Here is a 114,347-nt window from a genome sequence, read left to right as displayed (position 1 = left end):
GCTTCTTATTCCCCTCCCCCTGCGTTCGGCCTTGAAGCGTAATTGAACACGAACGAATCTACGGCGGAGCGACCGCGGCGCCGGCAGCACTCAGCGATCCAACCGGCTTTTCCGCAACCCTGACACTGTATCGACAGGTTGAACCGCGTACTGAACGCGAATTGGTCAGCGCTGTTTTACCACTTTGCGATCTTCGGCGCTCAGACCTTTGACATCATGGTCCGTTTGTGCAACGTCAGGACGCAGCGTGCAAAATTGCGCATATACTGAAAATAATGATACGGTGGAGGCATAAGCCCATTTACGATGGGCGATAATGTACGTAGACACTTACCAGAATTTCAGCACTAGCAAAAATAACTAGTCTGAGGACGTGTCGAACAGATGAGGTCCGGTTGCATAAGTCAATCCGCTCCAGCATCATTCACTGCGTTCTGACAGAACCCTACAGAGGCCCCTATGCCACTCATTCCCGGTAATCCGATCGACGTCTATGTCGGTTCTCGCATCCGCCTTCGCCGCCTGATGCTCGGCATGAGCCAGACGAAGCTTGCCGAACAGCTGGGCGTTACATTTCAGCAGGTCCAGAAATACGAGAAGGGCGCCAATCGCGTCGGCGCCAGCCGCCTTCAGCATATTGCCGACGTCCTGAAGGTGCCGATCAGCTTCTTCTTCGAAAATGGCGGCGAGCCGGAGAAGGAAGGCGGCCTGGGCGAAGCGCAGGATGTTGCAGGATTTGTCAGCACCAAGGAAGGCATGGAACTCAACCGCGCCTTCTTCGCCATCACCGATACGAAAGTCCGCCAGTCGATCGTCGCGCTGACCAAGTCGCTCGCCGGCAGCATGGGAGGAGCCGAAGATGACCAGCGTCGCAGAGCCGGCGGCGATGAGCTTCAGGCTGATCACGCTCGGGGAACTGACGCTTAGGAACGCAAGCGGGGCAGCGGTCAGCTGCCCCGACAAGGTTCTTCTGCTCCTCGCCTTTCTCTGCACACAGCCCGACGGCGCCCGCCATCGGCGGGACCTCGCCAATCTTCTCTGGCCGAATGCCCAGGACGAAGCGGCCGATACCAATCTGCGCTCGGCGCTTCGCCGCATGCGGCTGGCACTCGGCGAGACCCCAGTCGTCATCGCGGAGGGCGCCCGCCTTCGGCGCAACGCGGCCATGTTGTCCTGCGACCTCGACCTGATGCCGACGGCAGACCGGCCGGTGGCTCGGCTCGCCTGGTTGACCGGGGCAGTTTCGCGCGGCTTCCTCGATCGCGATCTTCGCCACGAGCCGGCGATCGAGCACTGGATCACCGGCGTCCGCACGACTCATCTTCTGCTGCTGCGCACCTGCTTCTTTCAGTGCCTGACCGCCCATCGCGGCGCGGCAGGCGATGAGGCCCTGCAGGCCGCGGCCGTTCCCCTTCTCGTGCATGACCCGGCCGACGAGGAGGTACGCCAGGCGCTGCAAGGCCTGTCCGCCGCCGCCCGCCCCGCCGGCAGCCCAGTCCGGTCGGCACTGTCGCTTTTCTCGGCGTCCCCTGGCAGGGATGCCAACGTCCCGCCCGTCCTCGGCAAAGCGACCGATGGTTCGGCGCTGCCTGACGCAAAGCCTGTCCCTGGCCGAAGCCTCATCACGCCGCCCTCCAGCGCCTCGCCCTTCACCTATCCCGGCCTCAGCCCCTCCCCGCCGCCGGCCGAATGGACCGGATTCGCGGCCCGCCAGGACAACCGCAGCTTCTCCGACGAACAACGGACCCGCGCCGAGCGGGGCGACGACGTCGCTCTAGAGCCGCCACGGCCGGTTCTGCCGCGCCTTGCCCTGCTGCCACCGGATCAGGCGCGTGAATCCCGTCAGGCAGGTGCCCTCGTCAATGCCTTGATCGAAGACATCACCATCGGCCTCTGCTCGCTGCGCAGCGTCTCGGTCGTCGCGCCCTTCACGGCAGAGCGCTACCGCGCCTCGGGCGACAAGGCCGCGCTGCTGGAGCGACACGGGGTCACCTACACGCTCGACACCCGCCGTTCGCATGACAGCGTCTTCGCCCAACTCGTCTTCGTTCCCGGCGACGAGATCATCTGGGCAGCCCGCTTCCCGCTGACCGTCGACAATCTTGCGACCCAGCGTGTCGAGATCGCCCGGGCCATCACCCGCTCCACCGCCGACCGCATGGAAGCCAGCAGCGCCAATCATCTCGATTATCAGCGTCGCCCCGATGCCTATGTCGCCTTCCTGCGCGGCACGCAGTTTCTCTCGAGCCTCGAGCTCAAGGATATCCGCAAGGCCCGGCGGATGATGCGCGAGACGCTGCAGCTCGACGCCGGCTTCGCGCCGGCCATGGCCGGCATGGCCCGCGCGCTGATGACCGAATGGCTGCTGACCGCCCGCGGCGACAAGGACCTGCTGCTGACCGCGGAGCGCCAGGCATTGCGGGCCGTGCGCGAGAACCCGGCGCTCGCCTCCGCCTATCGCGAGCTCGGCGTCGTCGAACTCTATCGCGGCCGGCTGGACGAAAGCCTGGAGGCGCTCGACACGGCCGAGAAGATCAGCCCGCACTATGCCGACGTGCTTTACAGTCATGCCGATACGCTGGTGCATGGCGCGCGGCCGCAGGCCGCCTTGGACAAGATCACCCGCGCCATCGACCTCAATCCGCTCTGCCCGGACAGCTATCTCTGGACCGCTGCCGGGGCCTGCTACTTCCTCGGCCGGTTCGAAGCCGCGCTCGCCTATATCAAACGCATGGAAAACCCGAAACCGGCCGACAGATTGGCTGCCGCGAGTTGGGGAATGCTTGGCAATGCACGGCAAGCGCGTGTATATAAGCAGCGTGTCTTGCGTGAACATCCCGACTTCGAGTTGGAGCGCTGGCTCGAGGTCGTTCCCAACCGGGAAAGTTGGCAGCGCGAACTCTATCGCGAAGGCTTGCGGAAAGCCGGTTTCTAGACAAGGGGAATGACATGGCTCAGGTTGTAATTCTTGGAATAGAAGGCGAAGACGGACTGTGGATCGCCGATCTCGGCGCCGGCACGGTCACTCCGTTCAAGGACAAGTCCGCCGGGGCGCTTGCTTCCGGCACCCCGCGCAGCGGGCTGGTGACGAAGGGCGTCGACTTTGCGGTCGCGATCTCCTCGGCCTCCGAAGCTGCCGCCGGCCATTATGAAGGCCGATGAGGCCTTGCGGCCCTGAAACCGGTCCCGCCGTCATCGACCCATGACGACGGCGGGGTCCTACCGGTCACGCGCGCCCGCCGAAACCCTCGCGCTGATCACGCCGCATCTGCCTGCGCTTGGCATCACACGCGTCGGGTCGCAGACCGGCCTTGATCGAGTCGGCATTCCCGTCTGGTTCGCGGTCACTCCCAATGCGCGCGCCATCGCCATTGCCCAGGGCAAGGGCCTGACCGATGAGGACGCGCAGGCCTCCGCGGTCATGGAGGCGGTCGAGCGCGTCATCGCGTCCAGCCCCTCCTGCGTCCGGCGCTCCGCCTCAAGCCGGGACATCGAGGCGGATGGCGGATCCGTCGATCCGCTGGAGACGCTTCTCAGCCCTCGGGCCGAGCCGGTTGCACCGGACGAGGTCATCGACTGGACCCCGGCCGAGAATCTTCTTTCAGGCCACACGGTCCACCTCCCCTTCGATGCCGTTCATCTCGACCGGACGCAGCTGAAGCCGCGCTATTGGCGCTCCTCCGACGGGCTGGCTTCCGGCAATACGTGGGACGAAGCGGTGTTGCACGGCCTACTGGAACGGGTGGAGCGCGATGCGCTGACGCTGTGGCACGTGACGCCGCCCACCCGCCGGCCGCCGGCGATCGATCCGGCCTGCCTTGCCACCCCGACCATCGACGATCTCGTTCAGCGAATCGAGCGCGCGGGGCTCATCATCCGCCTGTTCGACATCTCCTCCGACCTGAACCTCCCCTGCTTCATGGCGTTGATCGCCCCTGCCGCCGTGCTTGCAGGGGGCGCGGTCCGGCATGTCGATCTCACGCTTGGCAGCGGCGCGCACTTTACCGCTGCCGGGGCCGCCGCCCGCGCCATCACGGAGGCCGCACAATCGCGCCTCACCTTCATCGGCGGTGCGCGCGACGACGTCCCCGCCGCCTTCTTCACTGACCCGGCCCCGGAGGACCTCTGCAAGGTCCTGCGCGCGCCGGTCGATCCCCTCCACCGACCCGGCTCCACTGGCGCGCTCCCGGAGCCGAACGAGCGCCTGCCTCTGCTGCTTGCGCGCCTGGCAAGTGCCGGGCTTTCGGAGGCCTATGCGCTGCGCCTCGACGACGGGCGTCTGCCGATCGCCGTCGGCAAGCTCATCGTTCCCGGGCTTGAAAACCCGCCAGGCGCCCAGCGCCAGCGGTTCGGTCCGCGCGCGCTCCGACGGGTGCTGGGATGAAGGTCGTCTTCGTCGGTCCCAGCCTGCCGGATGCTGCGGCCATCGTCCGCGCGATGGGGGCTGAGGATATCGAGATCCGACCACCGGCACAGCGCGGCGACCTGCGCCGTGCGCTCGAGGAGGGCGCCGCGGCGATCGGTCTGATCGATGGGATCTTCGAGCATGTCCGGCCCGTCTGGCACAAGGAGATCCTGCTGGCCCTGTCGCGTGGCGTGCCCGTCCTTGGAGCGGCGAGCATGGGGGCGCTGCGGGCGGTCGAATGCGCGCCGTTCGGCATGCGCGGGGTCGGCCGCATCTACGAGGACTATCGCAGCGGGCGCCGGATCGACGATGGAGATGTCGCTCTGCAGCACGGCCCGGCCGAACTCGGCTACCCGCCCTTGAGCGTCCCCCTGGTGACCGTCGATGCAACCCTTGAGACTGCCTTGCAGGCCGGCGCGATTTCACCGGACGAAGCGCGGGACTGGGCGCGTGCCGCACGCGCCATCCACTTCAAGGAGCGCAGCTGGCGGCGAATCGTCGACATGTTCGTGGGAGCAAACACAAAGAGCATGCAACGGATCCTGGCCCATGCAACGGACCCGAAGCGACAGGATGCGCTTGCGCTTCTCCATGAGATAAACCTAACACAACCTGCTGTTTTTAAACGACTTCCTGATTGGACCCTGCATCTTCTACCGGATTCGGACTGAACGACTGCCCTAAGGGTGAACTAACCACAGGATGAACATCCTTTGCGTGTGCAACGCCGATGCAACGGGCTTTTTCATTGCGGGCATGTTTAATGAAGCCTGTCAGTTACAGGGGGATTCCGTGGACGCAATGGAGAGTACGCAGGAAAGCCGGCGCGAAGAGTTGATCGGCTTGATCCGCGTCATCACTTACGCACGCGACGGTGCGCGGGATGTGAAGGCCTCAGCGGCCGCCCATTATCTCGAGGCCGCTTTGAGTTCGCTTGTGGCTGATCTCAGCAAGGAACTTGGCCCGGTTATTCCCGAGGATCAGGTGAACCTGCTTTTGAGTGAGAAGGCGGGCCATTGCTGAACTGGATTTGCGAGGAGGTCCGCCCCCGCAAATCCGGACGGTACGGCATGACTGGAATGGTGTGAAGCGGCGGGATCGCGCAAGCAACAGTGAGATTCCCCGGCTCGCCGGTGGGGCCTGCGGCCGCAAGACCGCAACGCCACACCGGCGTTTTTTTGGCTGCTTGTCAGCCTCCCTCATGCGCCGATGCCTTAAGGGAAAGGCCCTGCCCCGCGTTCGGCAGGACAGGGCCTTGTTTCATCGATCCGGGACCGGCGCTCAGGCGGCTTTCGGCATGGCGCCGAGCGGAATCTCGACATCGATCTCCAGGATCGACATGTGCTCGTCGCGGTCCATCTTCACGCGCACGCGGTCGGCATCAACCTGAACATGCTTGGCGATGACCGCCAGGATCTCCTCGCGCAGCACCGCCACGAGATCGGATCCGGCCGAGGCGCGCTCATGGGCGAGCAGCACCTGCAGGCGCTCGCGCGCCTGGGGCGCGGATTGCTGTTTGCCGAAAAGGCGGAAAATGTTCATGCGGCCCTCCGTGCGAAGATCTTGCCGAACAGACCACGCTTCTCGCCCGGGATGGTGACCGGCAGCGTTTCGCCGGCCAGTCGGCGTGCGGCGTCGAAATAGGCCATGGAGGGGGCGCAACGCGCATCGGCCACTGTCACCGGCGCACCGAGGTTGGAAGCGCGAAGCACGTCCATGCTTTCCGGAATGATGCCGAGCAGCGGGATCGACAGGATCTCCAGCACGTCCTCGACCTTCAGCATGTCGCCCCGCTCGGCGCGGGCCTGGTCGAAGCGGGTCAAAAGCAAATGCTTTTCCATCCGCTCGCCGCGCTCGGCCTTCATCGTCTTGGAATCGAGCAGGCCGATGATGCGGTCGCTGTCGCGCACGGAAGAGACTTCCGGGTTGGTGACGACGACAGCCACATCCGCGTGGCGCATGGCCAGCGTCGCGCCGCGTTCGATACCGGCCGGGCTGTCGCAGATGATCCAGTCGAAATGCTCCTTGAGTTCGCCGATGACGCGCTCGACGCCTTCTTGGGTCAGGTTGTCCTTGTCGCGGGTCTGGGAGGCCGGCAGCAGGAACAGGGTTTCGACCCGCTTGTCGCGGATCAGCGCCTGCGGCAGCTTGGCGTCGCCCTGGATGACGTTGATGAGATCATAGACCACGCGCCGTTCGGCACCCATGACCAGATCCAGATTGCGCAGCCCGACGTCGAAATCGACGACCGCGACCTTTTCGCCCCGTTGCGCAAGCGCTGCGCCGAGCGCGGCTGTCGAGGTTGTCTTGCCAACCCCGCCCTTGCCGGAAGTGACGACGATAACCTTCCCCATCTTGCTCTCCTGTTGCTGGCCGTTCTGGCTCAATTGAGTTTCTCTGCCTTGATCGCATCGTCTTCGAGCCAGAGCTGCACGGGCTGGCCGCGCAGGCTGGGCGAAATGTCTTCGGCCACCTTGTAGACACCATCGATCGCCACCAGCTCGGCTTCGAGCTTTCGGCAGAAGATGCGCGCCCCGGCATTGCCGATCGATCCCGCCATGGCCCGGCCGCGCAGCGTGCCGTAGATATGGACGGAGCCGCCGGCGATGACTTCGGCGCCGGAAGCGACGGACCCGATCACGGTCACGTCTCCTTCTGTAAAGATCACGGATTGCCCGGACCTTACGGGTTCGTTGATGACGAGTGACGGAGACGACGGCCGCATCTCCGAAGCCGGCGGTTCGATGACGCGCGGCGCTTCCGCCGCGTCCGCCGGCTCGGCCGGATCGCTCTGTTTCACCTCGAAATCGGAGGCCGGACGGCCGCCCTTGAGCGCCGGCGGCATGCCGGGGCTGATCAGCGACGGCCGCGCGCCCTCGATGCCCATGATGCTGACATTGCGGGCGGCGAGCTCGGCGAGCAGTGCCTTCAGACCCGCCTTGTCGAGCTGCAGATCGGCGACATCGAGCACGGCCGGACGGCCGAAAAAGAAGCCAGCCGAACGGGCAGCGAGATCGTCAAGCCGCACAAGCCATTGATCCAATGGCAGATCCGGCGAAAGGACGACGGCCAGGAAGGAACGGCCCTTGATACGGATGGAGCGGGGATCTGTTAGCACTTCGTTCATCGAGGTTAAGAAATCGTTGCCATGTTCTAGGGTTGGAATGGTTAACAAAGGATTAACCATCCTGGCCTGCCCCAGGCTGGAGCCTTGTGCGATTCTTACGTGTTAGCCGCAGTTGACGCTTAGAAAATGGAACCCAGCCGCCTCGATCACGTTTCGTTGAGCCGGCTTGAACCCGCCGGCGGAAGCTGGAGACTGCCATGAACCCCCTTGGAATGCACAAGACGGAGATGCTCGCCAAGCTCGGCTACAGTGCACGCGGAATCGTTTACCTGCTGGTCGGCGCCATGGCGCTGTTCGGATCGATCGGCGGAGGCCGCAATGTCGATTCGAAATCGGCGCTCGACATCATCCTCGAACAGCCGCTCGGCTGGATCTGGCTCGGGCTCGTGGCGCTCGGGCTGCTCTGTTTCGTCCTCTGGCGTGTCGTCCAGGCCGTCTACAATCCGGATCGCCAGCCGGACAGTTCCAAGGGCTATGCCATTCGCGCCGGCCTGGCGGTCAGCGCCGTCACCTATCTCAGCCTGGCGCTCTATGCAGCCGGCCACGCGTTCTCGCTGTCGCTCGGCAGCGATGGCGGCGGCAGCGGCGAGGAAAGCCTTGCCGCCTGGCTGATGAGCCAGCCCTTCGGCCGACTCCTCGCCTTCCTTGCCGGCCTTGCCATCATCGGTGCCGGCATCGCGCAGATCGGCAAGGGCGTGAAGAAGGGCTACAGCAAATATATCTCGATCCCGCTCGACAAGCGCGCCATCCTGGAGCCGGTCTGCACCTTCGGCCTGCTCGCCCGCGGCGCCGTGTTTCTTATCACTGGCGTCTTCTTCCTCTATGCCGCCTGGCGGGTGGATCCGAGCCAGGCCGGTAGCCTTGCCGATGCGATGGACTGGGTCCGTGCCCTGCCCTTCGGCGGCATTCTCTATGCGATCGCGGCCCTCGGCCTCTTTGCCTTCGGCATCTACAGCCTGATCGAAGCGCGGTATCGCCATATCGCCCGCGTCGATCCGACCGCCGTGCCGAAGGAAATGGCGAGCAAGCTCGGCGTCAACACGGCCACTCTCGGCCCGCGCTGAGGGTCCTGAGAACCGACCTTACGAAGGGCGTGGCTCTATCGGCCGCGCCCTTCGTCCGTTGTATCGGGCCGCAGCGTTTCTCGCCTTGCAGGAGCAACGCAAAACCATTCCCCACAAGCCGTCCTTGGCGACCTTCTTCTTCTTTGTCTACAAAATTGATAGGCTATAGCGTGGCATCAACCGCTCCGTGCCGCCGGCACAATCTTGAGAAGGATGATTCATGAGCTCCGCGCGCCTTGCCCACACCCCGGCCCACACCCTTGTCCCGTCCGATTTCTCTGCAGATCCCATCGCGAAACTCGCCCGCTCGGCCCCGCCGGCCGATGCGCCGGAGCGCCTGAAGTCGATCATGCGCCATGTGGCGGCCACCGTCTCGGTGGTCACCGCGGGGCATGAGGACCGGACCGGCGCCACGGTGACCTCGGCCACCGCGCTCAGCGTCGACCCGGCACGGATGATCGTCAATATCAACCGCACCTCTTCCACCTATCCGGTCATTCTCCGCCACGGGCATTTCTGCGTGAACATCCTCTCCGCCGCGCAGCAGGAGATCGCCGACCGCTTTGCCGGAAAGGGCGGGCTGAAAGGGGCAGAGCGGTATGAGGGGGCGGCCTGGACGACGCTCGCCAGCGGCGCGCCGGTGCTGCTCGCGGCGCTGGCGGCGGTCGATTGCGAGGTCGAGGAGATCATCGAGCGCCACAGCCACGGCATCATCATCGGCCGCGTGGCGGCTCTGGCGGAGACCGGCGGCACGCCGCTTCTCTACCGCCAGGGCGCCTATGGCGGCTTCGTGGCCTGACGCACAGAGAGACGCGATTGACGTCATCGAGCCGCTTGCCCCGCGAGCTTGCTCTTGGGATAAGCGGGGATGGCCTTCACGCTCCGCCAGCTGCAATATTTCGTCGCCGTGGCCGAACAGGGTTCGGTCACCCGCGCGGCGCAGAACCTGTCGATCTCCCAGTCCTCGATCACCGAGGCGATCAAGGAGCTGGAGACCGATCTCGGCGTATCGCTGTTCGAGCGACATCCGCGCGGGCTGCACATCACCCATAACGGCCACCAGTTCCTGCGCCATGCGACCAAGATCCTCGCCGGCGTGCAGGATGCCCGGCGGTCCTTCGGCGCGGTCGAGGAACGCGAAGGCGGAAAACTCAATCTCGGCGTCACCTCGCTCGTCGCGGGCTATGTGCTCTCCGACCTTCTCGCCCGATTCCGCCGCGCCTGCCCGCGCGTCGATGTGAGCGCGATCGAGGACAATGGCTCCTATCTCGAACATCTGCTGATCGGCGGCGAGCTGGATGTGGCGGTCATGGTCATTTCCAACCTGCGCGACCGCATGGCCCTGCAGGCGGAGATCATCGAAACCTCGCCCTATCGGCTCTGGCTGCCGCTCGGCCATCCGCTGGTCTCCGCCGATATCATCTCGATCGCCGATGTCGCGCGCGAGCCCCTGATCATGCTCACCGTCGACGAGATCGAGGAGAACACGGGCAAGCTTCTGACCGCGCTCGGCGCCAGGCCGCATGTGGCCTTTCGCACGCGATCGGTCGAGGCGGTGCGCAGCCTGGTCGCGACCGGCGCCGGCATCGCACTGCTGCCGGATCTGGTCTACCGACCCTGGTCGCTCGAGGGCGACCGGATCGAAAGCCGGGACGTGTCGGGCGCCCTCCCCGTCGTCCAGGTCGGCATGGTGTGGCGCAAGGGATCGGGCCTGCCGCAATCGGCCCGCGACTTCATCGGCGTCGCCGAAGCGCTGCGCAGCGGCCGAGCGCGCTAACCATTCGGAATTTCCGATATCGCCGTTCTGTTAAATGAATTTGCGAAGGCTCGGAAGGCGAGGCACCTTTTGCCTGGGAACGAACGAGCCGCCAAGCGGCCGCCAAACCGGGAGCCGACCGATGATCAAGATCCTCAAATCCTGTACTGCGCTTGCCCTGTCCATGAGCCTCGCCACCGCGGCGATTGCCCAGGAACCGCTCAAGGAGCTCGGAAAGGGCGAAGGCGCGCTGTCGATCGTCGCCTGGGCCGGCTATATCGAGCGCGGCGAAACCGACAAGAATTACGACTGGGTCACCGGCTTCGAGAAGGAGACCGGCTGCAAGGTCTCGGTGAAGACCGCCGCCACCTCCGACGAAATGGTGGCGCTGATGAACGAGGGCGGCTTCGACCTCGTCACCGCGTCCGGCGATGCCTCGTTGCGCCTCGTGGCCGGCAAGCGTGTCCAGCCGATCAACACCGACCTCATCCCGTCCTGGAAGACGCTGGACGCCCGCATGCAGGACGCGCCCTGGCACACGGTCAAGGGCGTGCATTACGGCGTGCCCTATGTCTGGGGCCCGAACGTGCTGATGGTCAACACCGAGGCCTTCAAGGGCGAGCTGCCGAAGAGCTGGAAGGTGGTCTTCGAGGAGATGACGCTGCCGGATGGCAAGTCGAACAAGGGCCGCGTGCAGGCCTATGACGGGCCGATCCATGTGGCCGATGCCGCCAACTACCTGATGGCCCACAAGCCCGAACTCGGCATCAAGGACCCCTACGAACTCAACGAGGAGCAGTACAAGGCCGCGCTCGACCTTCTGCGCGTCCAGCGCACGCTCGTCAGCCGCTACTGGCACGACGCCATGATCCAGATCGACGACTTCAAGAACGAAGGCGTCGTCGCCTCCGGCTCCTGGCCGTTCCAGGTGAACCTGCTTGAGGCCGAGAAGCAGCCGATCGCTTCCGTCTTCCCCGAGGAAGGCACCACCGGCTGGGCCGACACGACCATGCTGGCCGCCGAAAGCGAACACCCGAACTGCGCCTATCTGTGGATGGAGCATTCGCTCTCGCCCAAGGTCCAGGGCGATGTTTCCGCCTGGTTCGGCGCCAACCCCTCCGTCGGTGCGGCCTGCAAGGGCAATGCGCTGCTGACGGACGAAGGCTGCAGGACCAATGGCTACGAGCAGTTCGACAAGGTGAAGTTCTGGAAGACCCCGGTGACCAAGTGCGCCAGCCAGGGCGAATGCGTGCCCTACCACCGCTGGGTTTCCGACTATATCGGCGTCATCGGCGGCCGATAAAGGTTGCCCCTCGACGGCAGACCGATGCGGCGCCTGACCCAAGATTGTCATCCTCGGGCTTGTCCCGAGGATCTAACCACGCCGCTCCGGACAATCAGCCTCGATCCCAGCCTCTCCACCGGCAGATCCTCGGGACAAGCCCGAGGATGACGGAGAGGTGACGGAAGGGGCCCTGGGGGAGAGACAGCAGCGACGTGAGGCAAAGGCGACGGGATGCGAAAAGATCGGCGGCGCAGAAGAAGCAAGGAGGCGGCTCACCGCTCGACCGTCATCCTCGGGCTTGTCCCGAGGATCTAATCACGCCGCTCCGGACAATCGGCCTCGATCCCAGCCTCTCCACCGGCAGATCCCCGGGACAAGCCCGAGGATGATGGAAGGTTCCGTGGAAGTTCCGGCCTTGAGCGGCTGGATGGCCCGGCAGGAAACAACCCTGGCGCGTGTGCCGTCACAGACCCATTTGAGAAGGAGCCATCATGACTGCTGTTCTGTTCCAGTCCGTGTCCCGCCACTTCGGCGCGGTGCGCGCGGTGGATGGGGTGGATCTGGCAATTGCCGAGGGCGAGTTCTTCGCCATGCTCGGTCCTTCCGGCTCCGGCAAGACCACATGCCTGCGCCTGATCGCCGGCTTCGAGCAGCCGACGGCCGGACATATCGAGATCTTCGGCGAAACGGCGGAAGGCGTCCCGCCCTATCGCCGGGCGGTCAATACCGTGTTCCAGGACTACGCGCTCTTCCCCCACCTCACCATTCTCGACAATGTCGCCTATGGATTGATGGTCAGGGGTATCGGAAAGGCGGAGCGGCGACGCCAGGCAGAGGAGGCGCTCGCCATGGTCGCCCTGCCCGGCTATGGCGCCCGCAAGCCCGGCCAGCTTTCCGGCGGGCAGCGCCAGCGCGTGGCGCTTGCCCGCGCGCTCGTCAACCGGCCGCGCGTGCTGCTGCTCGACGAGCCGCTCGGCGCGCTGGACCTCAAGCTGCGCGAACAGATGCAGGAGGAGTTGAAGAGCCTGCAGAAAAGCCTCGGCCTGACCTTCGTCTTCGTGACCCATGACCAGAGCGAAGCCCTCTCAATGGCCGACCGGGTTGCGGTCTTCAACGAGGGCAAGGTGCAGCAGGTCGGAACGCCCGAGGAAATCTATCGCCGGCCGAAGAGCCGTTTCGTCGCCGGCTTCGTCGGCTCCTCGAACATTCTTTCGCAGCGTCTCTGCGCCCGGCTGGGGCTCTCCGCGCCTGCCGCCAGCCTGAGGCCGGAAGCGATCACGCTCTCGGCACCCACCGCCGACGGGCTTGGCCTGCGCGGCCGGGCGGTCGGCGCCAGCTTTCTCGGCCCGGTCACGCGGCTGACGGTCGATTGCGAAGGCGAGCGCCTGATCGCCGCCCTGCCCGCCAGCGGACCGGTTCCGCCGGAAGGGAGCGACGTCACGCTCTCCTTCAACCGGCACGACCTGCATCTGATGGAGCGTGCGTGATGGCGGCGCTTTCGACCCCTCTTGTCGGGCGCGAGCCCCGACCGGGCCTTGCCGGACGGCTGTCGGATCTCTTCTGGCGGCGGCCGGGGCTTCTGCTTGCGCTGCTGCTGGCCCCGCCGCTTCTCTGGCTCGGCATCGTCTATCTCGGCTCGCTCGCGGTTTTCCTGGCGCAGAGCCTGTTCTCGATCGACGACTTCTCCGGTCTCATCACCTATGAGCCGACCCTCGCCACCTATGCCCAGCTTTTGACGGATGCCAATCTCGACATCATCCTGCGCACGCTGATCATGGCCGGTGCCGTCACGCTCGCCTCGATCGTCATCGCCTTTCCCATCGCCTATTACGCCGCCCGCTATGCGCAGGGCGTGTGGAAGGCCGTCTTCTATCTGGGCGTCATGCTTCCGCTCTGGTCCAGTTACCTCGTCAAGATCTATGCCTGGAAGCTGATCCTCGCAAAGGAGGGCATCCTCACCTGGGCCTTTGCGACACTGCATCTCTCGCCGCTGCTCGATGCGGTGCTGGCGCTGCCCGTCATCGGCGGCAATTCGCTGTCCGTCAGCTATCTCGGCACCTTCCTCGTCTTCGTTTATGTCTGGCTGCCCTTCATGATCCTGCCCATCCAGGCCTCGCTGGAGCGGGTGCCGGGATCGCTGATCGAGGCTTCGGCCGATCTCGGCGCGGATCCGCGCCAGACCTTCCGCCATGTCCTGCTGCCGCTTGCTCTGCCCGGCATCGTCGCCGGCTCGATCTTCACCTTCTCGCTGACGCTCGGCGACTATATCATTCCGCAGATCATCGGCTCCTCGCGGCTCTTCATCGGCCAAGCCGTCTATGCCCAGCAGGGAACGGCCGGCAATGTGCCGCTGGCGGCGGCCTTCACCGTCGTGCCGATCGTCATCATGGGCGTCTATCTCGCGGTTGCCCGGCGGCTGGGAGCCTTCGATGCGCTCTGATCGAACCGCCGAGACCCCGCTCGCGCTGAAACTCTCCGCCGCGCTCGGCCTCATCTTCCTGCATGGGCCGATCCTGCTCATCTTCCTCTATGCCTTCACCACCGAGGAAAAGAGCTATCGCTTCCCGCCGCCGGGGCTGACGCTGCAATGGTTCGCGGTGACCTGGAACCGCCCGGATGTCTGGGCCGCGCTGACACTCTCCCTGAAGGTCGCGACGCTCGCCACCGCCATCGCGCTGCTGCTCGGCACGCTCTGCGCCGCTGCCGTCTCGCGTTCGGCCTTCTTCGGCCGGGAGGCCGTATCGCTCTTGGTCATCCTGCCGATCGCGCTTCCGGGCATCATCACCGGCATCGCGCTGCGCCAGGCCTTCTCGCTGGCCGAGATCCCTTTCTCCTTCTTCACCATCGTGCTCGGCCACGCCACCTTCTGCATCGTCGTCGTCTACAACAATGCGGTCGCCCGCTTCCGGCGCCTGTCCGGCTCGCTGGTCGAGGCGTCGATGGATCTCGGCGCCAATGGCTTCCAGACCTTCCGCTACGTGATCCTGCCCAATATCGGCACGGCGCTGCTTGCCGGCGGTATGCTGGCCTTCGCGCTTTCCTTCGACGAGGTGATCGTCACCACCTTTACCGCCGGCCAGCAATCGACCCTGCCGATCTGGATGCTGGAGGAGCTGATCCGCCCCCGCCAGCGGCCGGTGACCAATGTCGTCGCCATGGTGGTGGTGCTCGTCACGCTGCTGCCGATCCTGCTTGCCTATTTCCTCACCCGCGACGGCGACCGCATTGCCGGCGGGGGAAAATAATGCCTTCTTCACCGACCATACTGGGAGATCGACCATGGATACGGACCTTCTGATCGGCGCACGTTTCGAGCCCGGCACCGAGGCCGAGGAGACCATCCTCAACCCCAAGACCGGCGAGACGATCCTCAGCCTCGCCGAAGCCTCGCATGCGCAGATCGATGCGGCGGTGGACGCGGCGGAAGCGGCCTTCACCGGCTGGTCGCGCACCACGCCCGCCGAGCGCTCCGCCTATCTCCTGAAGATCGCCGACGCCATCGAGCGCGATGCCGACGGGTTCGCCGCGCTCGAGGCGCTGAACTGCGGCAAGCCGATCAATGCCGTGCGCAATGACGAGTTGCCGGGCATCATCGACTGCTGGCGCTTCTTCGCTGGCGCCATCCGCATGCTGCACGGCCCCGTTTCGGCCGAGTACCTGCCCGGCCATACCTCGATGATCCGGCGCGACGCGATCGGCGTCGTCGGCTCCATCGCGCCCTGGAACTATCCGCTGATGATGATGGCCTGGAAGCTTGCTCCGGCACTTGCCGGCGGCAACACGATCGTTTTCAAACCTTCCGAGCAGACGCCGCTGACGGCGCTGAAGATGGCGAAACTGCTTGCCGATATCCTGCCCGAGGGCGTGGTCAACATCGTGCTCGGCCGCGGAGAGACGGTCGGCAATGCGCTGATCAACCACCCCAAGGTCGCCATGGTCTCGATCACCGGCGACATCGCCACCGGCAAGAAGGTGCTGACGGCGGCGGCCAAGACGGTCAAGCGCACCCATCTGGAGCTCGGCGGCAAGGCACCGGTCATCGTCTATGACGATGCCGATCTCGAGGCCGTCGTGTCCGGCATCCGCACCTTCGGCTATTACAATGCCGGCCAGGACTGCACGGCCGCCTGCCGCATCTACGCGCAGGACGGCATCTACGAGAAACTGGTCGCCGACCTCACCAGCGCCGTCTCCACCATCCGTTATGCCGGCGAGGACGACAGCCAGAACGAGATCGGCCCGCTGATCTCGCGGCGTCAGCGCGACAGGGTGGCGAGCTTCGTCGAGCGGGCGAGCGAGCTCGGTCATATGGAGGTCACGACCGGTGGCGCCAAGGGCAGCAGCGACGGCTTCTTCTTCCAGCCGACGGTAATCGCCGGCGCGCGGCAGGAGGACGAGATCGTCCGGCGCGAGGTGTTCGGCCCTGTCGTCTCCGTCACCCGCTTCTCCGAGTCCGAGCAGGCCGTTGCCTGGGCGAACGACAGCGATTACGGCCTCGCATCCTCCGTCTGGTCCAAGGATGTCGGCAAGGCCATGCAGGCCGCCGCCCGGCTGCAATATGGCTGCACCTGGATCAACACCCATTTTGCCCTGGTCAGCGAGATGCCGCATGGCGGGCTGAAGCAGTCCGGCTACGGCAAGGATCTCTCGGCCTATGCGCTGGAGGACTACACCGCCGTGCGTCACATCATGATCAACCACGGCTGAGCCTCCGACGAAACTTTGGCCTTGCGAAGGGGTTGATGTCTCGACCGACCCATTCGCAAGGAGACCGACGATGACCGAAAGCAAGAAACTGGCCGAGGAATATCTGCGCCTCGGCGGGCGCCGCAAGGCCAAGGTGGACGACAACATCGTCAGCACCCGTATCTGGGATGACGAGCCGGCCGAGGCGGATGCCTATTGGTCGGAGAATATCGCGCCGCTCGACGACAAGCGCCGCCGCGAGGTGGAGCTTCTGCTGCCGAGCATGAACGACGTCTGATCGCGTTCAACGAGACAGGGCTGTCGGGGTCCCGGCAGCCCGGTTCAGCCCTTGACGAGGGTTGCATCGAGACAACCGCCGCCCGGCGCGCCACCCACCAGCAAGGCACCGCGCAGGTAGAGCTGGAGCGGCCGCAAGCGATCGTCGAACCGGACCTGCCAGAGCCGCCCATCGGCACTGACCGACAAAACCGCTCCCCCTGCCGCCTCTACCGCAGCCATCTTTCCCCCTTCATCGAGACCGGCCCGAAACAGAACGGCTTGCGCGGCATCCGCCGGCGCCGGCCATAGCCCTGCGGCCCCGATCAGAGGCGTGGCGAAGGCCAGCAGCAGCATGGCCGGGAGCGGCCCACGCCCGTCCGGTCTGCGCCGCAGACTGAGGACACCGAGCGCGGCCGGCAGGACGCCGAAGACCAGCAGCCAACCAAGATCCCAGGCGAGCGGCGAAACCGTGTCCATCCGGATCCGATGTAGACCGAGCAGCCAGTGGGACAGCAGCGCATCGAGCCCATGCCAGACACCGAACCCAAGGGCTGCAGCGCCGAACATCTGCGACGCACCGAGCCGAACCCGGCGGCTGCGGTAGAGAAGCACAAGACCGATCAGGAGAACGCCATACATGGCGGCATGAAACAGCCCATCCGCCAGGATCTGCAGTTCGAGCTGCGAGGAGATCGCCTCGATCCCGGAGAGCAGATGATGCCATTGCAGGATCTGGTGCAGAAGCACCCCATCGAAGAAGCCCCCCAGCGCAAAGCTCAGCAGAGATGCCGCAATCAGGGGATGGTGGCGCGTGGTCATGCCCAGCTCCGCTCCCGTCGGTCATTTAGAGCGACGGCTGGATCGTCGAGGTCGTGAAGCGGCCGGCGCCCCGAGAGGCGCCGGCCAGCCTTCATTACGGGTTGATCTGTTCTTTCTGCGCGCCGCTCATTGGCTTGGCCGGGCCCAGCACCGGCTTCTGGCCAAGCGGCGTCGCCTGCTGCGGCTGGAAATTGCCCTTGCCGTCGATCGACTTGCCGTCCGACCAGCGCCCCGGAGCCGGCACGCTGCCATCGGCCATGAAGCCGAGCCAGGCATAGCTGAACTCCTGCTGTTCCTGATCCTGCGGGAAGCTGTTGGGGATCGGGAAGGCCCCGGTGGCGCCGCCCAGCTCCTCGAGCGCGGCCATCCACTGGTTCTGGTGCATGGTATCGCGCGCGATCAGGAAGGAGAGCATCTCCTTCATACCCGGGTCGTTGGTCATGTTGTAGAGCCGCACGGCCAGCACGCGGCCGGTCGATTCGGCTGCGATATTGGCCGTCATGTCGGCCGCGATATTGCCGCTCGCATAGATATGCGACATGTCGAAGGGCACGCCGTCGGAATCGACCGGCATGGCCGAAAGCCCGCTCGAGAGCAGGTTCTTCATGTTGATCCCGTTCAGCACCGAACCGCCGACGGAATCGGCGCTGATGTCTTCCTTGACGCTCAAAGGCGCTCCTTCGAGGTTGAGTGCCACGGCTGTTGCCAGCATCTCGATATGGCCGAACTCCTCGGTCGCCGTGTTCAGCAGCATGTCCCGGAATTTCGGGTTGCCGCGCGCGCCGCAGGCCTGGAAGAAATACTGCATGGCCACGCGAATCTCGCCTTCCACGCCGCCGATCGCCTGCTGCAGGGCACGCGCAAAGAGGGGATCGGGCGTCTCCACGCGGACCGGAAACTGAAGCTTGCCGTCGGTGTAGAACATAGAACTCTCCTTTGGTTGGGAGCCCGCCGAACAGGCGATGCCGAGCGAAGTTTCCGCCGCCGCTCAACTTTTCTCCGTTTCAGCTGCGTCCCTGCACGTCTGGAACCATCGCCCTCTCGGCCGGTTCGCCTCATCCCCTCTCGGCCCCATGCAACGAAGGAGACGGCGATGACCACGCAGCTTGGCCTCAGCGAGGAGGCCCGCGCGCCCCTGACCGACCCCGGCGACGGCACCCATGGCGTTCTGCCGGATCTTGCCCTGCGCACGCTCTCGATCGTCAACGTCCTCTTCTACGGCAATCCGGCGGAGGGTGGCCGGTTCGTGCTGATCGACACCGGCCTGCCCACCTCGGCCGATACGATCCGCGATTGCGTGGAGCGGCGCTTCGGGCGTGATGCCCGGCCGGAGGCGATCATCATGACCCATGCCCATTTCGACCATGCCGGATCGGTGGAGAGCCTGGCGCGCGGCTGGGACGTCCCGGTCTATGCTCATCCGCTCGAACATCCCTATCTCAACGGCCAGGCTTCCTATCCGCCGGCCGATCCGCTGGTCGGCGGCGGCGCCATGGCGCTGCTCTCGCCGCTCTATCCGCGCTCGCCGGTCGATGTCGGCGCGCGGCTGCACCGGCTTCCGGCCGATCTCTCCGTTCCCGGCATGCCGGGCTGGCAGTGGGTCCATACGCCCGGCCATACGCCAGGCCATGTCTCGCTCTGGCGCGAGAGCGACCGGACACTGATCGCGGGCGACGCCATCGTCACCACCGGCCAGGAATCTGCCTATGCGGTCATGACCCAACGTTTGGAAATGCACGGTCCGCCCCGCTACCTCACCCCGGACTGGATGGACGCGGAAGCGTCGGTCAAGCGTCTCTCGGACCTCAAGCCCGAGCTCATCGTGACCGGCCATGGCCAGCCGGTCCAAGGAGCGGAAATGCGCGAAAAACTCGCCCTCCTCGCCCGGGATTTCCGCGCGATCGCCGTGCCGGAAGGCGGGCATTACGATCGCAAGCCGGCCATGCCGGGCAAGAGCGACAGCGACGCCTATCGATAGCCCGGTCGGCAGCATCCTGCGCGATCACCTCTCGGCCAAAATCCCGGCCGGCGACATCGCCGCTCCCTGCGGACTTTTTCGCAGCCATGTCCTCACCGCCTTCCGGCGTCCGAGGCCGTGCGCTCCAGCCGTTCTGATGATGGGCCAATGCTTCGTTTGGCGAACAGTGCGTTCAAGGCGTGGCGCTGTCGGCAGCCCTCGATCCGTGCGAGACTGCGCCATAGCGACAACCGGCAAAGGGGATCATCATGACCAAGACAATCGGCTTCCTGTCCTTCGGCCACTGGGCGCCCTCGCCGCAATCGCAGACCCGCTCGGCGGGCGATGCGCTGCTGCAATCGATCGATCTGGCGGTGGCGGCAGAAGAGCTCGGCGCGGATGGCGCCTATTTCCGCGTCCATCATTTCGCCCGCCAGCTCGCTTCGCCCTTCCCGCTGCTTTCCGCGGTGGCTGCGAAGACGAACCGGATCGAGATCGGCACGGCCGTTATCGACATGCGCTACGAGAACCCGCTCTACATGGCGGAAGATGCAGGGGCCGCCGACCTCATTTCCGGTGGCCGGCTGCAGCTCGGCATCAGCCGCGGGTCGCCCGAGCAGATCATCGACGGCTGGCGCCATTTCGGCTATGCGCCGGCGGATGGCGAGGACGAGGCGGACATGGCGCGCCGCCATGCGGAGGTGTTCTTCGACGTGCTGCGCGGCGAGGGCTTTGCTGCGCCCAATCCGCGGCCGATGTTTCCCAATCCGCCCGGCCTCCTGCGCCTGGAGCCGCATTCCCCCGGTCTGCGGGATCGGATCTGGTGGGGCGCCAGCTCGAACGCCACTGCGGTCTGGGCGGCCAGGCTCGGCATGAACCTGCAGAGCTCGACCCTGAAGACCGATGAGAGCGGCAAGCCCTTCGCCGAGCAGCAGGCCGAGCAGATCCGCCTGTATCGCGACGCCTGAACGGCGGCCGGGCATAGCCGCACGCCGCGCGTCTCCGTCAGCCGCAGCATCTTCCCGCTGACCACCGACCGCGATATCGCCTATTTCGGCCGGCAGGGCGAGGGAAGCGACACGATCGGCTATCTCGACGCCACGACGCGGGCGATCTTCGGCCGCAGCTATGCCGCAGAGCCCGATCGTCTGGTGGCCGAACTGTTGAAGGACGAGGCGATCGCCGAGGCCGATACGCTGCTCCTGACCGTGCCGAACCAGCTCGGGGTCGCCTACAATGCCCATGTCATCGAGAGCGTGCTCACCCATGTCGCACCGGCACTCGGCTGGCAGCGCCAGACGCCTCCGCCGTTGCGGGCCGCGTGAGGTTCAGCCTTGCCGCCCACCGCGTCTCACTGCCGCCGCCGCAGGGAGATGCTGTCGGCGGCGCGCGGCCGAACCCGCACATTGACTCAAGGAATCTTAAACAGCGGGAACTTAAGCGGCAGCGCCGCGTTAAGGGGCGCTCACGTGGAACGGCAGGCGTAACGACGGCCGGCATGTGGGTCGAACGGTAAGGACCCGCCATGACAACACACATCAATTCTCCCGTCGGCACCGACACCTATGAAAGCGCTTCGGCGACGTCGGCTTTCCACAAAGTGTCGTGGGGCGCGATCTTCGCCGGCGTTGCGCTGGCGCTCGCCATCCAGTTTCTCCTGAACCTGCTCGGCGTCGGCATCGGCGCGGCCGTCCTTGATCCGGCAACGTCGGACAATCCGGCAGCGGGCACCTTCTCGATCGCCGGCGGCGTCTGGTTCATCGTGTCGGGCATCATCGCCTCCTTCATCGGCGGCTATATCGCCAGCCGTCTGTCCGGCCGTCCGAGCCGCTCCACCGGCGGCTATCATGGCGTCACCGCCTGGGCAGTGACCACACTCGTCGTTCTCTATCTCCTGACCACCTCGATCGGCACGCTGGTTGGCGGCGCCTTCTCCGGCATCACCAGTGTCGTCAGCGGCGTCGGCAGCACGGCAGCCACCGCTGCCACCGCAGCCGCCCCGTCGATTGCACAGAGCGCCAACCCGATGGCCGGCATCGAGCAGCAGATCCGTTCGGCAACCGGCAATGACCCGCAGGCCCTGCAGAGCGCCGCCGTGTCCGCCGTCCAGGCTGTCGTGACCGGCGACGAGGCCCAGGCCGAGGAAGCCCGCAACCGCGCCGCCGAGGCCGTTGCCCGCGCCCAGAACATCCCGGTCGACCAGGCTCGCCAGCAGGTTGCCCAGTATGAGCAGACCTACCGCGCCAATATGGAAGCCGCCAAGCAGAAGGCCGTCGAGGCTGCCCAGACCGCAACCGCCGCCGTTTCGGCCGGTGCGATTGCCGGTTTCGTCGCTCTCGCCCTCGGCGCCGTGGCAGCCTGGTTCGGCGGCATGGCCGGCACCAAGCGGCCCCGCGTCCGCGTCGCCTGAGGCGGCAAAGCACTGCTTCCAGCATCACGATCAAGACCGGCAGCGCGAAAGCCTGCCGGTCTTTCCTTGCGCGCGCGGCGCTGCCCTTGCGGACGCGCTGTTTTTGTTCGGTAATAGGCAACTGACAGACGCGAGGCGCATGCCATGAACTTCTTCGAGACCCTGCTCGTCCTGCTCCTCGTTGCGGTCCTGCTGTTGCAAGTCGCGCGGCGGCTCTCCGTGCCTTATCCCTCCATGCTCGCCATGGCGGGCACGGCCGTCGCGCTGGTACCGGGCGTGCCCTATATCGCGCTGGATCCGGAGATCGCGCTGGCGCTCTTCATCGCCCCTGCCCTGCTCGACGCCGCCTTCGACTTCCCGCTCGGCACGGCCCGACGCTATTGGGTCCCGCTCGTCGTCTTCGCGGTCGGCGGCGTGGTCGTGACGGCGCTCACCGTCGCGGTGGCCGGCTGGGCTTATGCGGGCCTGCCGTTCGCGGCCGCCCTGGTGCTTGGCGCCGTCGTTGCCCCGCCGGATGCGGCGGCGGCCACGGCGGTGCTTTCCGGCATGTCGATCCCGCGCAACACCGATGCGGTGCTGCGCGGCGAAAGCCTGTTCAACGATGCCGCCGCGCTTTTGATCTTCTCCGCGGCCCTGGCCGTCCAGACCACCGGCAATATCGGCACCACCGTCGGGCTGCAATTCGTCATCGCTGCTCCGGGCGGCATCCTGCTCGGCATTGCCACCGCCTTCCTCTTCCGCAGGCTCGGCAAGGCGGTGGCCGGCACGCTGGGCGGCAATCTTCTCCAGTTCGTCCAGTGCTTCCTGCTCTGGATCGTCGCGGAACATCTCCACCTTTCCGCCGTGCTCGCCATCGTCGCCTTCGCCATGACGATCGCACGCAGCCCGGATGTCCGTTCCTCGGCGCGCATGCGCGTCCAGTCCTATGCGGTGTGGAGCGTGGTGGTCTTCGTGCTCAACGTCATGGCCTTCCTGCTGATGGGCATGCAGGTGCGCGACATCCTGGGCACCATGCCGCACGGCCATCTGGGCGATGCCGTGCGCTTCGCGGCGCTGACCGTCGTCATCGTCATCGTCACCCGCTTCGTCGTCTGCATCGGCTTCAACCGCATCCATGCGATCGTCATGCGCAGGCGCGGCGAAACCGATATTCCCTCGACCAAGCAGGCCATCCTGTCCAGCTGGTGCGGCATGCGCGGTCTCGTCACGCTGGCGACCGCCTTCGCGCTGCCCGCCGATTTTCCGCAGCGCGACGTGGTGCTTCTGGCAGCCTTCGCCGTGGTGCTGGCCACGCTGGTCTTCCAAGGGCTGACGCTCGCCCCCCTGATCGTCCGCCTCGGCCTCGACCGCCGCGATGATGGACCACGCGAGCTGGCAGCGCTGAGAACGGAGATCGCAAGGGCCGGCTATGTCGTCATCAAGGACGAGACCGGCCCGGAAGCCGAGCTCATTCGCTCGAAATTCGTCATGGAAAAGCAGGCCCTGTCGGATACGGACAACAAGGGGGCCATGCGCGCCTACCGGGCTTTGGCCCTGACAGCCATCGGCGCCCAGCGCGACAGGCTCGAACAGCTGCGCATCGAAAACCGCGTGACCGTCGACGAATACAATCTGCTGCTCGAAGAAATCGACTGGCGCGAACTCGCCATCCTGCCGCTGGAGGAACGCCGGATCGAGGAAATCTGACTGCCTGACCGCAGAATGAGCTAGCTCGCCACAACCTGCCGTGGCGCGGTGAATGTCGCGGTGAGGCCGGTATGGCCGTAGTCGAGCGCTGTGCTGCGGGCGCCGTTGATGCCCATTTCGATCAGGCGCGAGCCGAAGCCGCGTCGCTCGGGCCGGGTCGCCGGCGGACCGCCCTCCTCGCGCCAGACCAGGCGGAAGACGTCGTCTTCAAGCGTCCAGGCGATCTCCACCCGCCCGCCCTCTACCGAAAGAGCGCCATATTTGAGCGCATTGGTGGCGAGCTCGTGCAGCAGGAGCGAAAGCGACAGCGCGGTCTTGGCGCCGACCGTGACATGCGGACCCGCAAGCACGAAACGGCCCGGCTCCGCCTGGAGGCTGAGGACGCCAAGCGTGAGTTTCTCGACCGTCGAGGTTTCCCAATTGCTCTGCAGCAGAACGCCATGCGCCTGGCTCAGTGCCGCCAGGCGGCTCTGCAGCGTTTCGCTCAGGCTCGGCTCAGCCTTGCGCAGCGTCTGCGCCACGATCGCCTGGACGACGGAGAAGGTGTTCTTGACGCGGTGCGCAAGCTCGGCCGTCAGCAGCTCCCGCTCCTGCTCGGCCGTCTTGCGAGCGGTGATGTCGAAGAACAGGCAGAGGAAGCGGCCCTCGCTTTCACGCGCGCAGCGCACATCGAACCAGCGGCCGAGCTGGGAAATATGGATCTCGAAGGACTGCGGCTCGCCCGTGTCCACCGCAATCGCGCAATGGTCGAGCAGCTGCTGCGGCACGTCGCTGACATAGGCGCGGATCGTGGTGCCGACCGCCGAGGCGGGAATGCCGGATTGGGTGGCGAAGGCTGGGTTGATCTCGATGAAGCGATAGTCGATCGGCAGCTCGCGCTCGTCGCGGATCAGTTCGCCGATGAAGAAGCCCTCGGCCATCTGCTCGAAGAGTTCACGCCAGCGCTTCTCGCTCGCTTTGAGCCGTTCTTCGGCCAGACGTTGGTCGGTGCGGTCGCGCAGGATCTTCACATAGCCGACGAGTGCGCCGTCCTCGTCCTTCAGCGGCATCATCTCGCCATTGGCCCAGAACAGCTCGCCGGATTTGCGCAGGTGCCAGCGCTCGTCCATGCCGCGGCCGACCGTGTAGGCGCTTGCCATCTCTTTCGTATGGATCGCATGCTCGCGGTCCTCGGGCGTGAAGAACAGCGACACGTCCTGCCCGATCACCTCCTCAGGCGTCCAGCCGAGGATGCGAACAGCTCCTTCGTTCCAGTCGCGGATGATGCCCTCGCGGTCGAGGACGACGATCGCATAGTCGACCGCACTGTCGAACACGGCCCGATAGCGCCGCTCGCCGCTCTCCGCGCTCTGCCGCGCAGCACGTTCAAGCCGCGCAAGACGGCGCAGCTCGAGCTGCGCCATTGCCTGGCGCGCCAGGCCCTTCAGGGCCCGCTTCTGCATGTCGTTGAGCTGCCGGGGTCGATGGTCGAGCACGCAGACGGTGCCGATCGGCACGCCTTGCGGCGTGGTCAGCCGCGCGCCTGCGTAGAAGCGCAGATGCGGCGGACCGGCGACCAGGGGGCTGCAGGCAAAACGCGGATCCTGCATCGCATCGGGGACGATCAGCATCTCTTCTTCGAGAACGGCCTGCCGGCAAAAGGCGCCGTTCAGGGGCGCTTCGCGCGCCCCCAGGCCGACCTCCGCCTTGAAGAACTGCCGGTCCTGCGCGATCAGGTTGACGACCGCGATCGGCGTCTCGCAGATATCGGCAGCCATTTCGGCGATCTCGTCGAAATCCTGCTCGCGCGGCGTATCGAGAATGCCGTAGTCCAGCAGCGTCTGCCCGCGGCGCTGATCCTGCGCCACCCGATCCTGTCCGTCCACGCGATCCAACCCGTCTTACCGTCTCTCGAGCCAGTCGCAATGGCGATGGCCGGCCGCAGCCGCACCAGGGAAAGGCGCGACTGGGCTTCCGGCACGCTAGATAGGGGCGCCAACGCGCTTTTGCAGCCGTCATTTGCAAATATTGAACGCTGTGACGAGAAAACCCCCGGCGCCGCACACGCCAGGGGCCTCATCGATCCTGGCGGCGGATCGTTGCCGAGCCCGCCGCCAGCCGGAGGAACCCACTCCGCCGATCGATCCTTAGCTGTTGCGCACGCGATCGGCCTCTTCCATCACGCGGTCACGCGCCGTGTCATGCAGATCGGTCGCGACCTCGGCAGCCTTTTCGGCAACGCTCGCTGCAATGTCCTGGCCCTTGTCGGCGAGCGTGGCCGCCTTATCGGCAAGGTCCGAACGCAGCGCCGCCGCGGCATCGCCCATCGCCTCGTCCTCGATCTCCGTGTTCGGCAGCACCGCGCCGATCGCCGCACCAAGCGCAAAGGCGAGCGCGCCGCCGATAAGCGGCTGATCGCGGAAGGTGGAGAGCAGCGTCTCGTTCAACCGGCCGGAGCGGTCCATCAGTCCAGAGCCGAAGTCAGAGGCGTGGCCCGAAGCGCTTCCGGCGGCGCGCCGCATGGTTGCGCCGGCTCTCGCACTCGTCTGGCTTGTCGTGTGCGTCACGCTGTCGACCGCATGGGAAAGCCAGCCGAGCGAGGCATCGAGCATCGATCCGGCCTCGTCGAGGATCGAGGTCACCTGCCGGCCGGTGGCATCGGCAAGGCCGCGATAGGTCTTGCCCGCCTCGTCGACAAAGTGCCCGGCCCGCCGGCCACTGCGGTCCGTCAGCGCCTTCAGCTTCGTGCCGGAGTCGTCGGTGAAGTGGGAATAGCGCGCGCCGTTGCTGATCTCGGGCGGGCCGATGCGCCGCACGGGACCTTGCGCCGTGTAGAGCGGATAGTCGGGGCTGGCTGCAGAACTGCCGGAGGTTGTGGAAGCGGCATCCCCGCTGTCCGCCCGTTTCGGAGCGGCCATCAGCCAGGCGAGGCTCACGCCCATCAGCGCCAGCGGAATCGGATTGGCCTTGGCCTGGCCGCCGAGGCTGCGCAGATAATCGCCGCCGCCGCTGCCCTTGGCATAGGCGATCACCTCATCCACCATCTGGCCGGGCGACATGCGTTCCTGGATCGCCCCGAGGCGGTCCTCGATCCGGCGACGATCGTCCTCGATTTCCTGCTGGAGTTCCGCGGAGGATTTGTCGGTCATGGGCGTGTCTCCTTGATCACGGCGGCGTCGCGGCGAAGCGAGTCTGCCGTCCGCTCGAGCTTCAAATTCGATCCGCGCAGCGGGGCGAGACCGCGCGAGATCATGCCCCAGGCGATGAGTGCGATGACGACGCCGACGATCAGCGCTGCCAGCGCATCCGCCGCGACCGGGCCGAGACCCATGGACACGAGCAGGGCCGCAACGCCGCCGACCAGCGCGCTCAAGAGCACGCCGACCGCGCCGATGGCGAGGACAGTGCCGATCAGAAGGGTCTCGACGCCGCTCAAGGCATAGGAGACCTTTTCGGATGCTTCGGTCTTGGCAAGATCGACTTCCTTGCGCAGCAGGCCGGAGACGTCGCTGACGAGGCCGCCGATCAGTTCGGTCAGCGAGACATTGTCGGAAGGATTAGCCATCGATCCGGCCTCCCGTCGTGTTCAGGCCCTGCGCCGAGCCTGTGGTCTGGCCGGGCGCGGGATGCGCCGAGGTGGCGGGTGTGCGCGGCGATGCGGACGGGGCACCGCTGCCAGCCTGACCGGACGTCGCATGGCCGGCAGTCTCATGGCCGCCAGTCTCATGGCCTGATTGACCGCTGCGGTTGACCGTGGTGCCGGCAAAGGAACCGGAGACCGCGCGTCTGCCGCGCGAAGAGGCGGTGATGAAGCGGCTGGCGGCCAGGCCTGCCAGGGCGGCCATGCCGAGGAAGGCGACCGGCTGGCGGCGGCCGAAGTTTTCGGCCAGCTGCATGATCTCGCCGGCATCCTTGCCTTCGATGTCGCGCGCGAAGGACTGGACGGTCTCGCCCAGACGGCGCGCGGTCCGTCCGATCTGCGCCTGATCGCCGCCTTCCAGCTGCTCGCCGACCTTGGTCAGCGCATCGGCAACGCCGGCCACCTGGCGGGCGGCATAGCCGGCTTCCTCATTCAGCGTTTCCTGCATGCGGTCCATGGCGGAATGGGAGTAGGACTTGAGCCCCTCGCGCGCCTGTTCCACATCCTCGTGCAGGCGTGCCTTCAGATCGCCGACCGCCGCCTTGGTACCGCTGCCCGTCGTGGAGCCTTGAGCACCCGTGGCATGGTCGTCGGTTGCGCCGGATCCCTGCCGGGCTCCACCCTGCCCGCCGGACGAAGCCTGTCCGCCGCGGTCGTGGTCGCCGGTCGAGGACAGGCCGAGTGTGGATGCCGTTTTGTTTCCGCCGGCGTGCGGAGCGCCCGTAGGATTTAAGGTGGGGCTGGACGTGGCCTGTGTCGAAAAGCCCTGCGGCGTTGGCGAGGCGGGCCTTGTGCCGCCGCCGCCCCGTGTTGTCTCGTCGGTCATGTTCGTCTCCGGGTTCGTCTTCAGACGCGGTCGCGGGGGTGCCACCATCGCCAGGACCCTCCAACCGAGGCAGCCGTCGACAGTTCCCGGAAATCTTGCTGCAACCTCAGTTTCGGCCGCCCGCAACGCTCCCAACATGGGATCGGCGTAAATCCTGCCTTGGAGGCTGAACCTTTTGCCCCTTTCGCGATTTGTGCCCCGGTCCGTCCACGATGCTCGAAAGGCACGCTTCTCCATGGATTTTTCCTTCGGTCCCGTTCTCTCCCCCGATGCCGCCCTGTTTCGCCTGTGGGCTCCGTTGCACGAGGAGATCATGCTGGTGATCGACGGCGAGCCGCCGCGGCGCATGGAGCGCTCCGCCGATGGCTGGCACAGGCTTCGTGTCGACGGCGCCGGGGCCGGCACGCGCTACCGCTTTCGCCTGCCGGACGGCCTCGACGTCCCGGACCCTGCCTCGCGCCACCAGCCGGAAGACGTGCATGGGCCGAGCGAGGTGATCGATCTCGCCGCCTATGACTGGACCAGCACGGCGTGGACCGGACGCCCATGGGAAGAGGTGGTGCTCTACGAACTGCACATCGGCACCTTCACCCAGGAAGGCACGTTCCGCGCGGCGATCGACAAGCTGGACGGGCTGAAGGAAGTGGGCGTTACGGCGATCCAGATCATGCCGATCAGCGATTTTCCCGGCGGGTACAACTGGGGCTATGATGGCGTGCTGCCCTACGCCGCCGATAACAGCTACGGGCGCCCGGAAGATCTGATGGCGCTCGTCGATGCGGCGCACCAGCGAGGCATCTGCGTCTTCCTCGATGTCGTCTACAATCACTTCGGCCCGGACGGGAACTACCTGCCGCTCTATGCGCCGCTCTTCACCGAAAACCACAAGACGCCTTGGGGCAACGGCATCAATTATGACGGCGACAACTCCAAGCCCGTGCGCGATTTCGTCATCGAGAACGCCGTCTCCTGGATCACCGAGTTCAGGATCGACGGTCTGCGGCTCGATGCCGTCCACGCGATCAAGGACAACAATGGCGAACATCTGCTGGTCGAGCTTGCCCGCCGCGTGCGCGAAAGCGCCGGCAACCGCCACGTCCACCTCGTCGTCGAAAACGAGGACAATGACAGCGACCTGTTGACACGCAACGCGGATGGCTCCGTGCCGCTCTACACGGCGCAGTGGAACGACGACATCCACCATGTCCTCCACATCGCCGCCACCGGCGAAACCTTCGGCTATTACGCCGATTATGCCGAGGACCGGCCGGAGAAAACGGCGCGGGCGCTGGCGGAAGGCTTCGTCTTCCAAGGCGAGCACATGCCCTATCGCGGCGAGGCGCGCGGCAAGCCCAGTGCATGCCTGCCGCCGACCGCTTTCATCTCCTTCATCCAGAACCACGACCAGATCGGCAACCGGGCGCTGGGCGACCGGATGATCGTTTCGCAGCCGCTGGAGGCGATCAAGGCGGTAGCCGCGGTCTATCTGCTCGCCCCGCAGATCCCCATGCTGTTCATGGGCGAGGAATGGGGCGCACGCGAACCCTTCCCTTATTTCTGCGACTTCAACGAGGAGCTGAACGAGAAGGTGCGCAAGGGCCGACGCGAGGAGCTCTCCCGGCTGCCCGGCTTCGATGCGGAGGATCTCATGGACCCGACCGCGAAGGACACCTTCTCCTCCGGCACGCTCGACTGGAGCCAGCGCGAGACGCCGGAGGGCCGCGCGCTGCTCGATTTCTATCGCGCGCTGCTGACGCTCCGTCGCGAAAGGATCGCACCCTTGCTGAAGGGCGTGGGCGGCGGCAGCGGCCGTTTCGACGCCAAGGGCGAGACCCTGTCCGTCACCTGGACGCTCGCCGGCAATCGTCGCCTGACGCTTGCGGCGAACCTGTCCGACACGCCGGCGAGCCTGGCGTCCCCCGATGAGAATGGCGCAGTGCTCTACGCCCTCGGCACGCTGGAAGGCAGCCAGCTTTCCCCCTGGTCCGTCCGCTGGACCCTTGCCTGACGGGGTCGGGCTTCGGCCCGGCTTCTCTTTTACGCTTACGAAAGGACCCTGCCATGACCGCTGCCGCTCGCTCGAAGGCCGCCCCCTCGCTGAAGACCGCGGCGGCCGACAGCCCGCTGGATGCCGTGGCGCGGCGGCATGGGATCGACCTGATGCGTCCGGGCCTCAACGGCACGCAGACGCCGATCTCCGACGAAACCAAGCGGCAGATGCTGGAGGCGCTGGGGATCGATCCCGCCGACACGGCCTCCGCCGCACCGCCGCGGCGGAGCAGGAAGCCCATTCCTGCAAGCTATGTCCCGGCCTTCCTGGCCGAGGAGAAGGTCTGGGGCCTCGCGCTTCAGCTCTACGAGCTCCGCTCGGCCCGCAACTGGGGCATCGGCGACTTCGAGGATCTGGCTGTCATGGCCGATCTTGCAGGCAGGCTTGGGGCGGACTTCATCGGGCTGAACCCGCTTCACGCCCCCTTCCTCGCCGATCCCGACCGCTGCAGCCCCTATGAGCCGTCGAACCGCCAGTTTCTCAACCCGCTGATGATCGCGGTCGATCGCCTGGCGGGCTACAGGCCGGACATGGCTTCGGAAAAGCGGATCGCTGCCCTGCGCGCCGGGCGAAAGGTCGATTATGTCGGCGTCGCTGCGGCCAAGCGCGCCGCGCTGCGCGCCGTTTACGACGGTTGGCCGGCCAATAGCGATGACAGGGATGCGGAGGCGCGGTTCACCGCCTTCATCAAGGAGCGCGGCGAAGCGCTACGTCGGCACGGGCTGTTCGAGGCGCTCTCCGAGGTTCGGGGCGCCGCCGGCGAAAGCACCGGGTGGCATGGCTGGCCGAAGGCCTATCAGGATCCGCTCACCGACGAGGTTGCTGCCTTTGCCAGGGAGCACGGCGATCTGCATCGCTTCCACATGTGGCTACAATGGGTTGCCCATGAACAGCTGACCCAGGCGGTCGACCGCGCCAAGGCGGCGGGCTTGCGCATCGGTCTCTATCTCGACCTTGCGGTCGGGGAGGCCCTGGACGGTTCGGCCACCTGGAGCGAGCGCGACCATTACGTCGCGACCGCTACGATCGGCAGCCCGCCCGATCCCTTCGCGGCCGAGGGCCAGGACTGGCGGCTGGCCGCCCTGCAGCCGGCGACGATCGCCGCGGGCCGGCATTCGCCCTTCGAGCGGATGGTCAAGGCGGCAATGCGCTACGCCGGGGCGATCCGCATCGACCATGCGGCGGCGCTCCGCCGCCTTTTCCTCGTTCCGCTCGATCTGAAGCCGGACGGGGGTGCCTATGTCGAGTATCCCCAGGATGCCCTGCTGTCCATTCTCGCCCGCTGCTCGGCCGAGCATCGCTGCCTGGTGATCGGCGAGGATCTCGGCATCCTTCCGCCCGGCCTGCAGGACGATCTCGCCAAGGCCAAGATCCTGTCCTACCGCATTTTCTCCTATGAGCGCAGCGAGACGGGCTTCAAGCCCGCCGAGACCTATCCGGAGCTGGCGCTCGCCTGCATTTCCACCCACGACCACCAGACGCTGGACGGCTGGTGGCGCGGCGCCGATATCCGCATGCGCGACAAGCATGGCCTGCAGCCGCCCGAATTGACCCGGGAGCAGCAGGCGCAGCGCCGGTCGGAGCGGCGCGATCTGATCAAGGTTTTGGGAGCAACCGGGCTCGACGCTCCCACGCGCCTGTCCGCGACCTCGCCCGACGATGCCGCGCTCGAAGACCTGATCGTCGGTGCCCACCGTTTCGTCGCGCGCACCCCCTCGCTGCTCGTCGCCGTCCGCCTCGCCGATCTCACCCGCGAACGCGCACCGACCAACATCCCCGGCACCAGCAGCGACTATCCGAACTGGAAGCCGAAACTCTCGGTGACGCTGGAAGAGCTGCCCACGATACCCCTGCTGCGTCGCGTGACCGAAGCCCTGTGCGAGGAACGCCCGCGGCGGGGGTGAACGGCGGTCTTTGACCTCCGTGGAGGCTCGCAAACGTCCCGCCATGCTCGTCGCTGGTGCCTGCCCCCACATCCAAGCACTGCGCCTGAAGCAGGCGCCGGGTTCACGCGCGCCTGACGAGCGGAACGAAGACGTCCGGAATTCCACGGCCGTCATGCTCGGCCTTGTGCCGAGCATCCGCCCACACATCCCGGCATTGGACATCGAAGAGACGCAAGGAGCGGCCCATCTCAGCGCCCGCAGCCGCCGCGGCAGATCCTCGGGACAGGCCCGAGGATGACGGTCGGAGGGCGCAATGCGTGTTGAATTCCGAGGCCTCCCTCGTCACGAAGGCCGGAATTCCAGGGCCGTCATGCTCGGCCTTGTGCCGAGCATCCGCCCACACATCCGGGCATTGGACTTCGAAGAGATGCAAGGAGCGGCCCATCTCAGCGCCCGCAGCAGCCGCGGCAGATCCTCGGGACAGGCCCGAGGATGACGGTCGGAGGGCGCAATGCGTGCTGAATTCCGAGGCCTCCCTCGTCACGAAGGCCGGAATTCCAGGGCCGTCATGCTCGGCCTTGTGCCGAGCTTCCGCCCACACATCCCTGACTTGGACATCGAAGAGATGCCGTGCCGCCCGTCAATCCTAACGCACGAAGCCACCCCAGCGAATCCCCGGGGCAAGCCCGAGGGTACGGTTGGTGGAGCGTCGTCGATCAGTCCCGGCGCCACCGCAGGAAGATGGTCGAGAGGGGTGGGAGGGTCAGGAGGAGGGATTGGGGCTTGCCGTGGGCGGGGTCCGGCGTGGTCCAGGCTTCGACATTGCCGAGGTTCGAGCCGCCATAGACGCCGGCATCGGAATTGAGCACCTCTTCCCAGCGGCCTTCCTCCGGCACGCCGACCCGGTAGCCGTTTCGGGGAACCGGCGTCATGTTGGAGAGCGCCAGGATACGGCTTGCGCCGTCCTTCGCGCTGCGCAGCATGCCGAAGACCGAATGTTCGGCATCGTCGCCCACCGCCCAGTCGAAACCGGCGGGATCGAGGTCGCCGAACTGGAGAGCCGGCTCGCTTTGATAAAGGTGGTTGAGATCGGCGACCAGGCTTTGAATGCCGCGATGCTCCGGCTGGTCGAGGAGGTTCCAGACGACGGAACCGTCATGGTTCCACTCTGTCGTCTGGCCGATCTCCTGCCCCATGAACAGGAGCTTCTTGCCGGGATGGGCCCACATGAAGCCGAAATAGGCGCGCAGGTTTGCCCGCTTCTGCCAGGCATCCCCCGGCATCTTGCCGATGAGCGAGCCTTTGCCATGCACCACTTCGTCATGCGAGATCGGCAACATGAAGCGTTCGGAATAGGCATAGACCATGCCGAAGGTCATCATGCCGTGGTGGTAGCGGCGATAGACCGGATCTTCCTGCATGTAGTGCAGGGAATCGTGCATCCAGCCCATGTTCCACTTGAAGTCGAAGCCGAGACCGCCATCGACGACATGGGCAGTCACCCCCGGCCAGGCGGTCGATTCCTCGGCGATCATCAGCGCATGCGGGCAGCGCTGATGCACGATCGAGTTCAGATGCTTGAAGAACTCGACGGCCTCGAGATTCTCCCGTCCGCCATATTTGTTGGGGATCCATTCTCCGGCATTGCGGCTGTAGTCGCGGTAGAGCATGGAGGCGACCGCATCGACCCGCAGCCCGTCGACATGATACTCCTCCAGCCATTCCAGCGCGCTGGCGATGAGAAACCCCTTCACCTCGTTGCGGCCGAAATTGTAGATCAGCGTGTTCCAGTCCTTGTGGAACCCCTCGCGCGGGTCCTCATGCTCGTAGAGCGCCGTGCCATCGAAGCGGGCAAGCCCCCAGACATCGGTCGGAAAATGCGCTGGCACCCAGTCGAGGATCACGCCGATGCCGGCGGCATGGCAGCGATCGACGAAATAGGCAAAATCCTCCGGCGTGCCGTAGCGCCCGGTCGGTGCGAAAAGGCCCAGGGGCTGGTAGCCCCAGGAGCCGCCGAACGGGTGCTCCATGATCGGCAGAAGCTCGATATGGGTGAAGCCCATGGTCTTGGCATAGGGGATGAGCCGCTGGCTGAGTTCGATCCAGTCGAGCGAGCGGCCATTCTCTTCGAGGATCCGCAGCCAGGAGGCGAGATGAACCTCGTAGACGGAGATGGCCTCCTCGCCGGACCGGTTTTCGGCGCGCATCCGCATATAGGCGTCATCGGTCCAGGGATAGGGTGCCGAGGACGCGACGACGGAGGCCGTGGCCGGTGCCGCCTCGCTGGCGCGCGCGATCGGGTCCGCCTTCTGCGGCAGGAGATTGCCCCAGGCGTCGAGCACCTCGAACTTGTAGCGTTCGCCCTTGCCGAGGCGTGGCAGAAACAGTTCCCAGACGCCCGCGGAGGGGCGAAGGCGCATCGGGTGGCGCCGCCCGTCCCAGGCGTTGAAGTCCCCCACCACCGACACCCGTCGCGCGTTCGGCGCCCAGACGGCGAAGCGAACACCGGCCACGCCATCGATTTCCATCGGCCGCGCGCCAAAGGTGCGGCCGAGGCTGTAATGGGTGCCCTGCGAGAAAAGATGCAGGTCGAGATCGCCAAGCAACAGGCCGAAGGAATAGGGATCCTCGGTCTCCTGGACCGCATCCGGCCAGTGGATGCGGAACAGCGGTCGTGACACGCTGTCGACCACGGCCGCATAGAGGCCGCCGGGATGGGCGAGCGTCATCGGTGCGATCACCGCATTCGTCCCGGGATCGACGAGTTCGACCGAGACGGCGCCCGGAACGAGGGTCCGGACAACCGTTCGGTCGCCCTGGGGATGGCGTCCGAGGATCGAGAACGGGTCACCATGACGCCCTTCGACAAGGGCGGTCACGGCCTGCGGGTCGAGGCCCGAGAGGGTATCCAGACGCTCAAGCATTCTCTGTCGGCTCCGACAATCTGTGGACGATGGTGGCGAAGCCCTCGAGCGGGATCGGCAGCCATTTCGGCCGGTTGCGGGCCTCGTAGGCAATCTCGTAGGCCGCCTTTTCGAGGAGGAAGAGATCGAGGATGCGGACCCGCTGGTCTTCCGTCAGCGCCAGCGCTTCGGAGGCGGAGGTCGCCTCGAAGTAATTGCGCAGGAACGACTGGTGCGCCGTCCAGGTGAAGTCGCGGATCAGCCCCGGCCGGCGCGGGTCACCCGGATCGCCGACGCCCTCGACGTCGAGTTCGGCGGTCGCCGCGAGGTAGCCGAGCGAGCGCAGGAGACCCGCCACATCGCGCAGCGGATTGGTCTTGGCGCGGCGCTCCGACAGATCGCGGGCGGGTTCGCCTTCGAAGTCGATGACGAAGGCGTCGGATTCCGCCACCAGAACCTGGCCGAGGTGGAAATCGCCATGGTTGCGGGTCATCAGCGTGCCCTCAGCGGACCTGGCCAGATCCGCAACGATGGCCATTGCCGCGTCGCGGCGCGCCAGCAGCGCATCGGCGGCCTGCGCCACCTCCGGCTCCAGCTTGGACCGTGCGTCGGAGAGGATCTGCAGGCTGTCGGTGACCTGCGCCAGGATCGTTTCGCGCCAGCTCTCGATCTCGGCTTGCCCCGCCGTCACCGGCGCGAAGGCCTCGTCCTCGGTCGGGCGGCTCAGCGCCACATGCAGTTCGCCGAGCCGCTTGCCCACCATGCCGGCGAAATCGACGAGCGGGCGGAAGTTTTCCGCGCTGCCATCCACCTCGCCCTCGGCGAGCAACACTTCGTCGAGCGCGCGGCGCAGATTGGTGAGCATCCAGTTCCACGCATCGCCCTGGTTGCGGATCGCGCCCTGGATGATGATCAGGGTCGTGCGGACGCCATCGGCATTGGTCCGCGCGACTTCGCCGAGCAGCGGCGCGGTGTTCTGATAGCCGACTTCGGTCAGATAGCGGGTCATCTCCACTTCCGGATGGATGCCGGGGAAGATGTGGCGGATGAGCTTGACCATGGCGAGATCGCCGACGATCAGCGAGCTGTTCGACTGTTCGGCCGAGAGCCAGCGCACCGGCATGTCGTCGGTCACCGCCATGCAATCGAGCTGGTCGGTGCCGAGAAACTCCAGCGTGCCGTTGCGCCCCGAGATCGTGGCGCGTTCGCAGAGCCCTTTGATGACACCGCGCGCGAAACTCTCCATCGCGAAACCATCGGTGAGGAAGCCGACGCGGCGACCCTGGCGGATACGGGCGAGCGCCAGTTGCTGGGCGAGTGCCGGCGGCTGCGTCTCGTCCCAGGCGACGGCAAGCGGCAGGAGATAGGTCTCGGTATGCCCGTCCATCTCCGCTTCCAGCTCGCCGAGCAGGACATTGTGCGGAAAGCCCATGGGCGTCGCCGCCACCACCTCGGCGCGCTTCAACCGCTCGCCCTTGGAGCCGAACCAGCGGCGCTTCTCGAGATAGGTCGGCAAGACATCACGCGACAGCACGCCGGCCAGCCGCGGCTCCTCGACCACCTCCAGGAGATCTCTCCTCATGACCATGGTCACGAAATCGGGGAGCTGCTCCGGCGGATCGGTGCGCCAGACCGGACCATCGGCTTCCGCCACCAGCTGGAACCAGAAGAAGCCATAGGGCGGTAAGGTCAGGAGATAGGTGAGCTGGCCGATCGGCGGGAACGGCGACATGCCGGTCAGTTCGATCGGAACGCGACCTTCGAAGGCCGAAAGATCCAGCTCGACGGCCTGCGGCAGGCGCGAGAGGTTGAAGACGCAGAGGATCGTCTCGCCGTCATATTCGCGCAGATAGGTCAGGATCTTGCGGTTGCCGGCATTGATGAATTTGAGCGAGCCGCGCCCGAAGGCCGTATGGCGGCCGCGCAGCGCCAGCATCCGCCGGGTCCAATTGAGCAGCGAGTGGGCATCGGCCGACTGCGCCTCGACATTGACCGCCTCATAGCCATAGAGGGGGTCCATGATCGGCGGCAGCACGAGGCGGGCCGGGTCGGCGCGCGAGAAGCCGCCATTGCGGTCCGGCGACCATTGCATCGGCGTGCGCACGCCATCGCGGTCGCCGAGGTAGATATTGTCCCCCATGCCGATCTCGTCGCCGTAATAGAGAACGGGCGTGCCGGGCATGGAGAGCAGCAGCGCGTTCATCAGCTCGACGCGGCGCCGGTCGCGCTCCATCAAGGGCGCAAGCCGCCGGCGGATGCCGAGATTGATGCGGGCCCGCCGGTCGGCGGCATAGGTGTTCCAGAGATAGTCGCGCTCGGCGTCGGTGACCATTTCGAGCGTCAGCTCGTCATGATTGCGCAGGAAGATCGCCCACTGGCAATTTTCCGGGATCTCCGGCGTCTGGCGCATGATGTCGGTGATCGGGAAGCGGTCTTCCTTGGCGATCGCCATGTACATGCGCGGCATCAGTGGGAAGTGGAAGGCCATGTGGCATTCGTCGCCGTCGCCGAAGTATTCGTTCGTGTCCTCCGGCCACTGATTGGCTTCTGCCAGCAGCATGCGGCCCGGATGGCTGGCATCGAGCGCGGCACGGATGCGCTTCAGAATGTCATGGGTTTCCGGCAGGTTCTCGTTGTTCGTCCCTTCCCGCTCGACGAGATAGGGGATCGCGTCCAGGCGGAATCCGTCGATCCCTGTCTCCAGCCAGAAGCGCATCACGGAGAGCAGCTCTTCCATGACCAGCGGATTGTCGAAGTTGAGATCCGGCTGGTGGGAGTAGAAGCGGTGCCAGTAGTACTGGCCGGCGACCGGATCCCACGTCCAGTTCGACTTTTCCGTATCGAGGAAGATGATCCGGGTTTCGGGAAACTTCTGATCCGTATCCGACCAGACGTAGAAGTCGCGCTCCGGCGAGCCGATCGGCGCAGTGCGCGCGCGCTGGAACCAGGGGTGCTGGTCGGAGGTGTGGTTGATGACGAGCTCGATGATGACCTTCAGGCCCCGCTCATGCGCAGCGGCCACGAAGGCGCGGAAATCGTCCATCGTCCCGTAGTCGGGGCTGACATTGCCGTAATCGGCGATGTCATAGCCATCATCGCGGCGCGGCGACGGGAAGAAGGGCAGAACCCAGATCGCGGTCGCGCCAAGCGAGGCGATATGGTCGATCTTGCCGAGCAGGCCCTGGAAGTCGCCGATGCCGTCGCCATTGCCGTCGCAGAACGACTTGATGTGCAGCTGGTAGATGATCGCATCCTTGAACCAGAGCGGGTCCATTTGCTCGGTCGCCGTCACGTCCGGGCCGGCCGTTTCGGCATGGGGTTCGTTCTCGGCCCGGCTCTCGGCGGTCGTTGCATCCATTCTCATCTCTCCCATCATCTCACGCGCCAAATGCCGAACGGCAGGTGCGGGCCGAAGCGCAGGCGCTGGATTTTTCCTGTCCAGGTGAAGGCGCGGTTGGCGATCAAATCTTCCATGGGAAGGGATGCACTGTCCGGAAGGTTCCACGACCAGAGCGGGATCTCGACATCGGCTTCCTGGTCGTGATGCGGATCGAGGCTGATGCCGACCAGCACGACATTCTCCCGACCGGCGCTCGCCTTCTCGAAGAACATCACATTGTCGTTCCAAGCCGGCAGCAAGGTCAGGCCGAGATGCGAGTGAAGGGCCGGATTGTCGCGCCGGATGCGGTTGAGCATCGCGATCTCGCCCTTGATATGGCCCGGCCGGTCATAGTCCCAGGCGCGGATCTCGTATTTCTCGCTGTCGGCATATTCCTTGCGCTTGGCATCGGGGCGGCCTTCGCACAGCTCGAACCCGTTATAGACCCCCCAGAGCCCGGACAGCGTCGCGGCCAGCGCGGCGCGGATCAGATAGGCCGAGCGCGGCGCGTTCTGCAGGAAATCCGGGTTGATATCGTGGGTGTTGACGAAGAAGTGCGGGCGGAAGAAGTCCTTCGGCGCCTCGGTCGTGATCTCCCGCATGTATTCCTCCAGCTCCCACTTGGTGTTGCGCCAGGTGAAGTAGGTGTAGGACTGCGAGAACCCGACTTTCGCCAGCCGGTACATGACCTTCGGCTTGGTGAAGGCCTCCGAGAGGAAGACGACCTCCGGGTGCCGGGCGCGGATATCGGCGATCAGCCATTCCCAGAAGGGAAACGGCTTGGTGTGCGGATTGTCGACGCGGAAGAGCTTGACGCCCTGATCGACCCAGAGCTGGACGGTGTCGCGCAGCTCGGTCCAGAGCGAGGGCACGGCGTCCTTTGCGTAGAAATCGACATTGACGATGTCTTCGTATTTCTTGGGCGGGTTTTCCGCATAGCGGATCGTGCCGTCCGGCCGCCAGTCGAACCAGCCGGGATGCTCCTTGAGCCAGGGATGGTCGGGCGAGGCCTGGATGGCGAGGTCGAGGGCGATCTCGAGGCCCTGCTCCGCCGCCGCGGTGACCAGCCGGCGGAAATCGTCGAAATCGCCGAGCTCCGGATGGATGGCCTTGTGCCCGCCAGCGTCCGAGCCGATCGCATAGGGGCTGCCGGGATCGTTCGGCCCGGGGGTCAGCGTGTTGTTGCGGCCCTTGCGGTTCGTGGTGCCGATCGGGTGGATTGGCGGAAAATAGAGGACGTCGAAGCCCATCTCGCGGATCGCCGGCAGGCGGGAGATCACGTCGTCGAAGGTGCCATGCCGATTGGCGTCGCCGCTCTGCGAGCGCGGGAAGACCTGGAACCAACTGGCAAAGGCTGCCGCCTTGCGCTCGGCATCGAGCGGAATCACGGCCGAGCGGACCCGATGCGGCCGCCGATCGGCGCGTGCCATCAGCGCCGAGACATCGGCCGAGAGCAGCAGGCTCGTCCGAGCAGACGCGTCCGCCGCCTCCAGTTTCGCAACGAGAGCCAGGAGCGCCGCTTTCGTCTCCGCCGGCCCTTCGGCCGCAGCACGGCTGACAAGGTTGATGCCTTCCTGGTTTTCGAGCGTCAGGTCGAGCCGCGCCTCGTGCTTCTTGCCGAGCTCGTAGCGGAAGATGGCGAAGGGGTTGCGCCAGGCCTCGACGACGAATTCGTGCCGGCCCATGCGCCGCGGCGTAAACTCCGCGCGCCAGCGGTCGTTGACCACCAGCTGCATCGCAACCTCGGACCATTCCGCCTCATCCGCCGCCCGCCAGAACAGCGCGGCTGCAAGCGGATCATGGCCGTCACCGAAGATATCCGCCTCGACACGGACAGTCTCCCCGACGACGCGCTTGACGGGAAAACGTCCGTCGTCGACCGAGGGTGTCACGGCCTCGATGGCAAGCCGCGGGGACGCGGCCGCCTGCGTCGCGTCGACAGCGAAACCCTCCAGCCGGATGGCGCGCGAAGCCCGCCCTTCGGAGACCCGAACGGCACCGGGCGGCAAACGCAGATCGGCATCCAGCGTCAGCGACGGATCATCGGCAGACACGAGCGGAAGAAAGGCGGCCGCAGCCTCGCGCAACGCGTTGAACGGCACGCGGGCGCTGTTGCGCAGATCGCGGTTGTACAACACGATCTGTACCTGTTCGGCGAGGCGAAGGTCCGGCTTGTCGCCTATGAGCAGTGCCGAAACCGAGGATTGCGAGGCCGTCAGCAGCTGCGGCGGCGGGCGGCGCAAGGGACGCGTGGCCGAGAGCATCTGGTTGACGCTGCGGATTTCCGCGGAAAGATCGAAGGCACCGCGGTCTTTCAGGCCGCGCAGGCCCTCGGCCTGTCCGAACAGCGGATCGAGCGGGGCGGCAAGCCCGAATTCGAAGCCCATCGGTACCATCAGCCCGCCGCCGAGGAGCGCAGAGAGACGCAGCATGCGCCGCGCCCGGCGCTCCAGCACCTCGGCGCTTTCCGTTCCGTGCGCCACGCGCTTGGCAAAGGGCGCCTCGGGGGCGGCAATCTGCAGCGGAAAGGCGTTTTGCACTGCGGCTTCCTCTAGGAACCAGCGCTCCTGCAGATCCCACCAGGCAAAGGAGGAAAAACATCCGTCGAAGCCGGCCCCGGCCAGCGCCACACGGGTTGCAAAGGCCGTTCCCGGCGTCCAGGCAAGGAGGCTGAAGTCCGGCGCGGAACTGCGCACCCGGGCAACCAGCGCACGCCAGGCATCGGGATCGGCCTGCTCCAGGCCGAGGCAGCGCACGCCGCTCAGGCCAAGAGAAGCGAGGCGCGTCAGCCGCTCCGCCAGATGCGTCACGCCCTCCCCCTCGCCGATCGGTGCGAGCGGACGGCTGCCGGAGAGAAGCGGAGGAATTCGGGGATCGAGCGCCTGTCGCGCGCCGCCGGTCTCTTCGGCGATCCGGTCGACGACGAAATCCATCATCAATCGGACGCCGGCCGCGCGGGCGGCATCGGCGAGGTTCAGCATTCCGCGTTCGAGATCGTCGCCCAGCCCGTAGGCAGGGTCGAGCCGATCCTGACTGCGGCTGACGAAGACGCTGGCCCCTTCGCCGCGCGGATAGAGCGGCGCAGTCAGCACCGTATCGAATCCGAGCGAGCGGGCGTGATCGAAGAGGCCACGCCACTGGTCCAGGCCGCCGACGAGCAGCGGATGGATATAGTAGATGCGGGGCGGCTGGGTCAGGCGGGCGGTGGTTTCGGGACGGGCATGTGCATTCATGAGGACGTCTCGCAGCTTTTGGTCCAAAACCCCGGGGAGCCGGTTCGGTTCCTCACGATCTGCTGCAGTGCGGAAGAAAGATCATCCGCACTGCAGCCGATCGTGCGGGCGTCCGGCTCAGGCTGGACGCGGCGCGGCACGCAGGTCTGAGAGCTGGCGCGGCGGCGTGACGCCTGCCCCGCGGGCCGCGGCAACGCCCTTGGGAAAGCCGGACCGGTCGGAAAAGTCGCGCCCCGTCGGTCCCGCCGCGGTGCGCGCGTGGCGCGCGGTGGCGGCCTTGGTGGCCACGAGATCCAGCGCGGTGATGCCGAGTACGACGGCCAGAGCCGCGCCGACATTCTGCCGCTTTCGATTGTCCTCGCCCATCGCACCCATCAGGGTGACGATGTCGAGCCCATCGCCGGCCACCCGGCTCATCAGGCCGGCCTGGCTGTCGACGGAAAGGGTCAGCATGCCGGCGCCGATCTCGCGGATGCCGTAGGCGCGGATCAGGTTTTCCTTGCCCTCCATGCCGAGCGTGCGGGCGATGCGGCCGGGCGCCATGAGTTCGGCCGCGCCGAGCGCCAGGCTGAACCAGCCGAGCCCCTTGGCGAGGCTGTCGGCGGTCGAGCGCGAGCTGGGGCCGGTCGAGATCACCTTCGGATCACCTTCCGACCGGGTCAGATTGGACAGGAATGTCATGGACAACCTCCTTCAAGGTCTGGGAGTGGGGCGGGAGGATCAGGGTTTGAGGACGACCTTGATGCAGCTGTCCTGCTTGTCGCGGAACACCTTGTACATCTCGGGCCCCTCCTCCAGCGTCGCCGTATGGGTGATGACGAAGGACGGGTCGATCTGGCCTTCCTCGATGCGGCGCAGGAGATCGTCGGTCCAGCGGCGCACATGGGTCTGGCCCATGCGGAAGGTGAGACCCTTGTTCATGGCTTGGCCCATCGGGATCTTGTCGACGAGGCCGGAATAGACGCCGGGGATCGACAGGATGCCGCCGGGACGGCAGACATAGATCATCTCGCGCAGCACATGCGGCCGGTCATTCTCCAGCATCATCATCTGCTTGGCGCGATCGAGCAGCGTGTCCGGCTGACCTATCGAGACGTGGGCTTCAAGGCCGACACTGTCGATGCACTTTTCCGGTCCCTTGCCGGAGGTCAGCTCGTTCAGCCGCTCGACGACGCTCTCTTCGGAAAAGTCGATGGTGATCGCGCCGGCGGCGCTGGCCATCGAGAGCCGTTCGGAGATGCAGTCGATCGCGACCACCTGCTTGGCGCCGAGCAGGATCGCGCTGCGGATCGCCATCTGGCCAACCGGGCCGCAACCCCAGACCGCCACCGTATCGGTCGGCTCGATGTCGCAATGGACGGCGGCCTGCCAGCCGGTCGGGAAGATATCGCCCAGGAACAGCACCTGCTCGTCCGTCAGGCTGTCGGGCACCTTGATGTGGGTCTCGTCGGCAAAGGGCACGCGCATATATTCCGCCTGCCCGCCCGGATAGCCGCCGGTCAGATGCGTATAGCCGAAGAGCCCGGCCGTCGTGTGGCCGAAGGCCTTGTCGGCGATCGCCTTGTTGCGGTTGCTCCGCTCGCAGACCGAATAATTGCCGCGCTTGCACTGCTCGCATTCGCCGCAATTGATGGTGAAGGGCACGACGATGCGATCGCCCTTCTTGAGCTTGCCGCGCATGTCGGACCCGGTTTCCACCACCTCGCCCATCATCTCATGGCCCATGATGTCGCCCGGCATCATGGCAGGGATGAAGTTGTGGAAGAGGTGCAGGTCCGAGCCGCAGATGGCGCAGCTGGTCACCTTGATGATCGCATCGCGCGGATCCTCGATCTCGGGATCGCTGACCCTATCGCACCGGATGTCTTCCTTGCCGTGCCAAACCAATGCCCGCATGATGAAACCCGCCTGTTCTGTTTCTGGTGTCTGTCGCTCGAAGTCCGAGAGCCCGACCAGGTCCCCGGCTGCAGGGTCGTCCAACTGAGGCAGGCGCAGATAGTTTCATTCCCACCGACAGGTTTCGGGCAACGGCATTGAAGAGGCGCGCGCGGCAGAATGACGCCTCGCAGGCGACCGCCGCTCTCCTATATTCCGGAGTGAAGGCGACAGAACGGGCAGGAGCCGCATGGTCATCGCAATGACGGACGTGTCGAAGACCTATCGGACGGCGGAGGGGCCGCTGACCGTGCTGGACGGGATCGACCTTTCTTTGTCCGCCGGCGAAAGCCTGGCGCTGACCGGCGAATCCGGCAGCGGCAAGAGCACGCTCCTGCATCTGGCCGCCGGCCTCGACGAGCCCGACCGCGGGCAGATCCTCATCGATGGCGCTGACATGGCGGCGCTCGGCGATGCCGGCCGCGCAGCGCTCCGACGCAGCACGGTCGGGCTGATCTTCCAGCAGTTCAACCTCATCCCCTCGCTCACCGTCGGTGCCAATCTTGCCTTCCACGCCCGGCTTGCCGGCCGGCACGACCCCGCCTGGAACGCCAAGCTCGCCGAGCGGCTGGGTCTCGCCTCGCTCCTCTTGCGCTATCCGGAACAGCTCTCCGGCGGGCAGCAGCAGCGCGTGGCGATCGGCCGAACGCTGGCCGCCAGGCCGAAGCTGGTGCTGGCCGACGAACCGACCGGCAATCTCGACGAGGCGACGAGCGAGCAGGTGCTGGCCCTCATGCTGTCGCTCGTCGCCGAAACGGGCGCCGCGCTGCTCATGGTCACGCACTCGCAGCGGCTGGCCGACCGTCTGGATCGTCGCGTCCATCTGACCGCCGGGCGCATCGCATGAGCTGGGCTGCCGCGCTCGGCGCGCTGCTTTCCCATTGGCGGCGGCGGCCGATGCAGCTCCTCATGTTGCTCGTCGGCCTCTCGCTCGCCACGGCGCTCTGGTCCGGCGTGCAGGCCATCAATGCCGAAGCCCGGGCGAGCTATGATCGTGCGGCGCGGCTGATCGGCCAGGACCAGCTGACCCAGCTCGTCCATGCCGATGGCCGTCCGATTGCGCAGGCGACCTATGTTTCGCTGCGGCGCGCCGGCTGGCTGGTCTCGCCCGTCCTCGAAGGAGAGCTCAAGATCGGCAGCACGCGGTTGCGGCTGATCGGCATCGACCCGGCAACGCTGCCCGGCGAAGCCGGCGCGCTGTCCGGCGAAGCGCTCGGCGATTTTCTGCCCTTCATTACCCCGCCCGGCCTGATCTTCGTCGCACCGGAGACGGCAGCGTCTCTTGGCCTCACGTCGCCTGTGCCGCTCAAGGCCGAGGCCAGCATGGTGCCCGGCACCGGCACCGCCGATATCGGGATCGCCCAGACGCTGCTGAACCGACCCGGAGAAATCAGCCGGCTCCTGCTTGCGCCGGAACAGCCGGCAGCGCGCCGGCCGCTTGCGGAAATCGCCCCGGACCTGACCTTGAAGTCGCCGGAGGCCGGCGGCGACATCTCGCGCCTGACCGACAGCTTCCACCTTAACCTGACCGCCTTCGGCTTCCTCGCCTTCGCCGTCGGCCTGTTCATCGTCTATTCCGCCATCGGCCTTGCCTTCGAGCAGCGACGGGCGACCTTCCGCACGCTGCGCTCGCTCGGCCTCTCCGCCCGCGCGCTGACCGTGCTGCTGGTCGCGGAGCTGCTCGCCTTCGCGACGCTTGCCGGCCTTGCCGGCGTCGCGCTCGGCTATCTCGTCGGTTCCCTCCTGCTGCCGGGCGTGGCGGCGACCCTGCAGGGGCTCTATGGCGCCTCGGTGCCCGGCACGCTGACGCTGAGGCCGGAGTGGTGGCTCTCCGGCCTGTTGATCGCGGTTCTGGGCGCGCTCGCCGCGGCGGCGCAGAGCCTCTGGCGCGTCGCGCATATGCCGCTTCTGGCGCCTGCCCAACCGCGGGCCTGGGCGCGGGCGTCCGAACGGGCGCTTCGCATCCAGGCGCTGGCGAGCCTGCTCCTATTTGTGGCGTCGGTCGCGCTCGCGGTCTGGGGCTCCGGGCTGGTTGCGGGCTTTGCCGTGCTCGGCGCGCTGCTGCTCGGCGCCGCCCTCCTGCTTCCGGTCGTCCTCACTCTCCTCCTTTCCGGCATGGAACGGCTCTCGCGCCGGGCGCTTGCGCAGTGGTTCTGGGCCGATACGCGCCAGCAACTGCCCGGCCTGTCGCTGGCGCTGATGGCGCTGCTGCTCGCGCTCTCGGCCAATATCGGCGTCGGCACCATGGTCTCGAGTTTCCGCCTCACCTTCACCGGCTGGCTCGATCAGCGGCTCGCTTCGGAACTCTATGTGACCGCGCGCAGCGAGGCGGAGGCGGCAGCCCTGCGCGCCTTCCTGCCGGGCAAGGTGCAGGCGATCCTGCCGATCTGGAGCGTCGAGGGGACGGTGGGCGGCCAGCCGGCCGAGATCTACGGTGCCGCCGACCATGCCACCTATCGCGACAACTGGCCGCTCCTCGACCGCGCCCCGGACGCCTGGGACCAGGTGGCGCGCGGCACCGGAGCCCTGGTGAACGAGCAGATGAGCCGGCGGGACGGGATCGCCGTCGGCGACCCGCTGGTGCTGCCCGGCGGCTGGAGCACGCGCGTCGTCGGCATCTATTCCGATTACGGCAATCCGGTCGGCCAGGTGATCGTCAATGTCGAGGCGCTGGCCGCCCATTATCCGGAGGTCGAGCGGCTGCGCTACGGGTTGCGCCTGCCACCCGCCGACGTGCCGGCGCTCAAACGCGCGCTTGGCGATCGCTTCGGCCTGCCCGAGACGGCGATGATCGACCAGGGCGCGCTCAAGCGGCGCTCGCTGGAAATCTTCGAGCAGACCTTCTCCGTCACCGCGGCGCTGAACGTGCTGACGCTGGGTGTTGCGGGGCTTGCCATGTTCGCGAGCCTGATGACGCTGTCCACCATGCGCCTGCCGCAGCTTGCCCCCGTCTGGGCCATGGGGCTTACGCGCCGGCAGCTGGTCTGGCTGGAACTGGTGCGCACGCTGCTGCTGGCGCTGCTGACGCTGATCGCCGCCCTGCCCGTCGGCCTGGGGCTTGCCTGGGTGCTGCTGGCCATCGTCAATGTCGAGGCCTTCGGGTGGCGGCTGCCGATCCACATCTTCCCGTCCGACTGGCTGCGGCTCGGCGCGCTGGCGCTCTTGGCCAGCCTGATCTCAGCCCTCATCCCGCTGCGCCGGCTGGCGGTACTCTCGCCGGCCGATCTGCTGAAGGTCTTCGCCAATGAACGCTAGCGCTCCGCTCGGCCTGTCGCGCCGCCGCCTGCTCCTTGCTGGCCTTGCCGGCCTTGCCCTGCCGCGCACCGGCCTGACCCAGGGCTTTGCCGGCCTCGGCACCACGGCGGAAGGGTTTTCGGTGCCGGCGCCGGGCAGGCCCTTCCTCTTCCCGCGCGATCACGGGGCGCACCCGGATTTCAGGATCGAATGGTGGTATCTGACCGCCAATCTCGAAGGCCCCGACGGCACGCCCTACGGGGTTCAGTGGACGCTGTTCCGTTCGGCGCTCGCCCCGCGCGAGGCGGAAGGCTGGCAGAGCCCGCAGATCTGGCTCGGCCATGCGGCGATCACGACGCGGGAGACGCAGTTCGTTTCCGAGCGACTGTCGCGCGGCGGCATCGGCCAGGCGGGCGTGACGGCGGCCCCCTTTGCCGCCTGGATCGACGACTGGCGCCTTGCCCGGCGGGCAGATGCCCCGCAGAGCACCGACCAGCTCGCCCATGTCACACTGCAGGCAAGCGGCGCGGCGTTCTCCTACGATCTCTCGCTCACCGCCACCGGCCCGCTCGTGCCGCAGGGGCAGAACGGCTATTCGGTCAAATCCGCAGCCGGCCAGGCGAGCTTCTATTATTCCCAGCCCTTCTACCGCGTCGAGGGCAGGCTGACGCTTCCCTCCGGCCCTGTCACCGTCACCGGACAGGCCTGGCTCGACCGCGAATGGTCCTCGCAACCGCTTGCCAGCGACCAGACCGGATGGGACTGGTTCTCACTGCATTTCACGAGCGGCGAGAAGCTGATGGGCTTTCGCCTGCGCGATGGCGGCGCCGGCTATACCTCCGCCACCTGGATCGCCGCCGATGGCACGCCGACGCCTCTCGCCGCCGGCGCCCTCAGCGTCTCGCCGCTCGGCCAGAGCCCTGTTGCGGGGCGGGACGTTCCGACACGCTGGCAGGTGCGCCTTGCCGACCGCGGGCTCGACATCGTCACCGAACCTTTGAACCCGCAAGCCTGGATGGCCACCCGAACGCCCTACTGGGAAGGGCCGATCTTCTTTTCAGGCAGCCATGAAGGCCGCGGCTATCTGGAGATGACCGGCTATTGAGGCCAAGCCGCGGGAACCTCGGCAGGGACGCGCCGTTCTGGCTCGATCGGCATCAGGAGGAGGAGACCGGGCATGAACACGGCCAATCTGCAGCTCGAAGGCTTGACCATGGCGGTCGCCGCCATCACCCGCATGCTGACGGAGAAGGGCCTGGCGACGCATCAGGACATCCGCAGCGCTCTGAAGAATGCGGAGGAGGAAGCGGCGGCCAGCGCCGGCAGCGAGCTTTCGGGCTCCAACCAGAAGGGCATTCTCTTCCCGATCCGCCTCCTGAGCCTCGCCAATGACGCGGCCGAGCGCGGCGAAAGCGCGAGCTTCAAGACCTTCGCCCGCCAGGTGGGCTTGAGCGACAGGCCCTGAACAGGACAACGCCCCCGCCGGGTGGCAGGGGCGTGTCAATCGATCGGACGATCGCGGAGTCGTTACTCGGCGGCGAGCGGCAGGGCGAGCTGCGGCTCGTCCTTCTCGTCCCTGCCGGCATAAGCGCCATGGGCGGGATCGATTTCCTCGACCGTACCATGGTTCTTCAGCGGCCGGTTGCCGGACAGCAGCCGGACCAGCACGTAGAAGATCGGCGTCATGAAGATGCCGAACACGGTGACGCCGATCATGCCCGAGAACACGGCGACGCCCATGGCGGCCCGCATCTCGGCACCGGCACCGGTCGAGATGACCAGCGGCACGACGCCCATGATGAAGGCCATGGAGGTCATCAGGATCGGCCGCAGGCGCAGACGGCTCGCCTCGACGGCCGCCTGAACCGGCGTCCGTCCGGCAAATTCGAGCTCGCGCGCGAATTCGACGATCAGGATCGCGTTCTTCGCCGAGAGCCCCACCAGCACCACCAGCCCGATCTGGGTGAAGATGTTGTTGTCGCCGCCGGTCAGCCAGACGCCGGTCAGCGCCGCCAGCACACCCATCGGCACGATCATGATGATCGCGATCGGCAGCGTCAGGCTCTCATATTGCGCGGCCAGCACCAGATAGACGAGCAGCAGAGCGAGCGGGAAGACGAGGATACCGGAATCGCCCGCCAAGATCTGCTGATAGGTCAGGTCCGTCCATTCGAAGTCGATGCCGGAGGGCAGCGTTTCGTCGGCGATCCGCTCGATCGCCGCCTGAGCCTGGCCGGAGGAGAAGCCCGGCGCCGACCCGCCATTGACGTCGGCGGCGAGGAAACCGTTGTAGCGCGTCGTGCGCTCCGGCCCGGTCGTCGCATCCACCTTGAGGAGGGCCGACAGCGGGATCATCTGGCCCGATTGCGAACGGACCTTCAGCTGGCCGATATCCTCGGGCTTGGCGCGGAACTTCGCATCCGCCTGGACGCGCACGCTGTAGGTGCGGCCGAAGGCGTTAAAGTCGTTCACATAGAGCGACCCCAGATAGATCTGCAGCGCATCGAAGACCTCGGTGACCGATACCCCCAGCTGCTCGGCCTTGGTGCGGTCGAGATCAGCATAGAGCTGCGGCACGTTGATCTGGTAGCTCGAGAAGATGCCGGCGAGTTCCGGCGTCTGGTAGGCCTTGCCGATAAAGGCCTTGGCCGCTTCGTCCAGCGACTGGTAGCCGAGGCCGGCGCGATCCTCGATCTGCAGCTTGAAGCCGCCCGTCGTGCCGAGACCGTTGACCGGCGGCGGCGGGAACATGGCGATGAAGGCATCCTGGATGCCGGCGAACTTCTGGTTCAGCTGCATGGCGATCGCCCCGCCCGAAAGCTCGGGCGTCTTGCGGTCCTCGAAATCGTCGAGCACGGCGAAGACGATGCCGGCATTGGAGCCGATGGTGAAGCCGTTGATCGACAGGCCCGGGAAGGCCAGCGCATTCTTGACGCCCGGCTGTTCGAGCGCGATCGCGCTCATCTTCTTGATCACCTCTTCCGTCCGGTCGAGCGTGGCGCCATCGGGAAGCTGCGCGAAGCCGATCAGATATTGCTTATCCTGCGCCGGCACGAAGCCGCCGGGCACGGCGTTGAACATGCTGTAGGTGGCGCCGGCCAGCGCCAGATAGATCACCATGACGACGCTCTTGCGGGTGAGCAGCCCGCCAATGCTGCGGCCATAGCCACGCGACATGGCGCCGAAGGCGCGGTTGAAGCCGCGGAAGAACCAGCCGAGCGTCTTGTCCATGAAGACGGTCAGAAAATCCTTCTTGGCATGATGGTCCTTCAAGAGCAGGGCGGCCAACGCCGGCGACAGCGTCAGCGAATTGATCGCCGAGATGACGGTCGAAATCGCGATCGTCAGCGCGAACTGGCGGTAGAACTGGCCCGAAAGACCGGTGATGAAGGCGAGCGGCACGAAGACGGCGACCAGCACCAGCGCAATCGCGATGATCGGACCCGAGACTTCCCGCATCGCCCGATAGGTCGCCTCGCGCGGAGAGAAGCCCGCCTCGATGTTGCGCTCGACATTTTCGACCACGACGATCGCATCGTCCACCACGATGCCGATCGCCAGCACGAGGCCGAAGAGCGTCAGCGCATTGATGGAGAAGCCGAAGACATACATGACGGCAAAGGTGCCGACGATCGAGACGGGGACCGCGATCAGCGGAATGATCGAGGCACGCCAGGTCTGCAGGAAGAGAATGACGACGAGAACGACGAGGGCCACGGCCTCGAGCAGCGTATCGATGACCTTGTCGATCGAGGAGCGGACGAATTCGGTCGTGTCGTAGACGATCTCGTAGCTCACCCCTTCCGGCATGGCGAGCTTCAGCTCCTTCATCGTCGCCTGGACTGCATCCGAGATGGCGATCGCGTTCGAGCCCGGCGCTTGGAAGACCGGCACGGCCACGGCCGGCTTGCCGTCGAGCAGGGAGCGCAGCGTATAGTCGGCTGCGCCCATCTCCACCCGCGCCACATCGCGCAGCCGTGTGATCTCGCCATTGGCGCCGCTTTTCACGATGATGTTGCCGAACTGCTCCGGCGTCTGCAGGCGGCCTTGTGCGTTGACCGAGAGCTGAAGATCGACCCCGGGCAGGCTCGGCGAAGCGCCGATCGTTCCGGCGGCGGCCTGAACGTTCTGCTGGCGGATGGCGTTGGTGATGTCGCTTGCGGCAAGATCATGCTCGGCCGCCTTTTGCGGGTCGATCCAGACGCGCATGGAATAGTCGCCGGCGCCGAAGACCTGGACCTGGCCGACACCCTCGATGCGGGCGAGCCGGTCCTTGACGTTCAGCACCGCGTAGTTGCGCAGATAGGTCAGGTCGTAGCGGTCGCCGGTCGAGACGAGGTGCACGACCATCATCAGGTCGGGCGAGCTCTTGACCGTGGTGACGCCCAATGCGCGAACCTCGGCCGGCAGGCGCGGTTCGGCCTGCGAGACGCGGTTCTGCACCAGCTGCTGGGCCTTGTCCGGATCGGTGCCGAGCTTGAAGGTGACGGTCAGCGTCAGCACGCCATCGGAGGTCGCCTGGCTGGACATGTAGAGCATGTCCTCGACGCCGTTGATCGACTCTTCCAGCGGCGTCGCCACCGTCTCCGCGATCACCTTGGGGTTGGCGCCCGGATAGGTGCCGCGCACCACGATCGACGGCGGCACGACATCGGGATATTCGGAGATCGGCAGCGCGCGCATGCCGAGCAGGCCTGCCACCAGGATGAGCACCGACAGCACGCCGGCAAAGACCGGCCTGTCGACGAAGAAACGGGAAATGTTCATATCGAAACCCTCTCCGGGAATGAACGAGACTGGCACAGGCTGCCGCTCGCGGATCCGGCATGGACCGCAAGGGCAGGCACTGGCTTCAAGCGTGGGGTGCATGCGGGCCCCAAGGCCCGGTGCGAAATATTACTTTTGCGCGAGTTCCGGCTCGCTCGACGGCGCGACCAGTGCTCCGGGGCGGATGCGCTGCAGGCCGTTGACGACGATCCGATCGCCGGCGTTCAACCCGCTGGTCACGATCCGCTGTCCCTCGACCGCCGCGCCGAGCGCCACCTGGCGGTAAGCGACCGTGTTGTCGGCGCCCACGACATAGACGAACTTCTTGTCCTGGTCGGTGCCGATCGCCCGCTCGCTGATCATCAGATGCTCCTCGGCCTTGGGCTCGCCCATGCGCAGCCGCACGAACTGGCCGGGAATCAGCCGTCCGCCGGGATTGTCGAAGACGGCGCGCAGCCGCAGCGTGCCGCTGGCAGCGTTCACCTCGTTGTCGACAAGTTGCAGCGTGCCATGCACGGGCGTGCCGGCGTCGCTGGCGAGCCCGAGTTCGATCGGTACCGCGCCGAGATCCGGCGTTCCATCGGCACCGGGCGTCAGCGCGGCAAGCGTCCGGCCCACCAGCTCCTCATTGGCATCGAAGCTCGCATAGATCGGGTCCATGGAGACCAGCGTCGTCAGCGGCGGCGCCTCCGAACCGGCGGCGACGAGATTGCCCTCGGTGATTTCGAGACGGCCGACGCGACCGGAAATCGGCGCGCGGATCTCAGTATAATCGAGATTCAGCTGGGCGGATTTCAGCGTGGCGAGGGCCGATTGCAGGGTGGCTTCCGCTTCCTGATAGGCGCTGCCGCGCTGGACGAGATCGGTATCGGGAATGACCTGCTTGGCAGCCAGCTTCTCGCCGCGGTCAAGCTCGGTCTTGGTCAGTGCCAGCCGGGCGCGGGCCGAGGCGACCTGGCCTTCGGCCTGCTCGACCACAGCCTTGTAGGGCTCGGGATCGATGGTCACCAGAAGATCGCCGGCCTTGACGAGACCGCCTTCCCGGAAATGGACCGACTGGATGGTGCCGGCCACCCGCGGGCGGATCTGCACGCGGCCGACGGCTTCGAGCCGGCCGGAAAAATCCTGCCAGGTCGAGACGCGCTTCGGCTCGACGGTGGTGACGGTCACCGGCGTTGCCGGCGGCGGGGCGGCGGCTTGCGTCGTCTCCGCGCTCGCATGGCTGCCGAATGGCAGGTCGAAGGTGACGGTGGCGGCTGCGATGGACGCAGCAAGGCCCAGGCCGGCGCCCGTCAGGGCCCAGCGGTTGCGTGTCGCTGTCATGATGCTACTCCTCGGCCGGTTCGGGCCGTTCTCAATCACTCATCAAAAAAGAGGTGTCAGGTGGGGACGACGGCCCCCGCCCGCAGACCCGGCCTGGCGCCGGGCCGAAGCTCCTCGACAAACTGGCTGAAGGCCGTGCGCAATGCCTCGACCCAAAGCCCGGTCTTGCCCCTGTAGATGCCGGTCCAGCCGAAACTGTCCGGCAGGATCGTCCGCCTCACCAGCGATCCGCCCTGCGCGAGCCGGTCGGCATAGCCGAGCGCCTCGTCCTTCAGCGGATCGTCCTCGGATGTCAGCACCAGTGCGGGGGCAACCCCCATCAGCCGGGAACAGAGACAGGGCGCCGCATAAGGATGCTGGGTGCCGCAGAGCGTTTCGCGCAGATAGTTGCGCCATCCGTCCGACCAGCGGTCCAGCATGCCGATCTCGCTCGCCCGGCGGATGGAATGCGTGGTCATGCGCGGATCGATCATCGGCGACAGGAGGATTTGCCCCGTCAGGCCGCCTGGCATCTGGTCTCGTGCCTTCAGCGCCACGCCGGCCGCGACATTGCCGCCCGCCTCGGTGCCCGCCACGAAGAGCGGCGCCTTGACCCCGCCGCCGAAGTGCTTGCGCTTGGCCGAGACATGCTGCAGCGCCTCGAAGGCGGTGTCCAGCGCCTGCGGGAAGCCGTTGCCGGAGGCCGTGGCGTAATCGGCCTCGAGCACGATGGCGCCGCCGGCGCCGAGCGCGCGCACCGCAGGGCCGGTCTCCTGCGGCAGGCCCTTGTCGAGAAAGGCGCCGCCGCCGAGGAAGAGCACCAGAGGCGCGCATTTGCCGACCGCCGCCGGTGCATGCAGGCGCAGCGAAAGCGGCACGCCGCCCTGCCCCTTCACCGCCATCTCGCGCCACTCGCCGGTCATCGTCGATCCTTGGACTGTAAGCCGTCACTTGCGGCTTTGTTGGTTTGCATATTATTATTCCGCAGAAACGACACAAGACGCGGATCACGACATCACTGTTCGGGATCGGCGAACAATGACGCAGCGCAGCAGGAGCGGAGCATGGACCAGATCTCGGCAATGCGGGCCTTTGTGCGGGTGGTGGAAACCGGCAACTTCACCCGCGCCGCCGCCACGCTCAACATTCCCAAGACCTCGGTCACCACCCTCGTGCAGGGGCTGGAACAGCATCTGCGCACGACCCTTCTCAACCGCACGACCCGGCGGGTGATGGTGACCAATGACGGCGCGCTTTATTACGAACGCGCCATGCAGATCCTGGCTGAACTCGACGAACTCGATTCCAGCCTGTCCAATTCGCAGACGCAGCCGAGCGGGCGGCTGCGGGTGGAGATGGCCGGCGCCTTCGCCGACCTCATCGTCGTACCGGCGCTCTGCGACTTCTATGAGCACTATCCGCAGATCCGCCTCGATATCGGCGTCGGCGACCGGCTGGTCGATTACATCGCCGAGAACGTCGATTGCGCGCTGCGCGCCGGCACGCCCGGCGACCAGTCGCTGATCGCCCGCAAGGTGGGAGAGATGGCCATGGTGCCCTGCGCCGCCCCGCTCTATCTCGAGCGCTTCGGTATGCCGGAAAGCCCGCAGGACCTGACAGGCAGCCACTGGGCGGTCGGCTATCTCGGCGCGCAGACCGGCCGTATCTACCCCATGGAATTCCGCCGCGGCGAGGAGCTCGTGGAGATCACGCCCAATTACGTGGTTTCGGTCAACGATGCGCGCTCCTATGTCAGCGCGGCGCTCGCAGGCATGGGCGTCGTCCAGTCGCCCCGCTTCATGGTCGCCGAAGCGCTGCGCAAGGGCGAGCTCGTCCGCATTCTGCCCGACTGGTCGGGCGAAAGCATCCCCCTCTACATCGTCTACCCCCAAACCCGCCACCTCTCCAACAAGGTCCGCGTCTTCGTCGACTGGCTTGCCAAGCTGATCCAGAGCCATCGGGCCGAGGGATTGTGAGAGCGGAAAGTCGCCTTCACAGACCACGCGAACACGCTCCGACTCCGTCTCACGAAACTTACGCAAGACTCTGCCCCGACTCACCTTTCGGCATGCGCCCGCACAGTGCGAAACGCCGCCCTCCGGCGGGAAGGCGGCGTTTCGCGGTGGTCGATTCGCTCCGTTCGCTCAGCCTTCGCTGAGCGCCATCGGGCGGCGGCTGCCGAGGGTGATGGCGGTGGCGCCGAGGAGGGCGGCGATGCCGGTGAAGGCGAAGACGCCGGCCGGCCCCTGGGTTTCGACGATCAGCCCACCGAAGATCGCGCCGCTGGAAATGGCGATCTGGAAGGTCGTGAGCATCATCGCCCCGGCGCTTTCCGCCTCGTCGCCGGCAGCCTTGGTCACGAAGCTCTGGACGCTGACCGGCAGTGCGCCGAAGAAGAAGCCCCAAAGCGCGGTGACCGCCGCAACCAGCCCGGCATGGGCGCCGGCAAAGGCGAGGATGAAGGCCATGGCGGCGATGCCGCTGGCGGCGAAGATGATGGCCCGCGGCGTGTTGCGCTCGGCCAGGAACCCGCCGGCCAGATTGCCGATGAAACCGCCGATGCCGAAGGCGAGCAGGGTCGCGGAAATGCCGGCGACGCTCATCTGCGGCCCGCTTTCGAGGAAGGGGCGGACGAAGGTGAAGCCGGCGAAGTGGCCGGACACCACGAGCAGCACGGTCAGAAGCCCGAGCCGGATCGCGGGACGGCGCAGCACCGCCGCCATGGTCGAAAGGCTCGCCGAGCCCTTGGGCGGCATGGCCGGCAGGGTGAGGATCTGCAGGAGCAGCGCGGCGAGACCGAGGACGCCAGAAATGACGAAGGCTGCCCGCCAGCCGAGCACATCGCCCACATAGGCGCCGATCGGTGCGGCACAGACGGTGGCGGCCGAGACGCCGGACATGACGATCGCCATGGCGCGCGGCATCAACCGGCCGGGCACCAAACGCATGGCGAGCGCCAGCGACATGGCCCAGAAGCCGCCGAGCCCGATGCCGAGCAGCGCACGGGCAAGCAGCAATTGCACCAGCCCATCGGCCGTGGCGGCCAGCGCGCTGGAGAGAATGAGCGCCGCAGTCAGGCCGAAAAGCACGAGGCGGCGATCCTGCCGCGCCGTGCCGATGACGATGCCGGGTCCGGCGAAGGCGGCGACGACGGCCGTGACCGTCATGGTCTGGCCGGCGGCGCCGAGGCTGACGCCGAGATCCTGCGAGATCGGCGTCAGCAGGCTGGCGGGAAGGAACTCGGCGGTGACGAGGCCGAAGACGCCGAGCGCGAGCGACGCGACGCCCGCCCAAAGGGCTGGCGCTTCATCGCCCCGGTCGGCGAGCAGATCTTCATCGAGGGTGGAAAGGGAAGGTGCGGTCATCAACAATCTCCTTGGGAGGATGACTGGAGGCTAAGCGTGACGCCCTGGCGTTTCTATGCTAGTAAATCCAAAATTCTTGACCATTCGTCCAACAGATGAGGCCGGCAATGCATGATCCCTTGACCGAAATGTTGCGCGGTCTTCGGCTCGATGGGGTGGAGTATGGGCGCTGCCAGCCCTCGCATCCCTTCGCCACCAGTTTCCCCGCCAAGGAGGAGGCGCATTTTCATTTTCTTGCGGCCGGGCATGCCTTCCTTCAGGCGCCGGATGGCGGCTGGATCGAGCTGAGACCCGGCGATGCGGTGCTTCTGCCGCGCGGGGATGCGCATGTTCTGGCGAGCAAGCCCGGCCTGCCGCCGGTGCCGGTCGGCACTATGCCGCGCAAGACGGTTTGCGACGGCATTATCGACCTGCAATGCCCCTGCGCGGAAAAGCGCAACACGCTGTTCTTCGCCGAAATGCGCTTCAACATCGACAAGCGCCACCCGCTCCTGCAGATGATGCCGACGGTGATGGAAACACGCAACCTTGCCGCCAGCGAACCGACGATCCCGCCGCTGCTGGACGCGATGATGCGGGAGGTGGATATGGACCGGGTGGGCGCTGGCGGCATCCTGGCCCGGCTCGCCGATGTGCTGACGGCGACGCTGATTCGCACCTGGGTGGAGCACGGCTGCGGCGATTCCTCGGGCTGGTTGGCCGCGGTGCGCCATCCCGATGTCGGCCGGGTGCTTGCCGCCATCCACCTCGATCCGGCGCAGGACTGGAGCGTGGAGGCGCTGGCGCGCGAGATGGGCGCGTCTCGCTCCGGTTTCGCCCAGCGCTTTGCCGAAGCAGTCGGCGAAACGCCGGCGCGCTATGTGGCGCGCATGCGGATGCAGCAGGCGCATCAATGGCTGCGCGAGGGGCAGCGCGTGGCGCTGGTGGCGGAGCGGCTCGGTTACGAGTCGGAAGCCTCCTTCAGCCGCGCCTTCAAGCGGATCATCGGCACCTCCCCCAGCCGTGCCCGCAGCCCGGTCGCCGCGCCCCTTGCCGCGGCCGAATGAGGCGACCCTCCCCTGTCGAAGGACGCGCACTAGATTTCGAGGGACGCGCGTCGATGCGTGCCGGTCTGAAGGAGCGAGCAGCCATGAGACGGAGATCGCCTCTCGAACGGTCGGGCCTCTGCCTCGCCGCCCTCCTTGCGTTCTCGTTCCCCGCCTGGGCAGAGGGCGGGGATGCGGCACGCGGGGCGGCCACATTCAAGGCCTGCTCCAACTGCCACGTGGTGCAAGGGGATCGCACGGTCTTCGGCCCCAGCCTGCAGGGCGTCGTCGGCCGCAAGGCCGGCAGCGTGCCGGGCTATCGCTATTCCGAGGCGATGTTGGCGGCGGGCGAGCAGGGGCTGATCTGGACCGAGGCCGATCTCTCGGCGTTCCTCTCCAGCCCGAAGCGCAAGGTACCGGGCACGAGCATGCGCTTCTGGGGCTTCTGGTCGCAATCCTCGATCGATGACGTCATCGCCTATCTCAAGGCCAATCCCTGATCGAGACGGTGCCCCCGGTGGCATGCGCTCCGGGGGCCGCGCGCTGCCTACCAGCGCTGGTGCACATGCGGCTTTATCAACCGCGTGTAGATCTCGCGCGCAGCGCTCATGACATCGGCCGAAAGCGGCGCCAGGTCGGCGGCGGCGGCATTGCCGCGCGCCTGCTCTGCATTGCGGGCGCCGGGGATGACGACGGTGACGGCATCGCTCATCAGGATCCAGCGTAGCGCGAAGGCGGCCATGCTCGCGCCTTCCGGCACCAGCGTGCGCACCTCCTCGACCGCCTGCAGGCCGACCTCGAAGGGTACGCCTGCGAAGGTCTCGCCGACATCGAAGGCTTCGCCGTTGCGGTTGAAATTGCGGTGGTCATCGGCGGCAAACTGCGTCTCGGCCTTGATCTTGCCGGAGAGCAGGCCGCTTGCCAGCGGCACGCGGGCGATGACGGCCACGTTCTTCCGCCGCGCTTCGGTGAAGAAAAGATGGTCCGGACGCTGGCGGAACAGGTTGTAGATGATCTGGATGCTGACGACGCCCGGATATTCGATCGCCTTCAGCGCTTCCTCGACCTTTTCGACCGATACGCCATAGCCGGCGATCTTGCCTGCCGCCTGCATCTCGGCCAGGCCTTCGAACACCTCCTGGCGATAGAGCACCTCGGTCGGCGGGCAGTGGAGCTGGACGAGGTCCAGGCACTCGACCTTGAGATTGGCGAGACTGCGATCGATGAACCCTTCGAGATTGGCCTTGGTGTAGCCGTCCGCCACATGCGGGCTCAGCCGGCGCCCGGCCTTGGTGGCGACCATCGGACGCTCGCCGGAGCGCTCGGCCAGCACCTCGGCGATGATCTTCTCGGACCGGCCATCGCCATAGACATCGGCGGTGTCGATAAAGGTAATGCCGGCATCGAGTGCCGCCGTCAGCGCCGCGCGGCCATCGGCCTCGCTGATTTCGCCCCAGGATCCACCGATCTGCCAGGCGCCGAAGCCGATATTGGAGACGGTGAACGGCATCCGCCCAAAGGAATGATATTTCACGTGTGCGACCTCCGCGAAGCGCGGCACCGACAATCCGATGCACGTCACTCAAGCCGCAAGCCTATGGCCGACGCGCTTTGGCTTGGCAAGTCGGCGCCGACCAAGGCAGACGATCGTCATGGAAAAGGGGCCGGTTTCCCCGGCCCCTCCCCCCTTTGTCGCTCGTCCGTCTCAGGCCGCGCGGCGGCGCGGTGCGGCCATGTCCTGCGCGCCCGCCAGCTGGAACTGGGCAAGGAGCGCATTGAGGGCAGCCGCTTCGGAGGCGAGGCCGTGGCTTGCCGCCGTCTGTTCCTCGACCATGGCGGCGTTCTGCTGCGTGCCCTGGTCCATGCTGTTGACGGCAGTGTTGATCTCCTGCAGCCCGGTCGACTGTTCGCGGGTCGCGATGACGATCGCATTGACGTGGCCATTGATCTCCTGCACCTGGCCGACGATCGCCTGCAGCGACTGCCCGGTTTCGCCCACCAGCGTCACGCCGGCGCGCACCTGGTCGCTGGAGGTGGTAATCAGCGCCTTGATCTCCTTGGCGGCATTGGCGGAACGCTGCGCAAGCTCGCGCACCTCCTGGGCCACCACGGCAAAGCCCTTGCCGGCCTCGCCGGCACGTGCCGCTTCGACCCCGGCATTGAGCGCGAGCAGGTTCGTCTGGAAGGCGATCTCGTCGATCACGCCGATAATGTTGGCGATCTCGCCCGACGAGCGCTCGATGCCCTGCATGGCCTGAACCGCCTTGCCGACGACATCGCCCGACTTCTCGGCACCAGCCCGCGTGCGAGCCACCAGCGCGCCGACCTCCTCGGCCCGCCGTGCGCTGTCACGCACGGTGGTGGTGATCTCTTCGAGCGCTGCTGCCGTTTCTTCGACCGAAGCCGCCTGCTGCTCTGTGCGGCGCGCCAGATCGTCGGCCGCGTGCCGGATCTCGCTGGCGCCGGCATCGATTGCCTTGGCATTGCTGCCGACCGTGTCGAGTGCGTCGTGCAGCTTGCCGACGGCATTGTTGAAGTCGGCGCGCAGCCGGTCGAGATGCTGAACGAAGGGGGTCGCGATCCGATAGGCGAGATCGCCATCGGCCAGGCGTCCGAGACCGGTCGCCAGTTCCTCGACCGCATGCTGGATATCGGCGGTTTCGCGGGCCTTCATCGTTTCGCGCTCGCGGCGCTCCTTCTCAGAAAGCGAGCGCCCGGTTTCGGCCTCGCCTTCGAGACGCAGGCGCTCGAGCGCATTGCTGCGGAACACGGCGACGGCCGCGGCCATGGAGCCGATCTGGTCGCGGCGCTCCTCGCCCGGAATGGCGATATCGTACTGGCCGGCGGCAAGCTTTTCCATCGCACCCGTCATTTCGGTCACCGGGCGGATGACGAGCCGGCTGAGCAGGGTCGCCAGAAGCGCGATCATGATGCCGACGGCCAGCAGCGTCGCCACCGCCGCGGCCGTGCGGAACTGGCCGACGCCGGCATAGGCCGCTTCGGAATCGACCGCGAAGCCGACATACCATTCGACCGTCGGCAGGCCGGCGACCGGCACGAAGCTGACAAGCATCGGCTTGCCGGAAAGTTCGGTGGTGGAGATGCGGCCGTCGATCGCCGGTGTGGCGACCGGGAAGGCCTCGGCAAGCGGTTTGGTCACCAGCTTGGCATCGGGATGGACCAGGATCTGGCCGGACTTGTTGACGAGAAAGGCGAAACCGCCCGGTCCTGCGTCGATGGAGCGGATCATGGAGACCAACGTCTTCAGCGAAAAGTCGCTGCCGGCGACACCCAGAAGCTTGCCATCCTTTTCGACCGGAACGGCGGCGCTGATGATCAGCTCGTTGCTGGAGGCGTCGATATAAGGATCGGTCAGAACGGCGCTCCTTGCCTTTACGGCGTCCTGATACCACGGCCGCTGGCGCGGATCGTAGCCTTCCGGCATCGGGCTGTCCGGCCACATGGTGAAGCGGCCGGTCTCGTCACCGACATAGGTAGTCATGAATTCCTTGACCAGGACGTCGTTCTTCAGAACGCGCAGCAGCCCGTCGGAGCCCTCCGCGCTGCCGGCGGCCTGCGCGGTCATGTCGGTCAGCGTCACGCGGCCGTTCAGCCAGTTGGCGACGCTTTGCGCCGCCTGCTTGCCCGATGAGGCCACGGTCGATTCCACGGCCTGCGTGGCCGCGCCGTGCTGCAGCGAGTCGATATAGATGGAGAAGCCGGCAAAGGCGCCGGCCACGGCGACGGACGCGGCAAGGAGAATGCGCGTCATCAGGTTGGACCGTCTGGGCAAGTTCAATTCCTTCAACAGCGACCGCGCAGCCGAAAGGGTGCACGCGCGGACGGGCCTGCGCAATGGGCAGTACGGGGTGAAAGCGGAGATCAATATGCGCGAGGACATCATGCCGCGTCCGGCATCATCGGCCGCATCATGCGTCCGTCCCGGCCGATCGAGCGGCCTTGGCAAGTTGAAGCTAACCTTGCAACCTTAATGCGATCTAAACATCCAATCGTCTTCGTCTGGACGCCATCGGATGTCCGGTCCTGACAAAAGCACTCGCGGTGCAGGCGGACATGGGTTAATCGCTCTCAAAAGACGCAGGCGCGCCGCTGCGCTGCCGGATTGCGAGACAGGAGAAGACCAGCGTGAGCAAGGATTTCGATGTGGCCGTGATCGGCCTTGGCGCCATGGGCAGTGCCGCGGCCGCGCATCTGGCTGCACGCGGAGCGCGTGTCGTCGGCATCGAAGCCGCTTATCCCGCCCATCCGCTTTCCTCTTCGCATGGCGATAGCCGGTTGATCCGGCTCGGCTATTTCGAAGATCCCGCCTATGTGCCGCTGCTCCACCGCGCCTACCAGAACTGGCGCAGCCTCGAACAGTCGCTGCGTGAGGAGATCCTGACACTGACCGGTGTGCTACAGATCGGCAAGCCGGACAGCGATGTCGTGCTCGGCACGCAGAGGAGTGCCGAGCTGCATGGCCTGACGATCGAAACCCTGGACCGGGCGGAGGTCCAGCGCCGCCACCCGGCCTTCGTTCTCGAAGAAGGAGACGTTGCCTGTTTTGATCCGCAGGGCGGCTATGTTCGGCCCGAACGGGCCATCGCCGGCCATCTGCGGCTGGCGGCCGCCGCCGGCGCGCAGCTTCGCTTCAACGAGCGCGTCACGGCGATCGAGCCGGATGATGCGGGGGTGACGCTCTCGACCCCATCCGGCACGCTGCGTGCCGGCAAGGTGGTGGTCGCCACCGGGCCCTGGATCAGCCAGCTGGTTCCCGCGCTGCGCAGCCATGCCGTGCCGATCAAGCAGGTCGTCGCCTGGTATCAGCCGGAGGACGGGTTTCTGACGGTTCCGGGCCGCATGCCGGCCTTCATCATCGACGAGGGCACGAACGGCGCCTATTTCGGCTTCCCGGTCATCGGCCCCGACGGATTCAAGGTGGGACGGCATCTGCATCTGGAAGAGGTGATCGACCCCGACCAGCCGAACCCGCCGGTCGATGCGGCGGATGTCGCGCTGATCGACACGTTCATCGCCCGCCGCCTGCCGACCGGGCATACACGGCGCAGCCGCGCGGTTGCCTGCCGCTACACGATGCTGCCGAACGAGACCTTCCTGCTCGATACTCTGCCGGGCGAAGACCGGATCGTGGTCGCCTCGCCCTGTTCGGGCCACGGCTTCAAGTTCGCGAGCGTCATCGGAGAAATTCTGGCCGATCTGGCGCTCAAGGGCGAAACCGCCCTGCCGATCGCCCCCTTCTCCTTCAGCGCGCTGGCGGCGCGGGCGGCCTGATCTCGATCAGATAGGCGTCCGCTTCCCGGTCTGCTCGCACCTCGACGGACGCCGTGAGGATCGCGGCGTCGAACCGGTCGAGGCGCTCCTCGCCCACGATCTCCACCGGGTCGAGGGCCAGGAGGAGCGTCGTCGGAGCCTCGGCATCGAGTCGCGCTTGCTCGCCGATCGCGAGCCGCCTCACCCTGTGGCCGGTCACGCCGCGCCGGGTCATGACATTGAGGTCCAGGATCGGGCCGTCGATCAGCCGCGCCTCGGTCGGCCGATCCGCTGGAAAAACAAGCGGCGGGGATTGCCGGTGCATCACGAGCGCCTCGCCGCCGTCGATCGTGAGCGCCATGCCGGCTCCCTCCAGGATCGCCAGCGTCCGCTCGACGCCGGGGAAGCGGGAAAACGGACCATCGCTTGCCACCCGCGCCATGCTGACGCGCCAGAGAAAGTCGTCCAGTCCGGCATCGGAAGGAAACACGGCGATTTCCGTGGTCTCTCCGCCGCCATTCTTCCAGGGCATGCGCCGGTGACCGGCGCTGCGCAGGATCGTGACGCCGCCCATCGGCTCAGGTGCCGAGAATGCCGGGCAGGCGCAGGCCCTTGTCGCGCGCGCAGTCGAGCGCGATCTCGTAGCCGGCATCGGCATGGCGCATGACGCCGGTGGCCGGATCGTTCCAGAGCACGCGGGCGATGCGCTGATCGGCAGCCTCCGACCCGTCGCAGCAGATGACGACGCCGGAATGCTGCGAGAAGCCCATGCCGACCCCGCCGCCGTGATGCAGCGAGACCCAGGTGGCGCCCGATGCGGTGTTGAGCAACGCATTGAGCAGCGGCCAGTCGGAGACGGCGTCGGAGCCGTCCTTCATTGCTTCCGTTTCGCGGTTCGGCGAGGCGACCGATCCGGAATCAAGGTGATCGCGGCCGATCACGATCGGGGCGCTGAGTTCGCCATTGCGCACCATTTCGTTGAAGGCGAGGCCGAGGCGATGGCGGTCGCCGAGACCGACCCAGCAGATGCGGGCCGGCAGGCCCTGGAAGGCGATCCGCTCGCCCGCCATGTCGAGCCAGCGATGCAGGGCCGCATTGTCGGGCAGAAGCTCCTTCACCTTGGCATCGGTCTTGCGGATATCCTCCGGATCGCCGGACAGTGCCGCCCAGCGGAACGGGCCGATGCCGCGGCAGAAAAGCGGGCGGATATAGGCCGGCACGAAGCCGGGAAAGGCGAAGGCATCCTCCAGCCCCTCGTCCTTGGCGACCTGGCGAATATTGTTGCCGTAATCGAGCGTCGGCACGCCGGTGTTCCAAAAGCCGACCATCGCCTCGACATGGGTGCGCATCGAGGCGCGCGCCGCCGCCTCCACGGCTTTGGGCTCGCTCTCGCGCTTCGCCTTCGCCTCTTCCACGGTCCAGCCGATCGGCAGATAACCGTTCAGCGGGTCATGCGCCGAGGTCTGGTCGGTCACGATATCCGGCCGCGCTCCACCGGCCTTCATGCGGGCGAGTAGTTCGGGAAATATCTCGGCCGCATTGCCGAGCAGCCCGACCGATTTGGCCTCGCCGGCCTTCGTCCAGCGGTCGATCTTCTCCAGCGCCTCGTCGAGCGAGGTCGCCTTCTCGTCGACATAGCGGGTGCGGATGCGGAAATCGATGCGGGTCTCGTCGCATTCGACGGCCAAGCAGCAGGCGCCAGCCATGACGGCGGCGAGCGGCTGGGCGCCGCCCATGCCACCGAGCCCGCCGGTCAGGATCCATTTGCCGGTGAGATCGCCGCCATAATGCTGGCGCCCCGCCTCGACGAAGGTTTCATAGGTGCCCTGCACGATGCCCTGGCTGCCGATATAGATCCAGGAGCCGGCCGTCATCTGGCCGTACATGGCGAGGCCCTTCTTATCCAGCTCGTGGAAATGGTCCCAGGTGGCCCAGTGCGGCACGAGGTTGGAATTGGCGATCAGCACGCGCGGCGCATCCTTGTGCGTGCGGAAGATGCCGACCGGCTTGCCCGACTGGACGAGCAGCGTCTCTTCTTCCTCGAGATCGGTCAGGGCCGCGACGATCCGGTCGAAATCCTCCCAGGTGCGGGCCGCCCGGCCAATGCCGCCATAGACGACCAGCTCATGCGGGTTTTCGGCCACGTCCGGGTCGAGATTGTTCATCAGCATGCGCAGCGGCGCTTCGGTCATCCAGCTCTTGGCGGTCAGCTCCGGACCGCGAGGCGACCGCACGTCGCGGATATTGTGGCGCGGATTGCTCATCGATCGTTCCTCTCTTCGTCGTCAGTCCGGCCGGCGCGACAGCGCAAGCGCCCGGGTCTCAAGGGTGGTCAGGATGGTGCGAAGCGGGACGCGCAGGCGCTCCGCCTTCGCCTCGTCATAGGCAAAGGGCGGCGCCTCGCGGGCGAGATGGGTGGATTGGGCAAGCTCCATCTGCAGGGCATGGACGCCGCGATCGGGCCGTCCATAGTGGCGCGTGGTCCATCCGCCCTTGAAGCGGCCGTTGAGCACGCGCGTATACCCGTCTCCGTCGCACGCCCCCTCATAGGCCGCGGCCTCGAAGGCCGCATCGCAGCTCGTGCCGTCATTGGTGCCGATGTTGAAATCCGGCAGAATGCCCTCGAACAGGAAAGGAATACGCCCGCGGATCGAATGGCAGTCGTAGAGGACGGCGATGCCGTGCAGATCGCGCACACGCTCCACCTCGGCTGCGAGCGCGGCATGGTAGGGTGCGTGGAACGCCGCGCGGCGCGCTGCGATCTCCGCCGCATCCGGCGCCTCCCCCTCGCGCCAGATCGCCAGGCCGTCGAAATCGGTTTCGGGCACGAGGCCGGTCGTGTTCTGGCCGGGATAGAGGCTTATCCCTTCCGGATCGCGGTTGGCGTCGATCACATAGCGGTGGAAGAGCGCGCGGATCGTCGTCGCCCGCGGCAGCAGCCCCTCATAGAGGCGATGAATGTGCCAGTCCGTGTCAGCGAGCAGCCGGCCATTGTCGTTCAGCCGGTCGTAGACGCGCTCGGGCACCGCCGTGCCGGTATGGGGGAAGGCGAGGATGACGGGCGAGGTTCCCTGGCGAAGCTCGAAGACAGCCATTCATGCCTCCAGCTGCGGCAGGAGGCCGGCGGAGACCGCAGCGGCAAGCGCGCCGGTGGCAACCAGCGCACTCGCCGCCGCCAGGTCGTTGGCCATGTAGCGGTCGGTCTCGAGCGTTTCGACGACGCCGCGGATCGCGCCGATGGCGTTCTGCAGTTCCGGGCTGGTGGCAAGCGGCGCGCGGAACTCGACCCCTTGCGCGGCCGTCAAGGCCTCGATGCCGATGATGCCGAAGAGATTGTCGGTCATCGGCAGCAGGCGCCGGGCGCCATGGCAGGCCATGGACACATGGTCTTCCTGGTTGGCCGAAGTCGGCGTCGAATCGACCGAGGCCGGATGGGACATCTGCTTGTTCTCGCTCATCAGCGCCGCCGAGGTGACTTCGGCGATCATCAGGCCGGAGTTCAGTCCCGGCTTCTTGGCGAGAAAGGCCGGCAGGCCGTACGACAGGGCGGGATCGACAAGAAGCGCAATGCGGCGCTGGGCGATGGCGCCGATCTCGCAGACGGCGAGCGCGATCTGGTCGGCGGCGAAGGCCACCGGCTCGGCGTGGAAGTTACCGCCGGAGACGACGCTGTCGTCGGAGAGCACCAGCGGATTGTCGGTTACCGCATTGGCCTCGATCTCCAGCGTCCGCGCCACCGCGCGCAGGAGGTCGAGGCAGGCGCCGTCCACCTGCGGCTGGCAGCGGATGCAATAGGGATCCTGGACCCGCTCGTCGCCCTCGATATGGCTCTCGCGGATGACCGAACCGGTGAGCAGGCCGCGCAGGACCGCCGCCGCATCGATCTGGCCCCGGTGGCCGCGCAGCGTGTGGATATCATCATGAAACGGCGCGGAGGAGCCCATGGCGGCATCGGTCGACAGCGCACCGGTGATCAGCGCCGCCTGCGCGGCGCGGTGCGCACGGAAGAGACCGGCAAGCGCCAGCGCCGTCGAGGCCTGGGTGCCGTTGATCAGCGCCAGACCTTCCTTGGCGGCAAGCACAACGGGTTCGAGCCCGGCCCGCTCCAGCGCTTCGCGACCGGGAAGCCGCGCGCCCTGAAAGACCGCCTCGCCCTCCCCCATCATCACTGCTGCCAGATGGGCAAGCGGCGCCAGATCGCCCGACGCCCCGACCGAGCCCTTTTCCGGAATGACCGGCAGAACGCCCTGCTCCAGCATCGCCTCGATCAGCCGGACCAGCTCCAGGCGGACGCCCGAGGCGCCGCGACCGAGCGAGATGAGCTTCAGCGCCATGATCAGCCGCACGACATCGTCCGGCAACGGCGCGCCGACACCGCAGCAATGGGACAGGATGAGATTGCGCTGCAGCGTTGCCACATCCGCCGCATCGATCTTGATGCTGGCGAGCTTTCCGAAGCCGGTGTTGATGCCGTAGACCGGCGCGTTGCCGGCAGCGATCTCGGCAATCCGCCGCGCCGCCTTCTCGATCCCTGCGTCGAAGGAGCGATCGAGGCGGGCCGGTTCGCCGGTCCAGTAGAGCGTTTCGAGTGTCTTCAGCGGAACGGAGCCGGGGGTGAGAACGAGGGTCATGGGTCTTGGGTCCTGATCGTCAGCGCTTGCGTGTCAGTGGCCGTTGCGGATGCGGGCATGGAGCGGGTTGAAGCCCATGCGGTAAACGAGCTCGGCCGGCCGCTCGATCGTCCAGATTGCCAGATCGGCCCATTTGCCGGCCTCCAGCGTTCCGACCTCATGGCCGATGCCAAGCGCGCGCGCCGCTTCGCGGGTCACGCCGGCCACGCACTCCTCCACCGTCAGGCCAAAGAGCGTGGCCGCCATGTTCATGGTCAAGAGCAGGGAGGTGAGCGGCGACGTGCCGGGATTGCAGTCGGTCGCCACCGCCATCGGCACGCCCGCCTCCCGAAACAGCGCGATCGGCGGCTTCTTCGTTTCGCGGATAAAGTAATAGGCACCGGGAAGGATGACGGCGACAGTGCCGCTGGCCTTCATGGCGGCGACGCCTGCCGCATCGGTATGCTCCAGATGATCGGCGGAGAGAGCGCCGAAGGCGGCGGCAAGCTTCGCGCCCTCAAGGTTGGACAGCTGGTCGGCATGAAGCTTGACCGGCAGGCCAAGCGCCTGCGCCGCGGTGAACAGCTGTGCCACCTCCTCCGGCGAAAAGGCGATCTCTTCGCAGAAGGCATCGACCGCATCGGCCAGCCCTTCCGCCGCGATGGCCGGCAGAATCTCTTCGATCAACAAAGAGAGGTAGCCGGCTCGGTCGGTTTTGAACTCCGGCGGCAGGGCATGGGCGCCGAGAAAACTGGTGCGCACCGAGACATCGCGCAGATCGCCGAGCTGCCTGGCCGCGCGCAGGGTCTTCGCCTCGTTCTGCCGGTCGAGGCCGTAGCCGGACTTGATCTCGATCGTCGTCACGCCTTCGGCGATCAGCGCGTCGAGCCGGGGCAGGCTTTCGGTGAGCAGTTGCTCCTCGCTGGCCGCGCGCAGCGCCATGACGGAGGAGACGATGCCGCCGCCCGCGCGCGCCACCTCTTCATAGGTCGCGCCGGCAAGCCGCATCTCGAACTCGTTCGCCCGGTTGCCCGCATGGACCAGATGGGTGTGGCAATCGATCAGACCCGGCGTGATCCACCGGCCTTCGCAGTCGATCACCTCGCCCGCCTCGCCTGCGCCGAGCGACAGCTCCGTTTCCGGACCGACATAGGCGATCCGGCCGTCCCTGACGGCAATGGCTCCGGCTTCGATAAGGCCCAGACCCGGCAGGCGCGGATCGAGCGTCGCCAGCCGCGCATTGCGCCAGACCCGGTCAAAACGGCTGCCGGCTGGGGATGAGGAGTTCTGAGGGGTCATGGAAGACATGAATCTTGCGCCTTTCCGGTTCCTGACTTATGTATAGACATAAGATAGAGTTCGGCAAGCGGAATTTGCCGAACGGGACGAGCACGGTTCGCCAGGCACCGCGTCTTGCAAAGCCGGGCACCGGTTGCACTATGCGGCGCGAGGGAAGGCTCGGGATGGCGAAAGGCCGGCGGATGGCGGACGATCAGACGATGGATGGTGCAGCACCCTCTTTGCCCGGCGCGCAGGCGGCAGGCAGCGAGGGCACGCTGCACCAGCGCATCTTCCGCGACATCGAAAGCCGCATCCTCTCCGGCGCCTGGCCCCCCGGCCACCGGATCCCGGCGGAAACCGCGCTTGCCAAAACCTATGGCTGTTCCCGCATGACCGCCAACAAGGCCCTGTCGGAGCTCGCCCGGCTCGGCCTGATCGAGCGGCGGCGCAAAAGCGGGTCGACCGTGCGCGCGCCGGTCTCGCAATCGGCCATCCTCGAAATCCACGAGATCCGCGCCGAGGTGGAAGGGCTCGACCTCGCCTATGACTATCGGCTGCTGTCCCGCAAGCGCCGGCTGGCGACGGGGCAGGATCGCGACCGGCTGGGCCTGGCGGACCGCCGCCCGGTTCTCGACCTCGCCTGCCTGCATCTGGCCGGCGGCCGGCCTTTCTGCCTGGAGCAGCGGCTGATCAACCTTTGCTGCGCACCCGGCGCGCAGGACGAAGGCTTCGTCGAGACAGCACCCGGCGCCTGGCTCCTGACCCTCGTTCCCTGGAGTGCGGCGGAACACACGATCCGGGCGCTCGCGGCCGATGCCGAGATGGCCGAGGCGCTGGGCTTAAGCCCCGGCGCGCCCTGCCTCATCGTCGAGCGCCGCACCTTCAGCACAAGCGCCACCATCACCCATGTCCGGCTGATCTATCCTGGCGACCGGCACGCGCTGACGGCCAGCTTCGCCCCCTCGCAGCCGAAGGAGCGGTAGGCGTTCGCGCGGCCAAAGGGGTCGTGTTTGGGGCGGTCAGGACCTCGGATGGTCTTCGAGCCGCAGGCGGATCCGATAATGATCGAGCGTGCCGGGCATGGCTCCGGGCGCAAGCCCCGGCGCCGTGGCGACCAGACGCTTGCGCGACAGAACGAGGCCGAGGGCGAAACCGGCGATCATCGGCACGAGGTCATGCGCCGGGCAGCGGGCCGGGCCGGCGCTGAAGGGCACCAGGCCGGCGAGCGGCAGGGCGTGATCCGCCGCACCCTCCCAGATCTCCGGCGCGAAGCGGTGCGCATCGGCAAAAGTCTCCTCGTCGCGGTGAAAGAAGGGGGTGAAGATGAGGACGAGGCTGTCTGCCGGAAGGCTGCCGCCCCGCCAGGCGACCGGCCGGCGCGTTTCCCGCAGGATGGCCGGCGTGGTGGGCCAAAGCCTCAGCGATTCCATCAGGCACTGGCGCGCGAAGGGCCTGAACAAAGCGCCGCCGTCCGCTTCGGCAAGGCATCGGTTCCGCGCGTCCGGATGGGCTGCCAGCAGGGACAGGGTGCGGAAGGTCGCCATGCCGGCGGGATCGAAAGCAAAGAGCCATTGCGCGATCTGGCTCTCCGGCGCGATGGCCGGATCGGCCGGCATGCGGGCGGCCAGCGACTGCGGGTCAGGGTCGGCCAGATAGCGATGAATCACATCATGCAGCCTTTGCCGCATCCCTTTGGACTGGCGGCGGAAAAAGGCCCAGTTCGCGCGCCGCCTCAATTCGTTCAGGCATTCGGTCAGGGCTTGGTCCTCGCGGGCGCGGCGTCCGAGCACGAGACGCCGCACCAGAAGGGACCAGCCTTGCGAGAAGGCCGTCCAGTCGAGTTCCCAGGCGCCGGACAGGAGGATGGGACCAAGCTCCTCCTCGACCGCCCGACGGAACGCCTCGCCGCAGGGATGGACCGGCTCGCCCGTCGCCAACGCCGCTTCGTGCAGCGGCCGCAGGGTGGCCCGGCGGGGCGCGTCTGAGATCAGCACATTGCCGGGCTCGAAATGGCCGAGCGCCGCGCGCTTCTCCCATGTGTTGGTCTCAAAGGGATCGGGCGTGTGCGTCAGCACCGCGGCCACATCCGCCGGATCGAGCAGCAGGATGATGGGCCGCCCGGGAAGGGGAAGTCGCAGCGGCAGGCTTCCGTGCTTGCGCCGCAGCGCCTGCATCGTCTTGACCTCTCTGGAATCCAGCGCGAAGCGTTCGGCAAGTCTTTCCATTGAAGGACGGCGCAGGATCACGCCCTTGCCGAAGGTCGGCAGGACCACCCGCGTCATGACCGAAAGGAGATCGGCGAGATCGGCCGCCGGCAGCTTGGGCGGCATTGCGGCGTCGGTAGTGGTGCGCATCAGGCCTCGCCCTGTCCCATTTTCCGGTCGTCCAACCGGCAGAGGGCGCGGGAGTTCCTGGCCTTAAGAAAGCCGGGGGTGCCTGAAAAAGCCTTCCTCCGTAAACCTCCCCTTAAATTGCGGAGGATAGCGTGCAGCCTCCATTCTCAGCGAGCCCCGTGCGGGCTCAGACATCGCTCGAGGCGTTCCATGCAAAATATCCCGATTATTGGAAAATTTCTGGCCTTGATGGGCCTCTTCGCGCTGTTCTCGCTGGGGGCCGCCCTTTATTCGGGCGATCGGATCATGAGCATTGACGACGCCTATAGCGATCTTCTGGTCAATGAGAGCCGGGCCGCCACCGAGCTGGCACGCGCCAACCGCGCCTTCCAGGCCGCCCGTGCGGCCGCAGGCACGCTGATGATCGTCAGCAGCGAAGAGGCGACGAAGACGGCGGCGGCCAATCTCAAGACCATGCATGACGAATTCGTCCAGCACGCCGACACCGCGCTGGAAGCCAGCGGCGGCAACGCGGCCATCGCCAAGCTGAAGGCGGACGGGCTGGCCGTTCTCGACCAGAGCTGCGCCAATGCCTTTACCCGTGGCGCCGCAGCGCGCGGCTCGCAGGACCGTATCAGCGCGCAGGCTGCCTATCTGCGCGAATGCGAGCCCAATTTCCCGCCGATCTCCAAGTCGCTGACCGAGGTCACCAACACGCTGCTCGCCGGTGTCGACGCCCGCAGCGATGCGCTGACGGCGTCCTCGATCGCCACCTATTGGACGACGCTTGCCCTCGTGATCGGCGGTACGCTGGTCGTCGTGCTGGTCGGCCTCTTCGCGATCCGCAGCTGGCTGATCCGCCCGATCACCTCGCTCTCGGGCGTCATGACGACGCTTGCCGGCGGCGATCTGACGGCAAGCGTGAACGGCACCGCACGGCGCGACGAAGTGGGCGGCATGGCCCGCGCGGTCCAGATCTTCAAGGACAATGGCCTGAAGGCGCGCGATCTCGAAAGCGCGGCCGAACGTCAGCGCACCCTGTCCGATCAGGAACGCCGGAGCCGCGAAGAGCAGGACCGCCACCGCGCCGAGGCCATGGCGCAGGCGACCACTGGCCTCGCCAGCGGCCTCAAGCACCTTGCCTCCGGCAATCTCGCCTTCCAGCTGACCGATCGCTTCGCCGAAGAGTTCGAAAGCCTGCGCGCCGACTTCAACCAGGCGGTGGACCAGCTGCGCACCACGCTGGCGGCAGTGTCGGACGCCACCAGCTCGATCGACGGCGGCTCGCGCGAGATCAGCCGCAGTGCCGACGATCTGTCGAAGCGCACCGAGCAGCAGGCGGCCTCGCTGGAAGAAACCGCCGCCGCGCTCGACGAGATCACCGCCAATGTCTCCAATTCCTCCAAGCGGGCCGAGGAAGCGCGCACCGTCGCCATCCAGGCCAATGACAGCGCCCGCCAGTCCGGTGCCGTCGTCGCCAATGCCGTCGATGCGATGAGCAAGATCGAGCAGTCCTCCAACCAGATCTCCTCGATCATCGGCGTGATCGACGAGATCGCCTTCCAGACCAACCTGCTCGCACTCAACGCCGGTGTGGAAGCCGCCCGCGCAGGCGAAGCCGGCAAGGGCTTTGCGGTCGTGGCCCAGGAGGTGCGCGAGCTTGCCCAGCGCTCGGCCCAGGCCGCCAAGGAGATCAAGGACCTGATCCGCAATTCCTCCGGAGAGGTGCAGAACGGCGTCAAGCTCGTCAGCCAGACCGGCGAGGCGCTGAAAACGATCGAAGGCTACATCGTCACCATCAACCAGCACATGGATTCGATCGCCACCTCGGCGCGCGAACAGTCGGTCGGCCTGTCGGAGGTCAACACCGCCGTCAACCAGATGGACCAGGTGACCCAGCAGAACGCCGCCATGGTGGAAGAGACCAATGCGGCCGGCGCGACGCTGGCGATGGAGGCGACGCGCCTCAAGGAACTCGTCGGCCAGTTCCAGTTCGGCGGTGTTTCGGCCGGTCGCGTCAGCGCGGCAAACGGCAATGCCGGAGCGCCCGCGCCGTTGGCCGTCCGTCGCGGCCCGTCGGCCGCAGCGCCCATGGCCCGCGCGGTCCCCTCGCCGGCCCGCAGCATGGTCAGCCGCATCGCCAGCTCCTTTGCCTCGAAGCCGGCCTCGAGCGCGGCTCCGGCCGGCGACAACTGGGAAGAGTTCTGAGACCGCGAACAGGTCCCCGGCCGCAGAACGCGGCCGGGGACCTTCCATTTCAGGCAAGTCTTGAAGGCTTCGCCTCCGGCGGTCAGTCCAGCGTCACCTGACCCTCCAGCCGGACAATCTCGAAATCGCTGACCACGAGGTCGAGCCGGAGCGACCAGCGGCCACCGGCCGGCAGATCGAGACCTTCAATGCGCCACGCGCCGCTCGCCTCCCGCACCGCCGGCCGGCGGATCGGCTCGATGCCGGCCTCGGCCTGGCTCATCACCAGCCCCACCTCCAGCGGGTCGAGCGAACCTCCCCCCTCCTTTGCGAGCGTCACCTCCGCCCTCCCCGCCGCGCGGTCGAGCGTCACGGTCGCGGCAACGGTCTCGTCGGAGAGTTTCACGATCGCGGGCGGCACCTCGGCGATCAGCACGCGCGGTGGCGGCGTAAACCGCCAGACGGCGGCCGTGGCGAAGATTAGCGCAACCAGCACGGTCTCCACCATGATGATCCGCAGCACAACGCGACGCGCCACGGCGTCGCCCGCCTGGACACGCGCCGTCAGCCCCCAGCGATTGAAGGCGGCCAACAGGAACAGCGGCAGCAGCAGCGCCAGCTTGACGAGGAAGACGCGGCCATAGTCGGTCGACAGCAGCGCTGCCGGGCTGCGCAGTTGCACGATCGCCAGAACAGTGCCAGCAAGGACGAGGACAAGAAGCAGGAGCGGGATCACCCGCGAGAAACGCTTCAGGGCCGGCAAGGCCCCTTCGCTGCGCAGGACGGCGAAGAGAACCGGGAGCGCACCGGCCCAGACGGCGATGGTGACCGTGTGGAAGAAGACCGCCGGCCGCATCAGCCATTGCGGATCGGCGGCACTGGCATGGCCGCTGAGGCTGAGCGCCAGGCCGGCAGCCACAAGCGCGCCGAGCGAAATCCAGCGGCCGCCGGCCCCCGGCCCCTGCAGCAGGGCGAGGCCGGCGCAGGCGAAGGCGGCACTGGCGAAGACCAGGCTCGCCCCGAAACTGGTGGCGAGCCCTGCGCGCCAGCTCTCGCCCTCGCTCAAAGCGGAGAGCGATGCGCCCAGCGCATCGAGCCCCTGAAACCCGGCCGACAGGGCAGCGCCGACGAAACCGACCGCCAGCGCAGAGACCGGAACCGCCAGGCCTGCCCCCCTGCCGTCAGCAAACCAGCTGCGGGCGAAGGCACCGCCGATCCCGAAGAAGAGGCCGAAATAGAGCGCCAGCTTCCCGACCCAGAGGCCAGCCTGCACCGCCCGATCGTCGGTGACGGCGGCAGCGCTGGCGGCCGGCCCTTGTCCCAGGGTGAAAAGCACCGCCCCGCCGATCGGATGGCCGTCCTGCGACACGACCCGGTAGGACAGGACATAACCGCCATCGGCGAGCGCCGGCGGCGGCACGATCTCCAGCGTCGTGCCGGCGAGCCGCGTTTCCGTCAGCATGAAGGGCTCACGGTCCGGGCCGGTCAATGTCAGCCGCGTCGGCGAGACGGGCTCGCTGAAGGTCAGGCGGATGAGGGCCGGCGGGGCGGCGAGCCGCGCCCCATCGGCCGGCTCGGCGCGGTTGAGCGCCGCATGGGCATAGGCCGAGGCGGCCATCAGCAGCCAGACAAGGCCAACGCGCCAGACGAGGGCAGCACGAAAGAACAGGCCCGAGCGCCCGCACGCTTGCCCAAGCCGGAGGCCTTTGCCGATCGTCGGGATCATCCCGCTCTCCTTTCCGTCTCGATCAGGAGGCGGCGGGGCAAGAGGTTGCCCCGCCGCTCGGCCAAGGGCTTAGGAGCCGGACTTCGGCAGGAGCAGGATTCCGGGTGCCGGCAGCTCGAGATCCTCGCTCGTCTGGCCCTTGGCCGGCCGCTCGACCCAGCGTTCGGTCGCGCCGTCCGGGCATTCCTGCACGACGGGGAAGAACAGGGTTTCACCCGGCTTCAGCTCGGCCGACAGCGTGCCGCGCAGAACGAATTCGTCATACTCGTCGTCGGCGAGGCTGCCGCCTTCCCAGATGACCTCCTTCACGCCCTCCTTCATGGGCGTGCCGTAATAATCATAGGCCTTTGCATAGGCACCCTTGACCTTCTCGAGCGTCCAGCCTGCCTTGGGCTGCGCCTTCACGCCGATGAAGCCTTCCGGCACCTGGACGCGCAGTTTTGTGGTCGGCTTACCCTCGCAGCCGTGCGGGACGCGCAGCACAGCCTTGAAGGTGGAGCCGACAGGCGCCTCCCTGGCTTCCAGGGAGACATGGGCGGAGGCGCTGCCGGCGAGAAGCGCGAAGGCAGCGGAAAGAAGAAGCGTTTTCATGAACAAGGATCCATCATGTGCCAGCGTTGGAGCGCCGGTCGCGTGCAAAACATCCGGCGTCGCCGCAGCGGCGAAACCGGGATCGTGAAACGAACGAAACGCACCGGGAGGAGCGCCGCGAGCATGGCTCGCTGCGCCCACCCCTGCGGTGTCACAGGATGGAAGGGGGTGCGCGGGGATTTTCGGGATCTGTTTCCGGGCGCAGGACGGTGCGCACGCCGCGCGACAGGCCCCGCTCCGGCGCGGCAAGTGCAGCGACCGCCGGGTGGAGCGGCGCAGGCAAGGGGCTCGGCGCAAGGCCGGAAAAGACCATGCTGCAGGCAACGCCGCAGCAGCCGGCAAACTTTCCAGACCCGTGGTCGCCGGCATGACCCGTGTCGCCCTTGTCGACCACATCGGCGAGGCAGAGCGGGTTGCCGAAGGCATCCAGCCTTGGCGAGGCGGCGGCACCGGCCGCCATGGCGGTGCCGAGCAGCAACTGCAGAACGAAAACCACCGCCCCCAGCATCAGCCAGGCCTGTCGCCACGTGTCTCGGGTTCGCCGTCTCATGCCTGCCTGCCAATGTCTGCCGTTTGCAGCCAGCGACACGTGCCATGGAAGCCCGGCCCTGTCCATGCGCCAAACCGCCACAACGAACAAATGCACGAGCCTTCCTCAGATACGATTGTGGATCGAGGTCATCCACCGCTCCCAAACCGCTTCGATGACACGAAGGTTCGGCCGGAGATGGCGGATGGTCATTTCATAGGTGGAATCTTCGTAGTCCTGCCGCGTCTCTGCTGTATTTCGCGCGATCACTGCTTCGAAACTCGCGGTCCAGAGCGCGAGAAGCTCCTCGTTGGTCAGCCGGACATGGCGCCGGCCGCACTGCCAATAGGCTTGCAGGCCCTCCGCCGTGCGCAATGGCAAAGGGGCGGTGGGCTCGTCGTCAATCCCGCGCGCGCGCGTCGCCGTCATGGGTCAGACCGAAAACAGCAGGCGGGCAAGCGTGTCGTCTTCAACGCCCGGCTCGGGAAGATCTGCGACCGGGGCCAGCGGCAGCGGCCCCCTGCCCGGCCGGCCGAGCAGGAAGCCCTGGGCATGCCGGCAGCCTTCCTCGACGATCATGCGATACTGTTCTTCCGTTTCGATGCCCTCGGCCGTCACCGGCAGGTTCAGGCTGCGGCCGAGGCCGACGACGGCATGCACGATGGCGCGGGCGTTCGGGTCGCTCTGCATGGACGCAATGAAGCTGCGGTCGATCTTCAACCGGTCGAAGGGGAAGGCCTGCAGATTGCTGAGCGAGGAATAGCCGGTGCCGAAATCGTCCATGACGATCTGCACGCCGATCGCCTTCAACTGGCGAAGCGTTTCGATCGTGGCGCGCCTGTCCTTCAGCAGGGCGGATTCCGTGACCTCCAGCTCCAGCCGCGCCGGCGCGAGGCCGGTTTCGTTCAGCACCGTACAGACGAGGAAGGCGAGGCCTGGCAGGCGGAACTGCACGGCGGAAATATTGACGGCCACCTTGCAAGGCTCCCGCCAGCCGGCCGCCTGCCGGCAGGCCTCGCGCAACACCCACTCCCCGATGGAAAGAATGATGCCGCTCTCCTCGGCGATCGGAATGAACAAGTCCGGCGAGACATTGCCGCGAACGGGATGATCCCAGCGCAGCAGGGCTTCGTAGCCGACCACCGTTTCATCGGCGATTGACTGGATGGGCTGGAACAGCAGGTGAAACTCCTCCCGCGCGATCGCCTGTCGAAGATCGTTCTCAAGCTGCCGGCGCTCGCGCGCTTCGTGGTCCATCGTCCGGTCGTAAAAGGCATGAACACCGCGGCCGCTGTTCTTGGCGCGGTAGAGCGCCACATCGGCGGAATGCATCAGCGTCTCCGCGTCCTTTCCGTCTTTCGGCGAAAGCGCGATGCCGATGCTGACGCCGACAGCGGTCGGATCGGCCAGCAGGTCCATGCGTTCCCGGAAGATGGCGAGGATCCGCTCGGCCAGCGCGCCATAGGCATCCGCTCCGCCGACGCGCCGGGCAAGGATGATGAACTCGTCGCCGCCGAGCCTGGCAACCACATCGCCCTCGCAAATGGCGCTGCGCAGGATCTCGGCAACATCGCGCAGCACTCGGTCGCCTTCGGCATGGCCGAAGAGATCGTTGACGGCCTTGAACCGGTCGAGATCGAGAGAGAGCAAGGCAAAAGCCTCGCCGGTCTCGCGGCTCAAGGTCAGCGCCTCTTCCAGCGCCTCCTGGAACATGGAGCGGTTGGTGAGCCCGGTCAGCATGTCGTGACGGGCCAGATACTCCACCTTGCGCTGCGCCGCCCGCTTCTCGGTCAGGTCGCGGATGGCGATGACCTGGCACGGCCGGCCGCCATAATCGATCGTATGGACGGCGAGTTCGAAGATACGATGGCGCTCGCCGATCTGCGGCGTGGCTTCGACCGGGCGCTGGCGGGCGGCATCGACCGGCTGTCCGTCGTTGGCCTTCAGCAGCAGGTTCGGCGGCAGGCCGACGATATCGCCCTCCCGGCGCTCGCAGAGCTGGGCGAATTTGGTGTTGATCTCGACGATCCGCCCGTCCTGCACCAAGGCGAGGCCATCGAGCGTTGCATTGGCGAAGCCTTTGAGGTCCACGAGATAGCGATCGACCACCACCGCAATGGCCAGAACGAGCAGCACCAGAAAGGTGACCGCGCTGATGGCACTCGTCAGCCAGATCCGGTCGAAGACGCCGGTCTCGACCGCTGGCAGGGCCGGATCGGGAGCGAGGATGGTGGCGGACATGGTGGTGAAATGCAGCGTGCAGATGCCGATGACCGCAACGCTGCCCGGCACGAGGATGCGCCGCCAACCGGCGAGCCGCATGAAGGCGGCAAGCGCGCCGGCAAACATCACGAAGGCGACGACAGCGCCGACCGCGATCGACAGCCAGTCGAAGCGCACCTGCGCCGCTGCCCGGACGCCGGCCATGCCGACGAAGTGCATGACCGCGACGGACATCGTGATCAGACCCGCCGCGCCGAGCAGAAGCCGGGGACGACTGAGGCCGATTGCCAGCGCCAGGCGGAATCCTGCCACCGCCAGCGCCGAGGAAAGGGCCGTAAACAGCCAGTCGAAGCCGATCGCCACCGTGCCTTCATAGGCGAGCATGGCGACGAAGTGGGTGGCCCAGACACTGAGCCCGCCGGCGAAGGCGGCGATCAGCGCCCAGTTTCGCCGGCGCTCCGCAGCGCTCTCCTCCGCACGCAGCATCAGGTGGAAGAAGGCGAACATGCCGGTGAGCGCAATGGCCGCAGCCACGAGGACGATGGAAGACTGATGCTGTTGGGTGACGCATTCCAGAACGGTGAACATGGCGAGCGACCTTCACTCGGGGATCATTGGACGAGAACGGGAGGGGAGCAGCTGACGCCCGTAACCCGCAGATCCGCCTCCCCCACCCGTACGCCCGCCGTTGCCAGAAGCCGGTCGATCAGCGCGTCGAGACTGGGCGTGGCGGCGGCCAGGGTCTTGGCCAGAGCGGCCTGGATCAGCTTGGGCGAACCAACGGAAAGAAAGAGAATGCGGATATCCACCTCGAGCGTGGACAGAAGCGATTGGGTGGCTGAAGTCACCATCCCGTCGCTCGACACCGTCTTGGTGGTACCGACGGCAATCTCGGTGGGCGAGAAGCTCAACCGGCGATGCTTGAGCGCGCCGACGTCGGTCTGCGCGATCCCATCGATCGAGAGCAGCCCGCTGTCGACGAGCCGCGCCTTCGTCACCCGCGGCGTCCGACCGAAATTGCGAAGCACCGTCGGATCGACATCGCCGATCGAAAGCTCCGCCACGCCCGGAACGGCGTCGAGGATCACGGTCGCATTGGCCGGCGCACGGCTGTGGCACTGGATATCGGCAAGCTTCGCCTCGGCATGCGCCACCTCGAGATAGAGCGGCAGGCGAATCTTGATGCCGGCCAGCTCCGCCAGACCGTCGATCGTCACGGTTGCTGCCAGGCGCACCTGGCTGGTACGGACCGCATCGCCCAAGGTGCCGAACCGGTTCGGCGGTGTGCCGACGGGCGGCTCGCCGATCGCAAGCGCCAGATCGACCTTTCCAAGTCCCGGCAGCCCTGCCGCCGTTTCCACCGAGACCAGCTTGCCGCCGCTGGCGAGCGCCGCGCTGGCCTGCAGGAGATCGAGCAGGCCAAGCCTCATCTGCAGGCCGGATCCACTCTGGACACGAAGCGGCTCCTTGCTGCCGAGATCAAGCAGCGACGAGAGCTTAAAGGTTGGACCGGATTTCGGCAGGGATCCCACCAGGCTGCGGAGCAGAGCGCCGGCCGGAGAGGAAAGCCCGGGCGCCCGCGCGATCCCGCCGAGCAGCTGCGCCACCGAGATCTCAGCATCCAGCAGGTCCTCGTAGGTCGCGGTGGTGAGCGAAAGCTCCTTCATCAGACCTTGTGCCAGGTCCGTCGCGCCGACATTTGCGGCGGCAAGAAGGCGGTAGTCCACCGCCTTCAGGCTGATGGTCGTGCCGAGCATCTGGCTGAGGATCGCATTGAGAAGTCCGCCATCGAGGCTCGCGAGCCGCGAGCCGATGGAAAAACCCGCCTGTTTTTGAGCGGCGGAGGTGCCCGTCGCCGCCATGATCGGCGCCGTCGTGAACAGGCCTGCAAAGAACAGCGTTCCCGCCTTCTGAACCGTAACCCGCGCGCCGTCATGCGGCTGCGCACCCACGGTAAACCGAAGCGCGACATCGGCCGAACGGTCGGCGATATAGCGGCCCTTCTCGATCGTCACGCGGCCGAGACCGGGAGGGACCGAAGCCTCGTCATAGGTCTGGCCCGAGGCATCGATCCAGCCGCGCGGCGTTTTGACCACCACATCGACGCCGTTGTCCTGCAGATGCGCCATGGCGGCCTGTTCGGCATTGGCGAGGTTGGAGGCAACGGCGATGGAGGCGAGATCCGCGACGGTCTGCAACTGGCGTCGCTCGAGTGCCAGGTGACCGAAATCGACACCGAGTGCCATCAGCCCTGCGCAGAGCGGCATGAACAGAGCCGTCATTACCGCGACATTGCCGTCCCGACCTCGCAGACAGTCGCCTATCCGGTTGCATGGCATCACAGACCGCCGATCCGGATCGAAGCTGTGCGGACGATGACGTGGTCCGGGAGCGCAAAAGTGAGGAGGTTCCAGATCGGCAGGTCGCCTGCATCATAGGACAGGGTGACGGTGAACTGGTTCGGCCGGATCCTGTCGTCCTCAACCGATACGTTCAAGCGGCGTCCATCGACCAGCGTGAAGCCGCTGGCTTCGCTGCTGATGTATTCATGGGCCAGAAGCTTTCTCTCCTCGGCCGAAAGTCCAGCCACCGCCACCCGGACAGTATCGGAGGCCATGGCCTGTAGAGAATGGCATGTCGCGATGTAGAAACCCCACGCGATCATGCTGAAGAGGCAGAGTATGAACAGCGGGCAAATGAGCGCGAACTCAACCGCAGCCCCGCCGCTGTTCTGGCGACGTAAGCGTGATACAGACATCATCACGAGACCTGGATTTGTTTTCGGCACCAAACCAACCGGGTGCGCTATAAAGTTGTACTCCACAACTTAACAAGAAATGAACGGCGCATCCCTTGGATTAGGTAGGAAATTAACACTTCTACCGGGGGTTACAGGGGGTGAAATCCTTACTTTCGAAAGAAAGTGCTGACCAAGCGATTGGTTTTTCGTGTCAACCGGAAAATTGGGGTAGAGCCAGATCGGCTGCCGAACTGGTTCCACGCGCAGACGATCGGTCTGTTTCTAACACTCGGGCAAACGGACGCCATCGCCCAGATTGAGCGAAAATGCAGCTTCAAGAGTAAAGAATGAACGGTATCAACCAAAAGGGGCACCAACACACTCCGGTGCCGGTGCCCCTTCGGTCGGGTTTTAAGCCTGTCCCGCCGCGTCAGCCTTGCGGCTCGAGGATCGGGCAGCCGTTGAACCGGGCGCGGAAACCGGCGGAATGCTCATAGGGCTCGCGGCGGGCGCGATTGATGTTGCCGAGGGGCTGGTGGGCGGCAAGGCCGGTCCAGACGCTGAAGCGCATCTCCTCGTTCACTTTCTGCACCTGCTCCGGGCTCCAGCTGTCCTGGGGCGCCGCGGCGAGCGTGGCGACGGTCAGGAAGGGGGCGTCCTCCTCCTTCCACTCCACCGTCGGATCCTCGATCGGCTGGGCTTCGAGGTCCCGGCAGAGCTGGACCTGGAACTCCCAGACCGCCTGCGTGTCGCGCATCTCGGCCTGCACGGTCTCGCGGATCGCATCCTCGCTGGCGCTGGTATCGATGATCGTTCCCGTGCGCCGGGTCAGGTCCGGGGAAACAGGCTTGACGCGAAACTTCGCGACATGGTCTCCATAGCGAAAGGGTGTGACGCTGAAATAGGTCTCGCCCAAGGGATCGACATTCGGCGCGCCGCCGAGCGACTGGACCGCCGAGCTCGACAGGCCGACCGCTTCCAGCGCCGTGTTCACGCCGCGCAGCACGCTCGACATCACCACCTTCGTGCCTTCCATGCGGTCGGTCGTCTTGGCGAGAAGCTTGAGGTTCTTCAGGAACTTGTCGGCCGTCTTGGCCTGAAAGACCGGCCCGTTCACCATCACGAAGTCCTGCGACACGCCGTGCGCACCGGCAAGGCGCTCGCCTTCGACCCCGACGATCTTGATCGCCAGGCCGCGTGGCAGGGAAATCGTGTCGGGTAGGATATCGCCGGCATTGGTCGACATGCGCAGGAAGGCCGTGTAGCGGCCGGGCTTCGCAAAGAGCCCTTGCGCCAGCTCGGGCGGCAGGCCGTCATGCACCTCCATCGTCCCCTTCAGAATGCCGTGGGATTTGGCATGAACGGAGCGGACGGCATGGCCGTAGTCCTCGGCCGTTCTTTGAAGGATCGTGTCGAAGGCCTCGTTCAGGCCGGCAACGACCTCCGTCTCGTCGGGATCGATGGTCTCGAGGCTGGGTGAAAAGCGGATGGGAGCGGTTCCGGTCATGATGACGTCCTTATGATGACCGCTAACAACGCCGCAGCGCCTTCTCTCGTTCCTTCACAACCTGCAGATATGCTTACAGAAGCGGCGGCAGCCTGGCGCAAGGCGTAAGGGGTTGATTACCTGTTCCGCGCGCGGTGATCATGGGCGGCGTGCGAATCCCTTTCGGGAACGCTGCACACTCCTCAGGCGTGAAAGGCATGTGGACTGAATGCGTCAACACCGATCCTCCGCCTGGCTCGACCGGCTGCTCGTCTGGTCGCTGGCGCATCCCGTCAAGCCGCTTCAAGGCTTTGCGGCGATCGTCGTGGCGGTGGCGCTCGTCGCGGTGATCCGGGTCTATTTCGTCACCTCGGTCGCGCCCTGGATGCTGTTCATCCCGGCCGTGGTCGCGGCCGGGCTGCTGATCGGCCGGGAGGCCGCCATCTTCGCAAGCCTGCTTTCGGTCATCACCGCAAGCCTGACGCTCGGTCAGGCGAGCAATCCCACCTGGATGACCATGCCGCAATGGGGCGGCACGCTGCTCTTCCTCGTCATCACACTCGTGCTGGGCATTGTCTCGGCGGGTCTGCGCAACGCCTTCGCCCGCCATGCCAAGCTGGCCGAGGATCATGCCCGCACGAACGAGGCGCTGCGCGAGCGCGAAAGCTTTCTGGCCAGCATCCTGGCAAGCTCGACCGACTGCATCGAGGTGGTCGATCGGGACGGCACGATCCGCTTCATGTCCGAGGGCGGCCTGCGGACGATGCAGATCGACGATCCGGCTTTGGTCGTGGGCAGACCCTGGCTGGATTTCTGGGGAACGGCCGAGCACGACAAGGCGCGCGCCGCGCTGGCGCGGGCGCGCGATGGCGGCTCCAGCCACTTCATCGGTCAGGCGCCCACCCTGGATGGCACGCTGCGCTGGTGGGACGCGGCCGTCACGCCCATCCCCGGACCGGACGGACGGGCGGAGCGGATCCTCTCCGTTTCGCGTGACATCACGCTGTCCCGGGCCGACGAGGCGGAGCGCCGCAGGCTGAGCCGCATCGTCGAAACCACGACCGACTTCATCGGCCTGGCCGATGCCGGCGGCACCGTCTTCTTCCTCAATGACGCCGCGCTCCAGCTGCTCGGCCTCGACAAAAGCGCGTTCGGCACGATCCGGCTCGAGGATTTCTTTGCTCCAGAGCAAGGCGGGCAGTCGCAGGAGGCGCTGCTCGGCAGCGTCGCCGCCGAGGGCAGCTGGTCCGGCGAGCGCCTGTTCCGACATGCAGGGACCGGCGAAGCGATCCCCGTTCTCTGCACGCTCTTCCCCGTCACCGCCAGCGACGGATCGCTGATCGGCTATGGCACGGTTACGCGGGATTATCGCGACCAGAAACGGATGGAAGCGCAGCAGAAACTCTTGAACGACGAGCTCAGCCACCGGCTGAAGAACGTGCTGTCCGTCGTCCAGTCGGTCGCCTCGCAGACACTCCGCCAGGCGGACGATCTGGCTAGCGCCAACCGTGCGCTCTCCGCTCGGCTGGTGGCGCTCGGCGAAGCGACCTCGGTTCTGACCGCCAGCTCCTGGTCGTCTGCCGGGCTGGAGGCGATGGTGCAGTCCGTGCTCGGCCATCACGGAACGATCGGCGAGCGGATCCGCCTGTCCGGCCCGCCGCTGACCCTTCGCGCCAATGGCGCGCTTGCCTTTGCGCTCGCTCTGCACGAGCTTGCCACCAATGCCTCGAAATACGGGGCCCTCTCGACCGAGAGCGGCTATGTTTCGCTGCACTGGTCGGTGAGCGAAGAGAGCGAGGCGGCACCGCGGCTTCACCTTGTCTGGCAGGAGATCGGCGGGCCGCCGGTCAGCCCGCCGGCCCGGCGCGGTTTCGGCTCGACAATGATCGAGCGCTCGCTGCAGGCCTATTTCCAGGGCGAGACCCGGCTGTTCTACGATGTCGGCGGCCTGCGGTTCGAGATCGACTGCCCGCTCGATGCCGCCGCCCTGCAGGGCTGACGGCGGCCGGGCGGCGCTCAGTCGCGGGCGCGATAGGCGTCGGGGACGGTGAAGACCTCATCCGCCCGGGCATAGCCGCCATCGGCGATATCCTCGATCAGCACCATGGTGTGCGGCCGGGCGGCCTCGGAGAAATAGCCGACCATCATATCGGTCGTGCGGTGGACGAGCTCTTCCTTCTGCGCGCGGCTGAGCGCGCCTTCCGGCAGTTTGAAATTGACGAAGGGCATGGGAAATCCTTTCCGGCCGCGCCGGATCTGGGGTTGAAGCCTGTGTGGAAGATGGAGGGAGCCGGCCGGTGCCGGCGCCCGGAGGCCGTGTCAGATGGCGCCGCCATTGACGCGGATGGTCTGCCCGTTGATCCAGCCGCCATCCGGCCCGACAAGGGCGGAGACAACACGCGCAATATCGTCCACTTCGCCGAAGCGGCCGAGCGGGATCATGCTGCGCAGGCGGTTGAGCGTCGCTTCGTCCTTGCCGTTGAAGAACAGCTCGGTGGCGACCGGGCCGGGAGCGACCGTGTTGACGGTGATCCGACGGGGCCCGAGTTCCTTGACGAGCACATGGGTCATGGCCTCGACGGCCGCCTTGGTGGCCGCATAGACACCATAGGTCGGCGGATAGAGACCGACGACGCTGCTCGAGAAGTTGACGATCCTGCCATCATTGCGAAGACGCTTGGCCGCTTCGCGCAGTCCGTTGAATGTGCCCTTGAGGTTGATCGACACCATCCGGTCGAAGGCATCATCCGTCATTTCCGACAGCGGGGCCAGCGACAGGATGCCGGCATTGTTGATCAGCATGTCGACGCCGCCAAAGGCCGTCTCCGCCTGATCAAAAAGAGCGCGCATGGCCGCCGTGTCGCTGACATCGGCCTTGATCGCCCTCGCCTCGCCGCCAGCCGCCGCGATCTCCTCGACCACCAAGGCGGCCGCCTCGGCGCTGCCTGCATAGTTGACGACCACCCGCAGCCCATCGGCCGCAAGCCGCCTGGCAATGGCGGCGCCGATCCCGCGTGATGCGCCGGTGACGATCGCAACCTTCTTGTCCATCTCGCTCATTTCAGTCTCTCCTTCTGCCTAGCCCGACTGACCGTGCGGACCAGCCGGATTGCAGGAGCGGATCTGTGGCCCTTTCCCCTCCCATTCGGCCAGGAAAAGCCGGCCCATCCGGAAAGGAGGATCAACCGCCCTGCCTTCTGAACCTAATTGTTTGCGCAAAGACCCGGTAGCTGCGGCAGTGCAACTTCATCATTTCAAAATCGGCAACAATCGCCTAAACCACCCCGCATGGATCGACTGGACATCATGCGGCTTTTCGTGCGGATCGTGGAGCGCGGCAGCTTCGCGCAGGCGGCGCGCGACCTGCAAATCCCCCGCCCGACCGCCACCCACGCCATCCAGAGGCTGGAGCGTGACCTCGGCGTGCGCTTGCTGGAGCGCACGACGCGCGCCGTGCGGCCGACGCTGGACGGCCTCTTCTACCGCGACCGCTGCCTGCGCCTCCTGGCCGATCTCGAGGAGATCGAAACGGCGTTTCGCCAAAGCGCGCCGCAGGGCCCGCTGCGCGTCGACCTGCAGGGCACGATCGCCCGCTTCTTCATCCTCCCCGCCTTGCCGGACTTCGTCCGCCGCTACCCCGGGATCGCCCTGTCCTTGAGCGAGGGCGACCGGCTGGTCGATCTGGTTGCGGAGGGTGTGGACTGCGTGGTTCGTGCGGGAGACCCGGCCGTGCCCTCGCTCATCGGGCGGCGCATCGCGCTCCTGCCCCAGGCAACGCTCGCCAGCCCCGATTATCTGCAGCGGCAGGGCACGCCGCAAACGCCGGACGATCTGCCCGGCCACCGCATGGTCGGCTATTCCGCCGCCGCCACCGGCCGCGCCTATCCGCTCGATTTTACGATCGACGGACGGGTCAAGGAGGTGGCGCTGCCGCATGACGTGCTGGTGCGCGGGGCGGAGCTCTATACGGCAGCCGGCCTGGCAGGCTTCGGCCTCTTCCAGGTGCCGCGCTACCGCGTGCGGGCGCCGATCGCGGCCGGCGACCTGGTGCCGATCCTCGAGGCCTTCGCCCCGCCACCGGTCCCGGTCTGGGCCCTCTACCCCCAAAACCGTCATCTCGCACCCCGGCTTCGGGTGTTCCTGGACTGGCTGATCGACCTGTTCGACCAACCCGCCACACGCGCAATGCTTGCCGAGCCGATGTGCGGGGGCAAGGAAAAACATCTGTAATTGAAACGCTTGCACGCATCATGCTTGCGCCGATGCTTTGTTCGATGCGGAGTATCTTGCGGGTACCGCTTCAAGATGTAAGGCGCGCAAAGGCAGCCTCCAAGGGCAGGTTCTCGCCGCCGATATCGCGCAGAATAGGTAGTTTTTGCTTAACCCGATCTTCAAATGTTTTATTCAACTTACGGACTTTCCTTGATGACAAGCAGGCAGTCCGTGGCGAACGCAACCGTAAAACATCCACTCTGGATCAAGATCACCGCTTACGGCTTTGCCGCCGTTTTGTTTTCTTCGATGACGATCGGCGCGATCGCCTGGTACCGGCAATCCGCCTCCACGGCGGATACGGTCAGCCGGGAGGCGGCGGCGGATCTGGCTTTGATCGAGACAGACATGGACGGCCAGCGCCGCAGCACGGCCGCCCTGGCGCTGGCGCTTGCCGGCGAACCGGACATGGCCGGGCTCATCGAGAGCAATGCCCGCGACGCCCTCGTCGCGCGTTATGGAGCCGCCATGCCGTCGATCGTCAAGCAGGGTGGCATCACCTTGATCACGGCGGTTAACGCCAAGGGCGAGGCGGTGGCGCGCATTCACGCGCCGGAGAAGTTCGGCGACGACATGACAACGCGGCGCAAGACCATTGTCGACGCGCTGAAGAGCGGCAGCCTCGTCGCCGGCATCGAGCCGGGCCGCACCGCGGTCAGCATGTTTGCCTCCGCACCGATCAAGCGCGGCGACACGGTGGTGGGCGTCATCGACGCCGGCACGGCGCTGACCAATGATTATTTCAAGGCGATCGCCGGCCAGATCGGCGGGGAGATCGTCATCCACGTCCTGCAGGAGGGCAAGTTCGTCAAGCAGGCGGCAACGATCGACAGCGACCTGCTCGACGAGGCGGCGTTGAAGTCTGTCTTCGAGGGGACGCCGCTGCGCCGCGACCTGACGCTCGGCGACCGGCACTTCGTCATCGATGCCCAGCCGCTGAAGAATTTTTCCGGCAGCATCATCGGCGTGATGGAAGTGGCTTCGGACGTGACGGCCGTCATCGATGAGGCACAGGAAGCCGTGTTCATCACCATTGCCAGCACGGTGGCGGTCTCGCTGCTTTCGCTGATCGGCTTCTTCGTCTTCGCCCGCGCGCTTGCCTCGGTGCTGGCCCGGATGACCGAGACCATGACGCAGCTCGCCGGCGGCGACCTGTCAGCCGAGGTCTCGGGCGACAAGCGGGCCGACGAGGTGGGCGCCATGGCGCGTGCCGTGCAGGTGTTCAAGGAGAATGGCCTCAAGGCGCGCGCGCTCGAAACCGAGGCCGAGCGCCACCGTGCGGCAAGCGACGAGGAGCGTCGGCGCAGTCAGGAGATCGAGCGGGAGCGCACCGAGGCCATGGCGCAGGCGACAGGCGGCCTCGCCAACGGGCTGAAGCACCTTTCGGCCGGCGATCTCGCCTTCCAGATCACCGAAACCTTCCATGCGGATTTCGAAAGCCTGCGCGCCGACTTCAACCAGGCGGTGGACCAGCTGCGCACGACGCTGGCGGCAGTGTCGGACGCCACCAGCTCGATCGACGGCGGCTCGCGCGAGATCAGCCGCAGTGCCGACGATCTGTCGAAGCGCACCGAGCAGCAGGCGGCCTCGCTGGAAGAAACCGCCGCCGCGCTCGACGAGATCACCGCCAATGTCTCCAATTCCTCCAAGCGGGCCGAGGAAGCACGCACCGTCGCCATCCAGGCCAATGACAGCGCCCGCCAGTCCGGCGCCGTCGTCGCCAATGCCGTCGATGCGATGAGCAAGATCGAGCAGTCCTCCAACCAGATCTCCTCGATCATCGGCGTGATCGACGAGATCGCCTTCCAGACCAACCTGCTCGCGCTCAACGCCGGTGTGGAAGCCGCCCGCGCAGGCGAAGCCGGCAAGGGCTTTGCGGTCGTGGCCCAGGAGGTGCGCGAGCTTGCCCAGCGCTCGGCCCAGGCCGCCAAGGAGATCAAGGACCTGATCCGCAATTCCTCCGGCGAGGTGCAGAACGGCGTCAAGCTCGTCAGCCAGACCGGCGAGGCGCTGAAGACCATCGAAGGCTACATCGTCACCATCAACCAGCACATGGATTCGATCGCCACCTCGGCGCGCGAACAGTCGGTCGGCCTGTCGGAGGTCAACACCGCCGTCAACCAGATGGACCAGGTGACCCAGCAGAACGCCGCCATGGTGGAAGAAACCAATGCCGCCGGCGCGACGCTCGCCAGCGAAGCGGCGCGGCTGAAGGACATGGTCAGCCATTTCCGCCTCGGTGGCGCCAGCGCCACGCTCGTCCGGCAAGCGGAAAACCAGGCCCCGGTTGTGCGCGCTGCATCCCCCGCGCGCACGCTGGTCGGCAAGATCGGCCGTGCCTTCTCCGGCCGGGCGGCTGCCGCCGCACAGCCCGCCGGCGACAGCTGGGAAGAGTTCTAAGGCGCGATAAACCTTTCGGCAGGATTCACGCGTCGCCCGTCTCCGGGCGGCGCGTTTTTGCGTGGAGGTGGCATCCCGGTCTTTCTTCGCCACAGCGCTCAGGCGCGAGCGCGGATCATCCGCATCAGCGTGCCGTCCTTGACCACAAACTGATGGAACAGTGCGCCGGCGGCGTGCGCGAGGATCAGCACGATGAAGACCGGCTTGGCGGCGGCGTGGATATCGCCGAACTCTTCGGAGACGTAGACGGCGAGGAGGCCGGCGATCGGGGTTGCGAACAGCAGGGCGTAGAACAGCCAGTGCACGGTCGTCGCCGCCTTGCGGGTCAGGGCAGTGCCGGCCGGTTCGGGTGCGCCGTGGGTCAGCCGCGCGACAAGGCGGACCAGGACCAGCGCAAGAATCGACAGGCCGACCCAGTAATGGGCGGAGGCCAGAAACTGGTCGGAGCCGGAGACCGTCGCCCCCTCCTCCGCCGCATCGACGACGTTTGTCATGCTCTCGCCGAAGACGAGCTGGAACAGCACGGCCGCGGCGATCAGCCAGTGCAGGGCGATTTGCAGGGTGGAATAGCGGGCGGATGCAGCGTCCATGGGGTCCTCAAAGACTGGAGTGGCGATCCGTCCTGCTAGACCGCGGCATCCGTCGAACGCCTGTCTGCGAGGCGTAGCGGCCGCCGTTGCCGCCGCTTCGACTATCGGGTGGGATGGCGCGGCGGCGCCACGGTCGCGCGCTCGATGAAGGCGCAGGCGACCTTGTGCGGCGCATGCGGCAGAGCCTCCGCTGCCGGCGGATGGTCCAGGCGACGCACGGCCCAGGCGCCCATGGCGCGATGCGGCAGGTCGAGCGTCGTCAGCTGCGGCCGGAGATGGCGCGCCAGTTCCTCGTCGTCATAGCCGATGACGGAGATATCGCCCGGCACGCTGAGGCCCGCCTCGCGCAGCGCCGTCATGCAGCCCCAGGCCATCTTGTCGTTCTGGCAGAAGATCGCCGTCGGCCGCTCGGGCAAGGCCAGCAGCTGCTGCGTCGCCTCATAGCCCGAGGTCGGCGTCCAGCTGCCCTGCGCGACCAGCCGGTCGTCATAGTCGATCCCGGCCTTGCGCAGCGCCTTGCGATAGCCGATCAGCCGGTCCTGCGCGGCCTCCATGAAGCTTTCGCCGGTGATGGTGCCGATACGCTGGTGGCCCTTGTCGATCAGCGCGCTCGTCGCCAGTCTTCCGCCATTGATTTCGTCGGGCACGACGGAGGGGAAGCGGTTGTCGCTCGTGTAGCAGTTGAGCAGCACCAGCGGCACCGGCAGCGTCTCGAACATCGGATCGAGCGCCACGCGGCGCGTGAAGATCGACATATAGATGAGGCCCTGCACGCCCGCCCTCGAGAGACGATCCAGAGCGCGCCGCTCATGCTCGGCGCGGCCCTGCGTCTGGGCGACGAGAATGGTCACGTCGGCCTCCCAGGATTCCTGCCGCGCCCCTTCGATCGCGTTCACCGCTTCCGTGGTCGTGGCGAGCTGATCGACCACGAAGCCGATGCAGCCGCCGCGCAGCTCGTCGAGCCCCGCCCTGCGCAGGAAGCTCTTCTGCCCGTAACCGAGCGTACGCGCCGCCTCGACCACACGGGCCCGCAGCTCCGCGGAAATCTTGATGTCTGTGACGTTGTTCAAGACGACGGACACGGTGGCCTGCGAGCAGCCGGCGGCCTTCGCCACATCCATCATGGTCACGCGCTTCGAAGTCTTCTGGCTGCTCACGGGTTCGTCCATTCGAAAGTTCTGAACCGGTCGTAACCCGGACGGAACGGATTTTCCATTGACTAATAATTATTAGTCGCGGTAGGCTGTATAGGTCGAGGAGGACACATCATGAATGCACATGCACAATTCGACTATGATCTCGCCGCTCACCTGAAGACGCTGTCCGAGGATGGCATCATCGGCCTCAAGGGCGCCTTCTCCCCGCAATGGGCGGACGAGATGCGCGAGGACATGATGACCGCCTTCTGGTCGGCCATCCAGCGCCCGGGCGGCGCCGTCGGGCGCGGACCACGCCGCTGGTATGTCGAGATCCATCCGCAGGACTTCCGCGGTTTCGTCGATCTCATCACCCACCCCTGGGTCGTCGATGTCTGCACCAATGTGCTCGGACCCGACTATCAGATCGTCGAGATCGGTCTGGACGTGCCGTTCCAAGGTGCCAAATACCAGCCCTGGCACCGCGACTTCCCCTCGCCGGTCGATACCTATCAGGATCGCCGCATCACCTCGCTCGCCTTCAACCTGACCGGCGTCGACGTGACGGAGGATATGGGCCCCTTCGAGGTGGCGCCCGGCACGCAATATGACGACGGCCGCGAGTGGAAGCACGAGATGTTTCCGGACAAGGCGCTCTGGGGCCGTTTCCAGGAACGCGCGACCCGCAAGTTCCCCAAGCGCGGCGACATTTCCTGCCGCTCGGCCCTCACCGTCCATCGCGGCACCGAACATCTCTCGCCGATCGCCCGGCCGGTCATGGTGCTCGGCGTCGATGCGCCGGGCGCAGGCCATGCCGAGCTGCACGACATGATGGTGACCAAGGAATGGCACGACGCCCTGCCCGAGATCGCCCGCAAGCACCTCGTTTGCCGCGTCGTCGACGAGCTGATCCCGATCACGCAGAAGCACGATATCGAAGGCTTGGTCATGGGCGCCGACCCGGCCTGAACCGACACGGCAGCAGGCTCTTCTCGAACGGTCGGCAACCGCGTTGCCGGCCGTTTTGCGTCTTGCCTAGCGGCGCCAAGCGGCGGTGGTGGCGCGGGTGACGACCGGGCCGTCGACCTTCAGCACCATCGGCCGCACCGGCTTGCCATGCACCGCCATGTCGATCAGCAGTTCGCAGGCCTTCTGACCCATCTCGTAATTCGGAAGCAGGATGGTCGTCAGCGGCGGATGCGTGTAGCGGGCCAGTTCCTGGTCGTCATAGCCCATGATCGACAGATCCTCCGGCACCCGCAGCCCCCGTTCCGACGCTGCCTCCAGCGCCCCGATCGCCATCAGGTCGTTGCCGCAGAGAATGGCGCTCGGCGGGTCTGGCAGGGAGAGAAGCTCCAGCGCGGCCTCGTAGCCACGCAGCGGCAGCCAGTCGCCATCGCGCAGCAGCGCCGGGTCGAAGGCGATATCGGCGGTGGCCAGCGCCTGTTTATAGCCCTTCAACCGGTCGATCGCCGCATCCATCCACGGCTCGCCATTGATGAAGCCGATGCGCCGGTGGCCGAGGCCGGTCAGATGCGCCGTCGCCGCAAAGCCGCCCGCCACCTCGCCAGGCACCACGGACGGAAGGGCACGCGCTTCGCCCACGCAATTGAGCAGAACGGTCGGCAGCGCCTTCAGCGGCTCCGGCAGGCTGATGCGCCGGGTGAAGATCGTCGCATAGATGACGCCGATCACCGACGGATCGGCCAGGATGGCGGCAAGCACCGCCGCTTCCAGGTCGGGATTGGAACGGGTGACGTGGGTGGCGACGAGGAAACCCTGCTCGAAGGCGTGATCACGCGCACCGTCGAGACTTATGACCGGATGCGGGCTTGTGGAAATCTCATCGACGATGAAGGCGACCGTCGTGCCGCGCACGGGCTGGTCGCTGCGCGTCTGGTGGCGGATGCCGGGTAATCGATAGCCGATTTTATGAGCGGCCTCGCGCACCTTCATCTGCGTCTCCGCCGAAATGCGGGCCCCGGTCATCTCGTTCAGCACCAGCGACACGCTGGACTGCGAAACCCCGGCAATCCGGGCGACATCGGTCATGGTCGGCCGTGATGGACCGCCGCGCCGGCTGCGCCTGCCTCCGCTTGCCCCTGCGTGATCCACCGTCCCCTCCCGCTGCAGCGCATCCAGTTTTGTGCGGCAGCTAATAATTTTCAGCTTGACTGTTAATATCATTAGCAACAAGTTGGCCGCTGTGAAGCGCCAAATGCTTCCAACCGATCTGAGGAGGTCGGAAAATTTCTGGGAGGAGAAACTGAGATGTCCGCATTCTCACGTCGCACATTCATGCTGGCCGCCAGCGCGCTCGGTGCCGTCACCGTTCTGGCCGGCGCGGCCGGGGCGCAAGTCCCTGCGCTTAAGCAGAAGGACAGCTACAAGGTCGGCTTCGCGCAGACCGAATCGAACAATCCCTGGCGCATCGCCCAGACCGAAAGCATGAAGGCCGAAGCCGCCAAGCTCGGCTACCAGCTGGTCTATACCGATGCCGCCGGCTCCGCCGCCAAGCAGGTGGCCGACGTCAATTCCATGATCGCCCAGGGCGTCGACGTCATCTTCCTTGCGCCGCGCGAGGAGAAGCCCTTGATCCCGGCCGTCATGGCCGCCAAGAAGGCCGGCATCCCGGTCATCCTGCTCGACCGCAGCGTCGATCCGAAGCTTGCCAAGGCCGGCCAGGACTACCTGACCTTCATCGGCTCCGACTTCATCAAGGAAGGCCAGCGCGTGGCCGAGTGGCTGGTGAAGAATGCCGGCGGCAAGACCAAGATCATCGAGCTCGAAGGCACGACCGGCTCCTCGCCCGCCAATGACCGCAAGAAGGGCTTCGACGAGGCCATCAAGGCGGCCGGCGGCTTCGAGATCGTCGCATCGCAGTCCGGCGATTTTGCTCGCGACAAGGGCCGCCAGGTGGCCGAAGCCCTGCTCCAGGCCCATCCGGATGCGAACGTGATCTATGCCCACAACGACGAAATGGCGATCGGCGCCATCTCGGCCATCGAGGCCGCCGGCAAGGTGCCCGGCAAGGACATCCTGGTCCTCTCGATCGATGGCGGCAAGGAAGCCGTGGGCCTGGTGGCCGAAGGCAAGATCGCCGCGGTCGTCGAGTGCAACCCGCGCTTCGGGCCAAAGGCCTTCGAAACCATGGCCCGCTACGCCAAGGGCGAGACGATCGAGCCCTGGGTCATCAACGAAGACAAGTTCTACGACAGCTCCAATGCCAAGGCCGAGCTCGCCAACGCCTATTGATCGCTGATCGACGCCCTGCCCGGCCGCCTCCGCGCGGCCGGGCGGAGGCTTGAACCGGCGAGCCTGCGGGCCCGCCGGCTCTAGTGGAATGAATTTGACATTTGATACCCACCCGCAGCGATCTCGCTGATCAAATGTCAAATTCGTAAATTCCACTAGAAACATAAACTTACCTAGTGGTCTTCATGATTTTGACATTTGCTTTTGAGGGTTCAGCAAGCGGTGGCAAATGTCAAAATCAGACCACTAGCCCCTTCCAAGGCTTTCATGAGGATCCCCATGCTGCTCTCCATGCAGGAGATTTCCAAGTCCTTCGCCGGCGTGGCTGCCTTGCGCAACGCCGCGCTCGATGTGGACGCGGGCGAGATCATGGCGCTGGTCGGCCAGAACGGGGCCGGCAAGTCGACCCTCATCAAGATCCTGACCGGCGCCTACAGGATCGACAGCGGCCGCATCCTGTTCGACGGGCAGGAGCGCGCCTTCGGCTCGCCCGCCGACAGCCAGGCAGCCGGCATCGCCACGATCTACCAGGAGATCAACCTCGCCGCGCAGCGCTCGGTGGCCGAGAACATCTATCTCGCCCGCGAGCCGCGCCGCTTCGGCTTTCTCGACCATCGTGCCATGCGCGACGGCGCCCGCGAGATCCTCGACACCTTCAACCTCGACATCGATGTCGACCGCCCGGTCGCCCAGTTCAGCGCGGCGACGCGGCAGATGGTGGCGATCGCCCGCTCGGTGATGCAGAAGGCCAAGCTGCTGATCATGGACGAACCGACGTCCTCGCTCGACGAGCGCGAGGTGGAGATCCTGTTCCGCACCATCCGCACGCTGAAGGACAAGGGCGTCGGCGTGATCTTCATCGGCCATCGCCTCGACGAGCTCTACGCGCTCTGCGACCGGGTGACGATCATGCGCGACGGGCAGACGGTCGCCGTCGGCGCCATGGCCGACATGCCGAAGATGGCGCTGGTCCACCATATGCTGGGGCGCGAACTCGCCGCCTTCGAGGCGATCAGCAGCGGCATCCAGACTCAAGACACGCGCCCCGCACGCCTCACGCTCACCGGCGTCGGCTCCGGGCTGCGCGTGCGCGGCGTGGACCTGACGGTGCGCGAAGGGGAAATCTCCGGCCTGGCCGGCCTGCTCGGCTCCGGCCGCAGCGAAACCGCGCGCATCGTCTTCGGCGTCGATCCGCTGGAAAGCGGGAGCCTCGAGGTCTCCGGCGCCGCCCGCACCTACCGCGAGCCGGCCGACGCCATTGCCGATGGCATCGGCCTCGTTTCCGAAGACCGGAAGGTGGACGGCATCGTGCCGGATATGAGCATCCGCGAGAACATGACGCTCGCCCTGCTCCCACGGCTGCGCAAGGCCGGCATTGTCGACCGGGCGCGCGAGGATGCGATCGTCAAGCATTTCATCGCCGCCCTCCGGATCAAATGCGCCTCGCCCGACCAGCCGATCAAGGAGCTGTCCGGCGGCAACCAGCAGAAGGTTCTGCTTGCCCGCTGGCTCTGCACCGACCCGAAAGTGCTGATCGTCGACGAGCCGACGCGGGGCATCGACATCGGCGCCAAATCCGAAATCCTCAAGCTGCTGCGCACACTTGCCGACGAAGGCTTGAGCGTATTGATGATTTCCTCCGAGCTGGAGGAGCTGCTGGCCGCCGCCGACCGCATCACCGTGCTCAGCGACGGCCGCTCCGTCGCCGTTCTGCCGCGCGAGGCCATGTCGGAAAAGGCGCTGCTGGCCGCCATGGCGCATCAGGAGACGGACGCCCCAGGAGATCCGCGATGACCGTAACCGAGACCTCCCCCGCGCCGGTGGCCGAGCGCCGCCGTCTTTCCGCCCTTCAGCTCGCCAGCCGCTACGGCACGATCTCGGCCCTGGCGCTGCTGATCCTGTTCAATCTGGTGGTGACGCCGAACTTCCTGTCCTGGCAGACGCTGAACGTCAATCTGACCCAGGTGGCCGCTATCGTCATCGTCGCGACCGGCATGACGCTGGTGATCGCCACCGGCGGCATCGATCTCTCCGTCGGCTCGCTGATGGCGATCGCCGGGGCCGTGGCGCCGATGATCTTCCTGGGAACCCTGCTGCCGATCGACAACCCGGTGCTGAGCCTGACCCTGGCCTTCCTCCTGCCGATCCTGATCACCATGGCGTTCGGCTGGTTCAACGGGCTCCTGGTCACCCGCTATGCGATCCAGCCGATCGTCGCCACGCTGGTGCTGTTCATCGCCGGGCGCGGCATTGCGCAGGTCATCACCAACGGCAATCTGCAGGTGTTCAAGAACCCTGGCTTCCAGTGGATCGCCATGGGCCATGTGGCCGGCATTCCGGCACAGGTGGCGCTGATGCTGGTGGTGGCCGCGCTTGCCTGGGCGCTGATCCGCTACACCATGTTCGGAAGGCAGATCCTCGCCGTCGGCGGCAATGAGCGCGCGGCGCGGCTTGCCGGCATTCCGGTGCGGCGGGTCAAGTGCCTCGTCTATATCATCTCCGGCGGCCTGGCCGGGCTGGCGGGCCTTGTCGTGGTGGCGCGCAACTCGGCCAGCGACGCCAATCTCGTCGGCCTCGGCATGGAGCTGGATGCGATCGCCGCTGTGGCCGTCGGCGGATCGCTGCTGACGGGCGGGCGCGCCAACATCGTGGGCACGCTCATCGGCGCACTGGTGATCCAGCTGGTGCGCTACACGCTGCTCGCCAATGGCGTGCCGGATGCGGCAGCGCTCGTCGTCAAGGCCGGGCTGATCATCCTCGCCGTCTATGTCCAACAGCGCGCAGACCGTACTTAGACCGGGCGGGGCGAACGCCGCTTCGCCGCTCTCGGTCTCATTCTTTTGTTTTCCGCATGATCCGACGACGAGGCGATCCCGCTTCGTCTGGACAGGCTCAGGAGCCCCGCGATGATCCCCGCCTTTCTCCGCCCGAAAACCTCCGGCGATCTGGCGCGCCTCGGCGTCCTGGTGGCGCTGGCCGCGCTCATCCTCTTCGCCACGCTGCGCTACGACAACTTCCTCTCGCCTTTCAACATATTGAGCTTCCTGCGCTACAACTCCATGTTTGCGCTGATCGCGCTCGGCATGTGCTTCGTCATCATCACCGGCGGCATCGATCTCTCGGTCGGCGGGGTGGCGGCGTTGGCCTCGGTGGTCTCGGCCTTTGCCTCGCCCTATGGCTGGGCGGCGGGGCTGCTGGCCGGCATGGCGGCCGGGCTCGCCTTCGGGGCGCTGAACGGGATCGTCATCACCCGCATGCGCATCCAGCCCTTCATCGCAACGCTTGCCGCCATGCTCGCCTCCTACGGCCTGGCGCTTCTCCTGGCCGACAACCAGTCCGTTTCGGTCTCCTACGACACCGCCTTCACCATGCTTGGCCAGGATGATCTCCTGGGCTTCCCGATCCCCGCCTGGATCGCCCTCCTTGCCTTCGTGCTCGGCTGGCTGTTCCTCGAACGCCTGCCGGCCGGCCGGCATGTTCTGGCGGTGGGCGATGGCGAGGCGACGGCGCTCCTGATGGGTCTGAAGGTGCGGCGCACGGTCTTCTGCGTCTACGCCGTTTCCGGGCTGCTGGCCGGGCTCGCCGGCACGATCCTCGCCGCCCAGTTCGGCGCCGGCCAGCCGACAGAAGGCGTGGGCTGGGAGCTCTTCGCCATCGCCTCCGTCGTCGTTGGCGGCACGCTGCTGACCGGCGGCGCCGGTTCGGTCGGCGCGACGCTTGCCGGCGTGCTGCTGCTCGGCATGGTCTTCAACGTGCTCAACTTCGAGAACGGCCTCGGCGTCATCTCGCTGTCGGCCTACTGGCAATCCGTCATCCGCGGCCTCTTCCTCCTGGTGGTCGTCATCCTCCAGGCCAAGATCGCCAATCGAACGAGCGAGACGGCGTGAGCGCGCGCGCCTACATCGTCTTCAGCACCCGCAGCAGGGCCAGCATTTCGAGCGGGGTGCGGCGTTTGAAGGCGATGTAGGTGGGGACTTCCTCGCCGTGGAATCGGCGCTTGAAGGCCGCCTGGCCTTGCAGGTTGAAGAAGCGGGCATTGATGCGGGGCGAGGCATAGGCGCGGGAAAACAGCCAGGCCCAGACCGCGCTTTCCGGATAGCCGCTCGGCCCGAGGGAGGCGAGTGGCGAAAGACCGAGCGTCAATCGCTCATGACCTTCGCTGCGGAACCGGTCGGCCGCGAATTTGGTGAGACCGATCTCGGCATGCGAGGAGGCATCGGGCAGCCGGCGCTTGAAGGCGGTCGTGTAGCCGATCACTTTGCCATCCCGGAAGATCGGATCGAAATCGATCACTGCCATCGGCTCGCCGCCTGGATGAAGCACCAGGAAGCGGCGCATGTCGGGCATGAGTTCGCTGAGGAACGGCCGGTTGAGAAAGGCCATTTCGCGCCGATGGACGACACGGCCCGCCCGCCATTTTTTCGACAGCGCCTTCAGCGCTGCCCGTTCCCCCACCGTGCCGTCGCATTCGACCAGCCGGTACCCCTGCTTGATCAGCCAGCGTTCGGAATAGCGCACCGTCTCGTTGCGCTTGCCGGCAAAGCTGTGCCGATCGAAGGCGAGCACGGTATCGATGCCGATCTGGTTGATTCGATAACCGAGCCCTGCCAGCACCTGCGCCGTTTCGGGGCCGATCTGCACGAAGCAGGGCGCCTTGGCCTCGGCGACGAAGGCGCGCAGATAGGTCTCCCTCGCCTCAGGCGCGGCAACGGGATCGCCGAGCACGAAGCTGTGGCCCATCTTGGTCGCATAGGCGAGATAGCCCGCTTCATCGCCGAAATAGCGCAAGCCCTGCTGCATGGCGGCCGAATAAGCGACCGAGAAGTCCCCATGCTGGCGGCAGAGCGCAAGGCGCCTTGAGGGGCAGAGCCCGGTTTCGGCAACCGCGGGAAGCCGCGAATCCAGTGCAGCATCGATGATTCGTCTTGCGCTTAGAACGGCCACGTCCGCCTATTGCCCTTTGGTTGCGAGGCCTCATCAGCCCCTTGCCCGCCACCGGACGAAAATCCGTTGCGCGAGGCTGATCCGAGTTTCGGGAAAAGGGTTGCCAAGGCGGTCTGCCTTGCCCATGGTCTCCCCCATGCATGCCTTATACAGAGACCCGCCTGTCCTTGTCATCGGTGCTGGCCTGGCCGGGCTCACTGTTGCGCATCACTTAACGTTAAAACATGTGGATTGCCTTGTTCTGGAGGCCGCCGAGACGGTCGGCAGCAGCTGGGCAAGGCGTCATCCGCAGCTGACACTCAACACCCATCGCGACCTCTCCTCCCTGCCCGGCCTTCGCTATCCGAAGGGCACGCCTGCCTTCCCGCCGCGCGATGCCGTGATCGCCCATCTCCGCCGCTTTGCCGACAACGCGCCCTTTCCCATCCGCACCAATGCGGCCGTGCAGACGATCACAAGGCGCGAGGCTGGTGGCTACACCCTGACGCTTGCCGATGGTGCGGCGCTGGAGGCGGCGCATCTCGTCATCGCCACGGGGCGCGACCGCCTTCCGCTGCGGCCCGCTCTGCCTGGGCTTGAAAGTTTCAGCGGCACCCTCCTCCACGCCGCGCAGCTGGAGCGGGCGAAGGACTATGAAGGCCGCCGGGTTCTCATCATCGGCGGCGGCAATTCCGGCTTCGACGTCGTCAACCATCTCTCCCGCGTCAAGACCGACTGTCTCTGGCTTTCGGTGCGGAGCGGCGCCGCCGTGCTGCCGAAGCGGCTGAAGGGGCTTGCCGTGCACCGGCTTTCGCCCATCATGGAGCGCCTTCCCTCCAGCCTCGTCGACCCCGCCATCCGCCTCACAGAGCGACTGGCCTTCGGCCGGCTGACGCAGCTCGGCTTTCCCGAGCCTGCGGAAGGCCCCGCCACCAGACTTCGAAAGAACCAGATTGCCATTCCCGTCGACGACGGCACGATCGCCTCGATCAAGACCGGCCGCACACGCCTGATCGGGCCTGTCACGCGCATCGAGGGCGCGACGGTGCATCTGGCGGGCGGCGAACAGATCGAACCGGACACGATCATCCTCGCCACCGGCTACCGCCCGGGCCTGACCGATCTCCTCGGCTCCCTCGACGTTCTCGACGACACCGGCCACCCCCTCCAGCCGAACGGCGGCCCGGCAAGCCCGGACCCCACCCTCTGGTTCGCCGGCATGCGCCCGAACCTCGTCAGCTACTTCTGGGGCGCAGCGCGTGATGGCGCCGAGATCGCGCAGGAGATTGCGGGGCGGAGAGCGGCAGCTGTAAGCTTGCCTGCAATCAACACAACTTAAAGTCGCACGCGCCATTCGGCTGTTGCAAGATACACACATCCTGAAGACGACCACACATGAGTCATAAACGGATATCAAAAAAGACTCGACAGGTTTGCAGCGCAACATCATGCTGCACTGCATAACGATCTCATTTCATTTCTATGACCAAGCCTTTTGGCCGCCGTTCCCAGAACGGCGGCCGTTCTGTATGGAGTAGCGTATCGCTCGATGCGGCTGGTCGAACACTTAGCAGGCGCAAGTTTACACGAGGGGGGTGGACAGAGCGCGCTTTGGATCAGGACATCCCATCTCGTAGCGGAACAGACGCGAGCCATGAAAACCCTGCACCCTGTTGCCGATAAGGCTAAAAGTCCGAAAAAATAAATCCTATCAGGGGCTTCTCTTGTTGATGGTGGGCCCGGAGGGTCTATCACGACTGCGAAAAAACAGTGGGTTAACTAACCAGTTAGCCGCCTGTCTTCCCCCTCCGTTCCGGATCTCAGGGCTAACCGACCTTGCAGGATATTCGCCACAACTGAGGCGTGTTGAGAGCCACCGTTGCTCCTCGAGGAATCTAAGGGGATCAGATGTGGCTTAAGAGCGTCTAGCTAGTCCAAGCGTCGACACGACGCCGGGTAGGCGGCAAGTTCCGGCCTTCGTTCTAAGACATTGCCGATGTTGTACATGAATAGTTCATTCAACCATCCGGCCGTGCCACCAGCCCAGTCTATGAACAGACTATACACATATTTCGGCCGGAAGTCCCGCGTTCCCCATTCAGCGTCGCCGAAGGCCATGCGAACCCGAGACATCTGCGCCTTGGACTCAATCTCAACCTCGCTGAAGTACCAAGTTTCGAATTCAACGCTTGCCCTGTTGTATGGGAGGATGTCAACCATATCGTCCTTGGACGATTCACTGTCGATTCCGTTCACGTTGTAAACGTATGGCGGCTTTGTATCGTCGAGATCGAACGACAGGAATTTCGGTAGTCGACCATGTGGATCATCCACACGACAAGACGCCTTCCTGGCCTCCGCCTGCGTCGTGAGCAAAAAAGCTGCGCAGGCGACTGCACCAAAATAACGTAACATTTTTCCCTCCTAAATCAATACTAAACTTATTAAAGCATATACATAAACGTCTTGCGATGAATTATTTAGCCAACCATCACTGCCTCGGCTTTCAGCTTGGGAAGCTTCCAGAACACGGAGGCTTTTCAAGGCGGCGTGTCACTCGATCGGCGTTCAGGTTGCCTCCGCCTACCTTCAGGTGACACGCATCCGGCACAGCTTGACCTGCGCAGAATTTACGCCAGTTCACCGACAGCATGATCGGAAGGCGAGCAGGATCGCCCTGACCAAACGCGGGAGACACCATGGCAAAGCCGACCAAGCTCATAGTCCTGGCAGCATTCGATAAGGATGACGAGGGGAACCTGCTGCAGGCCTTCGACCCGCGGCAGATGGATTCCGAGGAGAAGGCCAAGCGGGAGGCACGGCTGCTTGCAGAGAAGCACTCAGGCGTGGTTGCTTGGAGCCGCGATGCAGATCCGGACATCGGCGAGTACGGCCCGCCGATCGTGCTTTTCCAGTCGGGCGACATTCCGGAGCTTGAGTAGCGCCCCACGTCCCGAACGGCGTAGGCTTCGCGCAAACCCACCTTCTCTGGGGCAAGCGGGCATGGTGTGTTCTCGTTTGTTCTAGTTCTGTCCGATGAAGCGGTCCGCAAAAGGTCCGCTCAGTCGAGCGGCCCTGCATCGTCAAGCTGCCGCCAGACCATCGTGACTCCGGCGGGGTTGCTGACGAGCCCTTCGTAAGAACGAGCAACGAAGGCGATCATGAACTCGTGCTTCAGGCCATTCTGCTTCGCGGCTGCGTCCAGCTCAAGGTGGCTCATGACATCGTCGGTGAGGATGTCCCCGTCTGCCCCTGTAATCACGCACTGGTATCTACTCATCCGCTCGCCCTATTCGCGCCCGCAGGATCTGAACCTCTGTCTGGGCATTTGCTCCAAGTCCGAGCAGATAGTTCTCTACCAAGTTGGAGATGGCAATAGCGGTTTCTGCTGGTGTCCAGCCGGACGAGGCGGCGTCCTCGAACATGACGATCACGTCGTCCTCTAGAGCCTCCTCGCATTCGAGCATCCTGTCTGGGTAAGCGCCTGCCTCACGCGGTGCCTTAATCGCCATGTCATCCTCCTGCGGACGTCGGCGGCCAACTGCATGCTGCCACCGCGGTTCCGCGCGCCGGATAACGATTCGGTGTGGATCGAGCAGCACCTGCGCGCCGTAGGAATTGACTCCCCGCCAAATAGGAACATAGTCGGAACATCCGGTCATGACGGCCGCTTATCAGCCAGTTTCGCCCCGCCAGAACACGCCCTCGCGTGAAGGATAACCTATGTCCAGAGATTCCCGCTCGACCGTCGAACTGCAGATCGCCATGGCGCTGGCGCTGACAAAGCAATGGCAGCGAAGGAATTATGGAGGGATGCGGCCTGGAGTCGGGCGGAAGATGGACGTGGTGATGGGGCTGGCGCAGCAACTCACCGGCCGGCTGCTCTTCGCCGTAGAACTCTATCGGGAGGGAGAGCCTGTGCCCGATGGCAAGGTCGAGCAGCGCATCGCGGAGGTGCTCACCTCGTTCCCCGAGGGGGATGCCCACGTCATGGCGGGGCGGGACAGAGCAGTAGCGCATGCTGCGCGCGAAAGGTTGATCGCGCAGATCGTCGAGCAGGTGATGACGAGCTATGATGTGAGGGTGAAGGTGTCGACCGGGCTCCCAGCGATCGCGCCGTCGGGGAAGCACATGACGTCGTTTCGTGTCTGAGATCGCCCCGCAATACATGACGCGCGGGGCGGCTCAAGCTCGCCACATCCGGGATTTATGTCACAGGCATGCTATGTCAAATGACACAACCGTGCGTGCGGCTTGCTACTCGTCAAAGCGATCGAGCGGGCCGCATATCGCATCGGCACCATAGGTGTGCTCATCGTTCACGGTCACGGCGAGATAGACGCCCTCCTCCGCGCTCCACCCCTCGTACTCGATGAACTCGCCGTCGCGGACGACCTCGCAGTCAGGCATGCTGAAGATCAGCGCTGTCAGAGCGCGCGCCTGCTCCGCGTCGAGCTCCTGGCTCGGCGTGTAGTTGTGCCCCACGATCGCGCGGAACTGCTGTTGAAAGGATGACATGCCAGAGGATCTAGAAGCCGCTCTGCCCGGCGCCCAGATCCAGAACGCAAAAAGGCCCGCACGACGCGGGCCTTTCGTTGGGGCGGACCCCATCAGATGAGCTTGGGGCGATGCATATGCGCGACGTTTGCGGGTCACTGAACGAACCGCACCAGATCGTTTTCTACGAAGTGATTTGGTCGCCAACTCGCGAACAGCCTATCTATCAGGAAGGTGTCTGCCACAGCCAAACCCAACCCCACTGCGGTTGCTACCCCTCCTGTTGCGAAGACATCTAGCAACACACCCGCTCCTGTCATCGCAGTGAACCGACTACATTTAGTTGGAAGACGCTCTATCCACGAGGTTTTTGTAATAGCTTTGTAGTACTCAGTGAGTAGCCCAACCTCTGGGTCAACGCCCGTCAACCAACCCTTGAATTTTCCGGCATTTTCAATGATCTCTATAACATCGGAGAAATTTTTTTTCCCACTATTCACAGCTCCACGGATATTATTTGTCTTCAACATTACATGGTTGAAAAGTCTTATATCATCGTGACTTTTTTCCCTAATTTTACTAAGCAGATCAAATTTGACCTGCATCATACGGGATCGCAACGGAGATGTTACTGGTTCAGCCATTTGTTTTGCTGAAAATACCAGATCGCCTCTGGTCTCTAAAATATCATTCAACACGGTCGCTGTACTTATTTCTCCGCACCAAGGACACAACTTCCGCAAATAATCGAAATCGTAATTAGTTTCGACGACAAAGAAAAGTCTGTCTCCTCGCGGCCCCGCCGTTTCGTGAATTACAAAGGTCCAATGGTCCGGGACCCTGAACATCGGAAACCTTGATTCGATCGAAATTTTCGCAGCAATCTGCGTATAGGGTCGGTTCAGGAGATCCTGCATCGCCATCTGAAGGACAGGAAGGTCGCGCCCGGAAAAGCGCCTATTTTCATTAGGAGCGATGTCTAAAAGTTGCCGAACGGCCTTGCTAGCTTCAACGGAACCAAATCCAGCCCTAACTAGGGCGTCAGCAATCAGGCGCTCCTGAGAAAGAGTTCCCTCTCTGACTGTGTCTTGGAATGTTCTCGTAGCCTCTACGACAGCGTAGATTGGCAGCCCATTATGGCTGTCTGTGACCACCCCTAATTCCTTGCTCTGATAAGATAATCGGCAGTGGCCGTCTTCTACCATACGCTTCAGGCCATCGATGCCTATGTGCTTCAGCAGCAAAAATGAGGTGGGGGCGTTAATTAGGAGGAGTGTCTCCTTATAAAAAAGCAGTGTCTCGGCAAATAGCCCGAAATCAAAGGCTGATAAACCCGACAGATGGCGGACAATCGCTCTCTCAAACATTCGAGACTCATAGAGAGGTGGTTCGGTTTGTCTGAACAGTTTCGGGCGTTTTGCTAAGTGGATTTCCGCCTCGATTATGCCGCCACCATCATCGGTGCCAGCGCGTTAAAGTAGGCCTGATCCGGCGTCTGCCGGCCAAGGGATGAATGTGGGCGTCTGGTGTTGTAGAAGTTCAGATATCGGCCGATGCCAGCGCGTGCCTCGGACACAGTCTTGTAGGCATGGAGGTAGACTTCCTCGTATTTGATCGAACGCCAGAGCCGCTCGACGAAGACATTGTCTCGCCAGGCACCCTTGCCATCCATCGAGACGGCGATCTGCGACCTCTTCAGCACGGCGGTGAAGTCGATGGAGGTGAACTGCGATCCCTGGTCGGTATTGAAGATTTCCGGCTTGCCATGACGGGCAAGTGCCTCCTCCACCGCCTCGATGCAGAAGGCTGCTTCCATCGTGATCGACAAGCGCCATGACAAGACCTTCCGGCTGAACCAGTCCACGACGGCGCACAGATAGACAAATCCCCGCGCCATGGGGATGTAGGTCAGGTCCATTGCCCAGACCTGATTGGGCCGGGTGACTGCCAGCTTTCGTAGGAGGTAGGGATAAATCTTGTGCCCTGGCGCCGGTTTCGAGGTGTTCGGGCGGCGGTAGATCGCCTCGATGCCCATCTTCTTCATCAGCGTGGCGACGTGTAGTCGCCCGGTCTCCAGACCTTCTCCTCTCAAGAGCCCCTGCAACATCCGACTTCCGGCAAAGGGGTAGTCGAGATGCAGTTCGTCAATCCGGCGCATAAGGGCCAGATCGCCGTCAGACACCGGACGTGGAGAATAGTAGACGCTGCCACGGCTGAAGCCGAGAAGCTTCGCCTGGCGCACGACGGATAGCTTGTGCTCGCGGTCGATCATTTCTTTCCGCCCAGCAATCCCGCCTTGCCGAGCGCACCGGATAAAAAATCGTTCTCCAGTGTCAGTTCGCCGATTTTCGCGTGCAGCGTTTTGACATCGATGGTCGGACCCGACGGCTCCGCCTTCGTTTCATCGCCGAACACACCCGTCGCCCCCTCAAGGAGCTGGTCTTTCCATTGCTTGATCTGGTTGGCGTGCACATCGAACTGCTGGGACAACTCCACCAGCGTCTGCTCACCTCGGATGGCGGCAAGTGCCACCTTCGCCTTGAAAGCCGGGCTATGGTTCCGGCGCAGTCGTCTCGTCATGGTCTCTCCTGTTCCCGGCATCTAAGCCGAAGTCAGGCAGAAACTCCACTCATCCCCGATGTGCAGATTTCCCGAGCCAGCTCTGCCCCTGCACCATCAGTCGATCTCCTCGACGATGGCTGTAACCTGCACCACGCCATGCGCGGTCTTTGCATCCGCATCAAGGAAAACGCGTGCGAGCTCCAACCGAAATTCGAGAACGAAGCCATCCGGTATCTCGTCGGCGTCACCTCCCTCCTTAACCAACGCTCGGACGACTGAATCAACGAGCGCTTTGCACGGCCAGAGGCGCGCGTTGTCCTGCGACCAGCAGTCAATCTGCACCGTCTCTTCCCTGCCCGACACGCAATCGGCATCATCCAGCCGAAGGTCGGTCGCGCCGAGGCTGACATAGGGATAGGCTGCCGTCGTCGGCACGCCGTCGTAAATCTTCTGCCCAACGAGCGCAGCGACAGCGTCGCTGCCTCTCAGGCGGGCAAGAATGATGTCTTGCAAACCAACCGAGGCACTCATGGCGCGACTGCGAGCCCGGTCTCAGCAGTGATTTCCACAAAGCGCAGGTCTTCGGTAGTGATCACCGAGCGGATCGCAAATACTGTCCCCGCCTTGACGTCTCGCACCCGCCAAGCTGCCGTGATGCCACGTGTTCGCACGTTTGCCCTTACGGTAATGATGACTGGCTGACGGTTCGCAAGGCGCGAAGCCAGCGCAGTTTCGCCGCCACGAAGATACTTGAAGTGGGCCCGCTCCTTCAGAGCTGCACCCTCGTCGGTCCAGGCAGTTTCCGTCCCACCGTGCCCATCTGGCTGGTCGACAAGCTTGTCGAAGGCAACTACGTGCCGGAGATCCTGCGCGGTGACCGGCATCAGACAGAGAACCTTCGATACTTGCTGAGCAGGTTCGCTTCGACCCGCTCGAGCGTCGTCGATCCGCCGGTGGCAGCCTCATCGTAGTGCAGCTGCACGCGCATCATGATTGCGGTCCGCAAGTCGGCTGGTGTCGTCGCCTTCCCGGCGTCTACCGGCCAACCGGCTTTGTAGCGAACCAGGACGGCCTCATCCTCGTAGAGATCGGACGGCAAGATGAAGGCGTTGGCGAAGCGAACGAAGCTGCGGCCGGCAGCATCCGTCTTCAGCGAATACACACTATCGTTGATCGTCGTCGACAGCTCGGATCTGTTTCGGTATGCGAGCGACGCAATGCTCAGCACCGGCCCAACGAGCAGCGGCAGGATCTGCGAGAAGCTGTCGAACTTCTGCTCCCACTCGCTTTCGACCAGGCTGATGCCGAGCGTGCCATTCCAGCCGGAATAGTGATCGACTGCCGCCTGTATCAAGGTCTCGATGAGGCCATCATCATCATGCGGCTCGACGGCCCCATCCTCGCCAACGACAGCGATGCGAAGAGCCGCTTTCACCTCATCGACGGTGACAGGCAAAACGGTTGCTGGCGTGACGAGAACGGGACGCGTCATGTTCAACGGTTCCGGCGCTTGGTCGTGGAGGCGACGACATCCTTGTTGGCGACGTCGGGCGCCATCTTGTTCTCGACGGCAGGTGCTGCCTTCTCTTCCGGCTGCGAAGCGTCGTCGCCAGCGCCCTCGGCGGCAACTGCTGTGGCGATCTCCTCCGGCGTGCTGCGCGCAGCATAGCCGCTCGGTGGATATGCCGAGGCCTTGTATCCACGAGCCACGAATTCAGCGACGGTCGGGCCGTCGAGGCGCAGCTCATCTGCATGCTGCACATTATTGCCATCCGCACGGCGAACAGCGTTCATTTTCACCAGAAAGTCGAAGTCCGCCTGGTCGAACTCACGCTCGGTGCCTTCCGGGTCACCATCGAGCGGCTTCAGCAAAACTGCCTTGATCATGATCGTCTCCATCGTTCCGCAAGGGAGCAGGCGCCGCTGGTCGCGGCGACTGCCAGAGCACTCCGCCTTAGGCGACGCGGCCGAGATCGCCGTAGATGAGCGACTGCGGGCGGTAGATCGCCAGCGCCAGACGCTCTTCGGCGCGGATCGTCACCTTGTTGCGGATGAAGTTGTCCTGATCTTCGGTCGAAACGTCGATCGTCGCGTCCTGACGGTCGAAGATCTGGGCAGCGAGATTGAAGGCCCCGACGAGCGCCTTGTCGACGCCGATCGCCTGCGTCGCGACCACCGGCAGGCTCCAGAGCGTCGGGGAGATCGTGCCCTGCGGGTTGCCGATGATGTAGTTGCCGCCGGCATCCTTCGCCATTTCGATCGCGGCCCAGTCGATCGGATTGATGACGATGCCATTCGGCGGGAACTCGGCAAGCGCCGCCTGCAGAATCATGAGGCGGAGCACGTCAACCTGCGTGGTCGCCGTCAGGCTGCCAGGCGCCGCGTAAGCGGTGGCAGCCGTGATCAGGCCGAGCAGGTTCTGACCAGTGCCGGACCCATTGAGCAGCTGGTTTTCCTCGACGAGCGACAGGCCGTAGCGCAGACGCTGGTCGATGATCGACCGCAGTGCCGGCGCATCGGCGAGGATCTGGACCGACGTCCGCATCCAGTGCGCGATCGTCCGCACGCTCGCGACCTTGTCCTCGAACTGCAGCTCGGACTGCGGCTTGGGGGCGCCTTCGGCGACCGGCGCAGCGGCATTCGTGAACAGCTTCTCCTGTTCGTACTCGATCTGGTTGCTGGTCGTCTGACCGGGCAGCAAAAGCGAGCGAACGGTCAGGCGGCGCTGCGGCTGTTCGACCTGCAGGCCGCGGCGGTCGGAGTTGACCAGCGCACCGGCCGAGCCAGCAGCATCGGTCGTGAGCGAGGTGATGTCCTTCACGTCGACCAGGACACGGCCGCGCGGACGGGTCTGACCGGCGAAAGACTTGAAGGATTCGTCGTTGACGAAGCGTTCGCCGGCAGTGCGCGGGGTGTCGGTCGGATCGGTCCGCCGCGCCATCTTCTGCTCCATCTCATCGAGACGGGCCTTGGCTTCGTTCATGCCTGCAATGGCCTGGTCGGCCAGTTCCTTCGCCGTGGTGGCGAGCGGCGTGCCCTTCCCGGCTTCGGCGAGCGCCTTTTCGGCGATCTCCTTCACCGCGTCGTGCTTGGTGTCGAAGTCGCGGCGAACTTCGGCCGCAAGCTCCGCAGCCGTTTTGCCGCTATGCGTGCCGCTGTCCGGCGGCGCGAAGACGATCTGCGGGGCGAACCGCAGAACTGCCATGGATGCCACGGCAAAGGCGATCGAGCCGCAGCTGAGCGCGGCCAGTTTCTGTCCCGACATGGGGAACCTCCAGTTTTCGGTTGGGATCGGGCCTTAGCCCACAAGCGCACGCAGGAAAGCGGCGCCTTCATCAGCCGCGTCGACAAGGTCCCCTTGTCCTTTCAGGTGGAGGCGCGCGGCGCGCTCCGCCTGCGAGTTCGAGAAGCCCAGCCCCTTGAGCCAGGTCTCGAACTCCCTTTCTGTCAGCCGGTCCCCGGCCTTCAGCTTTTCCATCAGGTCGTGCGCGGCCTTCGCCGCCTTGACGCTCTGCACGACGGCGTTCTCGTTCGCGCCGACGGAAACGACACTGACCTCGACGAGATCGAGCTTTTCGAGCGTCCAGACACCGCTTTCGGTGTCGACGCTATATTCCTTGATGCGGTAGCCGATCGACAGGCCGTCAATGTCGCCGGCCTTCAGGAGCGCGTAGGCTTCCTGGCCACGCTGCACGTCCATGTTCAGCTTGCCGCGCAGCAGAAGACCATGATCGTCTTCCTTCGCTTCGAGCCACTTGCCGATCGGCTGATCGGCGTTGTGCTGCCAGAAGAGCTTCGGCATCGTGCCCTTCGCCTTGTGGGTAACGAGGCTGTCGGTATAGGCGCCGGGGGCGATCACATCGCCGTAGGCGTCCGGCTCGCCGCCAAACGTGGAGCCGTAACCTTCGAACTCGCCACTGTTTTCGAGCTTCTTGATCTCAAGCAGCGGGGCTGTTTTCTTGTCCATTGCCTTCTCCACTGATCACGTTTGCGAGCGGGACGTCCTGCATCTGGACGGTTACGATGTCGCCGCCGGCGATCGGCGGCAGGTTTTCGAGAGCGCGGCACTCGTTTCGCGTTGCCAGGCCCATTCGGATTGCGCGCTCGTAGGCCTCATAGCGGCTGGCCGTATCGCCGCGGAGCAGCCCCTCGAAGTTGAACTCGATCACGAGGCCTTGCGTCCTGCGCTCTGCGAGCGGCACGAGCTGCTTGAGGAGCGCCTGCTCGATGCGCTTCATGCGCTTGCGCAGAGTGAACTTCTGGAAGCCGAGGACATCGACCTCTTTGCCGGTGCCCCAGTTCGAGGCCTTGTCGCCGAATCCGACCATGGCTGGTGGCACACCGAACAGCCTGCAGATCTGCTCGCCGCTGAACTTGCGGGTTTCGAGCATCTGCGCGTCCGTGGGATCGATAGACAGCGAGTTCCACGTCAGCCCGCCATCAAGGAGCATCGGGCGACCGCTGCGGATCGCGCCCTGATGCTTTTCCTGCAGGCGCAGCTCGAGCTCTTCGCGCTGCGGGCCAGTGAGCCGAACATCAGCCGGTGTGGACAGAATACCGCTCGGGCTGACGCCGTTGCGGAACATGACACCGGCGGCAAACTCGGCCGAGAGCGCGTCCTCGAACACCGATCGGCATGCTGAGAGGGTCGACGCGCCCGAGAGCGCATCGCCAAGCGGCCCCCGAATGTGGAGCATCTCCTGGCTCGTTTTGACGTTATGCCGGCCATTCTCGGTCCATTCGTACTCCAGATCGCCGCTGGTGATACGCCGCACGGTGACCAGATCCGGACGGATCGGATGGAGCGCGTTAAGGGCGCCGCCCGTCCGCCGCTCCATGACGGCGAAGGCATTTCCGTGCAGCTCGATGCTCGCCGCCATGATCTCCCAGAAGTCGACGGCGGTCTGGTCGTAGTTGGGGCTGTCGTGCAGCACGAAGTAGAGCGGATGGTCCCGTGCAACGCGGCGGATGCCATCGCTGTCGGTCCGGTAGACCATCAAGGGCAGCGAGGCGATCGTGCCGGCGATCAATTGGACGCATGCCCAGGTGGCTGAGAGTCCAACCGCACCGCCTGCCTGACCGGCTCGGCTGTCCTGATAATTGGCAACCGTCACCTGGTTGGTGGTGAAGTTATTCCCGTTCTCAGTCGAGACCTGACCACCGCGCCAAGCCTCGATATCCTTCACGCCGTCGCGCCCGAACAGTCTGGTGAGCCAGCTCATGCATAACTCGCAATCCACGCATCAGCGTCAAAGGTCGCAACGGGCTCAGGGTTCAGGAACATCAGCATCGCCGCGTTGAAGAGGGCCATCAGGTTGTCGATCTTTGCGGCGCCGGAGACTTCCTTGGTCACCACATAATTGCTGCCGCGCAGCGTCTGCTTGGCGTTGCCGACTGACCACGCCATGATCGACTGGTCGCCATGCACGAAGCGCTGGTCCTCGAGCTTCAAAGGCACGGAAGAGATCGCCGTCTGCAGCTTCCAGCCCTGCAGAACGGCCTGTACCAGCGGCTCAACAAGCCCGGCATCTTCCAGCGCGTCGAGCAGCAGCGCGACGCCGGCACTGTCGAGGCCGATCCCGGCCGCTTCCGGCAGCTTGCCAGCCTCGAACACCTGCTTACAGATCGCGGCCGCCGAGGCCGCTTGCTCTTCGCCAGTGTCGCAAACGACCAGGTCGCCGGCCGTCTCGAACTCGCGCAGCTTCGGCACGATGCTTTTGCGGCGCTCGAACACGGAGGGTCGTGCCCATGCTCGTGTCCAGCCGAGCCAACGCCGCGAGCCTTTCTCCCGGCCGATGACGTAGAGGGCTGCCAGGTCGTCGGCGCCGCCCCAGTCTATGCCGATGGTGCAGACCTCCGAGCGGCGGAGCAGCGCGTCGAGCCCGGTCAGCTTCGCGTCGACACATGACTGCCAGTGCATTGCCCCGGACCATCCGTCCCCGCCGAGGCCCACGCCGATCTCGATGTTCAGGTGCTGGCTCGTCCAGACCTGCTCGGTCTCTTTGCTGACCTTGCCGTTGTTTTCGTAATCGTCGATGAGCGCTTGCGGGTCGATCGAGCGCCCGAGGTTCGGGAGCAGGAAGCTCCAGTTGTTCTGGTTGCGCCAGAAGTCCTGATCCATTTGCCGATAGCGCGGGAACTCGTAGAGCACCGGAAGCATGATCGGCGACGCACCACCTTTCCCGTCCCGGATCGCCCGGGCCTTGTCGAGTTCGGTGCGCCAGATACCGGACGGGATGTCATCCGACTGGGTCGTGATCATCAGCACCTGGCCGCGCTGCTTCGTGATCCCGCCGCCGCGGATCTGCTGCATGACGCGCGTCGCCTTGGCGTTCTTGCCGAGCTCGTGCAGCTCGTCGATGATCGTCAGCACCGGGATTTCGCCAGTGACGATTGACGTGTCGAACGTCTTGACGTTCAGCTTCGTGCCCGTCTTTTCCCGCGTGATGCACTTCAGGTGATCCTGAAGCTTGAAGATCTCGTTGAGCTTCGGATCGAGGCGGATCATGCCTTGCGCCTGCTCGAAGCACCGCTCCGAGATGTTCTGGCTGGGCGCCACGATCAGCATCTGACGGTTCGGGGCATCCTCCATGAACAATGCGGTCAGCCCGAGCGCAGCCACATAGGTCGTCTTCGAGTTTTTCTTCGGGACCATGCAGAGCAGCTCCCAGACGAGCCGGCGCTTGGTGTCCGGATCTTCGCTCGCCAGGAAGGCGCAGAGGATATCGCGGAACCAGTCACCGCAGGCTTCTGAGAGCGGCGGGTTGCCGGGCACATCAGGCAGCCGGAGGCGATTGAAGAACGCCAGCGCCTTGCGAGCCTTCTGCTCATTGAGCGGCACGTCTGCCATCGGTGTCTCGCCAGCCTGCAGCTTGTCCCACCAATCGGGGCAGGCGAAGCGCGGCAGATCGTCAGTGGCGAGCATTCCGGTTGGCTTCCTGTTCAAGCTCGGTCATCAGCTCAGCGTCAGCGTCGAGGGCGCGCTGAGCATCCATGGCTTTTTTGCCAATCCGTGCGTGAGCCTCTGCCGGCGCATCGGTCTTGCCGGTCTGAGAAAGCTCGCGCTCGATCTCCATGCGATCGTTCTTTTCGAGCAGCCGGCCGAACTCTTTCATTGCACCGACATTGCCGGCCTCGGCCGTCCGCCAGGCCAGTTCGAGGCGTCTTGCCTCTAGTCGGTCGCGCATGGCATCTCTCGCCTTGAGCTCAGCAAAATAATGCTTCCGCAGCGTCGGCAGAGTGATGGCGAGAGCATTGGCGATCCGCTCATTGCTCCATCCAGCCGCTAGTAAGATGCTGACACGATTGCGGTTTTCGATAGTCGGGACGTGCTCTGGCCGTCCGCGCTTGCCTCGGCCGAGAGGAACCGGGTTGCCGAAGAGGTCGAAAATCGTGTCCACGAGAAAAAAATCCCTGAATGCGGGGGACGCGGGTCCGGAAGCTGGCGGCTTGGCAGACTTTCTACCCCCCCCACCCTTTAGAGACACCTAACGTTAGGCGTGCCTTTGAAAGGGGTGCTGAGGCTGTCGCCTCACCATCGAGGCCCCGACCGCTCCTGCCTTTGCTTCTCGCTGTCGTGGTAGGCCTTGCTCACGGTCTGCAGGTTATCGAAGTCCCAGAACAGCGCCTCGTCACCGCGATGCGGCACCTTGTGGTCAACGACCGGGCTGTCATCTGCTGGGTAGCGACCACTGCAGAGGACGCCCGTCTGCTTGCAGGTATAGAGATCGCGCAGGAGGACCTGCTCCCGCAGCTTGCGCCAGCGCTCAGTCTTGTACCAGCTGCGCCATGTCACCGTCTGATCTCTCTCCCGAAGCCGGGCTGCTTCATCACCAGGCGCTCTACCCAAGCGAGGTGGCGCAGCGGTTAGTCGAGGCGGAAGCGACTTGAGACGAGGCATACTCTAGACGCGCAAAAGGCGACCTCTCGGCCGCCCATCGTCTTCGCATAGCAGTAGCACTGACCCTGAATCGACGCCTCATCTTAAGGCTCTCAAGGCTGGGTCCGACCGGCGTACCGACCCCAGACTTACGTCCCGCCTGCTACGGCGTTCTCAGGGGCTCACTACAGGATCATCGGATCATCCGTGGCGCTATGGCTCTCACATTTTTTCGATCTGCGCAACATCCATTTCAACCGGGACGAGTCCTGAGAAGATACGCACTTCCACTTCGACCCGGCACTTCTGGTAGTCGGTCGAGAGGATCTTTCCGAGGTAGCTGGCGAAGGGGCCATCAACGATCCTGACGCTTTCGCCAACAGCAAACTCGACAGGCGCTGCGGCTCTGTAATCGTAAGCGCCGGCCTGCACCTTTTGCAGGAATCGTTCAATGAAAGCAAAGGGAACGCGGAACGGTCGCTCTGGGTCACCTACGATCCCAACCACCCGTTTCTGCCGGTCGAAAGTGAGCAAGCCTTGAACTGATTGTGCTGTTGGAACGCATCGGACCAAGACATATCCTGGCATGACCGGCAGCATCGGCGCCTCAACGTTTCGGTGCCTTCGCCGCATTTCCGGCCCTTTGTACCGCGGCACGAGAGCGTGAACTTTTTCCTCAGCAAGGAGATCCTCAATCGCCGATTCGGCCCGAGGGCGCACCTGCAGACACAGCCATGCAGCGAGTTCAGGATGATCGTCGGCGATCTGGCTCATTGCCATGCCGATATTCGACACCCTGATTCGCTCCGCTCGAATCGCCTTGTCCTGCTTGAAGTCGGCATAAGGCCGGATGACGAT

Annotated in this window: 98 protein-coding genes and 1 pseudogene (1 of these 99 only partly in view); 42 read left to right on the top strand and 57 right to left on the bottom strand. The window is 65.5% G+C overall.

Going from position 1 to position 114,347, the window contains the following annotated elements:
* Positions 1–459: 459 nt before the first annotated feature.
* Genes U8330_RS06415 through U8330_RS06390 form a run of 6 tightly spaced genes read left to right on the top strand, consistent with a single transcriptional unit; the run spans position 460 to position 5,428 of the window.
* Positions 460–927, top strand: coding sequence for a helix-turn-helix transcriptional regulator (locus U8330_RS06415; RefSeq protein WP_323104317.1), 468 nt, complete (start codon positions 460–462; stop codon positions 925–927).
* Positions 860–2,935: a hypothetical protein gene (locus U8330_RS06410; RefSeq protein ID WP_323104315.1), complete on the top strand. Its 2,076-nt coding sequence runs from the start codon at positions 860–862 to the stop codon at positions 2,933–2,935. Before U8330_RS06415 ends, U8330_RS06410 begins: the two co-directional genes overlap by 68 nt.
* A 14-nt stretch (positions 2,936–2,949) precedes the next feature.
* Positions 2,950–3,162 carry a hypothetical protein gene (locus U8330_RS06405; protein ID WP_323104314.1) on the top strand — a complete coding sequence of 71 codons (213 nt, stop codon included), beginning with the start codon at positions 2,950–2,952 and terminating at the stop codon, positions 3,160–3,162.
* 40 nt (positions 3,163–3,202) lie between these two features.
* Complete coding sequence (locus U8330_RS06400; protein WP_323104313.1) at positions 3,203–4,384, top strand: YcaO-like family protein; 1,182 nt, start codon at positions 3,203–3,205, stop codon at positions 4,382–4,384.
* Positions 4,381–5,076, top strand: a complete 696-nt coding sequence (locus tag U8330_RS06395; protein WP_323104312.1) for a TfuA-like protein — start codon at positions 4,381–4,383, stop codon at positions 5,074–5,076. Before U8330_RS06400 ends, U8330_RS06395 begins: the two co-directional genes overlap by 4 nt.
* Positions 5,077–5,107: 31 nt before the next feature.
* Complete coding sequence (locus tag U8330_RS06390; protein ID WP_323104311.1) at positions 5,108–5,428, top strand: hypothetical protein; 321 nt, start codon at positions 5,108–5,110, stop codon at positions 5,426–5,428.
* Positions 5,429–5,686: 258 nt separating this feature from the next.
* Here U8330_RS06390 and minE read toward each other — a convergent pair whose 3' ends face one another.
* From minE to minC, 3 genes are read right to left on the bottom strand one after another with little or no spacing between them, the layout of a single operon-like run.
* Positions 5,687–5,947, bottom strand: a complete 261-nt coding sequence (gene minE / locus U8330_RS06385; RefSeq protein ID WP_323104310.1) for a cell division topological specificity factor MinE — start codon at positions 5,945–5,947, stop codon at positions 5,687–5,689.
* Positions 5,944–6,759, bottom strand: a complete 816-nt coding sequence (minD, locus tag U8330_RS06380; protein WP_323104309.1) for a septum site-determining protein MinD — start codon at positions 6,757–6,759, stop codon at positions 5,944–5,946. The genes minE and minD overlap by 4 nt, the downstream gene beginning before the upstream one ends.
* Before the next feature lie 29 nt (positions 6,760–6,788).
* Entirely contained in the window at positions 6,789–7,532 is a 744-nt protein-coding gene (gene minC / locus U8330_RS06375; RefSeq protein WP_323104307.1) for a septum site-determining protein MinC, read from the bottom strand.
* Positions 7,533–7,729: 197 nt separating this feature from the next.
* Here minC and U8330_RS06370 point away from each other — a divergent pair, with 197 nt between their 5' ends.
* From U8330_RS06370 to U8330_RS06330, 9 genes are all read left to right on the top strand, one after another.
* A complete protein-coding gene (locus U8330_RS06370; protein WP_323104306.1) occupies positions 7,730–8,596 on the top strand; it encodes a DUF1206 domain-containing protein in 867 nt (288 codons plus the stop codon).
* Between the two features lie 220 nt (positions 8,597–8,816).
* Positions 8,817–9,395 (top strand): flavin reductase family protein, encoded by a 579-nt coding sequence (locus tag U8330_RS06365; protein WP_323104304.1) that lies wholly within the window; start codon positions 8,817–8,819, stop codon positions 9,393–9,395.
* A gap of 69 nt (positions 9,396–9,464) precedes the next feature.
* On the top strand, positions 9,465–10,373 hold the full coding sequence (locus U8330_RS06360) for a LysR family transcriptional regulator (RefSeq protein ID WP_323104303.1): 909 nt from the start codon (positions 9,465–9,467) through the stop codon (positions 10,371–10,373).
* A gap of 121 nt (positions 10,374–10,494) precedes the next feature.
* On the top strand, positions 10,495–11,655 hold the full coding sequence (locus tag U8330_RS06355; protein WP_323104302.1) for an ABC transporter substrate-binding protein: 1,161 nt from the start codon (positions 10,495–10,497) through the stop codon (positions 11,653–11,655).
* A 470-nt stretch (positions 11,656–12,125) separates the two neighbouring features.
* Complete coding sequence (locus U8330_RS06350) at positions 12,126–13,124, top strand: ABC transporter ATP-binding protein (RefSeq protein WP_323107212.1); 999 nt, start codon at positions 12,126–12,128, stop codon at positions 13,122–13,124.
* Positions 13,124–14,077 carry an ABC transporter permease gene (locus tag U8330_RS06345; RefSeq protein WP_323104301.1) on the top strand — a complete coding sequence of 318 codons (954 nt, stop codon included), beginning with the start codon at positions 13,124–13,126 and terminating at the stop codon, positions 14,075–14,077. Before U8330_RS06350 ends, U8330_RS06345 begins: the two co-directional genes overlap by 1 nt.
* Positions 14,067–14,882, top strand: a complete 816-nt coding sequence (locus U8330_RS06340) for an ABC transporter permease (RefSeq protein ID WP_323104300.1) — start codon at positions 14,067–14,069, stop codon at positions 14,880–14,882. The genes U8330_RS06345 and U8330_RS06340 overlap by 11 nt, the downstream gene beginning before the upstream one ends.
* Before the next feature lie 34 nt (positions 14,883–14,916).
* Positions 14,917–16,344 (top strand): gamma-aminobutyraldehyde dehydrogenase, encoded by a 1,428-nt coding sequence (locus tag U8330_RS06335; RefSeq protein WP_323104299.1) that lies wholly within the window; start codon positions 14,917–14,919, stop codon positions 16,342–16,344.
* Positions 16,345–16,414: 70 nt separating this feature from the next.
* On the top strand, positions 16,415–16,621 hold the full coding sequence (locus tag U8330_RS06330) for a hypothetical protein (RefSeq protein ID WP_323104298.1): 207 nt from the start codon (positions 16,415–16,417) through the stop codon (positions 16,619–16,621).
* Between the two features lie 44 nt (positions 16,622–16,665).
* Here U8330_RS06330 and U8330_RS06325 read toward each other — a convergent pair whose 3' ends face one another.
* Both U8330_RS06325 and U8330_RS06320 read right to left on the bottom strand, forming a co-directional pair.
* The gene (locus U8330_RS06325) at positions 16,666–17,421 is read right to left on the bottom strand and encodes a DUF2243 domain-containing protein (protein ID WP_323104297.1); all 756 of its coding nucleotides are present in this window, start codon (positions 17,419–17,421) and stop codon (positions 16,666–16,668) included.
* 94 nt (positions 17,422–17,515) lie between these two features.
* Positions 17,516–18,346 carry a manganese catalase family protein gene (locus U8330_RS06320; RefSeq protein ID WP_323104296.1) on the bottom strand — a complete coding sequence of 277 codons (831 nt, stop codon included), beginning with the start codon at positions 18,344–18,346 and terminating at the stop codon, positions 17,516–17,518.
* Between the two features lie 168 nt (positions 18,347–18,514).
* Here U8330_RS06320 and U8330_RS06315 point away from each other — a divergent pair, with 168 nt between their 5' ends.
* From U8330_RS06315 to U8330_RS06300, 4 genes and pseudogenes are all read left to right on the top strand, one after another.
* Entirely contained in the window at positions 18,515–19,399 is an 885-nt protein-coding gene (locus U8330_RS06315; RefSeq protein ID WP_323104295.1) for an MBL fold metallo-hydrolase, read from the top strand.
* A 248-nt stretch (positions 19,400–19,647) separates the two neighbouring features.
* A pseudogene (locus U8330_RS06310) lies at positions 19,648–20,703 on the top strand (LLM class flavin-dependent oxidoreductase).
* Positions 20,704–20,903: 200 nt separating this feature from the next.
* Positions 20,904–21,788 (top strand): PhnA-like protein, encoded by an 885-nt coding sequence (locus tag U8330_RS06305; protein WP_323104294.1) that lies wholly within the window; start codon positions 20,904–20,906, stop codon positions 21,786–21,788.
* Between the two features lie 144 nt (positions 21,789–21,932).
* On the top strand, positions 21,933–23,474 hold the full coding sequence (locus tag U8330_RS06300) for a cation:proton antiporter (RefSeq protein ID WP_323104293.1): 1,542 nt from the start codon (positions 21,933–21,935) through the stop codon (positions 23,472–23,474).
* A 20-nt stretch (positions 23,475–23,494) separates the two neighbouring features.
* Here U8330_RS06300 and U8330_RS06295 read toward each other — a convergent pair whose 3' ends face one another.
* The 4 genes from U8330_RS06295 to U8330_RS06280 form a co-directional block, all read right to left on the bottom strand.
* On the bottom strand, positions 23,495–25,339 hold the full coding sequence (locus U8330_RS06295) for a PAS domain S-box protein (protein WP_323104292.1): 1,845 nt from the start codon (positions 25,337–25,339) through the stop codon (positions 23,495–23,497).
* Between the two features lie 261 nt (positions 25,340–25,600).
* Entirely contained in the window at positions 25,601–26,602 is a 1,002-nt protein-coding gene (locus U8330_RS06290) for a DUF3618 domain-containing protein (RefSeq protein WP_323104291.1), read from the bottom strand.
* A complete protein-coding gene (locus tag U8330_RS06285; protein WP_323104289.1) occupies positions 26,599–27,018 on the bottom strand; it encodes a phage holin family protein in 420 nt (139 codons plus the stop codon). The genes U8330_RS06290 and U8330_RS06285 overlap by 4 nt, the downstream gene beginning before the upstream one ends.
* Positions 27,011–27,919, bottom strand: coding sequence for a hypothetical protein (locus U8330_RS06280; protein WP_323104287.1), 909 nt, complete (start codon positions 27,917–27,919; stop codon positions 27,011–27,013). Before U8330_RS06280 ends, U8330_RS06285 begins: the two co-directional genes overlap by 8 nt.
* 235 nt (positions 27,920–28,154) lie before the next feature.
* Between U8330_RS06280 and treZ the strand changes: the two genes are divergently transcribed.
* Both treZ and malQ read left to right on the top strand, forming a co-directional pair.
* Positions 28,155–29,927 carry a malto-oligosyltrehalose trehalohydrolase gene (gene treZ / locus U8330_RS06275; RefSeq protein ID WP_323104286.1) on the top strand — a complete coding sequence of 591 codons (1,773 nt, stop codon included), beginning with the start codon at positions 28,155–28,157 and terminating at the stop codon, positions 29,925–29,927.
* Between the two features lie 152 nt (positions 29,928–30,079).
* Positions 30,080–31,873 carry a 4-alpha-glucanotransferase gene (gene malQ, locus U8330_RS06270; RefSeq protein ID WP_416236903.1) on the top strand — a complete coding sequence of 598 codons (1,794 nt, stop codon included), beginning with the start codon at positions 30,080–30,082 and terminating at the stop codon, positions 31,871–31,873.
* A gap of 698 nt (positions 31,874–32,571) precedes the next feature.
* On the opposite strand, the gene glgB is transcribed toward malQ, so the two are convergent.
* From glgB to U8330_RS06245, 5 genes are all read right to left on the bottom strand, one after another.
* The gene (glgB, locus tag U8330_RS06265) at positions 32,572–34,779 is read right to left on the bottom strand and encodes a 1,4-alpha-glucan branching protein GlgB (RefSeq protein ID WP_323104284.1); all 2,208 of its coding nucleotides are present in this window, start codon (positions 34,777–34,779) and stop codon (positions 32,572–32,574) included.
* On the bottom strand, positions 34,772–38,116 hold the full coding sequence (gene treS / locus U8330_RS06260; protein ID WP_416236826.1) for a maltose alpha-D-glucosyltransferase: 3,345 nt from the start codon (positions 38,114–38,116) through the stop codon (positions 34,772–34,774). The genes glgB and treS overlap by 8 nt, the downstream gene beginning before the upstream one ends.
* 14 nt (positions 38,117–38,130) lie before the next feature.
* On the bottom strand, positions 38,131–41,370 hold the full coding sequence (locus tag U8330_RS06255; RefSeq protein ID WP_323104283.1) for a maltotransferase domain-containing protein: 3,240 nt from the start codon (positions 41,368–41,370) through the stop codon (positions 38,131–38,133).
* Between the two features lie 117 nt (positions 41,371–41,487).
* Positions 41,488–42,051 carry a hypothetical protein gene (locus U8330_RS06250; RefSeq protein ID WP_323104282.1) on the bottom strand — a complete coding sequence of 188 codons (564 nt, stop codon included), beginning with the start codon at positions 42,049–42,051 and terminating at the stop codon, positions 41,488–41,490.
* A gap of 39 nt (positions 42,052–42,090) precedes the next feature.
* The gene (locus U8330_RS06245; protein WP_323104281.1) at positions 42,091–43,266 is read right to left on the bottom strand and encodes a zinc-dependent alcohol dehydrogenase; all 1,176 of its coding nucleotides are present in this window, start codon (positions 43,264–43,266) and stop codon (positions 42,091–42,093) included.
* 229 nt (positions 43,267–43,495) lie between these two features.
* Here U8330_RS06245 and U8330_RS06240 point away from each other — a divergent pair, with 229 nt between their 5' ends.
* The 4 genes from U8330_RS06240 to U8330_RS06225 all read left to right on the top strand — a co-directional run bounded on the left by U8330_RS06240 (position 43,496) and on the right by U8330_RS06225 (position 48,004).
* Complete coding sequence (locus tag U8330_RS06240) at positions 43,496–44,152, top strand: ABC transporter ATP-binding protein (protein ID WP_323104280.1); 657 nt, start codon at positions 43,496–43,498, stop codon at positions 44,150–44,152.
* Positions 44,149–46,560, top strand: coding sequence for an FtsX-like permease family protein (locus U8330_RS06235; RefSeq protein WP_323104279.1), 2,412 nt, complete (start codon positions 44,149–44,151; stop codon positions 46,558–46,560). The genes U8330_RS06240 and U8330_RS06235 overlap by 4 nt, the downstream gene beginning before the upstream one ends.
* Positions 46,550–47,644 carry a lipocalin-like domain-containing protein gene (locus U8330_RS06230; protein ID WP_323104278.1) on the top strand — a complete coding sequence of 365 codons (1,095 nt, stop codon included), beginning with the start codon at positions 46,550–46,552 and terminating at the stop codon, positions 47,642–47,644. Before U8330_RS06235 ends, U8330_RS06230 begins: the two co-directional genes overlap by 11 nt.
* 72 nt (positions 47,645–47,716) lie before the next feature.
* Positions 47,717–48,004 carry a hypothetical protein gene (locus tag U8330_RS06225; RefSeq protein ID WP_323104276.1) on the top strand — a complete coding sequence of 96 codons (288 nt, stop codon included), beginning with the start codon at positions 47,717–47,719 and terminating at the stop codon, positions 48,002–48,004.
* Positions 48,005–48,066: 62 nt separating this feature from the next.
* Here U8330_RS06225 and U8330_RS06220 read toward each other — a convergent pair whose 3' ends face one another.
* From U8330_RS06220 to U8330_RS06210, 3 genes are all read right to left on the bottom strand, one after another.
* Positions 48,067–51,306, bottom strand: a complete 3,240-nt coding sequence (locus tag U8330_RS06220; RefSeq protein ID WP_323104275.1) for a multidrug efflux RND transporter permease subunit — start codon at positions 51,304–51,306, stop codon at positions 48,067–48,069.
* Positions 51,307–51,435: 129 nt separating this feature from the next.
* Positions 51,436–52,629 (bottom strand): efflux RND transporter periplasmic adaptor subunit, encoded by a 1,194-nt coding sequence (locus U8330_RS06215; RefSeq protein WP_323104274.1) that lies wholly within the window; start codon positions 52,627–52,629, stop codon positions 51,436–51,438.
* A gap of 56 nt (positions 52,630–52,685) precedes the next feature.
* The gene (locus tag U8330_RS06210; protein WP_323104273.1) at positions 52,686–53,531 is read right to left on the bottom strand and encodes an alpha/beta hydrolase; all 846 of its coding nucleotides are present in this window, start codon (positions 53,529–53,531) and stop codon (positions 52,686–52,688) included.
* A 141-nt stretch (positions 53,532–53,672) separates the two neighbouring features.
* Here U8330_RS06210 and U8330_RS06205 point away from each other — a divergent pair, with 141 nt between their 5' ends.
* Positions 53,673–54,584: a LysR family transcriptional regulator gene (locus tag U8330_RS06205; RefSeq protein WP_323104272.1), complete on the top strand. Its 912-nt coding sequence runs from the start codon at positions 53,673–53,675 to the stop codon at positions 54,582–54,584.
* Positions 54,585–54,752: 168 nt separating this feature from the next.
* On the opposite strand, the gene U8330_RS06200 is transcribed toward U8330_RS06205, so the two are convergent.
* Positions 54,753–55,973 (bottom strand): MFS transporter, encoded by a 1,221-nt coding sequence (locus U8330_RS06200; RefSeq protein ID WP_323104271.1) that lies wholly within the window; start codon positions 55,971–55,973, stop codon positions 54,753–54,755.
* 107 nt (positions 55,974–56,080) lie between these two features.
* Here U8330_RS06200 and U8330_RS06195 point away from each other — a divergent pair, with 107 nt between their 5' ends.
* Positions 56,081–57,019, top strand: a complete 939-nt coding sequence (locus U8330_RS06195; protein WP_323104270.1) for an AraC family transcriptional regulator — start codon at positions 56,081–56,083, stop codon at positions 57,017–57,019.
* Positions 57,020–57,102: 83 nt separating this feature from the next.
* Complete coding sequence (locus tag U8330_RS06190) at positions 57,103–57,498, top strand: cytochrome c family protein (protein ID WP_323104269.1); 396 nt, start codon at positions 57,103–57,105, stop codon at positions 57,496–57,498.
* 47 nt (positions 57,499–57,545) lie between these two features.
* On the opposite strand, the gene U8330_RS06185 is transcribed toward U8330_RS06190, so the two are convergent.
* Together U8330_RS06185 and U8330_RS06180 are read right to left on the bottom strand one after the other, a co-directional pair.
* Positions 57,546–58,532: an aldo/keto reductase gene (locus U8330_RS06185; protein WP_323104268.1), complete on the bottom strand. Its 987-nt coding sequence runs from the start codon at positions 58,530–58,532 to the stop codon at positions 57,546–57,548.
* Positions 58,533–58,703: 171 nt separating this feature from the next.
* The gene (locus tag U8330_RS06180; protein ID WP_323107202.1) at positions 58,704–60,770 is read right to left on the bottom strand and encodes a methyl-accepting chemotaxis protein; all 2,067 of its coding nucleotides are present in this window, start codon (positions 60,768–60,770) and stop codon (positions 58,704–58,706) included.
* 374 nt (positions 60,771–61,144) lie between these two features.
* Between U8330_RS06180 and solA the strand changes: the two genes are divergently transcribed.
* Positions 61,145–62,290 carry an N-methyl-L-tryptophan oxidase gene (gene solA, locus U8330_RS06175; RefSeq protein WP_323104267.1) on the top strand — a complete coding sequence of 382 codons (1,146 nt, stop codon included), beginning with the start codon at positions 61,145–61,147 and terminating at the stop codon, positions 62,288–62,290.
* On the opposite strand, the gene U8330_RS06170 is transcribed toward solA, so the two are convergent.
* Genes U8330_RS06170 through hutI form a run of 5 tightly spaced genes read right to left on the bottom strand, consistent with a single transcriptional unit; the run spans position 62,262 to position 68,178 of the window.
* Positions 62,262–62,843 carry a HutD family protein gene (locus tag U8330_RS06170; RefSeq protein ID WP_323104266.1) on the bottom strand — a complete coding sequence of 194 codons (582 nt, stop codon included), beginning with the start codon at positions 62,841–62,843 and terminating at the stop codon, positions 62,262–62,264. The genes solA and U8330_RS06170 overlap by 29 nt on opposite strands.
* A gap of 4 nt (positions 62,844–62,847) precedes the next feature.
* Positions 62,848–64,533 (bottom strand): urocanate hydratase, encoded by a 1,686-nt coding sequence (gene hutU / locus U8330_RS06165; protein ID WP_323104265.1) that lies wholly within the window; start codon positions 64,531–64,533, stop codon positions 62,848–62,850.
* A gap of 21 nt (positions 64,534–64,554) precedes the next feature.
* Entirely contained in the window at positions 64,555–65,364 is an 810-nt protein-coding gene (gene hutG / locus U8330_RS06160; protein ID WP_323104264.1) for an N-formylglutamate deformylase, read from the bottom strand.
* On the bottom strand, positions 65,365–66,900 hold the full coding sequence (hutH, locus tag U8330_RS06155) for a histidine ammonia-lyase (RefSeq protein WP_323104262.1): 1,536 nt from the start codon (positions 66,898–66,900) through the stop codon (positions 65,365–65,367).
* Positions 66,901–66,933: 33 nt separating this feature from the next.
* A complete protein-coding gene (gene hutI / locus U8330_RS06150) occupies positions 66,934–68,178 on the bottom strand; it encodes an imidazolonepropionase (protein ID WP_323107200.1) in 1,245 nt (414 codons plus the stop codon).
* Between the two features lie 182 nt (positions 68,179–68,360).
* On the opposite strand from hutI, the gene hutC reads away from it, so the two are divergent.
* Entirely contained in the window at positions 68,361–69,143 is a 783-nt protein-coding gene (gene hutC, locus U8330_RS06145; RefSeq protein WP_416236825.1) for a histidine utilization repressor, read from the top strand.
* Positions 69,144–69,179: 36 nt separating this feature from the next.
* Here hutC and U8330_RS06140 read toward each other — a convergent pair whose 3' ends face one another.
* Positions 69,180–70,514, bottom strand: a complete 1,335-nt coding sequence (locus tag U8330_RS06140; protein ID WP_323104261.1) for a cytochrome P450 — start codon at positions 70,512–70,514, stop codon at positions 69,180–69,182.
* Positions 70,515–70,703: 189 nt separating this feature from the next.
* On the opposite strand from U8330_RS06140, the gene U8330_RS06135 reads away from it, so the two are divergent.
* Positions 70,704–72,701, top strand: a complete 1,998-nt coding sequence (locus tag U8330_RS06135) for a methyl-accepting chemotaxis protein (protein WP_323104259.1) — start codon at positions 70,704–70,706, stop codon at positions 72,699–72,701.
* Positions 72,702–72,783: 82 nt separating this feature from the next.
* On the opposite strand, the gene U8330_RS06130 is transcribed toward U8330_RS06135, so the two are convergent.
* The 8 genes from U8330_RS06130 to U8330_RS06095 all read right to left on the bottom strand — a co-directional run bounded on the left by U8330_RS06130 (position 72,784) and on the right by U8330_RS06095 (position 81,996).
* Positions 72,784–74,406, bottom strand: coding sequence for a copper resistance protein CopC (locus U8330_RS06130; RefSeq protein ID WP_323104258.1), 1,623 nt, complete (start codon positions 74,404–74,406; stop codon positions 72,784–72,786).
* Between the two features lie 69 nt (positions 74,407–74,475).
* Positions 74,476–74,997: a YcnI family protein gene (locus U8330_RS06125; RefSeq protein WP_323104257.1), complete on the bottom strand. Its 522-nt coding sequence runs from the start codon at positions 74,995–74,997 to the stop codon at positions 74,476–74,478.
* 151 nt (positions 74,998–75,148) lie between these two features.
* Positions 75,149–75,547, bottom strand: coding sequence for a DUF2946 family protein (locus U8330_RS06120; protein WP_323104256.1), 399 nt, complete (start codon positions 75,545–75,547; stop codon positions 75,149–75,151).
* Positions 75,548–75,652: 105 nt separating this feature from the next.
* A complete protein-coding gene (locus U8330_RS06115) occupies positions 75,653–75,955 on the bottom strand; it encodes a hypothetical protein (RefSeq protein ID WP_323104255.1) in 303 nt (100 codons plus the stop codon).
* A 3-nt stretch (positions 75,956–75,958) separates the two neighbouring features.
* Positions 75,959–78,337, bottom strand: a complete 2,379-nt coding sequence (locus U8330_RS06110; RefSeq protein WP_323104254.1) for an EAL domain-containing protein — start codon at positions 78,335–78,337, stop codon at positions 75,959–75,961.
* 23 nt (positions 78,338–78,360) lie between these two features.
* On the bottom strand, positions 78,361–80,088 hold the full coding sequence (locus tag U8330_RS06105) for a pilus assembly protein TadG-related protein (protein ID WP_323107197.1): 1,728 nt from the start codon (positions 80,086–80,088) through the stop codon (positions 78,361–78,363).
* Entirely contained in the window at positions 80,088–80,510 is a 423-nt protein-coding gene (locus U8330_RS06100; RefSeq protein ID WP_323104253.1) for a TadE/TadG family type IV pilus assembly protein, read from the bottom strand. The genes U8330_RS06105 and U8330_RS06100 overlap by 1 nt, the downstream gene beginning before the upstream one ends.
* Positions 80,511–80,919: 409 nt before the next feature.
* A complete protein-coding gene (locus U8330_RS06095) occupies positions 80,920–81,996 on the bottom strand; it encodes a catalase family protein (protein WP_323104252.1) in 1,077 nt (358 codons plus the stop codon).
* 208 nt (positions 81,997–82,204) lie between these two features.
* Here U8330_RS06095 and U8330_RS06090 point away from each other — a divergent pair, with 208 nt between their 5' ends.
* Complete coding sequence (locus U8330_RS06090; protein ID WP_323104251.1) at positions 82,205–83,974, top strand: PAS domain-containing protein; 1,770 nt, start codon at positions 82,205–82,207, stop codon at positions 83,972–83,974.
* A gap of 17 nt (positions 83,975–83,991) precedes the next feature.
* Here U8330_RS06090 and U8330_RS06085 read toward each other — a convergent pair whose 3' ends face one another.
* On the bottom strand, positions 83,992–84,204 hold the full coding sequence (locus tag U8330_RS06085; RefSeq protein ID WP_323104250.1) for a 4-oxalocrotonate tautomerase family protein: 213 nt from the start codon (positions 84,202–84,204) through the stop codon (positions 83,992–83,994).
* Between the two features lie 90 nt (positions 84,205–84,294).
* Positions 84,295–85,035: an SDR family oxidoreductase gene (locus U8330_RS06080; protein WP_323104248.1), complete on the bottom strand. Its 741-nt coding sequence runs from the start codon at positions 85,033–85,035 to the stop codon at positions 84,295–84,297.
* A 228-nt stretch (positions 85,036–85,263) separates the two neighbouring features.
* Between U8330_RS06080 and U8330_RS06075 the strand changes: the two genes are divergently transcribed.
* Together U8330_RS06075 and U8330_RS06070 are read left to right on the top strand one after the other, a co-directional pair.
* On the top strand, positions 85,264–86,205 hold the full coding sequence (locus tag U8330_RS06075; RefSeq protein WP_323104247.1) for a LysR family transcriptional regulator: 942 nt from the start codon (positions 85,264–85,266) through the stop codon (positions 86,203–86,205).
* 213 nt (positions 86,206–86,418) lie between these two features.
* The gene (locus tag U8330_RS06070) at positions 86,419–88,647 is read left to right on the top strand and encodes a methyl-accepting chemotaxis protein (RefSeq protein ID WP_323104246.1); all 2,229 of its coding nucleotides are present in this window, start codon (positions 86,419–86,421) and stop codon (positions 88,645–88,647) included.
* A gap of 98 nt (positions 88,648–88,745) precedes the next feature.
* Here the strand turns inward: U8330_RS06070 and U8330_RS06065 are convergent, their stop codons facing one another.
* The gene (locus tag U8330_RS06065) at positions 88,746–89,237 is read right to left on the bottom strand and encodes a cytochrome b (protein WP_323104245.1); all 492 of its coding nucleotides are present in this window, start codon (positions 89,235–89,237) and stop codon (positions 88,746–88,748) included.
* A gap of 101 nt (positions 89,238–89,338) precedes the next feature.
* Positions 89,339–90,394: a LacI family DNA-binding transcriptional regulator gene (locus U8330_RS06060; RefSeq protein WP_323104243.1), complete on the bottom strand. Its 1,056-nt coding sequence runs from the start codon at positions 90,392–90,394 to the stop codon at positions 89,339–89,341.
* A gap of 111 nt (positions 90,395–90,505) precedes the next feature.
* Between U8330_RS06060 and U8330_RS06055 the strand changes: the two genes are divergently transcribed.
* Positions 90,506–91,342: a phytanoyl-CoA dioxygenase family protein gene (locus U8330_RS06055; protein ID WP_323104242.1), complete on the top strand. Its 837-nt coding sequence runs from the start codon at positions 90,506–90,508 to the stop codon at positions 91,340–91,342.
* Positions 91,343–91,408: 66 nt separating this feature from the next.
* Here the strand turns inward: U8330_RS06055 and U8330_RS06050 are convergent, their stop codons facing one another.
* Positions 91,409–92,425 carry a LacI family DNA-binding transcriptional regulator gene (locus U8330_RS06050; protein WP_323104240.1) on the bottom strand — a complete coding sequence of 339 codons (1,017 nt, stop codon included), beginning with the start codon at positions 92,423–92,425 and terminating at the stop codon, positions 91,409–91,411.
* 219 nt (positions 92,426–92,644) lie between these two features.
* On the opposite strand from U8330_RS06050, the gene U8330_RS06045 reads away from it, so the two are divergent.
* From U8330_RS06045 to U8330_RS06030, 4 genes are all read left to right on the top strand, one after another.
* Positions 92,645–93,628, top strand: coding sequence for an ABC transporter substrate-binding protein (locus tag U8330_RS06045; protein ID WP_323104239.1), 984 nt, complete (start codon positions 92,645–92,647; stop codon positions 93,626–93,628).
* A 279-nt stretch (positions 93,629–93,907) separates the two neighbouring features.
* Positions 93,908–95,422, top strand: a complete 1,515-nt coding sequence (locus tag U8330_RS06040; protein ID WP_323107194.1) for a sugar ABC transporter ATP-binding protein — start codon at positions 93,908–93,910, stop codon at positions 95,420–95,422.
* Positions 95,419–96,423: an ABC transporter permease gene (locus U8330_RS06035; protein ID WP_323104238.1), complete on the top strand. Its 1,005-nt coding sequence runs from the start codon at positions 95,419–95,421 to the stop codon at positions 96,421–96,423. The genes U8330_RS06040 and U8330_RS06035 overlap by 4 nt, the downstream gene beginning before the upstream one ends.
* 111 nt (positions 96,424–96,534) lie before the next feature.
* On the top strand, positions 96,535–97,515 hold the full coding sequence (locus tag U8330_RS06030) for an ABC transporter permease (protein ID WP_323104237.1): 981 nt from the start codon (positions 96,535–96,537) through the stop codon (positions 97,513–97,515).
* A 10-nt stretch (positions 97,516–97,525) separates the two neighbouring features.
* Here the strand turns inward: U8330_RS06030 and U8330_RS06025 are convergent, their stop codons facing one another.
* Positions 97,526–98,572 (bottom strand): phosphatidylglycerol lysyltransferase domain-containing protein, encoded by a 1,047-nt coding sequence (locus tag U8330_RS06025; protein ID WP_416236824.1) that lies wholly within the window; start codon positions 98,570–98,572, stop codon positions 97,526–97,528.
* On the opposite strand from U8330_RS06025, the gene U8330_RS06020 reads away from it, so the two are divergent.
* Entirely contained in the window at positions 98,544–99,890 is a 1,347-nt protein-coding gene (locus tag U8330_RS06020; protein WP_323104236.1) for an NAD(P)/FAD-dependent oxidoreductase, read from the top strand. The two genes, U8330_RS06025 and U8330_RS06020, sit on opposite strands and share 29 nt — an antisense overlap.
* 590 nt (positions 99,891–100,480) lie before the next feature.
* On the opposite strand, the gene U8330_RS06015 is transcribed toward U8330_RS06020, so the two are convergent.
* Complete coding sequence (locus U8330_RS06015) at positions 100,481–100,966, bottom strand: hypothetical protein (protein ID WP_323104234.1); 486 nt, start codon at positions 100,964–100,966, stop codon at positions 100,481–100,483.
* Between the two features lie 284 nt (positions 100,967–101,250).
* Between U8330_RS06015 and U8330_RS06010 the strand changes: the two genes are divergently transcribed.
* A complete protein-coding gene (locus tag U8330_RS06010) occupies positions 101,251–101,493 on the top strand; it encodes a hypothetical protein (RefSeq protein ID WP_323104232.1) in 243 nt (80 codons plus the stop codon).
* Between the two features lie 119 nt (positions 101,494–101,612).
* On the opposite strand, the gene U8330_RS06005 is transcribed toward U8330_RS06010, so the two are convergent.
* Positions 101,613–101,831, bottom strand: a complete 219-nt coding sequence (locus U8330_RS06005) for a hypothetical protein (RefSeq protein ID WP_323104231.1) — start codon at positions 101,829–101,831, stop codon at positions 101,613–101,615.
* Positions 101,824–102,063, bottom strand: coding sequence for a hypothetical protein (locus U8330_RS06000; protein ID WP_323104230.1), 240 nt, complete (start codon positions 102,061–102,063; stop codon positions 101,824–101,826). Before U8330_RS06000 ends, U8330_RS06005 begins: the two co-directional genes overlap by 8 nt.
* A 211-nt stretch (positions 102,064–102,274) precedes the next feature.
* On the opposite strand from U8330_RS06000, the gene U8330_RS05995 reads away from it, so the two are divergent.
* The gene (locus U8330_RS05995; RefSeq protein ID WP_323104229.1) at positions 102,275–102,703 is read left to right on the top strand and encodes a hypothetical protein; all 429 of its coding nucleotides are present in this window, start codon (positions 102,275–102,277) and stop codon (positions 102,701–102,703) included.
* Positions 102,704–102,808: 105 nt separating this feature from the next.
* Here U8330_RS05995 and U8330_RS05990 read toward each other — a convergent pair whose 3' ends face one another.
* The 14 genes from U8330_RS05990 to nusG all read right to left on the bottom strand — a co-directional run.
* Positions 102,809–103,069, bottom strand: coding sequence for a hypothetical protein (locus tag U8330_RS05990; RefSeq protein ID WP_323104228.1), 261 nt, complete (start codon positions 103,067–103,069; stop codon positions 102,809–102,811).
* A gap of 134 nt (positions 103,070–103,203) precedes the next feature.
* Positions 103,204–104,415, bottom strand: coding sequence for a hypothetical protein (locus U8330_RS05985; protein ID WP_323104227.1), 1,212 nt, complete (start codon positions 104,413–104,415; stop codon positions 103,204–103,206).
* 74 nt (positions 104,416–104,489) lie between these two features.
* A protein-coding gene (locus tag U8330_RS05980) for an IS3 family transposase (RefSeq protein WP_323103163.1) occupies positions 104,490–105,628 on the bottom strand; the annotation gives its coding sequence in 2 pieces (ribosomal slippage) (positions 104,490–105,370 and positions 105,370–105,628; 1,140 coding nt in all).
* 96 nt (positions 105,629–105,724) lie between these two features.
* Positions 105,725–106,141, bottom strand: a complete 417-nt coding sequence (locus U8330_RS05975) for a DUF3168 domain-containing protein (RefSeq protein WP_323104225.1) — start codon at positions 106,139–106,141, stop codon at positions 105,725–105,727.
* Positions 106,138–106,494, bottom strand: coding sequence for a head-tail adaptor protein (locus U8330_RS05970; protein WP_323104224.1), 357 nt, complete (start codon positions 106,492–106,494; stop codon positions 106,138–106,140). The genes U8330_RS05975 and U8330_RS05970 overlap by 4 nt, the downstream gene beginning before the upstream one ends.
* The gene (locus U8330_RS05965; protein ID WP_323104223.1) at positions 106,494–107,102 is read right to left on the bottom strand and encodes a head-tail connector protein; all 609 of its coding nucleotides are present in this window, start codon (positions 107,100–107,102) and stop codon (positions 106,494–106,496) included. Before U8330_RS05965 ends, U8330_RS05970 begins: the two co-directional genes overlap by 1 nt.
* 2 nt (positions 107,103–107,104) lie before the next feature.
* On the bottom strand, positions 107,105–107,497 hold the full coding sequence (locus tag U8330_RS05960; RefSeq protein WP_323104222.1) for a hypothetical protein: 393 nt from the start codon (positions 107,495–107,497) through the stop codon (positions 107,105–107,107).
* A 67-nt stretch (positions 107,498–107,564) separates the two neighbouring features.
* Positions 107,565–108,875, bottom strand: coding sequence for a phage major capsid protein (locus U8330_RS05955; RefSeq protein ID WP_323104221.1), 1,311 nt, complete (start codon positions 108,873–108,875; stop codon positions 107,565–107,567).
* Positions 108,876–108,908: 33 nt separating this feature from the next.
* Positions 108,909–109,577 carry an HK97 family phage prohead protease gene (locus U8330_RS05950; protein ID WP_323104220.1) on the bottom strand — a complete coding sequence of 223 codons (669 nt, stop codon included), beginning with the start codon at positions 109,575–109,577 and terminating at the stop codon, positions 108,909–108,911.
* A complete protein-coding gene (locus U8330_RS05945; protein WP_323104219.1) occupies positions 109,549–110,832 on the bottom strand; it encodes a phage portal protein in 1,284 nt (427 codons plus the stop codon). The genes U8330_RS05950 and U8330_RS05945 overlap by 29 nt, the downstream gene beginning before the upstream one ends.
* Positions 110,829–112,535 carry a terminase large subunit domain-containing protein gene (locus U8330_RS05940; protein WP_323104218.1) on the bottom strand — a complete coding sequence of 569 codons (1,707 nt, stop codon included), beginning with the start codon at positions 112,533–112,535 and terminating at the stop codon, positions 110,829–110,831. The genes U8330_RS05945 and U8330_RS05940 overlap by 4 nt, the downstream gene beginning before the upstream one ends.
* Positions 112,522–113,010: a hypothetical protein gene (locus tag U8330_RS05935; protein WP_323104217.1), complete on the bottom strand. Its 489-nt coding sequence runs from the start codon at positions 113,008–113,010 to the stop codon at positions 112,522–112,524. The genes U8330_RS05940 and U8330_RS05935 overlap by 14 nt, the downstream gene beginning before the upstream one ends.
* Positions 113,011–113,141: 131 nt before the next feature.
* The gene (locus tag U8330_RS05930) at positions 113,142–113,405 is read right to left on the bottom strand and encodes an HNH endonuclease (RefSeq protein WP_323104216.1); all 264 of its coding nucleotides are present in this window, start codon (positions 113,403–113,405) and stop codon (positions 113,142–113,144) included.
* Positions 113,406–113,711: 306 nt separating this feature from the next.
* Positions 113,712–114,347: the 3' portion of a transcription termination/antitermination protein NusG gene (gene nusG, locus U8330_RS05925; protein ID WP_323104215.1), read on the bottom strand. 45 nt of this gene lie beyond the right edge of the window; 636 of the gene's 681 nt are visible here — the last part of the coding sequence; its start codon lies beyond the right edge, outside the window; it ends in the stop codon at positions 113,712–113,714.

The sequence above is a fragment of the Rhizobium sp. CC-YZS058 genome (assembly GCF_034720595.1).
In the GTDB taxonomy this organism is placed as follows: domain Bacteria; phylum Pseudomonadota; class Alphaproteobacteria; order Rhizobiales; family Rhizobiaceae; genus Ferranicluibacter.
Note: the sequence above shows the minus strand (reverse complement) of the source record. Positions and strands in the feature narration are given on the sequence as shown.

What these genes read in the sequence shown, in the direction of transcription:
- U8330_RS06030 (WP_323104237.1), top strand. Translation starts at nt 96,535, where the DNA reads ATGATCCCCGCCTTTCTCCGCCCGAAAACCTCCGGCGATCTGGCGCGC.
- U8330_RS05940 (WP_323104218.1), bottom strand. Translation starts at nt 112,535, where the DNA reads ATGCTCGCCACTGACGATCTGCCGCGCTTCGCCTGCCCCGATTGGTGG.
- U8330_RS06140 (WP_323104261.1), bottom strand. Translation starts at nt 70,514, where the DNA reads ATGCGCACCACTACCGACGCCGCAATGCCGCCCAAGCTGCCGGCGGCC.
- U8330_RS06290 (WP_323104291.1), bottom strand. Translation starts at nt 26,602, where the DNA reads ATGACCGACAAATCCTCCGCGGAACTCCAGCAGGAAATCGAGGACGAT.
- U8330_RS06205 (WP_323104272.1), top strand. Translation starts at nt 53,673, where the DNA reads ATGGACCAGATCTCGGCAATGCGGGCCTTTGTGCGGGTGGTGGAAACC.
- U8330_RS06330 (WP_323104298.1), top strand. Translation starts at nt 16,415, where the DNA reads ATGACCGAAAGCAAGAAACTGGCCGAGGAATATCTGCGCCTCGGCGGG.
- U8330_RS06135 (WP_323104259.1), top strand. Translation starts at nt 70,704, where the DNA reads ATGCAAAATATCCCGATTATTGGAAAATTTCTGGCCTTGATGGGCCTC.
- minE (WP_323104310.1), bottom strand. Translation starts at nt 5,947, where the DNA reads ATGAACATTTTCCGCCTTTTCGGCAAACAGCAATCCGCGCCCCAGGCG.
- U8330_RS05990 (WP_323104228.1), bottom strand. Translation starts at nt 103,069, where the DNA reads ATGTCATCCTTTCAACAGCAGTTCCGCGCGATCGTGGGGCACAACTAC.
- glgB (WP_323104284.1), bottom strand. Translation starts at nt 34,779, where the DNA reads ATGCTTGAGCGTCTGGATACCCTCTCGGGCCTCGACCCGCAGGCCGTG.
- U8330_RS05945 (WP_323104219.1), bottom strand. Translation starts at nt 110,832, where the DNA reads ATGAGCTGGCTCACCAGACTGTTCGGGCGCGACGGCGTGAAGGATATC.
- U8330_RS05985 (WP_323104227.1), bottom strand. Translation starts at nt 104,415, where the DNA reads ATGTTTGAGAGAGCGATTGTCCGCCATCTGTCGGGTTTATCAGCCTTT.
- U8330_RS06200 (WP_323104271.1), bottom strand. Translation starts at nt 55,973, where the DNA reads ATGACCGCACCTTCCCTTTCCACCCTCGATGAAGATCTGCTCGCCGAC.
- U8330_RS06105 (WP_323107197.1), bottom strand. Translation starts at nt 80,088, where the DNA reads ATGCCATGCAACCGGATAGGCGACTGTCTGCGAGGTCGGGACGGCAAT.
- U8330_RS06300 (WP_323104293.1), top strand. Translation starts at nt 21,933, where the DNA reads ATGAACTTCTTCGAGACCCTGCTCGTCCTGCTCCTCGTTGCGGTCCTG.
- U8330_RS06335 (WP_323104299.1), top strand. Translation starts at nt 14,917, where the DNA reads ATGGATACGGACCTTCTGATCGGCGCACGTTTCGAGCCCGGCACCGAG.
- hutG (WP_323104264.1), bottom strand. Translation starts at nt 65,364, where the DNA reads ATGGCTGTCTTCGAGCTTCGCCAGGGAACCTCGCCCGTCATCCTCGCC.
- U8330_RS05970 (WP_323104224.1), bottom strand. Translation starts at nt 106,494, where the DNA reads ATGCCGGTCACCGCGCAGGATCTCCGGCACGTAGTTGCCTTCGACAAG.
- U8330_RS06255 (WP_323104283.1), bottom strand. Translation starts at nt 41,370, where the DNA reads ATGAATGCACATGCCCGTCCCGAAACCACCGCCCGCCTGACCCAGCCG.
- U8330_RS05965 (WP_323104223.1), bottom strand. Translation starts at nt 107,102, where the DNA reads ATGACGCGTCCCGTTCTCGTCACGCCAGCAACCGTTTTGCCTGTCACC.
- U8330_RS06065 (WP_323104245.1), bottom strand. Translation starts at nt 89,237, where the DNA reads ATGGACGCTGCATCCGCCCGCTATTCCACCCTGCAAATCGCCCTGCAC.
- U8330_RS05950 (WP_323104220.1), bottom strand. Translation starts at nt 109,577, where the DNA reads ATGGACAAGAAAACAGCCCCGCTGCTTGAGATCAAGAAGCTCGAAAAC.
- U8330_RS06035 (WP_323104238.1), top strand. Translation starts at nt 95,419, where the DNA reads ATGACCGTAACCGAGACCTCCCCCGCGCCGGTGGCCGAGCGCCGCCGT.
- U8330_RS06245 (WP_323104281.1), bottom strand. Translation starts at nt 43,266, where the DNA reads ATGCGGGCATTGGTTTGGCACGGCAAGGAAGACATCCGGTGCGATAGG.
- U8330_RS06045 (WP_323104239.1), top strand. Translation starts at nt 92,645, where the DNA reads ATGTCCGCATTCTCACGTCGCACATTCATGCTGGCCGCCAGCGCGCTC.
- U8330_RS06075 (WP_323104247.1), top strand. Translation starts at nt 85,264, where the DNA reads ATGGATCGACTGGACATCATGCGGCTTTTCGTGCGGATCGTGGAGCGC.
- U8330_RS06285 (WP_323104289.1), bottom strand. Translation starts at nt 27,018, where the DNA reads ATGGCTAATCCTTCCGACAATGTCTCGCTGACCGAACTGATCGGCGGC.
- malQ (WP_416236903.1), top strand. Translation starts at nt 30,080, where the DNA reads ATGCGTCCGGGCCTCAACGGCACGCAGACGCCGATCTCCGACGAAACC.
- U8330_RS06000 (WP_323104230.1), bottom strand. Translation starts at nt 102,063, where the DNA reads ATGGCGATTAAGGCACCGCGTGAGGCAGGCGCTTACCCAGACAGGATG.
- U8330_RS06090 (WP_323104251.1), top strand. Translation starts at nt 82,205, where the DNA reads ATGCGTCAACACCGATCCTCCGCCTGGCTCGACCGGCTGCTCGTCTGG.
- treS (WP_416236826.1), bottom strand. Translation starts at nt 38,116, where the DNA reads ATGGATGCAACGACCGCCGAGAGCCGGGCCGAGAACGAACCCCATGCC.
- U8330_RS06235 (WP_323104279.1), top strand. Translation starts at nt 44,149, where the DNA reads ATGAGCTGGGCTGCCGCGCTCGGCGCGCTGCTTTCCCATTGGCGGCGG.
- U8330_RS06085 (WP_323104250.1), bottom strand. Translation starts at nt 84,204, where the DNA reads ATGCCCTTCGTCAATTTCAAACTGCCGGAAGGCGCGCTCAGCCGCGCG.
- U8330_RS06055 (WP_323104242.1), top strand. Translation starts at nt 90,506, where the DNA reads ATGAATGCACATGCACAATTCGACTATGATCTCGCCGCTCACCTGAAG.
- hutI (WP_323107200.1), bottom strand. Translation starts at nt 68,178, where the DNA reads ATGACCCCTCAGAACTCCTCATCCCCAGCCGGCAGCCGTTTTGACCGG.
- U8330_RS06020 (WP_323104236.1), top strand. Translation starts at nt 98,544, where the DNA reads ATGATTCGTCTTGCGCTTAGAACGGCCACGTCCGCCTATTGCCCTTTG.
- U8330_RS06170 (WP_323104266.1), bottom strand. Translation starts at nt 62,843, where the DNA reads ATGGGCGGCGTCACGATCCTGCGCAGCGCCGGTCACCGGCGCATGCCC.
- U8330_RS06405 (WP_323104314.1), top strand. Translation starts at nt 2,950, where the DNA reads ATGGCTCAGGTTGTAATTCTTGGAATAGAAGGCGAAGACGGACTGTGG.
- U8330_RS06040 (WP_323107194.1), top strand. Translation starts at nt 93,908, where the DNA reads ATGCTGCTCTCCATGCAGGAGATTTCCAAGTCCTTCGCCGGCGTGGCT.
- hutU (WP_323104265.1), bottom strand. Translation starts at nt 64,533, where the DNA reads ATGAGCAATCCGCGCCACAATATCCGCGACGTGCGGTCGCCTCGCGGT.
- U8330_RS06345 (WP_323104301.1), top strand. Translation starts at nt 13,124, where the DNA reads ATGGCGGCGCTTTCGACCCCTCTTGTCGGGCGCGAGCCCCGACCGGGC.
- U8330_RS06080 (WP_323104248.1), bottom strand. Translation starts at nt 85,035, where the DNA reads ATGAGCGAGATGGACAAGAAGGTTGCGATCGTCACCGGCGCATCACGC.
- U8330_RS06390 (WP_323104311.1), top strand. Translation starts at nt 5,108, where the DNA reads ATGAACATCCTTTGCGTGTGCAACGCCGATGCAACGGGCTTTTTCATT.
- U8330_RS06340 (WP_323104300.1), top strand. Translation starts at nt 14,067, where the DNA reads ATGCGCTCTGATCGAACCGCCGAGACCCCGCTCGCGCTGAAACTCTCC.
- U8330_RS06320 (WP_323104296.1), bottom strand. Translation starts at nt 18,346, where the DNA reads ATGTTCTACACCGACGGCAAGCTTCAGTTTCCGGTCCGCGTGGAGACG.
- U8330_RS05995 (WP_323104229.1), top strand. Translation starts at nt 102,275, where the DNA reads ATGTCCAGAGATTCCCGCTCGACCGTCGAACTGCAGATCGCCATGGCG.
- U8330_RS06210 (WP_323104273.1), bottom strand. Translation starts at nt 53,531, where the DNA reads ATGACCGGCGAGTGGCGCGAGATGGCGGTGAAGGGGCAGGGCGGCGTG.
- U8330_RS06125 (WP_323104257.1), bottom strand. Translation starts at nt 74,997, where the DNA reads ATGAAAACGCTTCTTCTTTCCGCTGCCTTCGCGCTTCTCGCCGGCAGC.
- U8330_RS06095 (WP_323104252.1), bottom strand. Translation starts at nt 81,996, where the DNA reads ATGACCGGAACCGCTCCCATCCGCTTTTCACCCAGCCTCGAGACCATC.
- U8330_RS05975 (WP_323104225.1), bottom strand. Translation starts at nt 106,141, where the DNA reads ATGAGTGCCTCGGTTGGTTTGCAAGACATCATTCTTGCCCGCCTGAGA.
- U8330_RS06395 (WP_323104312.1), top strand. Translation starts at nt 4,381, where the DNA reads ATGAAGGTCGTCTTCGTCGGTCCCAGCCTGCCGGATGCTGCGGCCATC.
- hutH (WP_323104262.1), bottom strand. Translation starts at nt 66,900, where the DNA reads ATGACCCTCGTTCTCACCCCCGGCTCCGTTCCGCTGAAGACACTCGAA.
- U8330_RS06050 (WP_323104240.1), bottom strand. Translation starts at nt 92,425, where the DNA reads ATGACCGATGTCGCCCGGATTGCCGGGGTTTCGCAGTCCAGCGTGTCG.
- U8330_RS06130 (WP_323104258.1), bottom strand. Translation starts at nt 74,406, where the DNA reads ATGATCCCGACGATCGGCAAAGGCCTCCGGCTTGGGCAAGCGTGCGGG.
- minC (WP_323104307.1), bottom strand. Translation starts at nt 7,532, where the DNA reads ATGAACGAAGTGCTAACAGATCCCCGCTCCATCCGTATCAAGGGCCGT.
- U8330_RS06100 (WP_323104253.1), bottom strand. Translation starts at nt 80,510, where the DNA reads ATGATGTCTGTATCACGCTTACGTCGCCAGAACAGCGGCGGGGCTGCG.
- U8330_RS06325 (WP_323104297.1), bottom strand. Translation starts at nt 17,421, where the DNA reads ATGACCACGCGCCACCATCCCCTGATTGCGGCATCTCTGCTGAGCTTT.
- U8330_RS06400 (WP_323104313.1), top strand. Translation starts at nt 3,203, where the DNA reads ATGACGACGGCGGGGTCCTACCGGTCACGCGCGCCCGCCGAAACCCTC.
- U8330_RS06280 (WP_323104287.1), bottom strand. Translation starts at nt 27,919, where the DNA reads ATGACCGACGAGACAACACGGGGCGGCGGCGGCACAAGGCCCGCCTCG.
- minD (WP_323104309.1), bottom strand. Translation starts at nt 6,759, where the DNA reads ATGGGGAAGGTTATCGTCGTCACTTCCGGCAAGGGCGGGGTTGGCAAG.
- U8330_RS06180 (WP_323107202.1), bottom strand. Translation starts at nt 60,770, where the DNA reads ATGACGCGCATTCTCCTTGCCGCGTCCGTCGCCGTGGCCGGCGCCTTT.
- U8330_RS05960 (WP_323104222.1), bottom strand. Translation starts at nt 107,497, where the DNA reads ATGATCAAGGCAGTTTTGCTGAAGCCGCTCGATGGTGACCCGGAAGGC.
- U8330_RS06415 (WP_323104317.1), top strand. Translation starts at nt 460, where the DNA reads ATGCCACTCATTCCCGGTAATCCGATCGACGTCTATGTCGGTTCTCGC.
- U8330_RS06225 (WP_323104276.1), top strand. Translation starts at nt 47,717, where the DNA reads ATGAACACGGCCAATCTGCAGCTCGAAGGCTTGACCATGGCGGTCGCC.
- U8330_RS06115 (WP_323104255.1), bottom strand. Translation starts at nt 75,955, where the DNA reads ATGACGGCGACGCGCGCGCGCGGGATTGACGACGAGCCCACCGCCCCT.
- U8330_RS06410 (WP_323104315.1), top strand. Translation starts at nt 860, where the DNA reads ATGACCAGCGTCGCAGAGCCGGCGGCGATGAGCTTCAGGCTGATCACG.
- U8330_RS06015 (WP_323104234.1), bottom strand. Translation starts at nt 100,966, where the DNA reads ATGTTACGTTATTTTGGTGCAGTCGCCTGCGCAGCTTTTTTGCTCACG.
- U8330_RS06215 (WP_323104274.1), bottom strand. Translation starts at nt 52,629, where the DNA reads ATGACAGCGACACGCAACCGCTGGGCCCTGACGGGCGCCGGCCTGGGC.
- U8330_RS06305 (WP_323104294.1), top strand. Translation starts at nt 20,904, where the DNA reads ATGACAACACACATCAATTCTCCCGTCGGCACCGACACCTATGAAAGC.
- U8330_RS06190 (WP_323104269.1), top strand. Translation starts at nt 57,103, where the DNA reads ATGAGACGGAGATCGCCTCTCGAACGGTCGGGCCTCTGCCTCGCCGCC.
- U8330_RS06220 (WP_323104275.1), bottom strand. Translation starts at nt 51,306, where the DNA reads ATGAACATTTCCCGTTTCTTCGTCGACAGGCCGGTCTTTGCCGGCGTG.
- U8330_RS06195 (WP_323104270.1), top strand. Translation starts at nt 56,081, where the DNA reads ATGCATGATCCCTTGACCGAAATGTTGCGCGGTCTTCGGCTCGATGGG.
- U8330_RS06005 (WP_323104231.1), bottom strand. Translation starts at nt 101,831, where the DNA reads ATGAGTAGATACCAGTGCGTGATTACAGGGGCAGACGGGGACATCCTC.
- U8330_RS06315 (WP_323104295.1), top strand. Translation starts at nt 18,515, where the DNA reads ATGACCACGCAGCTTGGCCTCAGCGAGGAGGCCCGCGCGCCCCTGACC.
- U8330_RS06355 (WP_323104302.1), top strand. Translation starts at nt 10,495, where the DNA reads ATGATCAAGATCCTCAAATCCTGTACTGCGCTTGCCCTGTCCATGAGC.
- U8330_RS05955 (WP_323104221.1), bottom strand. Translation starts at nt 108,875, where the DNA reads ATGTCGGGACAGAAACTGGCCGCGCTCAGCTGCGGCTCGATCGCCTTT.
- hutC (WP_416236825.1), top strand. Translation starts at nt 68,361, where the DNA reads ATGGCGGACGATCAGACGATGGATGGTGCAGCACCCTCTTTGCCCGGC.
- U8330_RS06365 (WP_323104304.1), top strand. Translation starts at nt 8,817, where the DNA reads ATGAGCTCCGCGCGCCTTGCCCACACCCCGGCCCACACCCTTGTCCCG.
- U8330_RS06010 (WP_323104232.1), top strand. Translation starts at nt 101,251, where the DNA reads ATGGCAAAGCCGACCAAGCTCATAGTCCTGGCAGCATTCGATAAGGAT.
- U8330_RS06240 (WP_323104280.1), top strand. Translation starts at nt 43,496, where the DNA reads ATGGTCATCGCAATGACGGACGTGTCGAAGACCTATCGGACGGCGGAG.
- U8330_RS06370 (WP_323104306.1), top strand. Translation starts at nt 7,730, where the DNA reads ATGAACCCCCTTGGAATGCACAAGACGGAGATGCTCGCCAAGCTCGGC.
- U8330_RS06110 (WP_323104254.1), bottom strand. Translation starts at nt 78,337, where the DNA reads ATGTTCACCGTTCTGGAATGCGTCACCCAACAGCATCAGTCTTCCATC.
- U8330_RS06120 (WP_323104256.1), bottom strand. Translation starts at nt 75,547, where the DNA reads ATGAGACGGCGAACCCGAGACACGTGGCGACAGGCCTGGCTGATGCTG.
- treZ (WP_323104286.1), top strand. Translation starts at nt 28,155, where the DNA reads ATGGATTTTTCCTTCGGTCCCGTTCTCTCCCCCGATGCCGCCCTGTTT.
- U8330_RS06360 (WP_323104303.1), top strand. Translation starts at nt 9,465, where the DNA reads ATGGCCTTCACGCTCCGCCAGCTGCAATATTTCGTCGCCGTGGCCGAA.
- U8330_RS06230 (WP_323104278.1), top strand. Translation starts at nt 46,550, where the DNA reads ATGAACGCTAGCGCTCCGCTCGGCCTGTCGCGCCGCCGCCTGCTCCTT.
- U8330_RS06250 (WP_323104282.1), bottom strand. Translation starts at nt 42,051, where the DNA reads ATGACATTCCTGTCCAATCTGACCCGGTCGGAAGGTGATCCGAAGGTG.